The organism is Sphingopyxis microcysteis, assembly GCF_012274265.1.
Lineage (GTDB): Bacteria > Pseudomonadota > Alphaproteobacteria > Sphingomonadales > Sphingomonadaceae > Sphingopyxis > Sphingopyxis microcysteis.
Genome location: NZ_JAANYY010000002.1, coordinates 1480955 through 1596297, shown reverse-complemented (window position 1 = coordinate 1596297; position 115343 = coordinate 1480955). Strand labels below are relative to the sequence as shown.

At 65.5% G+C, this 115343-nt stretch carries 94 protein-coding genes, 1 tRNA gene and 3 riboswitches (2 of these 98 running past the window's edge); of the genes, 62 read left to right on the top strand and 33 right to left on the bottom strand.

Translation table 11 applies throughout. The annotated features are described in order from the left end of the window. Window positions 1–532: the 3' portion of a 3-oxoacyl-[acyl-carrier-protein] reductase gene (fabG, locus tag G9408_RS07540; protein WP_168453337.1), read on the top strand. It extends 212 nt beyond the left edge of the window; the window shows 532 of its 744 coding nt (coding positions 213–744); the start codon falls outside the window, past its left edge; its stop codon occupies window positions 530–532. Window positions 533–566: 34 nt separating this feature from the next. Continuing rightward, complete coding sequence (locus tag G9408_RS07535; protein WP_168453336.1) at window positions 567–1106, top strand: hypothetical protein; 540 nt, start codon at window positions 567–569, stop codon at window positions 1104–1106. Between the two features lie 39 nt (window positions 1107–1145). On the opposite strand, the gene G9408_RS07530 is transcribed toward G9408_RS07535, so the two are convergent. Then, entirely contained in the window at window positions 1146–3278 is a 2133-nt protein-coding gene (locus G9408_RS07530) for a TonB-dependent receptor (protein ID WP_168453335.1), read from the bottom strand. 193 nt (window positions 3279–3471) lie between these two features. Here G9408_RS07530 and G9408_RS07525 point away from each other — a divergent pair, with 193 nt between their 5' ends. The 30 genes from G9408_RS07525 to G9408_RS07380 all read left to right on the top strand — a co-directional run bounded on the left by G9408_RS07525 (window position 3472) and on the right by G9408_RS07380 (window position 37368). Then, window positions 3472–4452, top strand: coding sequence for a cysteine synthase A (locus tag G9408_RS07525; RefSeq protein ID WP_168453334.1), 981 nt, complete (start codon window positions 3472–3474; stop codon window positions 4450–4452). Beyond that, window positions 4449–4835 carry a hypothetical protein gene (locus G9408_RS07520; RefSeq protein ID WP_168453333.1) on the top strand — a complete coding sequence of 129 codons (387 nt, stop codon included), beginning with the start codon at window positions 4449–4451 and terminating at the stop codon, window positions 4833–4835. The genes G9408_RS07525 and G9408_RS07520 overlap by 4 nt, the downstream gene beginning before the upstream one ends. Continuing rightward, complete coding sequence (locus G9408_RS07515; RefSeq protein WP_328804407.1) at window positions 4832–5995, top strand: Gldg family protein; 1164 nt, start codon at window positions 4832–4834, stop codon at window positions 5993–5995. Before G9408_RS07520 ends, G9408_RS07515 begins: the two co-directional genes overlap by 4 nt. A 275-nt stretch (window positions 5996–6270) precedes the next feature. Continuing rightward, window positions 6271–6771 carry a division/cell wall cluster transcriptional repressor MraZ gene (locus tag G9408_RS07510; RefSeq protein ID WP_120216823.1) on the top strand — a complete coding sequence of 167 codons (501 nt, stop codon included), beginning with the start codon at window positions 6271–6273 and terminating at the stop codon, window positions 6769–6771. Next, window positions 6768–7760 (top strand): 16S rRNA (cytosine(1402)-N(4))-methyltransferase RsmH, encoded by a 993-nt coding sequence (gene rsmH / locus G9408_RS07505; protein WP_168453332.1) that lies wholly within the window; start codon window positions 6768–6770, stop codon window positions 7758–7760. The genes G9408_RS07510 and rsmH overlap by 4 nt, the downstream gene beginning before the upstream one ends. Next, a complete protein-coding gene (locus G9408_RS07500; RefSeq protein WP_235957496.1) occupies window positions 7760–8347 on the top strand; it encodes a hypothetical protein in 588 nt (195 codons plus the stop codon). The genes rsmH and G9408_RS07500 overlap by 1 nt, the downstream gene beginning before the upstream one ends. Beyond that, window positions 8344–10038: a peptidoglycan D,D-transpeptidase FtsI family protein gene (locus G9408_RS07495; RefSeq protein ID WP_168453330.1), complete on the top strand. Its 1695-nt coding sequence runs from the start codon at window positions 8344–8346 to the stop codon at window positions 10036–10038. Before G9408_RS07500 ends, G9408_RS07495 begins: the two co-directional genes overlap by 4 nt. After that, entirely contained in the window at window positions 10038–11477 is a 1440-nt protein-coding gene (locus G9408_RS07490; RefSeq protein WP_168453329.1) for a UDP-N-acetylmuramoyl-L-alanyl-D-glutamate--2,6-diaminopimelate ligase, read from the top strand. The genes G9408_RS07495 and G9408_RS07490 overlap by 1 nt, the downstream gene beginning before the upstream one ends. Further along, window positions 11474–12850 (top strand): UDP-N-acetylmuramoyl-tripeptide--D-alanyl-D-alanine ligase, encoded by a 1377-nt coding sequence (locus G9408_RS07485; protein ID WP_168453328.1) that lies wholly within the window; start codon window positions 11474–11476, stop codon window positions 12848–12850. Before G9408_RS07490 ends, G9408_RS07485 begins: the two co-directional genes overlap by 4 nt. Beyond that, a complete protein-coding gene (mraY, locus tag G9408_RS07480) occupies window positions 12850–13920 on the top strand; it encodes a phospho-N-acetylmuramoyl-pentapeptide-transferase (RefSeq protein ID WP_137869455.1) in 1071 nt (356 codons plus the stop codon). The genes G9408_RS07485 and mraY overlap by 1 nt, the downstream gene beginning before the upstream one ends. Then, window positions 13917–15221 (top strand): UDP-N-acetylmuramoyl-L-alanine--D-glutamate ligase, encoded by a 1305-nt coding sequence (murD, locus tag G9408_RS07475; RefSeq protein WP_168453327.1) that lies wholly within the window; start codon window positions 13917–13919, stop codon window positions 15219–15221. Before mraY ends, murD begins: the two co-directional genes overlap by 4 nt. Further along, complete coding sequence (locus G9408_RS07470) at window positions 15218–16456, top strand: FtsW/RodA/SpoVE family cell cycle protein (protein WP_210423198.1); 1239 nt, start codon at window positions 15218–15220, stop codon at window positions 16454–16456. Before murD ends, G9408_RS07470 begins: the two co-directional genes overlap by 4 nt. Next, complete coding sequence (murG, locus tag G9408_RS07465) at window positions 16453–17637, top strand: undecaprenyldiphospho-muramoylpentapeptide beta-N-acetylglucosaminyltransferase (protein ID WP_168453326.1); 1185 nt, start codon at window positions 16453–16455, stop codon at window positions 17635–17637. The genes G9408_RS07470 and murG overlap by 4 nt, the downstream gene beginning before the upstream one ends. Continuing rightward, window positions 17637–19070 carry a UDP-N-acetylmuramate--L-alanine ligase gene (murC, locus tag G9408_RS07460; protein ID WP_168453325.1) on the top strand — a complete coding sequence of 478 codons (1434 nt, stop codon included), beginning with the start codon at window positions 17637–17639 and terminating at the stop codon, window positions 19068–19070. Before murG ends, murC begins: the two co-directional genes overlap by 1 nt. A 151-nt stretch (window positions 19071–19221) precedes the next feature. Further along, window positions 19222–20121 (top strand): UDP-N-acetylmuramate dehydrogenase, encoded by a 900-nt coding sequence (murB, locus tag G9408_RS07455; RefSeq protein ID WP_168453324.1) that lies wholly within the window; start codon window positions 19222–19224, stop codon window positions 20119–20121. After that, window positions 20118–21041, top strand: coding sequence for a D-alanine--D-alanine ligase (locus G9408_RS07450; RefSeq protein ID WP_168453323.1), 924 nt, complete (start codon window positions 20118–20120; stop codon window positions 21039–21041). The genes murB and G9408_RS07450 overlap by 4 nt, the downstream gene beginning before the upstream one ends. Then, entirely contained in the window at window positions 21038–21970 is a 933-nt protein-coding gene (locus G9408_RS07445; RefSeq protein WP_120216813.1) for a cell division protein FtsQ/DivIB, read from the top strand. The genes G9408_RS07450 and G9408_RS07445 overlap by 4 nt, the downstream gene beginning before the upstream one ends. Window positions 21971–21973: 3 nt before the next feature. Beyond that, window positions 21974–23230: a cell division protein FtsA gene (gene ftsA / locus G9408_RS07440; protein ID WP_168453322.1), complete on the top strand. Its 1257-nt coding sequence runs from the start codon at window positions 21974–21976 to the stop codon at window positions 23228–23230. A 153-nt stretch (window positions 23231–23383) separates the two neighbouring features. Further along, window positions 23384–24853: a cell division protein FtsZ gene (gene ftsZ, locus G9408_RS07435; protein ID WP_168453321.1), complete on the top strand. Its 1470-nt coding sequence runs from the start codon at window positions 23384–23386 to the stop codon at window positions 24851–24853. 75 nt (window positions 24854–24928) lie between these two features. Then, window positions 24929–26812 (top strand): SPOR domain-containing protein, encoded by a 1884-nt coding sequence (locus tag G9408_RS07430; protein WP_235957495.1) that lies wholly within the window; start codon window positions 24929–24931, stop codon window positions 26810–26812. Between the two features lie 280 nt (window positions 26813–27092). Further along, window positions 27093–28265, top strand: coding sequence for a deoxyguanosinetriphosphate triphosphohydrolase (locus tag G9408_RS07425; protein WP_168453319.1), 1173 nt, complete (start codon window positions 27093–27095; stop codon window positions 28263–28265). Continuing rightward, window positions 28258–28905: an NAD(P)H-binding protein gene (locus tag G9408_RS07420; RefSeq protein ID WP_168453318.1), complete on the top strand. Its 648-nt coding sequence runs from the start codon at window positions 28258–28260 to the stop codon at window positions 28903–28905. Before G9408_RS07425 ends, G9408_RS07420 begins: the two co-directional genes overlap by 8 nt. A 61-nt stretch (window positions 28906–28966) precedes the next feature. Further along, a riboswitch (glycine riboswitch) is annotated at window positions 28967–29066 on the top strand. Then, window positions 29067–29173: riboswitch (glycine riboswitch) on the top strand. It begins immediately after the preceding riboswitch. A gap of 54 nt (window positions 29174–29227) precedes the next feature. Next, window positions 29228–30370, top strand: a complete 1143-nt coding sequence (gene gcvT / locus G9408_RS07415; RefSeq protein ID WP_168453317.1) for a glycine cleavage system aminomethyltransferase GcvT — start codon at window positions 29228–29230, stop codon at window positions 30368–30370. A 3-nt stretch (window positions 30371–30373) separates the two neighbouring features. Continuing rightward, window positions 30374–30745, top strand: a complete 372-nt coding sequence (gcvH, locus tag G9408_RS07410; RefSeq protein WP_120216808.1) for a glycine cleavage system protein GcvH — start codon at window positions 30374–30376, stop codon at window positions 30743–30745. Window positions 30746–30829: 84 nt separating this feature from the next. Then, entirely contained in the window at window positions 30830–31612 is a 783-nt protein-coding gene (locus tag G9408_RS07405; RefSeq protein ID WP_168453316.1) for a glycosyltransferase family 2 protein, read from the top strand. 3 nt (window positions 31613–31615) lie between these two features. Next, entirely contained in the window at window positions 31616–32974 is a 1359-nt protein-coding gene (gene gcvPA / locus G9408_RS07400; protein ID WP_168453315.1) for an aminomethyl-transferring glycine dehydrogenase subunit GcvPA, read from the top strand. Between the two features lie 32 nt (window positions 32975–33006). Beyond that, window positions 33007–34521, top strand: a complete 1515-nt coding sequence (gcvPB, locus tag G9408_RS07395; protein WP_235957610.1) for an aminomethyl-transferring glycine dehydrogenase subunit GcvPB — start codon at window positions 33007–33009, stop codon at window positions 34519–34521. A 101-nt stretch (window positions 34522–34622) separates the two neighbouring features. Then, window positions 34623–35069 (top strand): ABA4-like family protein, encoded by a 447-nt coding sequence (locus tag G9408_RS07390; RefSeq protein ID WP_168453313.1) that lies wholly within the window; start codon window positions 34623–34625, stop codon window positions 35067–35069. Continuing rightward, window positions 35069–35707 carry a DUF938 domain-containing protein gene (locus tag G9408_RS07385; RefSeq protein WP_210423196.1) on the top strand — a complete coding sequence of 213 codons (639 nt, stop codon included), beginning with the start codon at window positions 35069–35071 and terminating at the stop codon, window positions 35705–35707. Before G9408_RS07390 ends, G9408_RS07385 begins: the two co-directional genes overlap by 1 nt. Before the next feature lie 101 nt (window positions 35708–35808). Then, window positions 35809–37368, top strand: a complete 1560-nt coding sequence (locus G9408_RS07380) for a fatty acid--CoA ligase (RefSeq protein ID WP_168453312.1) — start codon at window positions 35809–35811, stop codon at window positions 37366–37368. A 237-nt stretch (window positions 37369–37605) separates the two neighbouring features. On the opposite strand, the gene G9408_RS07375 is transcribed toward G9408_RS07380, so the two are convergent. Both G9408_RS07375 and G9408_RS07370 read right to left on the bottom strand, forming a co-directional pair. Beyond that, entirely contained in the window at window positions 37606–38223 is a 618-nt protein-coding gene (locus G9408_RS07375; protein ID WP_168453311.1) for a glutathione S-transferase family protein, read from the bottom strand. Beyond that, window positions 38220–39158 (bottom strand): DMT family transporter, encoded by a 939-nt coding sequence (locus G9408_RS07370; RefSeq protein ID WP_168453310.1) that lies wholly within the window; start codon window positions 39156–39158, stop codon window positions 38220–38222. Before G9408_RS07370 ends, G9408_RS07375 begins: the two co-directional genes overlap by 4 nt. 92 nt (window positions 39159–39250) lie before the next feature. On the opposite strand from G9408_RS07370, the gene G9408_RS07365 reads away from it, so the two are divergent. Together G9408_RS07365 and G9408_RS07360 are read left to right on the top strand one after the other, a co-directional pair. Further along, window positions 39251–39326: transfer RNA gene (locus G9408_RS07365), tRNA-Trp, on the top strand. Between the two features lie 92 nt (window positions 39327–39418). Beyond that, on the top strand, window positions 39419–39739 hold the full coding sequence (locus tag G9408_RS07360) for a DMT family transporter (RefSeq protein WP_137869434.1): 321 nt from the start codon (window positions 39419–39421) through the stop codon (window positions 39737–39739). A 5-nt stretch (window positions 39740–39744) separates the two neighbouring features. Here the strand turns inward: G9408_RS07360 and nagE are convergent, their stop codons facing one another. From nagE to G9408_RS07340, 4 genes are read right to left on the bottom strand one after another with little or no spacing between them, the layout of a single operon-like run. Continuing rightward, complete coding sequence (gene nagE, locus G9408_RS07355; RefSeq protein ID WP_168453309.1) at window positions 39745–41427, bottom strand: N-acetylglucosamine-specific PTS transporter subunit IIBC; 1683 nt, start codon at window positions 41425–41427, stop codon at window positions 39745–39747. Then, complete coding sequence (gene ptsP / locus G9408_RS07350) at window positions 41424–43913, bottom strand: phosphoenolpyruvate--protein phosphotransferase (RefSeq protein WP_210423195.1); 2490 nt, start codon at window positions 43911–43913, stop codon at window positions 41424–41426. Before ptsP ends, nagE begins: the two co-directional genes overlap by 4 nt. Window positions 43914–43966: 53 nt before the next feature. Then, window positions 43967–45127, bottom strand: coding sequence for an N-acetylglucosamine-6-phosphate deacetylase (gene nagA / locus G9408_RS07345; RefSeq protein WP_168453308.1), 1161 nt, complete (start codon window positions 45125–45127; stop codon window positions 43967–43969). Further along, on the bottom strand, window positions 45124–46161 hold the full coding sequence (locus tag G9408_RS07340; RefSeq protein WP_210423283.1) for an SIS domain-containing protein: 1038 nt from the start codon (window positions 46159–46161) through the stop codon (window positions 45124–45126). The genes nagA and G9408_RS07340 overlap by 4 nt, the downstream gene beginning before the upstream one ends. An 81-nt stretch (window positions 46162–46242) precedes the next feature. On the opposite strand from G9408_RS07340, the gene G9408_RS16645 reads away from it, so the two are divergent. Beyond that, the gene (locus tag G9408_RS16645) at window positions 46243–46365 is read left to right on the top strand and encodes a hypothetical protein (protein WP_268932532.1); all 123 of its coding nucleotides are present in this window, start codon (window positions 46243–46245) and stop codon (window positions 46363–46365) included. Here G9408_RS16645 and G9408_RS07335 read toward each other — a convergent pair. Further along, window positions 46362–47099 (bottom strand): GntR family transcriptional regulator, encoded by a 738-nt coding sequence (locus G9408_RS07335; protein ID WP_137869431.1) that lies wholly within the window; start codon window positions 47097–47099, stop codon window positions 46362–46364. The two genes, G9408_RS16645 and G9408_RS07335, sit on opposite strands and share 4 nt — an antisense overlap. Before the next feature lie 366 nt (window positions 47100–47465). Here G9408_RS07335 and G9408_RS07330 point away from each other — a divergent pair, with 366 nt between their 5' ends. Then, window positions 47466–50021, top strand: coding sequence for a family 20 glycosylhydrolase (locus G9408_RS07330; RefSeq protein WP_168453307.1), 2556 nt, complete (start codon window positions 47466–47468; stop codon window positions 50019–50021). On the opposite strand, the gene G9408_RS07325 is transcribed toward G9408_RS07330, so the two are convergent. The 10 genes from G9408_RS07325 to G9408_RS07280 form a co-directional block, all read right to left on the bottom strand. Then, window positions 50018–50794: an ABC transporter ATP-binding protein gene (locus G9408_RS07325; RefSeq protein WP_168453306.1), complete on the bottom strand. Its 777-nt coding sequence runs from the start codon at window positions 50792–50794 to the stop codon at window positions 50018–50020. The two genes, G9408_RS07330 and G9408_RS07325, sit on opposite strands and share 4 nt — an antisense overlap. Beyond that, entirely contained in the window at window positions 50788–51789 is a 1002-nt protein-coding gene (locus tag G9408_RS07320) for a FecCD family ABC transporter permease (RefSeq protein ID WP_168453305.1), read from the bottom strand. Before G9408_RS07320 ends, G9408_RS07325 begins: the two co-directional genes overlap by 7 nt. Further along, window positions 51786–52640: an ABC transporter substrate-binding protein gene (locus G9408_RS07315; protein ID WP_168453304.1), complete on the bottom strand. Its 855-nt coding sequence runs from the start codon at window positions 52638–52640 to the stop codon at window positions 51786–51788. Before G9408_RS07315 ends, G9408_RS07320 begins: the two co-directional genes overlap by 4 nt. Then, window positions 52640–53248 (bottom strand): cob(I)yrinic acid a,c-diamide adenosyltransferase, encoded by a 609-nt coding sequence (cobO, locus tag G9408_RS07310; protein WP_168453303.1) that lies wholly within the window; start codon window positions 53246–53248, stop codon window positions 52640–52642. The genes G9408_RS07315 and cobO overlap by 1 nt, the downstream gene beginning before the upstream one ends. Next, window positions 53248–55110, bottom strand: coding sequence for a TonB-dependent receptor plug domain-containing protein (locus G9408_RS07305; RefSeq protein ID WP_168453302.1), 1863 nt, complete (start codon window positions 55108–55110; stop codon window positions 53248–53250). Before G9408_RS07305 ends, cobO begins: the two co-directional genes overlap by 1 nt. 179 nt (window positions 55111–55289) lie before the next feature. Then, window positions 55290–55509, bottom strand: a riboswitch (cobalamin riboswitch). 204 nt (window positions 55510–55713) lie between these two features. Then, the gene (locus tag G9408_RS07300; RefSeq protein ID WP_168453301.1) at window positions 55714–56868 is read right to left on the bottom strand and encodes an acetyl-CoA C-acyltransferase; all 1155 of its coding nucleotides are present in this window, start codon (window positions 56866–56868) and stop codon (window positions 55714–55716) included. A gap of 1 nt (window position 56869) precedes the next feature. Beyond that, window positions 56870–58099 (bottom strand): acetyl-CoA acetyltransferase, encoded by a 1230-nt coding sequence (locus G9408_RS07295; protein ID WP_168453300.1) that lies wholly within the window; start codon window positions 58097–58099, stop codon window positions 56870–56872. A gap of 135 nt (window positions 58100–58234) precedes the next feature. Further along, window positions 58235–59956, bottom strand: coding sequence for a class I adenylate-forming enzyme family protein (locus G9408_RS07290; protein WP_168453299.1), 1722 nt, complete (start codon window positions 59954–59956; stop codon window positions 58235–58237). 1 nt (window position 59957) lies between these two features. Next, complete coding sequence (locus tag G9408_RS07285) at window positions 59958–61454, bottom strand: carotenoid oxygenase family protein (protein ID WP_168453298.1); 1497 nt, start codon at window positions 61452–61454, stop codon at window positions 59958–59960. Next, window positions 61451–62419 carry an NAD(P)H-dependent flavin oxidoreductase gene (locus tag G9408_RS07280; protein ID WP_328804406.1) on the bottom strand — a complete coding sequence of 323 codons (969 nt, stop codon included), beginning with the start codon at window positions 62417–62419 and terminating at the stop codon, window positions 61451–61453. The genes G9408_RS07285 and G9408_RS07280 overlap by 4 nt, the downstream gene beginning before the upstream one ends. Window positions 62420–62538: 119 nt before the next feature. Here G9408_RS07280 and G9408_RS07275 point away from each other — a divergent pair, with 119 nt between their 5' ends. The 5 genes from G9408_RS07275 (at window position 62539) to G9408_RS07255 (ending at window position 69297) form a co-directional block, all read left to right on the top strand. Beyond that, window positions 62539–64827, top strand: a complete 2289-nt coding sequence (locus G9408_RS07275; RefSeq protein ID WP_235957494.1) for a TonB-dependent receptor — start codon at window positions 62539–62541, stop codon at window positions 64825–64827. 92 nt (window positions 64828–64919) lie between these two features. Further along, a complete protein-coding gene (locus G9408_RS07270) occupies window positions 64920–65867 on the top strand; it encodes a winged helix-turn-helix transcriptional regulator (protein ID WP_168453296.1) in 948 nt (315 codons plus the stop codon). Between the two features lie 119 nt (window positions 65868–65986). Continuing rightward, complete coding sequence (guaB, locus tag G9408_RS07265; protein ID WP_168453295.1) at window positions 65987–67444, top strand: IMP dehydrogenase; 1458 nt, start codon at window positions 65987–65989, stop codon at window positions 67442–67444. 102 nt (window positions 67445–67546) lie between these two features. Then, the gene (locus G9408_RS07260) at window positions 67547–68737 is read left to right on the top strand and encodes an RsmB/NOP family class I SAM-dependent RNA methyltransferase (protein ID WP_168453294.1); all 1191 of its coding nucleotides are present in this window, start codon (window positions 67547–67549) and stop codon (window positions 68735–68737) included. 32 nt (window positions 68738–68769) lie between these two features. Then, a complete protein-coding gene (locus tag G9408_RS07255) occupies window positions 68770–69297 on the top strand; it encodes a tetratricopeptide repeat protein (RefSeq protein ID WP_168453293.1) in 528 nt (175 codons plus the stop codon). Window positions 69298–70185: 888 nt separating this feature from the next. Here the strand turns inward: G9408_RS07255 and rsmA are convergent. The 4 genes from rsmA to G9408_RS07235 form a co-directional block, all read right to left on the bottom strand. Beyond that, window positions 70186–71025, bottom strand: a complete 840-nt coding sequence (gene rsmA / locus G9408_RS07250) for a 16S rRNA (adenine(1518)-N(6)/adenine(1519)-N(6))-dimethyltransferase RsmA (protein ID WP_328804405.1) — start codon at window positions 71023–71025, stop codon at window positions 70186–70188. Further along, the gene (gene pdxA / locus G9408_RS07245) at window positions 71022–72041 is read right to left on the bottom strand and encodes a 4-hydroxythreonine-4-phosphate dehydrogenase PdxA (RefSeq protein ID WP_168453292.1); all 1020 of its coding nucleotides are present in this window, start codon (window positions 72039–72041) and stop codon (window positions 71022–71024) included. The genes rsmA and pdxA overlap by 4 nt, the downstream gene beginning before the upstream one ends. Next, entirely contained in the window at window positions 72041–73381 is a 1341-nt protein-coding gene (locus G9408_RS07240) for a peptidylprolyl isomerase (RefSeq protein WP_120216781.1), read from the bottom strand. Before G9408_RS07240 ends, pdxA begins: the two co-directional genes overlap by 1 nt. A 134-nt stretch (window positions 73382–73515) precedes the next feature. Beyond that, window positions 73516–75819, bottom strand: a complete 2304-nt coding sequence (locus G9408_RS07235) for an LPS-assembly protein LptD (protein ID WP_168453291.1) — start codon at window positions 75817–75819, stop codon at window positions 73516–73518. A gap of 132 nt (window positions 75820–75951) precedes the next feature. Between G9408_RS07235 and G9408_RS07230 the strand changes: the two genes are divergently transcribed. The 4 genes from G9408_RS07230 (at window position 75952) to ndk (ending at window position 79095) form a co-directional block, all read left to right on the top strand. Further along, a complete protein-coding gene (locus G9408_RS07230) occupies window positions 75952–77421 on the top strand; it encodes a leucyl aminopeptidase (protein WP_168453290.1) in 1470 nt (489 codons plus the stop codon). Window positions 77422–77525: 104 nt separating this feature from the next. Next, window positions 77526–77975, top strand: a complete 450-nt coding sequence (locus G9408_RS07225) for a DNA polymerase III subunit chi (RefSeq protein WP_328804404.1) — start codon at window positions 77526–77528, stop codon at window positions 77973–77975. A 72-nt stretch (window positions 77976–78047) separates the two neighbouring features. Beyond that, a complete protein-coding gene (locus G9408_RS07220; RefSeq protein WP_168453289.1) occupies window positions 78048–78572 on the top strand; it encodes a hypothetical protein in 525 nt (174 codons plus the stop codon). Window positions 78573–78672: 100 nt separating this feature from the next. Next, entirely contained in the window at window positions 78673–79095 is a 423-nt protein-coding gene (gene ndk, locus G9408_RS07215) for a nucleoside-diphosphate kinase (RefSeq protein ID WP_137869411.1), read from the top strand. A gap of 103 nt (window positions 79096–79198) precedes the next feature. Here the strand turns inward: ndk and G9408_RS07210 are convergent, their stop codons facing one another. The 3 genes from G9408_RS07210 to purM all read right to left on the bottom strand — a co-directional run bounded on the left by G9408_RS07210 (window position 79199) and on the right by purM (window position 82086). Further along, window positions 79199–79846 (bottom strand): hypothetical protein, encoded by a 648-nt coding sequence (locus G9408_RS07210; RefSeq protein ID WP_168453288.1) that lies wholly within the window; start codon window positions 79844–79846, stop codon window positions 79199–79201. A 44-nt stretch (window positions 79847–79890) separates the two neighbouring features. Further along, window positions 79891–80862: a phosphoribosylglycinamide formyltransferase gene (gene purN / locus G9408_RS07205; protein WP_168453287.1), complete on the bottom strand. Its 972-nt coding sequence runs from the start codon at window positions 80860–80862 to the stop codon at window positions 79891–79893. 117 nt (window positions 80863–80979) lie between these two features. Continuing rightward, window positions 80980–82086 carry a phosphoribosylformylglycinamidine cyclo-ligase gene (purM, locus tag G9408_RS07200; RefSeq protein ID WP_168453286.1) on the bottom strand — a complete coding sequence of 369 codons (1107 nt, stop codon included), beginning with the start codon at window positions 82084–82086 and terminating at the stop codon, window positions 80980–80982. Window positions 82087–82171: 85 nt separating this feature from the next. Here purM and G9408_RS07195 point away from each other — a divergent pair, with 85 nt between their 5' ends. The 4 genes from G9408_RS07195 to G9408_RS07180 all read left to right on the top strand — a co-directional run bounded on the left by G9408_RS07195 (window position 82172) and on the right by G9408_RS07180 (window position 87759). Then, window positions 82172–83446, top strand: a complete 1275-nt coding sequence (locus G9408_RS07195; protein WP_168453285.1) for a heavy-metal-associated domain-containing protein — start codon at window positions 82172–82174, stop codon at window positions 83444–83446. 77 nt (window positions 83447–83523) lie between these two features. Next, window positions 83524–84105, top strand: a complete 582-nt coding sequence (locus G9408_RS07190; protein ID WP_328804403.1) for an HdaA/DnaA family protein — start codon at window positions 83524–83526, stop codon at window positions 84103–84105. Further along, the gene (locus G9408_RS07185; RefSeq protein ID WP_168453283.1) at window positions 84096–86270 is read left to right on the top strand and encodes an RNA degradosome polyphosphate kinase; all 2175 of its coding nucleotides are present in this window, start codon (window positions 84096–84098) and stop codon (window positions 86268–86270) included. The genes G9408_RS07190 and G9408_RS07185 overlap by 10 nt, the downstream gene beginning before the upstream one ends. A gap of 49 nt (window positions 86271–86319) precedes the next feature. After that, window positions 86320–87759 (top strand): Ppx/GppA family phosphatase, encoded by a 1440-nt coding sequence (locus G9408_RS07180; protein ID WP_328804402.1) that lies wholly within the window; start codon window positions 86320–86322, stop codon window positions 87757–87759. Window positions 87760–87863: 104 nt separating this feature from the next. Here the strand turns inward: G9408_RS07180 and rnd are convergent, their stop codons facing one another. After that, window positions 87864–89048, bottom strand: coding sequence for a ribonuclease D (gene rnd, locus G9408_RS07175; protein WP_168453281.1), 1185 nt, complete (start codon window positions 89046–89048; stop codon window positions 87864–87866). Window positions 89049–89156: 108 nt separating this feature from the next. Here rnd and G9408_RS07170 point away from each other — a divergent pair, with 108 nt between their 5' ends. The 10 genes from G9408_RS07170 to rpoC all read left to right on the top strand — a co-directional run bounded on the left by G9408_RS07170 (window position 89157) and on the right by rpoC (window position 105634). Beyond that, entirely contained in the window at window positions 89157–89486 is a 330-nt protein-coding gene (locus G9408_RS07170; protein ID WP_168453280.1) for a hypothetical protein, read from the top strand. After that, window positions 89486–90997, top strand: coding sequence for an FAD-binding protein (locus G9408_RS07165; RefSeq protein ID WP_168453279.1), 1512 nt, complete (start codon window positions 89486–89488; stop codon window positions 90995–90997). The genes G9408_RS07170 and G9408_RS07165 overlap by 1 nt, the downstream gene beginning before the upstream one ends. 97 nt (window positions 90998–91094) lie before the next feature. After that, complete coding sequence (gene aspS / locus G9408_RS07160; RefSeq protein WP_168453278.1) at window positions 91095–92876, top strand: aspartate--tRNA ligase; 1782 nt, start codon at window positions 91095–91097, stop codon at window positions 92874–92876. Window positions 92877–92996: 120 nt separating this feature from the next. Further along, on the top strand, window positions 92997–93869 hold the full coding sequence (locus tag G9408_RS07155; RefSeq protein WP_168453277.1) for an alpha/beta fold hydrolase: 873 nt from the start codon (window positions 92997–92999) through the stop codon (window positions 93867–93869). Between the two features lie 76 nt (window positions 93870–93945). Further along, entirely contained in the window at window positions 93946–94884 is a 939-nt protein-coding gene (locus G9408_RS07150) for a hypothetical protein (RefSeq protein ID WP_168453276.1), read from the top strand. Window positions 94885–94961: 77 nt separating this feature from the next. Beyond that, window positions 94962–95747 carry a polyphosphate kinase 2 family protein gene (locus tag G9408_RS07145; protein ID WP_168453275.1) on the top strand — a complete coding sequence of 262 codons (786 nt, stop codon included), beginning with the start codon at window positions 94962–94964 and terminating at the stop codon, window positions 95745–95747. Between the two features lie 54 nt (window positions 95748–95801). Next, a complete protein-coding gene (locus G9408_RS07140) occupies window positions 95802–96338 on the top strand; it encodes a J domain-containing protein (RefSeq protein ID WP_168453274.1) in 537 nt (178 codons plus the stop codon). A gap of 112 nt (window positions 96339–96450) precedes the next feature. Then, the gene (locus G9408_RS07135; RefSeq protein WP_168453273.1) at window positions 96451–96864 is read left to right on the top strand and encodes a hypothetical protein; all 414 of its coding nucleotides are present in this window, start codon (window positions 96451–96453) and stop codon (window positions 96862–96864) included. A gap of 249 nt (window positions 96865–97113) precedes the next feature. Next, complete coding sequence (gene rpoB, locus G9408_RS07130) at window positions 97114–101292, top strand: DNA-directed RNA polymerase subunit beta (RefSeq protein ID WP_168453272.1); 4179 nt, start codon at window positions 97114–97116, stop codon at window positions 101290–101292. Window positions 101293–101347: 55 nt separating this feature from the next. Further along, the gene (gene rpoC, locus G9408_RS07125; protein WP_120216762.1) at window positions 101348–105634 is read left to right on the top strand and encodes a DNA-directed RNA polymerase subunit beta'; all 4287 of its coding nucleotides are present in this window, start codon (window positions 101348–101350) and stop codon (window positions 105632–105634) included. A 468-nt stretch (window positions 105635–106102) separates the two neighbouring features. Here rpoC and G9408_RS07120 read toward each other — a convergent pair whose 3' ends face one another. After that, the gene (locus tag G9408_RS07120; protein ID WP_235957492.1) at window positions 106103–106297 is read right to left on the bottom strand and encodes a PspC domain-containing protein; all 195 of its coding nucleotides are present in this window, start codon (window positions 106295–106297) and stop codon (window positions 106103–106105) included. Between the two features lie 495 nt (window positions 106298–106792). Between G9408_RS07120 and recF the strand changes: the two genes are divergently transcribed. Then, a complete protein-coding gene (gene recF / locus G9408_RS07115; RefSeq protein ID WP_168453271.1) occupies window positions 106793–107902 on the top strand; it encodes a DNA replication/repair protein RecF in 1110 nt (369 codons plus the stop codon). A 166-nt stretch (window positions 107903–108068) separates the two neighbouring features. Continuing rightward, on the top strand, window positions 108069–108293 hold the full coding sequence (locus tag G9408_RS07110) for a hypothetical protein (protein WP_137869395.1): 225 nt from the start codon (window positions 108069–108071) through the stop codon (window positions 108291–108293). Between the two features lie 110 nt (window positions 108294–108403). Here G9408_RS07110 and arsC read toward each other — a convergent pair whose 3' ends face one another. From arsC to G9408_RS07095, 3 genes are read right to left on the bottom strand one after another with little or no spacing between them, the layout of a single operon-like run. After that, a complete protein-coding gene (gene arsC, locus G9408_RS07105) occupies window positions 108404–108748 on the bottom strand; it encodes an arsenate reductase (glutaredoxin) (RefSeq protein ID WP_168453270.1) in 345 nt (114 codons plus the stop codon). A gap of 32 nt (window positions 108749–108780) precedes the next feature. Then, window positions 108781–109461: a Fe2+-dependent dioxygenase gene (locus tag G9408_RS07100; protein WP_168453269.1), complete on the bottom strand. Its 681-nt coding sequence runs from the start codon at window positions 109459–109461 to the stop codon at window positions 108781–108783. Window positions 109462–109512: 51 nt separating this feature from the next. Continuing rightward, window positions 109513–111690: a TonB-dependent receptor gene (locus G9408_RS07095; protein ID WP_168453268.1), complete on the bottom strand. Its 2178-nt coding sequence runs from the start codon at window positions 111688–111690 to the stop codon at window positions 109513–109515. 268 nt (window positions 111691–111958) lie between these two features. On the opposite strand from G9408_RS07095, the gene G9408_RS07090 reads away from it, so the two are divergent. After that, window positions 111959–112690: a murein L,D-transpeptidase catalytic domain family protein gene (locus G9408_RS07090; RefSeq protein WP_328804401.1), complete on the top strand. Its 732-nt coding sequence runs from the start codon at window positions 111959–111961 to the stop codon at window positions 112688–112690. 162 nt (window positions 112691–112852) lie between these two features. On the opposite strand, the gene G9408_RS07085 is transcribed toward G9408_RS07090, so the two are convergent. The 3 genes from G9408_RS07085 to G9408_RS07075 all read right to left on the bottom strand — a co-directional run. Then, the gene (locus G9408_RS07085; RefSeq protein ID WP_168453266.1) at window positions 112853–114211 is read right to left on the bottom strand and encodes a L,D-transpeptidase scaffold domain-containing protein; all 1359 of its coding nucleotides are present in this window, start codon (window positions 114209–114211) and stop codon (window positions 112853–112855) included. Between the two features lie 97 nt (window positions 114212–114308). Next, window positions 114309–114662, bottom strand: a complete 354-nt coding sequence (gene clpS, locus G9408_RS07080; RefSeq protein WP_120218077.1) for an ATP-dependent Clp protease adapter ClpS — start codon at window positions 114660–114662, stop codon at window positions 114309–114311. Between the two features lie 261 nt (window positions 114663–114923). Continuing rightward, a protein-coding gene (locus G9408_RS07075; protein WP_168453265.1) for a phasin family protein crosses the window boundary here: on the bottom strand, window positions 114924–115343 show its 3' portion. Its footprint extends 336 nt past the window's final position; only the last 420 of its 756 coding nucleotides appear in the window; its start codon lies beyond the right edge, outside the window; its stop codon occupies window positions 114924–114926.

Sequence of the window (115343 nt, the reverse complement as noted above, 5' to 3'; positions counted from 1 at the left end):
GCCTTCGGCGGTCGATGCGCTGGGCGGCAAGCTCGACATCCTCGTCAACAACGCCGGGGTGACGCGCGACAATCTGATCATGCGGATGAAGGATGAGGAGTGGCTGGATGTCATCCGCATCAACCTCGAAGCCAATTTCCGTCTCGCGCGCGCCGCCGCCAAGCCGATGATGAAGGCGCGCTTTGGTCGCATCATCTCGATCACCAGCGTCGTCGGCGCAACGGGGAATCCGGGACAGGCCAATTATGCGGCTTCGAAGTCGGGGGTCACCGGTATGACCAAGGCGCTGGCGCAGGAACTGGCGAGCCGGGGGGTGACCGCGAACTGCGTCGCGCCGGGCTTTATCGCGACAGCGATGACCGACGATTTGCCGGAGGCGCAAAAGGAAGCGCTCAATCAGCGTATCCCCGCGGGGCGCATGGGTGAGGGCAGCGATATCGCCGCGGCGGTCGTCTATCTGGCGTCGAAAGAGGCCGGATATGTCACTGGCCAGACATTGCATGTAAATGGCGGGATGGCCATGCTGTCGTGATGGTTCGCGATGCAATGTTGAAGGGAATTTGCGCATGCTGAAGGGTTTGATTGCGGGCGCCGCGCTGGCGATGGCGGCGCTGCCCGTCGCGGCCACGGCGCAGGAGGGTGAAAAATTCGATTGCGTCGTGACCTCGGTCGCCGCCGATACCAAGGCGTCGATCGGCGCCGCGATGGCGGGCGCGGGTGACGATGCTGCGCGCGACGCGCTGTTTCAGCAACTGTCGACGGTTACCGACGGGTGCGTCGCGAAGCATGGCATCGCCGAAGCCCAAAGGGCGGCCTATTTCGATTACAGCCTCGCGCGCATTTCGCGCGAGTGGCTGGTCGGCGATATCGCCAAGCTCAACCTGTCATCGGCAATCGTCGACAAGGCGCTCGACTTTGGCCCGACGGGCGTCAATCCCGATCTGTCGAGCGACATGTCGGAGGACCAGATCATGGCGATCGTTCAGGCCTATATCGACAGCGGCGTCGACATCGAAAAGGTGGACAATGCGGTGTGGGAAAAGGTCGGGGCTTATGCGGCGGCGACCTCGATCTACTGGAACAAGCGCAAGCAATTGCCGTTTTGACGCCATTGTCGCCCCCGCGCAGGCGGGGGCGACAATATCTCAGAAACTCGCCCGCGCGGTAATCCGGAAATCGCGGCCCGCGAGCGGCACATAATCCTTGGTAAAGCTGGCGTGGCGGCGCGCTTCGACGTCGAAGATATTGTTCGCGGCCAGCGATAGCGTCAGGTTCCTGGTATCGGGCAGCGGCCGCCAGCTGATCGACGCATTGACCAGCGTAAAGCCCTTGGTCGCGGTCTCGAACGGCGCGATGCGGGTCTGATCGTCGGTCCATTCGACCTCGGCGCGCGCGTCGATGCGTTCGCCCTGCGCCTCGAGCCCGCCCAGCACGCGCATCGCAGGGATGCGGGGGACATGATCGCCGCCCTTGATCTTGGCGCGCGTCATGTCGGCAACGACGTCGCCGACGATATTGAAGCCGCCGATCTGCGCCAGCCGCGCGCTTGCTTCGGCCTCAAAGCCCCAGACGCGCGCGTCGCGCTGGAAATATTGGAAGACCGGCAGCTCGTCCTCTTCTTCACCGGTGGCTTCGGAATAGATGAAATCGTCGAACCAGTTGGCATAGCCGGTGAGGCTGAGGCTGAAGGCATCGATCTTGACCTTGAACGACGCTTCCGCGCCCCAGCTCGCTTCGCGCTTCAGGTCGACATTGCCGACCTCGAACGCCTGCGTGGCGATGTGCGGGCCGTTGGAGAAAAGCTCCTCGGCCGAGGGCGCGCGGACGGCACGGGCGACGGACAGACCGATCTTGGCGCTGTCGCTAAGGTCGTAATTTGCGCCGAGCGCGCCTGAAAAAGTGTCAAAACTGCGCGATATGCCCAGCGACGGCGCACGGACGTCGGTCGTTTCATAGCGAGCCGCGGCCTCGACGCCGAGCGAACCCAGCGTCCATTCCTGAAGCGTGAACAGCGCGAACTGGTCGGTCAGGTTGCGCGGGACGAACGCTTCGGCGCCGATCGCGTTGAAATCGCGGTGACTGTACTGGATGCCGCTGGCGCCGCGCCAGCCGCCACGATCATTCTGCGCCAGTTCGAGCCGACCTTCGATCCCCTGGTTGGTAAAGACGGTGCCGACTTCGTCGCCTTCGAATTCGGTATGTTCGTAATCGGCGAAACCGGCGCGGATGCGCAGCTTGTCGAAGAAGCCATCGCCCATTTCGACCTCACCGCGCAGGTCAGCGCGCCATTGTTTCAGGCCGATCGTGACCGGGCCTTCGCCATGGTCATGGCCTTCCTCTTCTTCGCCTTCTTCCTCGCCCTCTTCGCCATGATGATGCTCGGAACCGGGGCGGCTGGGGACGCCGTACTTGCTGTCATAATAGCTGACCGAAATGCCCAGCTGGCCGCCCTCGTTGATCAGCGATAGCCCGCCGGCCGCGGTCCAGGTTTCGCTGGCGGTGTTCGGAATCTTGCCGCGGCTGTTCGCCAGCTCGGTCAGTTCGGCGGCTTCGTCGTCATGACCTTCCTCGGCCTCATGTTCGGCGGCGTGGAGAAGATCGTCGCGCAAATCGGCAGAGTGGACGAATCCGCCGGTCCGCAAATTTCCGGTCTTGCGCCAGCTGCCGTCCAGATGCGCGACGATCTGCGGGGTCAACGCGACGTCGATCGAGCTACCGATGTTGCGGTCGTTGGCGGCGGTCGCATAGCCGCCGATCGCATCGATATGGACGTGGTCGGCCGGAACCTTGCGCGGGATGCGGCGGTCGAACAGGTTGACCGCGCCGCCGATCGCCTGGCTGCCGAACAGCAGCACGGCGGGGCCGCGCAGGATTTCGATGCGCTCGACGGTGAGCGGATCGATGGTGACGGCGTGGTCGGCGGAGGTGTTCGACACGTCGATCGACCCGATGCCGTCGGTCAGGACGCGGACGCGCTCGCCCGAAAAGCCGCGGAGCACCGGGCGCGAGGCGCCGGGAGCAAAGCTGGTCGCCGACACGCCAGCCTGGCGGGTCAGCGTGTCCCCGATCTGGCCGCGGATGTCGCGTGCCAGCTCGTCGCCCTCGAGCACCGAGACATTACCGAGGATATCGAGGCTGCGGACATAGGGTGCGGTGACGATGATCGGGTCGCCGGTGTGCACATCGTCGTCGCTGCCCGCAGCGGCGCGGTCCTGCGCCAAGGCGGGGGCGGCGAGGAAGATGGCAAGGGAAAAACCGGCGGAGCAAAGGAAACGCATGGGGGAAAGTCCTGTTCTGAAACGATCTGTGCGGGCTCCAGTAATGATATACTGTCACAGTGGCAACCCCCGGTCGTCGCGCCTGCGTGGTCGTTGGTCGGAAGCGGGCGCCCGTTTATCGACAAAGGCCGATCATGGCGGCGCTAAGCGAAGCTGTCTTGCGAGGCCGGGGGCGCGGCCCTAGATCAGGGGCATGACTATAGCTGCAAACAGCCTCGACCTGATCGGCAACACCCCGCTGGTGCTGCTGAAGGGGCCGAGCGAAGCCACGGGCTGCGAGATCTGGGGCAAGTGCGAATATGCCAATCCCGGCGGTTCGGTGAAGGACCGCGCCGCGCTGTATATCGTCCGCGACGCCGAAGCGAACGGCAGCCTGCGTCCCGGCGGAACGATCGTCGAGGGGACCGCGGGCAACACCGGCATTGGGCTGGCGCTGGTCGGTAACGCGCTGGGGTACAAGACCATCATCGTCATGCCCGACAACCAGAGCGCCGAGAAGATGGCGACGATCCGCGCGCTGGGTGCCGAGCTGGTGCTCGTGCCGCCCGCGCCATTCGCCAATCCCGGCCATTTCGTCCATACCTCGCGCCGCATCGCTGAGGAGACCGACAATGCGATCTGGGCCAACCAGTTCGACAATATCGCCAACCGCAAATCGCATGTGATGGGGACGGCGGAGGAAATCTGGGCGCAGATGGACGGGCGCATCGACGGCTTTACCTGCGCCGCGGGAACCGGCGGCACGATCGCAGGGACCGGGCTGGGGCTGAAGGCCAAGAACAGCGATATCGTCATTGCATTGACCGATCCGCACGGTGCGGGCCTCTACAATTATTACCAGTGTGGCGAGTTGAAGGCCGAGGGCAGCAGCGTTGCCGAGGGAATCGGCCAGAACCGCATCACCGCGAACCTCGACGGGGCGCCGATCGACACCCAGTTCCGCATATCGGATGCCGAAGGGTTGAAGGTCGTACGGCAGTTGCTCGACGAGGAAGGGCTGTGCCTGGGGCTGTCGTCGGGGATCAATGTCGCCGGGGCGATGGCGCTCGCGCGGCAGTTGGGGCCCGGCAAACGGATCGCAACCATCCTGTGCGACAGCGGGTTCCGCTATCTGTCGACGCTCTACAACCCCGAATGGCTGGCGAGCAAAGGTCTGACGGAGGCGGCAGCATGATCCAGATCCGCACCGACAAGCAGGCGGTGCCGCCGCCGGTGCCGCCCGCGCCGGTCAACGACACGATGCGGCGGTTGCAGATCGGTATCGCTGGCGTGCTCACCGTGCTGCTGCTCGTCGGCATGGCGGGGCTGATCGGCGATCGTGCGCGCGAAAATGTCGAGAGCGACGCTGCGGCCTCCGCCGATGTGAAGATGCCGGGCGAAGAAAAGGGCAGCGGCGCGCCGCTCGAAGAATTGGGGGTCCAGCCGGTATCGCCTTCGACGAAGGACGAAAATGCCGCGACCGAGATCAAGGTGCCGCAGGCGGCGCCGTCGCCAGCCACCGTCCCCGACCTGGAACCCGACCCCGAATTGCAGCGCGCGCGCAAATCCGCCCCGTGACCACTTGGACGCGCCGTTCGGTGGCGCGCACTATCTCCATCGCTGCCTTGACGCTGTTGCTGGCGTGGATTGTCGGCGGGCAGGCGCTGCTCGGCCGGATCGATCCTGCGCTTGCGCTGCCGATACTGGCTTTGGCGATGCTGCTGCTCGCGGTCTGGCAGCGCGGCGACGAAACCGCGTCGCGGCGGTTCAACGCATTGACGGTGCTCGGCCTGTTGCTCGGGGCGCAAGCGCTGCTCGGGCTCGTCTTGGCGGGTTCAGCGGGGTGGCGGCAACTGGCGCTGGTCGGTGTGTTGGGTGCCGCCGCGGCATGGGTTGCCGACCGGCTGGTGCAACGGCGTTGGCGGGTGCGATGGCTGCCGTGGTTCGCCGGATTGGTGCTGGTCACCGGCTGGTTCGCGGCCGGACATATGTTGCTCGCGGCACTTTATCGGCCCGCGTTGGCCGCGGCGGGCACCCCGGCCGCGACAATGCTCACCGGACTGCCGCTGCGCTGGTCGGGTAGCGGCGATATCGCCGCGATCATTTCGTCCGGCGCCGAGGATGATCCGGCACTGGCCCGGCTGGAGGCGTTGGGACCGGTGGCGCTGGTGGACAGCTTGGCCGAACAGGTGCCGCCGCCCCGCGGAACGCTGCTGATCGCACACCCACGCGCGCTGGCGCCGCGGGAACTGGTCGCGATCGACGCTTTTGTCCGGGGCGGCGGCAAGGCCGTGCTGCTGGCCGACGCGCTGTCGGGCTGGCCTGCGCGCCATCCGCTCGGCGATCCTCGCAATCCGCCGGTCACCAGCCTGCTAACCCCGCTGCTCGATCATTGGGGGGTGGTGCTCGGGTCTGCGCCGACCGGCGATAATGCGGTGTCGGCGATCGCGGTCGACGGCGCGCGGCTGCGCCTGTCGAGCGCGGGGGCGTTCGAGGGGTTGCCGCCGCGGTGCCGCAGTTTCGCCGATCGCCGCGTTGCACGATGCCCGATCGGCGCGGGTGAGGCCTGGCTCGTGGGCGATGCCGATCTGCTGTTTGCGCCGCTGTGGTCGCCATTGGTGCCTGGTGCACATCATCTGCGGCGGGCCGACACCATCGAATGGTTGGCGGCGCGGCTGTGGCCTGGCGCCGGAGTCGCGCCGCTGCAGCCGCTGTGGATTCGCGCGCGCGCCAACTGAGGCGTCTTTTTCGACCCGATTTTGCTCCGAAAAGGCTGCGGTTTGCGGTCCGCCGATCGGTGCCGACCGCGTTTTGACCATGGAATCGGGCATTTTGCGGCAAATAGGGAGTAGATTCCCTATTTTGCCCCAAATTACCCCTTTTCACCCCGATCTATAGTTGATAGTCAGGAATCGGAGAGGGGCAATCTCCACCGACACCGAACCAACTGGAATCATGCGATTTCGGGGCCAGGGAATTATTGCCCGGTGGCGCATAGGGGGAGGGCAGAGCGATGGCGATTGTGACGCCCGGCCAATATGCAGGCACCAGCTTCGCTGCGATCGATGGCAAGGGACGCATCGCCGTCCCCTCACAGTTCCGCAACAATGTGCCCCTTACTGCGGACGGCCAGCGCGTGCTTTGGGTCGGTTTCCATGAAAAGCTGCCCTGCCTCGTCGCCTATGGCCACGATCAATATGACCGGCTGAACAGCGAGATCGAGCGTGATCGCGACACCGCGCGCGCCCGCAATCTCGATTTCGACGAAGACGCCGAGTTCAAGAAGCGCTTCAGCTATACCGAGGCCTATGCACTGGACGACAGCGGTCGGTTCCTGCCCGGCTTTACCCACCGTGACCGCGTTGGCGATGTCGGTGCGACCGCCTTTGTCGGATCGGGCCGTCGTTTCGAAATCTGGTGGTTGCCGACGCTCGTCGAATGCGCCGACGCCGATCCGGTGCTGCAGCGGCTTGCCGCGGCGTGGGATGCGACGAAAGGGAAGGGGCGGAAATGAGCGACCTTTCCGCCGCGCTGCCCCGCGATCCGCGCCATGACCCCGTCCTGCGCGACGAAGTCGTTGCCGCACTCGCGATCACGCCGGGCGAGTGTCACGTCGACGCGACCTTTGGAGCGGGCGGCTATACCCGCGCGATGCTCGCCGCGGGCGCCGATGTCGTCGCTTGCGACCGCGATCCCGATGCGATTGCCGAAGGGCAGGCGCTGGTCGAGGAGGCCAATGGCCGGCTGACCTTGATCCACGGCCGCTTCGGCGAGATCGACCGGCTGCTGGCCGAGCGCGGGATCGATGCCGTCGACGGCATCACCTTCGACATCGGCGTGTCGTCGATGCAGCTTGACCGCGATGAGCGCGGCTTTTCGTTCCAGAAGGACGGCCCGCTCGACATGCGCATGGCGCAGGAAGGCGAAAGCGCCGCCGACTGGCTGAACCGCGCCGATGAAACCGAGATCGCCGACGTGCTGTTCCATTATGGCGACGAGCGTCAGTCGCGCCGCGTTGCGCGCGCGATCGTTGCCGCGCGGCCGCTGACGCGTACCGCTGAACTGGCCGCAGTGGTCCGCAAGGCGCTGCGCCATCCGCCGGGTGCGCCCAAGGACCCTTCGACCAAAAGCTTTCAGGCGATCCGCATCCACATCAATTCCGAACTCGACGAGTTGGTCGCGGGGCTGGCCGCTGCCGAACGGTTGCTCCGCCCGGGCGGCCGGTTGGCGGTGGTCAGCTTTCACAGCACCGAAGACCGCATTGTGAAGAATTTTCTGCGCGAACGGAGCGGAAGCGATGCCGCCGGTTCGCGTCACCGGCCCGCGCCGCTCCCTCTGGCGCGGGCCGCCACCTTCGAAACGCCGGCGCGCAAAGTGCGGCCGAGCAAGGCCGAAGAGGCGCGCAACCCGCGCGCCCGATCGGCAACGCTGCGCAGCGCGGTGCGGACGGCAGCCCCGGCCTGGCCGGGTCAATCCAATATGAAGGAGGCGATCTCATGCTGATGGCGGCGCGCAAACTTCAAGGGATCGGACTGGTCCTGCTGGTGCTGATCTGTGCGATGATGCTCTATCCGGTGTCGCTCAAGGTCGCGGCGACGCGCAGCGAACTGACGCGGATCGAAAAAGAGATCGAGCGCAGCCGCGACAATATCCGCTACCTCGAATCCGAGCTCGCGGTGCGCGCCTCCATGCGCCAGCTGGAGCAGTGGAACGCTGACACCTTTGGCTATTCGGCCCCGGGTGCGGGGCAATATCTGGAGAGCGAGCGCCAGCTGGCGTCGCTCGACCGCCTGCCGCGCGCGCGCGGCGCCAACGAGGTTGCGCCGGTGCTGATGGCGATGGTTTCGCCGGTTGCCGTGCCCGCCGCGCCCCAGGAAAGCCCGGTCGCAGCAAAGCCCGCTGCGGCGAAGCCCGTCGTGCTGGCGCAGGCCGAAACGGGCATTCGCAGCGACGCCGCGCCGCGCATGGCGCCGACGCGCCGCCGCGAGCAGCTCAAGATGATCGAGGACCAGTTGCTTGCCGAATCGACGCTCGCCGATCTGAAGCGTGCCGCCGCCGCCGAAGCCGCAGGAGGGAAGCCCACCCGATGAACACGCTGGTCGTCCGTCCGACCCGGGTGCGTACCGCTGGGGTGCGGCAACAGATTTTGCTGACCGCGCAGCAGCGCCTGATGATCCTGATGCTGCTGTTCATGGCGGCGTTTTTTCTGGTGTCGATGCGGTTGCTCTATTTCGCGATGTTCGACACGTCGTCGCGCAACGGTTCGGCATCGACCGCCTTCCTTCCGGCGCGCGCGGACATTGTCGATCGCAACGGCATCCCGCTGGCGCGGACGATCGACGGCTATTCGATCCGCGTCGTTCCGGAAAAGCTGCTCAACAATCGGCAATATCTGGCCGACGAACTGCACAAGATATTCCCGGACATATCGCGCGCCGAGCTGTTGGCCAAGGTGAGCGGGCCGCGCCCGACCTATATCCGCCGCCGCGCGCTGCCCGATCAGGTCGCGGCGGTGAACGCGATCGGCGACGTCGGTTTCGACTTCCCGCGCGAGAAAGAGCGGCTGTATCCGCAGCTCAGCCTCGCCGCGCACGTGCTGGGCTTTACCGATGCGGCGGGGCATGGCGTCACCGGCGCCGAGGGGGCGTTCGACAGCCGCCTGATCGACAAGGCTACCCGCGGCGAGCCGCTGGCGCTGTCGATCGATGCGCGGGTGCAGGGTGTGCTCGAAAGCGAATTGGGCTCGGCGGTCACCAATTTGGAGGCGATCGGCGGCGCGGGCATCATCCTCGACGTCCATACCGGCGAAATCGCGGCGATGACGTCGCTGCCAACCTATAATCCCAACAAGCTGGCGCCGGACAATATGGCGGCGCGGCGCAACGCGGTGACGCATAATCTGTACGAGCTGGGTTCGACCTTCAAGCCGCTGACGGTGGCTGCCGCGATCGACGCGGGAACGGTGACCAGCATGGCGCGGCGTTATGACGCGACCGCGCCGCTGGCGATCGCGGGCTTTCGCATCCGCGACAGCCACCCCTCGAACCGCTGGCTGAACGTCCCCGAAACGCTGATCCATAGCTCGAACATCACCACGGCGCGGATTTCCGACGAGCTGGGGCGCGAGAATATGGAGGCGATGTTCCGCAAGCTCGATTTCAACACGCGGCCGAAGATTGACCTGAAAGAACGCGCTTTCCCGATCTGGCCCAAGAATTGGGGCCGCCTGACCACGATGACGACGGGCTTTGGCCATGGCATCGCGGTGACCCCGCTGCACCTTGCCAGCGCCTATGCCGCGCTGGTCAACGGCGGCATCTATCGCCCCGCGACGATCACCAAACTGGGCGATCAGGCGCCGCCGAAGGGTCGCCGTGTGTTCAAGGCGGCGACGAGCGCGCGGATGCGCCAGCTGCTACGCCTGATCGTGTCGGACGGCACCGGCAAGAAAGCCGAAGCGCCGGGCTTCCGCGTCGGCGGCAAGACCGGCAGCGCCGAAAAGCCGGGCGCGGGCGGCTATCGCCGTAGCTCGGTCGTCGCGACCTTTGCCGCGGCTTTCCCGATGGATAATCCGCGCTACGTTGTGCTGGTGATGATCGATGAGCCCAAGGGCAATGCTTATAGCTCGGGCCAGCGCACCGCGGGCTGGACCGCGGCGCCGGTGGTCAGCAAGGTCGTGATGCGCGCCGGACCGATGCTCGGCGTATTCCCCGACGAAAGCCGCGACGTCGATGTCTCCGAGCTTACCCCGCTGCTGTGGAGAAATGGGGAAGACGAATAATGCGCCTGTCCGCGCTGACGGGGGATCAAGGGGGTGCGGGCACCGACCCGGTCGTCACCGGCCTCGCCATCGATCATCGCAAAGTGGCGCCAGGGACAGTCTTTGGCGCCTTTGTTGGCGAGAAATTCAACGGCGAGGATTTCATTCCCGCGGCGATCGAGGCCGGGGCGGTGGCGGTCGTCGCACGGCCCGAAGCCCGCGTCGACGGTGCAGTGCATATTGCCGAAGCCAATCCGCGCCGCGCTTTCGCGCATATTGCGGCGCGCTTTTTTCACCGTTTTCCGGCGACCTGCGTTGCGGTGACGGGGACCAACGGCAAGACCTCGACCGTCGAAATGACGCGCCAGCTGTGGCGGATGGCGGGGTTCAACGCGGCGTCGATCGGCACGCTGGGGATCACGACCTCGGTCGACAGCGCCGCGACCGGGCTCACCACGCCCGACATCGTGACCTTCCTCAGCAACATGTCGGGGTTGGCCGTCGAGGGCGTCGGCCATGCGGCGTTCGAGGCATCGAGCCACGGGCTCGACCAGTATCGCACCGAAGGATTGACGGTAAAGGCGGCGGCGTTCACCAATCTCAGCCATGACCATCTCGACTATCATGGCACGATGGACGCCTATCTGGCCGCCAAGCTGCGGCTGTTTACCGAGGTGGTCGACCAGGACGGCGCGGCGGTGGTGTGGGCCGACGACGAATATTCGGCACAGGTGATCGATACGGTGAAGGCGCGCGGCGTCCGCCTGCTGACGGTCGGGGCGCACGGCGAAGCGCTGCGCCTGATCTCGCGCGAACCGACCCAGCTCGGCCAGTCGCTCGTCATCGCGGCGGGCGAGCGGACCCATAAGGTCGATCTGCCGCTGATCGGCGCCTATCAGGTCGCCAATGCGCTGGTGTCGGCAGGGCTGGTGATCGCGACCGGCGGCGATGTTGCGCAAACACTGGGTAATCTGGCGCGGCTGCAGCCGGTGCGCGGACGGCTCGAACGCGCGGCGATCACCAAGGCGGGAGCGCCGGTTTATGTCGACTATGCGCATACCCCCGACGCGATCGCGGCGGCGCTCGACGCGCTGCGTCCGCATGCGCGGGGGCGGCTGATCCTGGTGTTCGGCGCCGGCGGCGACCGCGATCAGGCGAAGCGCCCCGAAATGGGGAAGGTCGCGGCGGCCAAGGCGGACGTGCTGATCATCACCGACGACAATCCGCGCGGCGAGGATCCGGCGCTGATCCGCGCTGCCATCGCCGACGGTGCGCCCACCGCGCAGGTCATTGGCGATCGCCGCGCCGCGATCGCCGCCGCGATTGCCGAAGCGCGCGCCGACGACATCGTCTGCATCGCGGGCAAGGGGCATGAGCAGGGGCAGATCGTCGGCGCGGGCGCCGACATGCGCGTCATCCCCTTTGACGACGTCGCGGTCGCGCGCCAGTGTGCGGCATGAACCCGCTGTGGACAGCCCGCGCCATTGCCGCCGCGACCGGCGGCGAAGCGAGCGCCGATTTCACCGTGCACGGCGTCGCCTTTGATTCGCGCGAGGTCTCGACCGGCGACCTGTTCGTCGCGATGCGCGGGGAGGCGACCGATGGACACAAGTTTATCGACAAGGCGATTGCTGCGGGCGCCGCGGGCATTGTCTGCGAATCTGCCATCGACCATCCGCATGTCCGCGTCGCCGACAGCGCCGCGGCGCTGAACGCGCTCGGCACGGCATCGCGCGCGCGCAGTCATGGCCGGATCATTGGGGTAACCGGGTCGGCGGGCAAGACGGGGACGAAGGAAGCGCTGTTCGCGGCGCTCGACCGTTTCCGCCCCGGCAAGGCGCATCGCTCGGTCAAAAGCTATAACAACCATGTCGGCGTGCCACTCAGCCTCGCGCGCATGCCCTCTACCGCCGATTTCGGGGTGTTCGAAATGGGGATGAACCATGCGGGCGAGCTCGCCGAGCTGACGCGCATGGTCCGTCCGCACGTCGCCATCGTGACCACCATCGCCCCGGCGCACATGGAGTTTTTCGGCAGCGAAGAGGCGATCGCCGACGCGAAGGGCGAGATTTTCGAGGGGCTGGAGCCCGGCGGTACCGCGATCGTCCCCTTCGACAGCCCGCATTATGCGCGGCTGCGCGCCAAGGCCGAGCAGCATGCCGCGCATGTCATCAGCTTCGGCCTAGGCGCCGACGCCGATGTGCGCGCGGTCGACTGGCTGCCCGACGGCCAGGGCGGGTCGCTCGTCACCGCGCAGGTGCAGGATTCGCTGCTCTGCTACACGATCGCGCAGGCGGGGGTGCATTGGGTATCCAATTCGCTCGCGGTGCTGGCGGCGGTGAAGGCGGTCGGCGGCGACCTGCCCGCCGCGGGGCTGGCCTTTGCCGAAATGGCGGGGCTCGCCGGGCGCGGCGCGCGTCACCGGCTGCCGTTTGGCGGCGGGCATATTCTGCTGATCGACGAAAGCTATAACGCCAACCCGGCGTCGATGGCCGCGACGATCGAACAACTCGGCAGCGAATCCGGCGATCGCAAGGTGGCGATTCTCGGCGCGATGAAGGAACTCGGCCCCGACGGCGAGGCCTATCATGCCGGGCTTGCGGCTCCGCTCGTCGCAGCCGGGGTGCAATTCGCCCTGCTTGTCGGCGAAGAGATGGCGCCGCTCGCCAAAGCGCTTGAGGGGCGCATCGATTTCGAGCATGTGGCCGCCCACTCTGACGCAGCGGCACGGCTGGGCGACGTGATCCACCCCGGCGACACCGTGCTGATCAAGGGGTCGAACAGCGTCGGCTTGTCGCATCTGGTGACCGCGCTGACCAACGGGGACTGTTGATGTTATATTGGCTGGCGGAATGGCTGGGCTTTCCGGGGGTATTGAACCTCATTCGCTACCTGAGCTTCCGCTCGGGCGCGGCGGTCGCAACCGCATTGATCATTGGCCTGTGGATCGGCCCGCGCTTCATCCTGATGCTGCGGATGCGACAAGGCAAGGGACAGCCGATCCGCGAGGACGGGCCGCAAAGCCACCTTGCCAAAAAGGGCACGCCGACGATGGGCGGGCTGATGATCCTCATCTCTCTGATGATCTCGGCGCTCTTGTGGATGGACCTGTCCAACCGCTTCGTCTGGGCGTGCATTTTCGTGACCGGCGGTTTTGCGGCGGTCGGCTTCCTCGACGATCTCGACAAGGTGACCAAGGCCAGCCATCGCGGCATTCCGGGTCGCGTCCGCCTGCTGATCGAGTTCCTGATCGCCGGGGTCGCGGTGTTCCTGATCGTGTCGCGCACCGGTACCGACCTGTATCTGCCCTTTTTCAGCGGTGTCGTGCTCGAACTCGGGCCGCTCTATTATGTCTTTGCGATGGTGCTGATCGTCGGCTTCGGCAATGCGGTGAACCTGACCGATGGGCTCGACGGCCTTGCGACCTTCCCGGTGATCATCGCCAGCCTGACCTTCCTCGTCATCGTCTATCTGTCGGGCAATGTGAAATTCGCCGAATATCTGGGCATCCCGCATGTTTCGGGGGCGGGCGAGCTGGCGGTGTTCGCCGCCGCGATCATCGGGGCGTGCCTCGCGTTCCTGTGGTTCAACGCGCCGCCTGCGGCGGTGTTCATGGGCGACACCGGCAGCCTCGCGCTCGGCGGCGCTCTGGCGACGATCGCGGTGACGGCGCAGCATGAGCTGGTGCTCGTCCTGGTCGGCGGATTGTTCGTGGTCGAGGCCTTGTCGGTGATCATCCAGGTGTTCTGGTACAAGCGCACCGGCAAGCGGGTGTTCCGCATGGCGCCGATCCACCATCATTTCGAGCAGATGGGCTGGCCCGAATCGACCGTCGTCATCCGCTTCTGGATCGTCTCGATCGTTCTGGCGCTCGCGGGGCTCGCGACCTTAAAGCTGCGGTGATCACCTCGCGCGCCTTTGCCGGTCGCCGCTATGCGGTGCTGGGGCTGGCGCGCTCGGGGCTCGCGACGGTCGCGGCGCTCGTCGCCAGCGGCGCGGGGGTCACCGCGTGGGACGAGCGCGAGGAAGCGCGCGACGATGCGATGGCGCTGGGCGCCGACATCGGCAATCCGTTGGAGATTGACCTGATCGGCTTTGCCGGGGTGGTCGTATCGCCCGGCGTGCCGCTCAACCGCCACCCGATCGCCGCGCACGCGCGCGAGGCGCATGTACCGGTGATCGGCGACGTCGAGCTTTTTGCCGAAGCGCGCGGCGAACTGCCGCCGCACAAGGTCGTTGGCATCACCGGAACGAACGGCAAATCGACCGTCACGGCGCTGATCCACCATATGCTGGAAAGCGCCGGGGTGCCGTCGCTGATGGGCGGCAATATCGGGTTGCCGATCCTCTCGCGCGATCCGCTCCATGAAGGCGGCGTGTATGTGCTCGAGCTATCGAGCTATCAGATCGACCTGTCGCACAGCCTTGCCTGCGATGTCGCGGTGCTGACCAACCTCAGCCCCGACCATCTCGACCGCTATGACGGGTTTACCGGCTATGCCGCGTCCAAGGCACGGCTGTTTTCGCTCCAGCATCGGGATCAGGTCGCGATCGTCGCGGTCGACGACGATCCTTCAAAGATGATCGCGGGTCGGATCAACCACCGCCTGCACCGCGTGTCGGGCAAGGACATCGACCCGGTCGATCAGGCGCGCTGGCCCGCGCTGCAAGGCCCGCACAACGCGCAGAACGCCGTCTGCGCGATCGCGGTGTGCCGCGTGCTGGGATTGAACGACGAACAGATCGAACGCGGCCTAGCGACCTACCGGTCGCTGCCGCATCGGATGGAATTGGTCGGCGAAGTCGCAGGCGTCCGCTGGTTCAATGACAGCAAGGCGACCAACGCGGCTTCCGCTGCACCGGCGCTGGCGGCATTCCCGCCGGCGCCGGACCAGCGTTTGCACTGGATTGCCGGAGGGCAAGCGAAGGGCGACGGGCTGGCGGCGTGCCGCCCCTGGTTCGGTCATGTGAAACAGGCCTATCTGATCGGCGATGCGATGGAGCCGTTCGCTGCCGAAATCGGCGATGCGATCCCGGTCGATCGGTCGGCTGATATGGCAACGGCAGTCGCGCATGCGGCGGCAGCGGCGCGGCCCGGCGACATCGTGCTGCTGTCGCCGGCCTGCGCCTCGTTCGACCAGTTCAAGGATTATGAACAGCGCGGCGATGTTTTTCGCGGACTTGTCGCGGCGCTTGGGGCATGAGCGGGGGAATGGACAATATGGACGCCACCACCGAAAGGCCGGTGATTGCGACGACGCGCACCGTCAAGCGCCGCGGCCCGCGTCTCAGCCGCGCCGACAGGACGCCGCTGGGATTGTGGTTCTGGGAAATCGACCGGGTGCTGTTGCTGCTGGTGTCGATGCTGGTTGCGATCGGACTCGTTGCGGTTGCCGCGGCGTCGCCGGTGGCGGCGCAAAAATTGTCGACCAGCACCGCGTCGCTCGACCCGCTCTATTATTTCTATCGCCAGCTGATGTGGGTCATTGTCGGGGTACCGGTGATGCTGGGCGTGTCGATGCTGCCCAAACCGCAGGCGCGGCGTTTCGCGATCTATGGCACGATCACCTTCCTTATCCTGCTGTTCATGGTCCCGCTGCTTGGCACCACGGTCAATGGCGCGCAGCGCTGGATCGGCGGCGGCGTTTTCCGGCTGCAACCGTCGGAGTTTCTCAAGCCCTTTTTCGCCGTGTCGCTGGCGTGGATCCTGTCGCTGCGCCTGCACGACCAGAGCTTGCCCGTGGTGCCGCTCAGCTTTGTGCTGACCGGGGTGATCGCGGTGCTGCTGATGGGGCAGCCCGATCTGGGGCAGACGGTGATTTTCGCCGCGACCTGGCTGGTGCTCGTGCTTGTCGCCGGGCTGTCGATGCGAATCATGGGGATGCTCGCCGCAACCGGCGTGGTCGGCATCATCCTCGCCTATTTCTTTTACCCGGTGGCGCAGCAGCGCATCAACATCTGGCTGTTCGCCGAGGGCGACAGTTTTCAGGTCGACAAGGCGCATGCGACGCTGACCGCGGGCGGGTTGATCGGCACCGGGCCGGGGGCGGGCCTCGCGAAATTCCAGCTGCCCGAGGCGCATACCGACTATATTTTCTCGGTCATCGGCGAAGAGTTCGGGATGATTGCCTGCATCGCGATTGCGATCCTCTATCTGGCGATCATCGTCCGCGTCCTCGTGCGTCTGCTCGACGAAGAGGACAGCTTCCTGATCCTCGCGGTCGCGGGATTGATCGCACAGTTCGGCGGGCAGGCGACGATCAACATGGCGGTGAATACCCAGCTGTTCCCGTCGAAGGGCATGACGCTGCCGTTCATCAGCTATGGCGGTTCATCGTTCATCGCGCTGTCGATCGGCATGGGTTTGCTCTTGTCGCTGACCCGGCGAAACCCCTATGCGGCGCGGGTGTCGATGACCCGCAACTGGAACAAGAAATGAGTGCAACTCGCCACTATCTGCTCGCTGCTGGCGGGACCGGGGGGCATATGCTCCCCGCTTATGCGCTGGCGGGCGAGCTGATCGCGCGCGGGCATCGCGTCGCGCTGGTCAGCGACGACCGCGGCCTGCGTATTCCGGGCGCGCCCGCCGAGATGGAAACGCATGTCCTCCCCGCCGGGCGCGTGTCGGGCGGACCCATCGGCTGGGTCAAGGCGGCGCTCGCGATCCGCAAAGGGCGGCGGATGGCGATTGACCTGATCCGCGATTTCGATCCCGCGGTCGTCATCGGCTTCGGCGGCTATCCCTCGTTGCCCAGCCTGCTCGCCGCGGGTGCGACGAAACGGCCGCGCGTGCTGCACGAACAAAATGCCGTGCTGGGGCGGGTCAACCGCATGATGGCGCCGCGCGTCGATGCGGTGGCGGTCGCCTATCACAATATCCAGCGTTACCCGGCGGGCCATGAGCTGAAAAAGCACATCACCGGCAATCCGGTGCGCGACGAAATCATCGCGATCCGCGAGGAAGGCTTCCCGCCGCTAAGCGAGGAAGGCATTTTCCGCTTGCTCGTCGTCGGCGGCAGCTTGGGGGCGACGGTGCTGAGTGATGTCGTGCCCGCCGCGATCGCGATGCTGCCGCGCGCGCTGCTCGACCGGTTGCAGGTCGTGCAGCAATGCCGCGAGGCCGATCTGGAGGAAGTGCGCGGCAAATATGCGGCGATGGGCGTCGCCGCCGAATGCGCGCCTTATATCACCGATTTTCCCGACAGGCTCCGCTGGGCGCATTTGGTGATTGCGCGCGCCGGGGCGTCGACGGTGGCCGAACTGGCCTGCGCCGGGCGGCCCGCGATCTTCGTTCCTTATCCGCATGCGATGGACAATCACCAGACCTATAATGTCGTCGACATGGTCGAGGCGGGCGGCGCGCGCTCGATCCCGCAGCCGCAATTTACCGCCAGCGAACTCGCCAAGCAGATCCAGCGCATGGCGCTCGAACCCGGTGCGCTCGAAAATGCCGCGGCGCGCGCCGCGAGCTGCGGCCTGCCCGACGCCACGCGCGACCTCGCCGACCTAGTCGAATCGCTTGCCGCACCGCCGATGATGGACGTCATCCGCGTCGGCGCTTCGTCGGGCCAGCGCGCCGCAGCGACCGGCATGGCGTCGGCGCGCGCGGGAGGCGAATGATGCGCGGCGTTGCGACCGACATCGGCACCATCCACTTCATCGGCATCGGCGGCATCGGCATGTCGGGGATCGCCGAGGTGATGCACAACCTTGGCTATCAGGTGCAGGGCAGCGACATCGCTGAAAGCTATGTCATCGAAGGCCTGCGCAAGCGCGGGATCAAGGTCAGCATCGGCCATGAAGCTTCGAATGTCGATGGCGTGGCGGTGGTTGTTACCTCGACCGCGGTCAAGCGCGGCAATCCCGAGGTCGAGGCAGCCCTCGCGCAGCGCATCCCGCTCGTCCGCCGCGCCGAAATGCTCGCCGAGTTGATGCGCCTCAAATCGACCGTCGCCATCGCCGGCACGCACGGCAAGACGACGACGACCAGCCTCGTTGCCGCGTTGCTCGATGCGGGCGGCATCGACCCGACCGTGATCAACGGCGGCATTATCAACAATTACGGCTCGAACGCGCGGCTCGGCGCGTCGGACTGGATGGTGGTCGAGGCCGACGAGAGCGACGGCAGCTTCCTGCGCCTCGACGGCACGATCGCGGTTGTCACCAACATCGATCCCGAACATCTCGACCATTATGGCAGTTTCGACGCGATCAAGGACGCGTTCGTCGAGTTCATCGAGAACGTCCCCTTTTACGGCGCTGCGATGCTGTGCCTCGACCATCCCGAGGTGCAGGCGATCATCCCGCGCATCCGCGACCGCCGTATCGTCACCTACGGTTTTTCTGCCCAAGCCGACGTGCGCGGCACCAATGTGACGCCCGGCCCCGACGGCAATCGTTTCGACGTCGTCGTCCGCGACCGCGACGGCAACAGCCGCACGATCGAGGGCATCCACCTGCCGATGTCGGGGCGCCACAATGTCCAGAACTCGCTCGCTGCAATTGCGGTGGCGCTGCACATGGGGGTGAGCGACGACAAGATCGTGTCGGGCTTCAACGGTTTCGCCGGGGTCAAGCGCCGCTTCACCAAGGTCGGCGAGATCGCCGCGGGTGAGGGCAGCGTCACCGTGATCGACGATTATGCGCACCACCCGGTCGAGATCCGCGCGGTGCTGTCGGCGGCGCGCGAAGGCGTCGGCGCGGGGCGCGTCGTCGGCGTGGTCCAGCCGCACCGCTTCACCCGGCTTCGCGACCATATGGACGATTTTCAGCAGGCATTTAACGATGCCGATATCGTGCTCGCGCTGCCCGTCTATGCCGCGGGTGAGGCGCCGATCGACGGCGTGTCGTCCGATGCGCTGGTCGCGGGGCTGCGCGACCGGGGGCATCGGCAAGCGAGTGTTGTTGCGGATGCGGCGGCTCTGGCAGCGAGCATCGCGGATAGCGTCAAGGCGGGCGATCTTGGTGCGGGCGATATGATCATCTGCCTGGGCGCGGGCGACATCACCAAGATGGCGGCCGGGCTGGCGAGCGCGGCGGAGAACGCCAAGTGATCAGCCTGCTCCAAATCCTCCCCGCTTGCGGGGAGGGGGACCGCGAAGCGGTGGAGGGGGTTCGCGTCCTCGCACTGCGTCGGCAGGCCACGATAGCCCCCTCCGTCAGCCGCTTCGCGACTGCCACCTCCCCACAAGTGGGGAGGATCGTATGATCGCGACCGCGAACTTGCCCACGGTCCGCGGCAAGCTCACCCCGCAGGCCCCGCTGGCACCGCTCGTCTGGTTCAAGTCGGGCGGTCCCGCCGACTGGCTGTTTGAACCCAAGGACGCCGACGACCTCGCCGATTTCCTGCGCGATCTCGACCCCGCCGTGCCGGTGATGGCGCTCGGCCTCGGCTCGAACCTCATCGTCCGCGACGGCGGCTTTCCCGGGGTCGTGATCCGGCTCGGCAAAGCCTTTGCCAAGGTCGAGGCTATCGACCCTATGACGCTGCGCTGCGGCGGCGGCGCGTCGGGCATCCTCGTCTCCTCGACAGCGCGCGACGCGGGCATTGCTGGCATGGAATTCCTGCGGTCGATCCCTGGAACGGTCGGCGGTTTCGTGCGCATGAACGGCGGCGCCTATGGGGGCGAGGTGAAAGACATTTTGGTCGATGCCGAGGTCGTGCTGCGCTCGGGCGAGCGCCGCACGCTCGCGCTCGACGATCTGGGATATACCTATCGCCATAGCGAATTACCCGAGGGCGCGGTGGTGATCGGTGCTACCTTCCGCGGTCGGCCCGGCGAACCCGCGGCGATCCAGGCCGAAATGGACCGCATCTCCGCGAGCCGCGAGGCGTCGCAGCCGCTGCGTTCGAAAACCGGGGGGTCGACCTTCAAGAACCCCGACGGGCACAAGGCGTGGCAGCTGGTCGACGAAGCGGGCTGCCGCGGCCTTGCCGTCGGCGGCGCGCAGGTCAGCGAAAAGCACACCAATTTCCTGATCAACACCGGCGAAGCGACCAGTGCCGATATCGAGGCGCTCGGCGAGGAGGTCCGCCGCCGCGTCAAGGATAAGAGCGGCGTGGAATTGCAATGGGAAATACAGCGCGTGGGAGTGAAGAAGTGAACCGCGGCCCCTGGCATGTCGCTGTCCTGATGGGCGGCTGGTCCGCCGAACGCGAAGTGTCGCTGATGAGCGGCAACGGCGTCGCCGACGCGCTCGAATCGCGCGGGCACAGGGTGACGCGGATCGACATGGACCGCGACGTTGCGCTGCGGCTCGCGGAGGCGAAGCCCGATGTCGTGTTCAACGCGCTCCACGGCGTCCCGGGCGAGGACGGCACGGTGCAGGGCATGCTCGACCTGATGGGCCTTAAATATACCCACAGCGGGCTCGTCACCTCGGTGATCGCGATCGACAAGGAATTGACGAAACAGGCGCTGGTGCCGCATGGTATCCCCATGCCGACGGGGACGATGGTCGACAGCGAAAGCTTGTTTTCAGTCGACCCTTTGCCGCGCCCCTATGTCCTGAAACCGGTCAACGAAGGATCGTCGGTTGGCGTCGCGATCGTCAAGGACGACAGCAATTACGGCAACCCGATCGCGCGCGACGCGGTCGGGCCGTGGCAGGAGTTCGACCGCCTGCTCGCCGAGCCCTTTATCAAGGGTCGCGAGCTGACCGTCGCGGTGCTGGGCGATCAGGCGCTCGCCGTCACCGAACTGCGCGTCAAGTCGGGCTTTTACGATTATGACGCCAAATATACCGACGGCCTCACCGAACATGTGTGCCCCGCCGATGTCCCGGAGGACGTCGCGCAGCGAATGAAGGATCTGGCGCTCAAATCGCACCGCCTGCTTGGCTGCAAAGGCGCGTCGCGTTCGGACTTCCGCTGGGACGACGAGCATGGGCTTGCGGGCATCTATCTACTCGAGGTCAACACGCAGCCGGGGATGACGCCGCTCAGCCTTGTTCCCGAACAGGGACGCGCGGTGGGCATGGATTATGCCGAACTGGTCGAACGCATCGTGGGGGAAGCGTTATGAGTAACACGCGGATCAAGCGCGGTGCGGCGCCGCCGCGGCGCCCGGCGCGGGCGCCGAAAAAGCGTCGGAAGGTGCAGACATCGCGGCTTAACGCCGTGATCAACGCGCTGCCGATCAGCCCGCAGCGATTGCAAAAAATCGCCAACTGGACGATCGGGCTCAGCTTGGTCGCGGTCGCGGGCATCGCGGCGCAGGCGACCGGCGTGACCGCAAAGATCCACGAGGAATATGCGCAGGCGGTCGGCCGCGCCGGATTCCAGGTCAAGAAGGTCGAAGTCGTCGGCGCCGACCGGATCGACCGGCTGAAGGTCTATGACATCGCGCTGGCGCAAAAGGACCGTTCGATGGCGGCGGTCGACCTGGAAGATGTCCGCGGCGACCTGATGCAATATGGCTGGATCAAGGATGCACGCGTGTCGCGCCGCCTGCCCGATACGCTGGTCGTCGATATCGTCGAGCGCACGCCGGCGGCGATCTGGCAGCATAACAATCGCCTGTCGCTGATCGACGACAAGGGCGTGGTGCTCGAACCGGTGACCGTCGCGACGATGCCCGACCTGCCGCTTGTGATCGGACCCAAGGCGAACCAGCGCTCGCAGGATCTCGACCGGCTGCTCGCCGAGGCAAGCAGCCTCAAGGAACTGCTGGCGGGGGCGACGTGGGTCGGCAACCGCCGCTGGGATTTGCGCTTCCGCAGTGGCGAGACGCTGTCGCTGCCCGAAGGCGAGGCCGAGGCAAAGGCGGCGCTCGCCAAGTTCGCGCATATGGACGGTGCCAATCGCCTGCTCGGGCGCGGCATCCTGCGCTTTGACATGCGCGACCCCGCGCGGTTCGTCCTGCGGCTGCCGCATGAAGGACAGGTGGCGCCCGCTAAGCTCGACGAAGCGCGCGCTGCGGTTGCCGACGTCGCGGCGGCGGAGAAGGGGTAAGCGATGGCCCCGCCGCGCATCGAAAAGATCATCACTGCGCTCGACGTCGGGTCGTGGAAGGTGTGCGCGCTGATCGCGGGGCAGGCCGCCGACGGCCAACTCCATGTGCTCGGCACCGGCCAGCGCGAAAGCCGCGGTGTCCAGCGCGGCTATGTCGCCGACATGGAGCAGACCGAACATATCGTGCGCGAAGCGATCGAGCAGGCCGAGCGCATTGCGGGGCTCAATATCGACGATGTGTGGGTCAGTTTTTCGGCGGGCGGTTTGCTGAGCGACGTCGCGCCGATCGAAAGCGAACTCGGCGGCCATCGGATCGAGAAAGAGGATATCGACGACCTGCTTGCCGCGGGCCGCGCCGGGATCGACCCTGAAGGCCGCATGATCCTGCACGCGCAGCCCGCGCTTTACACGCTCGACGGCCTGACGGGGGTGAAGAACCCGATCGGGCTCCACGCCGACCGGCTGGGCGTCGACATTCATATCATCATGGCCGACGGTGCCCCGGTGCGCAATCTGGAGGCGGCGGTGCGGCAGGCGCATCTTGACGTCAACGCGGTGGTTGCGTCGCCGATCGCGGCAGGGCTCGCCTGCCTGTCGGACGAGGAACGCGACCTTGGCGTCGCGCTGGTCGAACTTGGGGCTGCGGTCACCACGGTCTCGCTTTATGCTGGCGGGATGCTCGTCGAAATGGCGTCGCTGCCCTTTGGCGCGAGTGACATCACCGACGATATTGCGTCGGCGTTTGGCATAAGGCGCAGCCAGGCACAGCGGCTGCAGAGCTTTTACGGTTCGGCATCGGCCAGCCCGCGCGACAATAACGAGGTCATCGAGCTGGAACCCGGCGCGCCGACGAGCGGGGATTCCCCGCGTATCACCCGCGCGCAGCTGGTCTCGGTGATCCGCCAGCGTCTCGACGCGATGATGGGCGAGATTGGCCGGACGCTCAAAGACCTGCATTTCGTTGGCCCCATCGGGCGCCAGGTGGTGCTGGTCGGCGGCGGCGCCGACCTCAAGGGGATTGCCGATTATACCCAGAGCGCCCTCGGACGCGCGGCACGCGTCGGCAGGCCGCGCGGCCTGCACGGCTTGCCCGATGCGCATAGCGGTCCCGCTTTCGCGACGCTGGCCGGTCTGGTTCTCTATGCGGCGTCGGATCCCGTCGACCTGCGCGATTTGCCGATGATGTCGCAGGACGTCTATCGTCCGGCAGGCACATCGATCCTGCACCGCCTGATGGCGGCGCTAAAAAGCAGTTTTTAGCGGTGAAACGCGAAAAAAGGTTAATTTTTTGGATGATTCCCACGTCACAATAGTGCAATGCGGGTTAAGAAAACCGGGCGGCGGGACACCCGCCCGTTTGGGTCGCAAGGTTGGGGAAGCGGCACCTGTCCGCCGCTGCAGGGAGACTTTTTGATGAGCATCAATATTGGCCCGCCGCAGGTCGACGAACTGAAGCCGCGGATCGCGGTGATCGGCGTCGGCGGGGCGGGCGGCAATGCCATCGCAAACATGATTGCAGCGCGGGTCGAAGGGGTCGACTTCATCGTTGCGAACACCGATGCGCAGGCGCTGAACGCATCGCCCGCCGAACGGCGCATCCAGCTGGGGACGCAGATCACCCAGGGGCTGGGTGCCGGCTCGCGGCCCGAGGTTGGCCGCGCGGCCGCCGAGGAGAGCATCGCGCAGGTCGAGGAAGCCTTGAACGGCGCGCACATGTGCTTCGTCGCCGCGGGCATGGGCGGCGGCACCGGCACGGGGGCGGCGCCGGTCATCGCCAAGGCGGCACGCGATCGCGGCATCCTGACCGTCGGCGTCGTCACCAAGCCCTTCACCTTCGAAGGCGCGCGCCGCATGCGGTCGGCGGACTCGGGCATCGCCGAGCTGCAGGACCATGTCGACACGCTGATCGTCATTCCGAACCAGAATCTGTTCCTGGTCGCTAATCCGAACACGACCTTCAAAGAAGCCTTCACCATGGCGGATGAAGTGCTGCAGCAGGGCGTGCGCGGGATCACCGACCTGATGGTCATGCCCGGCCTCATCAACCTCGACTTTGCCGACGTTCGCAGCGTGATGCGCGAAATGGGCAAGGCGATGATGGGCACCGGCGAGGCCGAGGGCGATGGCCGCGCATTGGAAGCCGCGCAAAAGGCGATTGCCAACCCGCTGCTCGACGGTGTGTCGATGGCGGGCGCCAAGGGCGTCATCATTTCGATCACCGGCGGCGAGGACATGCGCCTGATGGAAGTCGACGAGGCGGCGAACCACATCCGCGAGCTGGTCGACCCCGACGCCAACATCATCTGGGGCAGCGCCTTCAACGACAGCCTGGACGGCAAGATCCGCGTCTCGGTGGTCGCCACCGGCATCGACAGCAACGGCGAAATGGCGGCGCAGGCTTCGCCCGCGACGCGCAGCTTCTCGTTTGCCCCGGCGCGCGCCGCGGCGCCAACGCCGGTGGCCGAGGAGGTTTTTGAACCGGTTGTCGAGGAAGAGGCCGTTGCTGACGTACCCGCCGAAGAGGCAAACGATCCTGCGCCCGGCTTTTCGCTGAGCGATACGGTCGAGGCCGAGGCGCCTGCCGCCGAAGACGAGCCGATGGAATTGTCGCAGGTCGCCGCCAGCTATGACGATACGGCGGAAGAACTGGTGCTCGATGCACCCGAAGCGCCTGCGGCCGATTATCGGTCAGCGCCTGCCGCAGCATCGGATGGCGGTGCTGGGGCTGCCGCGGAATCGCCGGCACGCGCGATCGGTGGCGGAACCTTGTTCGAACGTATGTCGCGCCTGTCGCGCGGCGCCACCGCGCCCGAGGGTGAGGCGGTCGACAAGGAAGACGGGGTTGATATTCCGCGCTTCCTGGGGCGTCAGAACAACCAGTAACGGGGCTAGCGAACGGCCGCCCACCGGGCACGGCGGGCCGGAAATCGGGATGATTTGCCCATGCGGCAAGCGAAAATGACGGCAAGGCCGGCCCGCGCGCGGCTTTGTTCCGGCGCATTCGGCGCGCTGTTGCTCGGGCTGATGGCGGCGCCTACGTTCGCGCAGGTGACGCCGCCCGACGCCGCGACCAAGGCGGCAATGGAGAAGCGTACCGCGGCGCGGACCTTATTGTCGTCGGCGCTCGCGCGGATTGCGTCGAACAACAGCGATTCACGCGCGCTACTCGACGCCGGGCGGGCATCGATCGAGTTGGAAGATTATCGTGCGGCGCTCGGCTTTCTGGTCCGCGCCGAGCAGGCAAGCCCGCGCGATGGCGCGATCAAGGCCGCGCTGGGATCGGCAGTGGTTCATATGGAAAACCCGACCCGCGCCCTCGATTATTTTGGCGAGGCGCAGCTGCTCGGCGCGCCCGAGCGGCTGTTTCTGGCGGACCGTGCGCTAGCCCGCGATTTGCTGGGACAGCAGGACGCCGCCCAGCGCGATTACCAGCTGGCGCTGTCGATCGCTCCAAACGACGAATTGACGCGGCGCTATGCCCTCTCGCTCGGGATCAGTGGCGAGGCCGATCGCGCGATCCAGATGCTGACGCCGCAATTGCGGGCGCAGGATCGCGGCGCCTGGCGGTTGCGTGCAATGATCCTGGCGATGAACGGCCGCGACGGCGAAGCAACCGAGATCGTCAATGCAACGATGCCGCCCGCGATGGCGCAGAATATTCTGCCCTATCTGACCCAGATGGACCGGCTCAATCCGGCGCAGCAGGCCGCGGCCGCCCATTTCGGGCGCTTCCCGAACGGCCAGCTCCCCGCGAAGCGTAAACCGGTTCAGGTGGCGGCCGCGACGCCATCCCCGACACCGCCCGCGACGTCGACCCGGCGCCCCAGCGCTGGCACCAGCCGCCCACCCGCCGCGTCGGTCGCGGCGACGCCGACCCCGACGCCCAGCACGCGGCCAATCGGGCCCGCCTATGCCCAGCCGCGCGAGTCCGCGCCGCAGCCGGCGTCGTCCCCGAAGCCAACGCCCGCTCCAACGACGCGCGCCGCACAGTCGCCGGTCGCCTTGCCGGATGGGCCTGCGTCGTCGGGGCCGCCCGTCTTGCAATCGACATTGCGCCAAACGCTTCGCCCCGCCGTTTCCCCCTTGCCTGAAAAAGCATCCGATATCGCGGCGGGGTCGGCAGTCGCGGCAGGACCGTCACCGGCGGCCGCAAGCCCCGATCCGGTCGTCGCCGCACAGGGCGGCGCGCGCGAAGTCGCTCCGGGCTTCTCGATCGCCGACGTTGGGACCAGCGGAGCCGTCGCGGTAGCGAACATGGCAACCACATCGCGCGATGCTTCGCCATCCGCGCCAACGCTTGCCGCAGTATCCAATTCTTCGGCGCCCGCTCCCGCTCCCGCGGCGGTAGCCCCACTCGCGTCGCTTGCCGACATCGTCGGGTCGATCGAGATTCCGCCGGAGGAACTGAACCAGCCCGACAATGCGATCGGTGCCGACACGCTCGCCAAATTGCTCGAAGACAAGCGACGCGCCGACGCGGCGGAGGATGCAAAGCGCGAAAAGGACGCGGTCGCGGCGAAAGCCAAGGCCGAGGCTGATGCAAAGGCCAAGGCCGAAGCGGCAGAGAAAAAGGCCAATCCGGCGCGCATCTGGGTACAGGTCGCGACCGGTGCCAATGCGCGGGCGCTCGCGACCGACTTTGGCAAATTCGCGAAGAAAAGCCCCGACTTGTTCAAGGGCAAATCGGGCGCGACCGCCGAATGGGGCCGGACTCGCCGCTTGCTGGTGGGGCCGTTCAAGGACCGCAAGGCGGCGCAGGACTGGCTGACGGGTTACAAGAAAGCGGGCGGCGACGGGTTCCTGTTCAACAGCGAGGCGGGCCAGGCCGTCGATCCGATTTAGGGCCAGAATCCGCCATTTGCGCCTTCGAGGTTTGAAGCGATTTTGTTCAGGGCAAGGAAGCGAGACGCAGGCATATGAAGATATTCCAAGGCTCGCTGACGCAGCCATGGACAAAATCGGTCAAATCCCCCCTCTCGCTTTACTGGGGGGACGTCGAAATGGCTTCGATCTCGTCCCCGCGCGGCCTTGCGGATGGAACCACCATCAGCGGCGGCCACGCGAAGACGATATCTTCGCCATTTCGACGCCTCGAAGGCGCAAATGGCGGATTCTGGCCCTTATGAGCGTCGCCGATTGCGCGAGCAACCCGGCGCAAAGTCGCGGGCGACGCTATGCCGAGCAGGGCCGCGTCGTTCGCGGCCCGCGCGATGATTTCCAGCGCGACCGCGATCGCATCATCCACTCGATCGCCTTTCGCCGCCTGCGCCACAAGACGCAGGTGTTCGTCGCCCCTGACGGCGACCATTATCGCGTCCGCCTGACCCACAGCATCGAGGTCGCCCAGATTGGCCGTGGCATCGCGCGCGCGCTAGGGTTGAACGAGGATCTGACCGAGGCGCTCTGCCTGGCGCACGACATCGGGCATCCGCCCTTCGGCCATGCGGGCGAAGATGCGCTGAAGGCGGCGATGGCCGAGCATGGCGGTTTCGACCATAATGGCCATACGCTGCGCACGCTGGCGCAGCTTGAATGTCCTTATCCCCGTTTCGATGGTCTCAACCTGACGTGGGAAACGCTCGAAGGGCTGGCCAAGCATAACGGCCCGGTGACGAACCCCGGCTGGGCGCTGGCCGCGATCGACGATGATTTCCGCCTCGACCTTGACAGCCATGCCAGTCTTGAGGCGCAGATTGCGGCGGTCGCCGACGACGTTGCTTACGACAATCACGACATCGACGACGGGCTACGCGCGGGCTTGCTCGACCTAGATCAGCTGATGGAGCAACCGTTTGTTGCCGCCAATTTCGGCGCCGTCGAGGGCCGCTTCCCCGGCGCGCCGCGCGACCGGTTGCTGCGCGAACTGGTGCGCGACCAGATCGGGGTAATGGTCAACGACGTCATCGCCGCGACCGCCGCCAATGTCGCGGCTGCCGGCGTCGCGAGCGTCGCCGACGTGCGCGCCGCGGGCCGACCGCTCGGTGGCTTTTCGCCCGAGCTTGCGGCGCAGGAGCGCGAGCTGAAACGCTTCATGTATGCCAATCTCTATCATCATCCCGAACAGATCGCGGCTGCCGAGGCTGCGAACCAGGTCGTCGGCCGGTTGTTTGCCGCCTACGCCGACAATCCGGGGCTGATGGGCGAGGACTGGTCAGCGCGATTGCCCGGCGAAGAATGCGCGACAACGCGGCATATTGGCGATTATATTGCAGGAATGACCGACCGGTTCGCGATAGACCGCTACGCCGAGATTTTTGGCCGCGAAGCGGTGCCCGAGGCGCTGGCGCATGTCTGACGTGCTGATCGTCGGAGCGACCGGGTTGATCGGACGCGCGGTGATCGACGCTTTCGGGAATCGCGGCCTCACGATCGTCGCGCGCCGACCGGTCGAGGGGCTGGCGCCGCATCATATAGCGCGCGTCGCGTCGCCGGACGACTGGCCCCACGTCATCGCCGCCGAACGCCCCGCGGTCCTGATTTGCTGCCTTGGCACCACGATCCGCCAGGCGGGATCGCAGGCGGCGTTTCGCGCGGTCGACTATGACCTCATCCTCGCTGTGGCAGAGGGGGCGCGGCAAGGCGGCACGGGGCACATGATCGTCGTCAGCTCGGTCGGGGCGTCCGCGAAAGCAGGTAACTTTTATTTGCGGACCAAGGGCGAGACCGAGGATGCGCTGCGCGCCCTGGGGTTCGACCGGCTCGATCTGATTCGTCCGGGGCTGCTGACCGGCGATCGGCCCGGGCCGCCGCGACTGGGCGAGGGGCTGGCGACCATCGCGGCGCCGCTGATGGATGCGTTGCTGCACGGTTCCCTTCGTCGCTATCGTTCGATTCCCGGTGACAAGGTCGCCGCCGCGATCGTCCGGTTGGCGGCGCAGGGCGGTTCGGGAGTGCATATCCACGAAAACGACGCGATCCGCGCGCTCGCCGATTGACTCCGCCCGGGGGCAGCGCCAAGGCTCGCTGCGTCTGTCGGGCCTCCCCTAAAGAGATTCGACCGGCCGCGCGGGAGAGCGTGGGGCAGGGCGACCAGCACCCACCACCGAAGGAGCAACCGCCCCGGAAACTCTCAGGTCAGCAGGACCGCGCAGGCTGGAACGGACACTCTGGAAAGCGTTCCGGCTGTCGGCTGGAACCACCGAAGGGGTAACTCCATGCGATCATGGAGGAAAACTCTCAGGTTCCCGTGACAGAGGGGGCATGGCGAAAGGCGCGGCACCCCGCCGCGCATCCGCCGTGCAACCGCGGGAGACTGACATGACCGAAACCGAACAATTGGATGACGACGGCGCGATCGCGGCAGCGACCGAGGTGTTGCCGCTCGACGCCTGGCACCGCGCCAAGGGCGGCCGGATGGTCGAATTCGCCGGATACTGGATGCCGATCCAATATGAAGGCATCATGGCCGAACATCTGTGGGTCCGCGAACATGCCGGATTGTTCGACGTCAGCCATATGGGGCAGTTGCTCCTTTCGGGCGACAAGGTCGCCGAAGCGCTCGAAACGCTGGTTCCAGGCGATATTTCGGCATTGAAGCCCGGGCGGATGCGCTATTCGCTGCTGCTTGCTGAGGACGGCGGCATTCTCGACGACCTGATGATCACCAACGAGGGTGATCAGTTCGGCATCGTCGTCAACGGCGCCGTGAAATGGGAAGACATCGGATATCTCCGCGAAAACCTGCCCGACGACATCACGCTGAACCATAACGAAGACTATGGGCTGCTCGCGTTGCAGGGCCCGAAAGCGGTGATCGCGCTGGCGCGGCTGGTCCCCGAAGCGGCAGGCCTCGTGTTCATGCAGGCGATCCCCGCGACATGGAACGGCCATGCGATCGGGGTCAGCCGCTCGGGCTATACCGGCGAAGATGGGTTCGAAATTTCGCTGCCGAACGAGGCGCTGACCGAATTTGCCGATGCTTTGTGCGCGATGGACGAGGTGAAGCCGATCGGGCTCGGTGCACGCGATTCGCTGCGGCTGGAAGCGGGGCTGCCGCTCTATGGCCATGACCTCGATCCCGCGACCGATCCGGTCGAGGGTGATCTGGCGTTCGCGATCAGCAAGCGCCGCCGCGAGGAAGGCGGCTTTCCGGGTGCCGCGCGCATCCTCGGTCATCTCGCCGACGGCGCCCCGCGCAAACGGGTCGGCCTGCTTGTCGATGGCAAAATGCCCGTGCGCGAGGGCGCAAAATTGTTCGATGGCAACACCGAAATCGGCGTCGTGACGTCAGGTGGTTTCGCCCCCAGCGTCGGCGCGCCGATCGCGATGGGCTATGTGCCGACCGGATTGTCGGCACCGGGGACCGCCGTCGCGGCCGAAGTGCGCGGCAAGCGCGTCGCCTGCACCGTCGCCGCCATGCCCTTTGTTCCGCATAATTATGTCCGTAAAACAGGAGCTTGATCGATGCCGCGTTACTATACCGAAGAGCATGAGTGGATCGAGGTTGACGGCGACGTCGCGACGGTCGGCATCACCGATTTCGCGCAGGGCCAGCTTGGCGACATCGTGTTCGTCGAAGTCCCCGACACCGGCGCGGAGCTCAGCCAGGGCGGCGACGCCGCGGTGGTCGAATCGGTGAAGGCGGCGAGCGACGTGTACGCCCCGGTCGATGGCACCGTGACCGAAGGCAACAGCGCGCTCGAGGAAGATCCCGCGCTCGTCAACTCGGACCCCGAAGGCGAAGGCTGGTTCTTTCGGCTGACGCTGAGCGACAAGAGCCAGCTCGACGGCCTGATGGACGCCGCCGCGTACAAGGCGTTCTGCGACGCGCTCTAGCGATTTCATCCCTCCCCCTTGGGGGGAGGGGTTTATGGAGAAAATGCAATCGCCACGGACGCCGCCCTTGCCAACTGCCGCCTGATGGTGGCCACCCCGATCTATGAGGGGGCGCAGGGGACCTATGTCCGCGCGGCGCTGGCGCTCGCGCTGCGCGCCCAGGCGGCGGGCATTTCGGTACGCTTCGAGTTCATCCTTTACCAGCCGTCGATCACCCGCGCGCGCAACATGCTGACCGCGATGTTCCTGGCGAGCGACTGCACCCATCTGCTGTTCATCGATGCCGACATCGATTTTTCGGCCGACGACGTGTTCTCGCTCGTCCGTGCGATGGAGGCAAACCCCGACTGTGGGGTGCTCGGCGGCGCCTATCCGCGGCGGATGATCAACTGGGCCAATGTCGCGCGCGCGGTGGAACAGGGGTTAGTGAAGGGTAACCCGGCGGACCTGGCGCGCTATACGGGCGACTTTGCGCTGCATTTCCTGAATCCCGAGCAGAATTTCAAGCTGACCGACCTCGTCGAATTGACGCGGCTCGGCACCGCGATGATGCTGATCCGCCGCGCAGTGCTGGAAGGCATGGCGGCGGCAATGCCCGACCTCGTGTTCCGGCCCGACCCTGCCGAGCGACAGGCGCATGGCGTCGGTGAAATCGTCCCGGCCTTTTTCTGCCCCTATATCGAGCCCGAAAGCCAGGCGCTGCTTTCCGACGACTATGCCTTTTGCCGCCGCGTGCGTGATGCAGGCTTTCGCATCTGGCTCGCGCCGTGGATCCGCACGACGCACGCCGGCCCGGCGATCTTTTCCGGCACTCTTGCCGACACCGTTCAGCTTTTCTCCCCAAAACCAGATTCTTCTGCGGAGTAGTTCATGCGTTATCTCCCCCTCACATCCGATGACCGCAGCGCGATGCTCGCGACTATCGGCGCGTCGTCGATCGACGATCTGTTCGCCGATGTTCCCGCCGATGCACGGCTCGACGGCCCGATCGCGGGTTTGCCGCCGCACGCCAGCGAGCTCGCGGTTGAGCGCCATATGGCGGCGCTGTCGCGCCAGAACCGCGCGGCGGGCGACGGTCCCTTCTTTTTGGGCGCCGGGGCGTACCGCCACCACGTCCCCGCCAGCGTCGATCATCTGATCCAGCGCGGCGAGTTTCTGACCGCCTACACGCCGTACCAGCCCGAAATCGCGCAGGGTACGCTCCAGATGCTGTTCGAATTCCAGTCGCAGGTCGCGCGCCTGCTCGGCACCGATGTCGCCAATGCGTCGATGTACGACGGATCGACCGCCTGCTGGGAAGCGATCGTAATGGCGCGGCGCGTCACCAAGCGGAACAAGGCACTGCTGTCGACGGGGCTGCACCCGCATTACCGCAGCGTCGCGCGCACGATGGCGAAATATACCGGCGACGTGCTGGTCGACGGCGATCCCGGCCTCGATGCGCGAACCGACTGGGCGGCGCTTGCCGCCAGCGTCGACAAGGATGTGAGCTGCGTCGTCGTGCAATATCCCGACATTCTCGGCCGCATCGACGATATGACCGCGCTCGCCGCGGCGTGTCAGGCGGCGGGCGCGCTGCTGGTCGCGGTGGTCACGGAACCCGTGGCGCTCGGGCTGATCAAGGCGCCGGGCGAAATGGGTGCCGACATCGTGGTGGGCGAGGGGCAGTCGCTGGGCGTCGGGCTGCAATTCGGCGGGCCTTATGTCGGCCTGTTCGCCTGCAAGTCCAAATATGTCCGACAGATGCCGGGGCGCCTCTGCGGCGAGACGGTCGACGCGAACGGCAAGCGCGGCTTCGTGCTGACGCTCTCGACGCGCGAGCAGCATATCCGTCGCGAGAAGGCGACGAGCAATATCTGCACAAATTCAGGACTCTGTGCGCTGGCTTTCAGTATTCACATGACCTTGCTCGGCGAAGCGGGGCTGCGCCAGCTTGCCGCGATCAACCATGGCCGCGCGAAAAAGGCCGCGGCCGAACTCGCCAAAGTCCCCGGCGTGTCGGTGATGAACGACAGCTATTTCAACGAATTCACCCTAGCGCTGCCGACCGAGGCGCGTCCGGTGGTCCACAAGCTGGCCGAAAAGGGTGTCCTTGGCGGCGTTTCGCTCGGGCGCCTTTATCCCGACAATGCCGCGCTGGCGAACGGCCTCGTCGTCGCCGTCACCGAGACCGTGACCGAGGATGATATTGCCGCCTTTGCCGCGGCGCTGAAGGAGGTACTGGCATGACCGCGCTCAACCGCGCCGGCTGGCGCCCCGAAATGAACGTCGCCGGCGGCGCCGACGACACCGCGACCTTCACCGGAAACCGCGCGCTGATGCTCGAGGAAGCGCTGATCTTCGAGATCGGCGGGGCCGAAACCACCGGCGTCGATTTCGACGAAGCGGCGCCCGCCGCCGACCTTGGCGCGCTCGCGCGCACCGCGCCGATCGGCCTGCCGGGCCTCAGCGAAGCCGAAACGGTGCGCCACTATACGCGCCTGTCGCGGCAGAATTATGCCATCGACCTCGGCCTGTTCCCGCTCGGCAGCTGCACGATGAAGCACAACCCGCGCCTCAACGAAAAGGTCGCGCGGATGCCCGGCTTTGCCGACGCGCATCCGCTGCAACCGCAGGAGACGGTGCAGGGCGCCTATGCGGTGATCCACGAACTCGCCGAATGGCTGATCACGCTCACCGGCATGCACAGCGTCGCGATGTCGCCCAAGGCCGGCGCGCATGGCGAACTTTGCGGCATCCTCTGCATCAAGGCGGCCTTGGAAGCGCGCGGTGAGGACCGCCGCGTGATCCTCGTCCCCGAAAGCGCCCACGGCACCAACCCCGCGACCGCGGCCTTCGCGGGCTTCACCGTCGAGGATATTCCCGCGACCGAAGCGGGCCGCGTCAACCTCAAAGCGCTGAAGGCGCGGCTCGGCCCCGATGTCGCGGGGGTGATGATCACCAATCCCAACACCTGTGGGCTGTTCGAGCGCGAGATGAAGGCGATTTCGGACGCGGTCCACGCCGCGGGCGGCTATGTCTATTGCGACGGCGCCAATTTCAACGCGATTGTCGGGCGCGTGCGCCCCGGCGACCTCGGCGTCGATGCGATGCACATCAACCTCCACAAGACCTTCTCGACCCCGCACGGCGGCGGCGGCCCGGGTTCGGGACCGGTCGTGCTGTCGGAGGCGCTTGCGCCTTTCGCGCCGCTGCCTTTCGTCACGAAGCAGGGCAACGGCTTCCGCCTGATCGAAGAGGAAAGCGCGGGCGAGGATCATCCGCAGACCTTTGGCCGCATGACCGCTTTCCACGGCCAGATGGGGATGTTTACGCGCGCGCTGACTTACATCCTCAGCCACGGGGCCGACGGGCTGAAGCAGGTCGCCGAAGATGCGGTGCTCAACGCCAACTATGTCCTGCGCAGCCTCGAGGACGTGCTCGACGCGCCGTTCGCGGCGTCGGGTCCGTGCATGCACGAGGCGCTGTTCAGCGACAAGGGGCTCGCCGAAGGCTTCTCGACGCTCGACATCGCCAAGGGGCTGATTGACGAGGGCTATCATCCGATGACGGTCTATTTCCCCCTCGTCGTCCACGGGGCGATGCTTGTCGAGCCGACCGAGACCGAGAGCAAGGCGGCGCTCGACCAGTTCATCGGGGCGCTGCGCAGCATCGCGATGCGCGCGCGCAATGGCGACCCGGCGCTGAAAAGCGCCCCGCACTTCGCGCCGCGCGCGCGGCTGGATGAGACGGCGGCGGCGCGCAAGCCCGTGTTGGCCTGGGAGGGTGACCAATAAGCGATCGTCATCCCGGCGAAGGCCGGGATCTCGCCAGTGCGTCATTATGATAGGATGAGATCCCGGCTTTCGCCGGGATGACGGATAAAGGGGAGGGTGCGATGAGCTGGGACACAATCTTTCTGATCGCCAACTATTGGGCCGTTGCGGCGTGGGTCGCGCTCGCCTTTCTGCCGCGCGGACCAAAGATATTGGCGTTGATCCTCTATGCCGGCGTGTTCCTGCTGTGCCTTACCTATACGGTGATGATTGTCGGTTTCCTGACTGGCGGCATCGATCCCGGTGGGCCTGGCGGCGGTGATTTCACGACGCTGGCGGGGGTGATGAAGCTGTTCGACAGCCCCGGCGGCGCGACCCTCGGGTGGGTTCATTATCTGGCGTTCGACCTGTTTACCGGCATGTGGATCGCGCGCGACGCCGATCAAAAGGGGTTCAGCCGGATCGCGCAATTCCCCTTCCTGCTCCTGACCCTGATGGTCGGCCCAGTCGGACTGTTCGCCTGGCTGATAGTGCGCGACCGGCGCGCGCGGGCGCAGGCCAAGGCCTGATGGCGTCATCTCCGCCGTGGATGCCGAGCGACGGCGGCAGGGAGGACAAACGCCACGCCCCGGCGACGCTGCGCAATCGCGATGCCATCGCGGCGGTACTGACCGAATGGCTGCCCGCGAGCGGCACGGTGCTGGAGGTCGCGAGCGGATCGGGCGAGCATGTCGTCCATTTCGCTGTGGCCTTCCCGGCGCTCGACTGGCAGCCGAGCGATCCCGATCCCGCGGGACGGATCTCTATCGCCGCTTGGTGCGCCGAGGCTGCGCTGGCCAATATCGCGCCGCCGCTGGCGCTCGATGCGGCGGCGGCAGACTGGCCGCTCGACCAAGCCGACGCCATCCTGTGCATCAATATGGTCCACATCAGCCCTTGGGCGGCGACGCTGGGGCTGCTGGCGGGCGCGGCGCGGTTGCTCGCGCCGGGGGCGCCGCTCATCCTCTACGGCCCCTATATCGAGCCCGACGTGCCGACCACCGACAGCAATCTGGCGTTCGACGCCAGCCTGCGCGCGCGCGATCCGACGTGGGGGCTGCGTCCGATCGACGACGTCAAGGCGGCCGCTGCGGCGGCCGGACTGCGCTTTGCCGAACGCCGCGCCATGCCCGCCAACAATCTGATGCTGCTCTTTCGCCGCACCTGACGTTGCTGACAGGGTTGTCGATACGCGCTTTACCTGCCGCGTACAACCGCTAGCCTTTCCCCAATTGCGCGCCAAAGATGCGATTCGAGGAGAGAGAACCCATGCCCCGCGACGTTTCGGAGCTTTTCACATTCGATGAATTCCTGACCCATTGGGCCAGCGAGCGTCCCGACCGCGTCGCGCTGCGTGAAGAAGATCGCGTTTATAACTACGCACAGCTCGACGAAGCGACGGCGAAGGTCGCGTCGGCGCTGATTGCCGCGGGCCTGGGCAAGGGCGACCGGATCGCGTGGATCGGCAAGAATAGCGACCTCTATTTCATCCTCTTCTATGGCGCGGCGCGCGCCGGGATCGTGATGGCGCCGATCGGCTGGCGGCTGTCGCCGACCGAATGGGCGTTCATCGTCAACGATACCCAGGCAAAGCTGGTGTTCGCGGGGCCGGGGTTCGAAACGATTGCCGACCAGCTGGCCGGCAAGCTCGACCACGCCCCCAGGATCATCGACGCCGCCGCTGCGCGCGCGATGATCGATGGCGCGGCGCGGACTGCGTTTGCGCCTTCGATGGCGCATGATGCGGTGCTGCAACTCTATACCTCGGGCACGACCGGCAATCCGAAGGGCGCGGTGCTGTCGAACCATAATCTGTTCGCGCTGCGCAAACATTCGAACGACCTCGACCTGCCCTATACCAAATGGGAGGATGACGAGGCGGTGCTGGTCGCGATGCCGTGCGCGCATATCGGTGGCACCGGGCTCGGCATCATGGCGCTCGCCGCAGGGCTGCCCGGCATCATCCTCGCCGAGTTCAACCCCGACGGGGTGTTCGACGCGGTCGAACAGCATGGCGTCACGCGCTTTTTCATGGTCCCCGCGGCGCTGCAGTTCCTGCTGATGCACCCGCGCTGCGCCACGGTCGATTACAGCCGCCTCAAATACATCCTGTACGGCGCCGCGCCGATCCCGCTCGAGCTGCTGCGCCAGTGCATCCAGATGTTCGGGGCGCAGTTCATCCAGGCCTATGGGATGACCGAAACCACCGGCACGATCTCGATGCTGCCGCCCGAGGATCATGATCCCGCGGGCAATGCGCGGATGCGGTCGGCGGGCAAGCCGCTGCCGGGGGTCGAGATCAGGATTTTGGGGTCAGATGGTGCGGAAGTTCCGGTGGGTGAGGTGGGCGAGGTGGTCACCCGATCGTCGAACAACATGCTGGGATATTGGAACCTGCCCGAAGCGACGGCAAAGACCGTCGATGCCGACGGCTGGATCCGCACCGGCGATGCGGGCTATATGGACGCGGACGGCTATCTGTTCATCCACGACCGGATGAAGGACATGATCATTTCGGGCGGCGAGAATATCTATCCCGCCGAGGTCGAAAGCGCGATCTTTGGTCACCCCGCGGTGCAGGAGGTCGCGGTGTTCGGCATCCCCGACGACAAATGGGGCGAGACGGTGAAGGCCGTCTGCGTCGCCAAGCCCGGCATGACGATCGACGAAGCCGACATCATCGCCTGGACGCGCGAACGCATCGCGCCGTTCAAATGTCCGCGCAGCGTCGATGTCATCGATGCTTTGCCGCGCAATGCCAGCGGCAAGATTTTGCGCAAGGATTTGCGGGCGCCGTATTGGGCGGGTTATGCGCGGATGGTGAATTGAGGGGCGGCAGCTAGCGACCGGTAGCGGACGTACGTCATTTCCTCTCTCCCCTTGAGGGAGAGATACGAAGGCTTGGCAGCTTGCTGCCTAGCCGCAGTTGAGAGGGGGCTCTACGCCTGCTGGCGTCCAGTCCCCTCTCCAAGCTTCGCTAGCTCCTGACGGAGCAAGCTGCGCTATCCTCTCCCTCAAGGGAAGAGGAGTTTAGGGCAGCTCACCACCCCAAAGCAGACGTTGCGGCTAAACCCTCTGCCGCTCACGTGCCCGCACAAATCGCTCGCGCGCCATGCACCGCGCCAGCCACGCCTTCGTCGCGTCGCCCAGTACATCGTCAGCCCCCAGCGTCGTCGCCAGAAACGCCGCATAGCCGATCGCAATATCGGCAATCGTAAAGCGCCCCGCGACCAGCCATTCGCGCCCGTCGGCCAGCGCCGCTTCGATGCTTTTCGCGCGTCCACCGAAAAAGGCTTTGTAATCCTCGACGGCCTGCGCCAGCCGCCGCGCCTCGGGCTCGACCCGCGTGTAACGGATCATGATCGCGAGCGGAAAGGTCAGCGTCGCGTCGCTGCGGTGCAGCCAGTTGCGATAGTCCCAATAATCACCCTCGTCGCGGCGCACCTCCAGCGGCGTGCCTTCGGCGATGCGCTCGCAGATCGCCGCCGATTCGGTCATCAGCCGCCCGTTCTCGACCCAGCCCGGGATCGTCATCAGCGGGTTCACCGCGCGATACTCGGGCTCGAACGCGCGCGGCGGGAATTTCAGGACGCGCAGGTCGACGTCGATACCCGCCTCCTCGACCGCCCACAGACAGCGCAGCGAGCGGGCGTCGGGGCAGTGGTAGAGAATAGGGCGCGTCATGCGGCAACCTCCTTCGGTCGGTTGATGTGGCGGCGATGCTCACGCCAGGCGATGAACAGGCCCGACGCGACGATCAGCGGCGCGCCGACCCACGTCGTGTCGGCGGGCAGGGTGCCAAAGAACCACCACCCTGCGGCGATCGCCCACAGCAGGCTGGAATAGTCCATGGGGATGACCACCGACACCGGGGCAAGGCGCAGCGCGCCGGTCAGCGACATTTGCGCGACCGCGCCAAGGAAGCCGAGCGCGATGAGCAACAGCCACTCCCCGCCGTCATGCGGCGTGATGACAAAGGGCAGGGCGATGCCGAGCGGGATCATCGAGAGCAGGCTGAACCAGAAGACGATCGTCGCGGCGGCTTCGGTGCGGCCAAGGTCGCGGACGGCAATGGTGATCAGCGCGGTCATGATCGCGCCGCCCAGCGCGACAAAGGTACCGAGTGCGTGGGTGCCATCGAACCCGCCCGCAAAGCTTGCAAACGGATCGAGTACGACGAGGACGCCGACAAAACCGATGATCACCGCGCTCCACCGCTGCCACCCTGTGGCTTCGCCGAGCAGCAGCGCGGCAAAGATCACCGCAAAGATCGGCACCGAAAGGCTGATCGTCGTCGCTTCGGCCATCGGCAGCAGGATCATCGCGCCGAAATTGCACGCCATGCCGGTCAGCCCCATCAGCATCCGCCGCGTGTGCGCGCCGATGCGGTGGGTCTTGAGTGAGGCGAAACCGCCGGTCGCCTTCACCCACAGGAGCAGGAAGGGCAGCACCAGCGCCTGTCGCCAGAACAGGCTTTCGACGATGTGGATGCCTGCCCGGTCGATATATTTGACCACCACGAACATCAGCGACAGGCTGGCCATCGCGAGAAGGCGGAGCGCGATGCCGCCGAGATAGTTTTGCGGCGCGGCGGCGGAGGGGGCGGCGGCGGATGTCATGCCAATCTGCGCATATCAGGCGGGTGCGCGCGCGCAAGCCGTGATCCCCCTTGCCCCGCCTCCGCAATCGGGCTAGGGGCGCACTCCGGCCTAGGGGTATAGCTCAGTTGGTAGAGCATCGGTCTCCAAAACCGAGGGTCGCGGGTTCGAGTCCTGCTGCCCCTGCCAGGCCACAAATCACCAAGAGGCCACGTCCTCGCCTGCATCATGGGCAGGCTTTCAAGTCCGGGACGGCCCGGCAGCTTGAATGGGAGGCTGTCATGGCCTGGATCTATCTCGCAATTGCTGGTGCGCTCGAAATCGTCTGGGCGTTTTCGATGAAACAGTCGGACGGCTTTACCAAGCTTGGTCCGTCGCTGCTCACGCTGGTCGCGGCTTTTGCCAGCTTTGCGCTGCTGGCGCTGTCGATGAAATCGCTGCCGCTCGGCACCGCTTACACGATCTGGACCGGCATCGGGGCGGTCGGCGCATTTGTCGTCGGCATCCTCGTGCTGGGCGAACAAGCGAGCGCGATGCGGATATTTGCCGCGGTGCTGATCGTCAGCGGCCTCGTGTTGATGAAATTGTCGGCGCCCGCCTGATCGGTTCAGATCAGGATATGACAGACGCCCGGCTGCGGGCGGACAATTCCGCGCGTCAGTTGCGCCAAGGCACCCTCGTCGATCCGTGCCGCGTCGGTCAGTTCGATGCGGTAGCGGCCATGGAGAGCGCGGACGGCGCGGACATTGTCGTTGCCGCCGAGCGCAGCGGTGATATCGTCGCGCAGGGCGACCGGCTCGACGTCGCGGCTCGCCGGTTGCGCATCCGCGGCCGGGGCGACCGCCGCGCCGCCTGACAGCGTACCGCGAATTTCCTCGGCGACCAGATCGGCGATCGGGCCGAGCACGACCTGTGCCGCCTTGTCGGACGGGCGGATGATGCCGCGCGCACCGAGCCGCGACAGCGCAGCGTCGTCGATCGCGTCGTTGTCGGCGACGATCAGGCGGAGCCGGGTTGTACAGGCATCGACGCTGACCAGATTGGCGGCGCCGCCCAGCGCGGTGACAAAGGCGTCGCCGCGCGCGCTCCCGGCGTTGGTCGCCGCGGCCTCGGCGACCTCGCCTTTTTCGCGGCCCGGGGTCGGCAAGTCGAAGCGGCGGATGAAGAAACGGAACAGCCCGTAATAGAGCAACGCATAGACCCCGCCGATCGGCAGCAGCAGCCACGGCCGCGTCGCGAGGCTGAAGTTGAGCACATAGTCGAACAGCCCCGCCGAAAAGCCGAAGCCGAGCCGGATGCCGAGCGCGTCCATCAGCGCCATCGACACGCCCATCAGCAGCGCGTGGATCGCGTAGAGCAAGGGCGCGACGAACATGAAGGTGAATTCGATCGGCTCGGTCACGCCGGTCAGAAAGCTCGTCAGCGCCAATGACAGCAGCATCCCGCCGACCGCTTTGCGCCGTTCGGGCCGCGCCTCGTGATACATGGCGAGGCATGCGGCGGGCAGGCCGAACATCATCACCGGGAAAAAGCCCGACATGAAGGCGCCGGCGGTCGGGTCGCCCGCGAAGAACCGGCGCAAATCGCCCGTCGCCCCCGCAAAGTCGCCGACGACGAACCAGGCGGCATTGTTGATGATATGGTGCAGCCCGGTGACGATCAGCAGGCGGTTGAGCGTGCCATAGACGAACAGCCCTACGCCGCCGCTTTCGACGACGGTGCGGCTGGCGGTGTCGATCGCGCCGCTGATATGTGCATAGCCATAACCGAGCACCGCCGCGAGCAGCAGCCCGGCGACCCCGCTGGCGATCGGCACGAAGCGGCGCCCGCCGAAAAAGGCGAGATATTCGGGCAGTGCGATCGTCGCGAAGCGGTTGTAGAAATTGCCGCCGATCAGTCCCGACAAGATGCCGATCGGCACCTCCAACTTGTCGATCTGGCTCAGCGCCCAGGTCTTTGCGGCGAGTGCCGCGGCGGCTTCGGGCAACCCGGCGCCAACATCGGGCGGCGCGATCAGAAAGGTCTGCGCGCCCGTTGTTGTGACCAGATAACAGACGACGCCCGCCAGCGCGGCGGCGCCATTGCCGTCGCGCGCGAACCCGACCGCGACGCCGATCGCGAACAAGATACCGAGATTGTCAAAGATCGCCGCACCCGCGGCGGAGATGAAGGCGATGCCGAGCAGGTCGGGCTGGCCGATGCGCAACAACAGACCCGCGATCGGCAGCACCGCGATCGGCAGCATCAACGCGCGGCCGAGCGGCTGGAGCGTTTCGAGTATCTTCCTCATCGACGTGTCTCCTCGAAAGCGCGGGAGAGCGCACGAACTTCGGCGGCCGACTTGCATTGCAGCGCAAGCTCAGCATGCGCGCGCGCTTCGCTCAGCGTCAGGCCGCGGACGATCTGCTTCGCCTCGGCGACGAAGCCGGGGACTGCCGACAATTCGGTGACGCCCAGACCGATCAGGATCGGCACCGCCGCCGGATCCGATGCGAGCCCGCCGCACACCCCGACCCAGCGTCCGCGCGCGGTGGCGCGGCGGCAGGTTTCGCCGATCATGCGGAGCACGGCAGGATGCATCGCGTCGACCCCGGCGGCGACCGCGGGATTGCCGCGGTCCATCGCCAGCACATATTGGGTGAGGTCATTGGTGCCGATCGACAGGAAATCGGCCTCGAGCGCGAGCAGGTCGGCGGTCATCGCGGCAGCAGGGGTCTCGACCATCACCCCGACCTCGACGGCGTCGGCGATCGCCATGTCGCTGCGCAGCCGGTCGACCAGCGTGCGGACCTGCCGCAACTCGTCGATGCTGGCGATCATCGGGATCATGATCTTGCACGCGCCCACGGGCTCGACGCGCAGGATCGCGCGGAGCTGGGTTTCGAGCAGGTCGGGCCGCGCGAGCGCGACGCGGATGCCGCGCTGGCCGAGCGCCGGATTTTCCTCCTCTGCGATCGGAATATAGGCGGCAGGCTTGTCACCGCCGATGTCGAGCAGGCGGATGATGACGGGTTTGCCGGGCAGCGCGTCGGCGATCGCCTGATAGGCGGCGTGCTGTTCGTCCTCCGACGGCGCGGTCTCGCGATCGAGGAACAGGAATTCGCTGCGCACCAAACCCGATCCCTCGGCGCCCTGTGCAGCGGCGAACTGCGCGTCGGCTGCGCTGCCCAGATTGGCGCAAATCTCGATCCGCGTTCCGTCGGCGGTCCGGCACGCTTCTTGCGCAGCGGCCTGCGCGGCGTCGCGCCGCGCGGCACGCTTCGCCAGCCGCGCGGCAAAGGCAGCGGCGTCGGCGGGGGAGGGGCGCAGCGTGACATGGCCGAGTTCGGCGTCGAGCAGCAACGGCGCATCATCCTCGATCGCGCCCAGCGCAGCGCCCATCGCGACGAGCGCGGGCAGCCCCATTCCGGCGCACAGGATTGCAACGTGCGACGTCGGCCCGCCACGCGTCAGGCAGACCCCGGCGGGATTCGCAGCGGCGAGCGCCACCAGCTGCGACGGCAACAGGTCGTCGGCGACGATGATTGCGCCCGCGGCCATCGCGGCACCGTCGAGCGGGGTTCCGGTCAGCGCCGACAGCAGCTGCCGTTCGATGTCGACCAGATCGTCGATCCGTTCGATCAGATGCGCGTTGCCGGTCGCGCGGATCGCGTCGATCTGGTCATGGATCGCACCGCGCCAGGCAAAGCCCGCGCTGCGTCCCGCGGCGATCCGTGCGTCGGCGCCCGCGATCAGTTCGGGATCGTCGATGAGCGCAAGATGCGCCTGCATGACAGCCGCGATGCTGGCGTCGCCGCTGTCGGCGCGCGCCGCAATATGCGCGCGCACCGCATCGCGCGCCGCCAGCAGCGCGGCGCGCTCTTCCGCCGCGCCGACGCCCTCGCTCGCTACCGCAATCTCGGCCTGCCGCAGCCGCGCCGCGGGTCCCATCGCGAGCCCGGGCGACGCGATCACGCCGCCGATTTGCCCAACTTGCAGGGTAGTCCTCGGGGGTGCGGCCGCCGACGGCGCAGCAGGCGCCGTCTCGCCCATGTCGGTCGCCAGCAACGCGGCGATGGCCGCCAACGCTGCCTCGGCGTCGTCGCCGCGCGCCTGCACGACGACCTCGTCGCCGAACCGCGTGCCGAGCGCGAGCAGCGCCACGGTGCTGCGGGCGTCGCCGCGCTTGTCGCCGTTCAGCAGGTGCAGCTCGGCCTGAAATCCGCGCGCGGCTTCGCAGATCCGCGCGGCAGGCCGCGCGTGGATGCCGTGCGGCAGCGCCAGCTTCACCGTCTGTTCGATCACAATCCCGTCGTCCGAGCTGCGCCGGACGTTCGCCTGCACGGGAACCAGCGTCATCAGCGCCTCGCACGCGCCGATCGCGCAGTCGGTGCTGCGGCGGCTGATCGCAAACGCTTCGGCATTGGTGACGATCACCGGGGTGATCAGGCTGGGCGCCGCGAGCGCGACGGCGTCTAGGTCAAAGCGAATCAGCGGGTCGCCGCGCGCGACGGTCTGGCCGATCGCCACCAGCGGCGTGAAGCCTTCGCCCTTCAGCATTACGGTGTCGAGCCCGATATGGATCAGCACCTCGGCGCCCTCGGCGCTGCGCAGCGAAATCGCATGCCCGGCGTCGTGCAGCGTCACCACCTCGCCGTCGAACGGCGCGACGATCGTGTCGCCGAGCGGCTCGATCGCCACGCCGTCGCCCATCATGCGCTGGGCGAATACGGGATCGGGAACGCTGTCCAGCGTCGTCGCCCACCCTCTGAGCGGAGAGGTGATGATCAGGCTCATCGATCTAATCCCCAAAACTTCCGCCGCTTTTTTTGTGCGGCTTGATTATCATTCTACGCGCGGGACAGGTCCGGTACGGTGTCGGGCGCAATCCGTCCGCCGATCCACGTCGCACGCGGATCGAGTTCGTTGCCCAGCCATACCCAGTCGGCACGCTGCCCCGGCGCGATCGCTCCGTGACTGTCCTGCAGCGACAGGAAGGCGGCGGGGGTCGCGCTGGCCATCGCCGACACGTCCGTCACCGGCAGCCCGGTCACCTCGACCGTCTTGCGCAGCGCCGCCGCCATGTCGAGATGTGTCCCGGCAAGGGTGCCGTCCTCAAAAATGCAGACGCCGTCCTTCACCGCGATACGCTTGCCCTGCAGGGTGAATTCGCTGTCGTCGGTGCCGACGCTGGGCATCGCATCGGTGACCAGCATGACGCGCTCGATGCCCTTGGCCTTGATCGCCAGCCGGACTACCGCGGGGTGGAGATGGACGTCGTCGACGATCAGGCCGCAATAGCTGTCCGAATCGAACGCGGCGCCGACCGCGCCCGGCGCGCGGTGGTGCAGCGGCGACATCGCGTTGAACAAATGGGTAAAGCCGGAAAGTCCCGCGCTGATCGCCCGCTGCGCCTCGTCGTAGGTCGCGTCGCTGTGACCGGCGCTGACGATCACGCCATGGCGGACGAGGGTGCGAATATCCTCTTCGTCGCAGAGCTCGGGCGCCAGCGTCAGCATCACACGCCCGCGATGCGGGGCGGTGAGCGTTGCGAGCGTCTCGGCGTCGAGGCGGCGGATGCGATGCGCCTCGTGGATACCGCGCTTGACCTCGTTGATGAACGGCCCTTCGATATGGATGCCGACCACCCCCGGCACCCCCTGTTCGATCGCGGCATCGACCGCGGCCATCGCGGCGGCGATCTGAGCCGGGGTGTCGCTGATCAGCGTGGGCAAGAATGCGGTGGTGCCGAACCGGGCATGCGCGGCGCCGATTGCTGCAATCGCCTCGACGTCGACCTGATCGTTGAACAGCACGCCGCCGCCGCCATTGACCTGCGTATCGATGAAGCCGGGGAGTAGCCAGCCGCCTTCCAGATCGACCATGTGATCGGCGGATGCCGGTCCGGTCGGGCCGACGGTGGTAACGGCGCCGTCGGCGACGGCAATATCTGCCGCGCCGACGGCGCCGTCCGGCAGCGCGACCCGGCCGTTGTGAAAGCGATAGATCATAAAGTCTCGGTAACCTTGTTCAGATGCGGAGGCGAGTCGGGGTTGCACCCGCGCGCCAGCGCCAGCGCGCTCGCCATGCGATAAAAGCTCTGGATCATCAGGATCGGTTCGATTGCCGGATGTGCGGCGATGGTGGGAAGATCGCCGACCGCAGGATCGGCAAGCAGCACCGTCGCACCGCGCCGCCGAAATTCGGCGACCGTATCGCGGACGCTGATCGCGGCGCGATCGGTGCCGCCCAGCGCCAGCACATGAAAGCCCTTGCCGACGATGGCCATCGGTCCATGGCGCACTTCGGCGGCGCTGAACGCTTCGGCGTGAAGCGCTGACGTCTCCTTGAACTTGAGCGCCGCCTCCTGGGCGGCGCCAAGGCCATAACCGCGGCCAAGGACGAACAGGTTGCTCGCGCCGCGATAGGCCGTGACGGCGGCCGACCAGTCGAGAGCAAAGGCGTTGGCGAGGCTGGCAGGCAGCGTATCGAGCGCCGCATCGAGCGCGGCATTTTGCGACCAGGCGGCGACAAGCGCCGCGATCGCCGCCAGCGAGCAGATATAGGATTTGGTTGCGGCGACGGATCGTTCTATCCCCGCTGACAACGGGATCACGACGTCGGCGACCTTCGCGAGCGGGGTGTCCGGCGCATTGACCAGCGCGACGACGAACGCGCCGGACGCGCGCTGCTGCTCGACCGCGGCAAGCAGGTCGGGGCTTTGGCCCGACTGCGAAATCGCCAGACACAAGCGGTTGCCGACCAGCGACGGAGCGTCATAGAGCGAGGCGATCGAAAGCGCGGCCGATGCGGTCGGCGTCCCGGTCAGCGTTTCGATCAGATATTTGGTATAGGTCGCGGCATGGTCCGACGAACCGCGCGCGCAAGTGACGACGGCGACCGGCGGCGCGGCGTGAAGGCGGCGCGCGATGGCGGCAAACGCATCGCGGTTCGTCTCCAGCATGCGCGCGACGGCTGCCGCCGCCTCGCCCGCTTCCTGCTCCATCAGCGTGTGTCGTCCGTCTAGCGCGGCGCTCAGCGTCATCAATCTGGCCTCCCGGTCGAGCGGCTCGCGGCGGCTCGATATATTGGTACTATATAGGTTATATATAGCTCATCAAGATGTATGTTCAAAAAATCGGTTCAGCCGATCTGGCGGCGCTGCGATGGCACGCGCGCCGCGGCGCGCGCGGCGTCGATCAGCGCGCCGCGCTGGCATCAAAGCCTCGGTATGTCGGGGATGGGCTAGCCGTTCAGCTCCGCCACGACGTCATAGGCGTCGCCGCGATAATAGCTTTGGGTGAATTCGGCGGTGCGCCCGTCGGCCAGAAAGCCGCGCCGTTCGATGAACAGCCCCGGCATACCCGGCTCGATCCCCAGAATGTCCGCCTGTTCCGCGGTAAAGGCGATGGCGCGCAATCGTTGCAACGCGCGCGCGGGCAAATGGCCCGCGGCTTCCAGCGCTTCATACAGCGACGCATCAACTGCTTCGACCGATGGCAGGCAATAGGCAGGGATCGTCGCATATTCGAGCGCCATCGACGTGTCGTCGGCATAGCGGATACGGTGGAAGCGATAGACGAGTGACCCTGGCGACAGCCCCAGCGACAATGCCTCTTCGGGCGTCACCGCGCCGGCCGTCTTGCTGATCCATTCGCTGTGCGGCTTGCGGCCGCGCGACACCATATCCTCCGAAAATGAGGTGAGCTTGGAGAAGCTTTTTTCGACCCGGGGGCGCGTAACAAAGGTCCCGGCACCGCGGCGCCGCGCGACGATGCCATCGGCGACCAGCCCGTCGATCGCCTTGCGCACGGTGATGCGCGACACGTCGAATTCTTCGGCCAGATCGCGCTCGGTGGGGATCGCCTCCTCCGGCCTGACTAGCTGCCCCTCGATCGCGCCGCGCAGAACCTTCTGTAATTGCAGATAAAGTGGGGTCGGGTCGTCCTTGTGGAGCGGACCCACGCGTTCGATCAATGACAACGACCTTGCTCCACCTGATTGCCCCGGCACGATGGCGAAAAGGCCAGCGCCGCGATCATATGTGTTGCATTGGTATCGTTGCGTCAATCTTTGTTGCGTGTGGCGACGGATGCCACGGCGGTGCGCGCTCGTCGTTTTGAGGCAGTCGAAGGGTGGCTTCCTGGCAGCGATAAACGTCTCAGCCATGTCCATAGGCGGAAACTAATACTAATCTAAAACCAATGCCTATGCCGTTGACGAGGGCTCATCGGTTTCCATTATGCTAGATTTAGGTGGACTTGTTGCATCTAAAAGGTCGTGGAAAGGCGTTGACCGTCTCGCACCGGCATGACAAATTAAATACAAATTTTAGGACGGGAGACGATTATGCAGCCGGTGGGTTGGGCGATGCTGGCTGTGGCGGCGCTGATCGCGCCGCAAGCCGCGGCAGCCGAGGCGTCGCCGCAGGCGGCACTCGACCAATTCGCCGACGCGCTGGGCTATCAGCTAGAAACCGTCGACAACCGGCCCCAATGCCCGACCGAGATTGCGGGCTCTTTCCTGACCACCCTCACGCTGACGGTCCCTGAAACCCTTCCCGATGCGCTGCCGACGCGCGGTCTCTCGCTCTATTTCAGCTTCGTCAATCAGCTGCCGCTGGTCGAAAGCGACATCTTTACGCACCGGCTGATCAACGGCGATGTTCAGCAATTGACGCTGAAGCCCGGCGTGACGCTGCGCCCCGGGGCAAGGCACGTCGTCAAGCTATGGGGGGTCGGCGCCAATTTCTCGCGGGCATTTGCGATGCCCAATGCTTATCTCGTCGCCGACGGGGTAAACCCGCGGACGATCGCCGCCACGCGCGCGGTCATCGATCCCGAAACCGGCCTCGAAGCCCTGCCGTTCGCGGCGCCGATGACCAACGAGGCACGGCTGGCGACCAAAAGCGAGGCCGATCGGACCCGCTGGTTGACCGCCGAACGGGCCTTTGCCGTGCAGGCGGACCGCCAAGCCGCTGCGACAACCGGTGTGGCCATCCTGCCGAAACCGATCGAGGCGGCGCAGGGCAATCGGCCGTCGGTCGATCTTGGTCGCGGGATTGCGCTGACGCTCCACGGTGTCGAAAGGGCCGCCGTTGCGCCCGCGCTCGCGTCGCTCGGTGTCGCGGAAAACGGCGTACTGCCGCTGACGGTCCGGGTCGACCCGGCCGCGGTCGCAAAGCCCGAGGGATATATGCTCGACGTCAGGACGTCGGGGATCGCGATCACCGCGCACGACGCGGCGGGAGCCAGCCATGCGCTGCGCTCGCTCGCGCAGCAGGCGGCGTTTGAAAAGGGCCGGATGAAACCGCTGCGCGTGGTGGACGCCCCCGAATATGGCTTTCGCGGGTTGCACATCGACCTTGGCCGCAATTTCCATGGCCGCGACCAGATATTGAAGCTGGTCGAGGCCATGGCGGCTTACAAGCTCAACAAGCTGCACCTCCATCTTGCCGACGACGAGGGCTGGCGGATCGAAATCCCGGCGCTTCCCGAACTCGCGGAGATCGGATCGAAACGATGCCATGACCTGCAAGAGCAGGCGTGCCTGCTGCCCCAGCTCGGCGCGGGTCATGACGGGAAGGGCAGCGTCAACGGCTATCTGACCGCCGCCGATTATGTCGCGATCGTACGGGCAGCGGCGGCGCGGCAGATCGAGGTCATCCCGTCGATTGACATGCCGGGCCACAGCCGCGCCGCGATCAAGGCGATGGAGGTTCGCCACGCGCGGCTGATGGCCGCGGGCAAGGCGGCAGATGCCGACGCTTATCGCCTGATCGACCCGGCGGACACGACCGAATATCGCAGCATCCAGCATTACAACGACAACACGCTGAACGTCTGCCTGCCCGCGACCTATCGCTTCGTCGATACGGTGGTCGACGCGCTTGCCGACATGCACCGGCAGGCGGGGACGCCGCTGCGCATCTTTCACATCGGTGCCGACGAAACCGCGGGCGCCTGGGTGAAATCGCCAGCCTGCCGGGCGATGATCGCCGAAAATGGCGGCGACGCGGGCAAGCTGACCCCGCGCTTTATCGAGCGGGTTGCGCAGCGTCTCGCCGCCAAAGGCCTGCGCACCGGCGGCTGGAGCGATGGCATGGGGCATACCGATGCGGCAAAGATGCCCGGGAATGTCCAGACGAACATCTGGGGCGTGCTGCACACCGGCGCGGTGCGCGAGGCGCATGATCAGCTGAACCGCGGCTGGGACGTCGTGCTGTCGATCCCCGACCTCGGCTATTTCGACATGCCCTATGTCCCGCATCCCGACGAGGGCGGCTATCACTGGGCCTCGCGCGGGGTCGACGACTATCAGGTGTTCGGCTTCATGCCCGGCAACCTGCCCGCCAATGCCGCGACGATCCGCAACACCCACGCCGAGGGCAGGGCGATCGCGGACGAGCCGGTGCTGCAATCGGGACGCCGGATCGCGGGGGTGCAGGCGCAATTATGGAGCGAGACGATCCGTACCGACGGCCAGGTCGATTATATGCTGTTCCCGCGCCTGCTCGCGCTCGCCGAACGCGCGTGGAGCCCGGCGACATGGGCGCCGCCCTACCGTGCGGGTGCCACTTATGAATGGGGTGACAAGCGCGTCGATGCGGTGAAGCTCAAGGCGGGTTGGCAGGATTTTGCGGGACGCGTCGCGGCACAGCTGCCGATGCTCGACAAGATGGGTATCGCCTATCGCGTTGCGCCGCCGGGCGCGCGCATTGTAGACGGCCGACTGGAAGCGAACACCGTGTTTCCGGGTACCGCCATTGAATATCGCGTCGCGGGCGGAGACTGGACGCGCTATTCGGGGCCGGTTGGCGTCAGTGGTGAAATCGAACTGCGCAGCCGCTCGGCCGACGGCAAACGGACAAGCCGCACCGTGCGTGTCGCTGCTCCAGTTCGTTAGCCACAGGCGCGGCCAAACACCGTAATCGTCGGCCAGTCGCCGCCGGTCTCGACGGCGGCGTCGATCCCGTACACCGCGCGCAGACGCTCGGCGGTCAGCACGTCGGCGGGCTTGCCATCGGCGACGATCCGCCCGCGATCGATCAGCAACAGCCGGTCGCAATAGCGCGCGGCGAGCGTCAGATCGTGCAGCACCGCGATCACCAGCCCGCCGCCCGCCGCCTCGGCGCGCAGCATATCCATCACGTCGATCTGGTGTCCGGGGTCGAGGCTCGCGAGCGGTTCGTCGGCGATCAGCGCCGGCGCCTCGACCGCCAAAGCACGCGCGAACAGCACGCGCGCGCGCTCGCCGCCCGACAGCTCGTTCGCGATCCGGTCGCGTAGTTCCAGCACGTCGGCGCGCGCCATCGCGCGTTCGATCGCCGCGGTATCGGCGTCAGATATTCGCGACATCGGCGCAAGGTGGGGCAACCGCCCCAGCCCGACGAGCCGTTCGACCGTCAGCGGCCAGTGCAGCGTTTGCCCCTGCGGCACATAGGCGATGTGCCGCGCGAGCTCGCTGCGCGGCATCGCCGCCACATCGGTGCCGTCGATCGCGACCGTCCCGCTGGCGGGCACCAGCGCGAGCATCGCGCGCGCCAGCGTCGATTTACCCGCGCCATTGGGGCCGACGATGGCGGTCAGCGTTCCTGCGCCGAACTCGGCGCTGACATTGTGCACGACCGCGCGGCGACCAAGCGTGACACCGACATGATCGAAGGTGATGCTTACCATAGCCGCCGCTCCCGCATCAGGTGGATCAGGAAGACCGGTACCCCCAGAAAGGCGGTGACGACCCCCAGCTTCAATTCGTTCGTCGTCGGGATGATACGGACGCCAAGGTCGGCGAGCGTCAGCAGCGCCGCGCCGCCGATCGCCGAGGGCAGCAGGATCGCCGACGGGCTGCGGTCGGTGAGCGGACGGATAAGGTGCGGCACGATCAGCCCGACAAAACCGATCGCGCCCGCGACAGCAACCGCGCCGCCGACCCCGATCGCGGTTCCGACGAGCAGCCGGAGCCGCGTGCGCCGAAGGTCCGTGCCGAGCGCCTGCGCGGCATCCTCGCCGAGCGTCAGGGCATCGAGCGCGCGGCCATTCCACAGCAGCATCGCCCCGCCGATCGCGATGCACGGCAGGGCAATCCACACATGGTCGAACGACCGGTTCTCGAGGCTGCCGAGCAGCCAGGTCATGATCTCCATTGCCGCGAACGGATTGGGCGACAGGTTGAGCGCGAGGCTGGTCCCCGCGACGGCAAGCGTGCCGACCGCGATCCCCGCGAGGATCAGCGTCAGCGGGCTTTCGGCGCGACCGGCTAGGACGAACAGCAATGCGAGCGAGACGAGCGCGCCGCCGGTCGCCAGCACCGGCAGCATCACCGGATGCAGCTCGGCAATGCCGAAATAGATCGCCGCGACCCCGCCGAGCGCCGCAGCGTTCGAGGTGCCGAGCACCGACGGTTCAGCAAGCGGGTTGCGCAAATAGCCCTGCAATGCCGCGCCCGCGAGCCCGAGCATCGCGCCGACCGCAAGCGCGAGGATTGTCCGCGGCAGGCGCAGGTCGAACAGGATGATCGACGCCACGCGGTCGCTGTTGCCGCTTGCAGCGGCCAGCAATCGCGCGACCGACAGATCGACCGCACCGAACAGCATCGAGCCGATCGCGGCGGCAAGTGTCAGCAACAGCAGCGACGCGATCAGCGACCAGCGGGGCACGGCAAAACGGTTCATGAGCGGTCCCCGTCGATGCGCGCGATCTGCGCCGTGATGCTCCGCGCCGCCGCTGTGTAAGCTGGGCTGCCACACACCGTCCATGCCTGCGGAATGCTGATGCGCGGGATGCCGCTCAGCGCTGGATGGTGCAGCATTTCGCTCCCTTGGTCGGTCACCACGTCGGTTGCGCTTTCGACGATCAGGAAATCGGGCTGCGCAGCGACCATTTCCTCAAGGCTCAGTTGCGACAGCGGCGGCTTGCCGAGCTTGCCCGCCAGATTGACCAGCCCGACGCGCCCCATCAGCTCGTCGATCAACGTCCCGGTTCCGGTCATATAGCCGCGCCGCTGATAATAGGCGGCAACGCGGCCCTTGCCCGGCTTGGGCAACCCGGCGAGTTCTCCCTGCATCCGCGCGATCAGCGCGCCGCCGCGTTCGGGATGGCCGACCGCCGCCGCTGTCTCGCGGATAGAAGTGTAGATTTCATCGAGCGTGTTCGCGGTTGCGTGGTCGAGCAACGGATAGTCCTGCTGCGGCAGCGCGCGCAGCGCCGCGCTGCGGCTTGCAGGCATGCCGATGATCAGGTCGGGTTCGATCGCCAATATCTGCTCCGCAGAATTGCTGAGCAGCGGAATGCCATACGCCTTCGCGGCCTCGCCCGACATTTCGGCGTCGGTCGCATTTTTCGTCAGCCCCGCGATCTGTTCCCGATCGGCAAGCGCAAGCACAAGCTGGTCGGCGCAGAGGTTGATCGACACGATGCGCTGCGGCACCACGGGCGCCTTGACGCGCGGGGCAGGGGCAGCCGCCCACAGCAGCCCCGCGCCGCCGAGCAGCGCCGCCACCGCCACGAGCGCGCGTTTGCGCATCAGAACTCGACCCCTTTCTGCGCCTTCACATTCTGTTCGCGGAACGGATGCTTCACCTGCGTCATTTCGGTGACCAGATCGGCGACCTCGATCAGCGCTCCGGGCGCGTTGCGGCCCGTGACGACGACATGTGTCATGGGCGGCTTCGTGGCCAGCGCCTCCAGCACCTCATCGACGGGCAGATAGTCGTAACGCAGCACGATGTTGAGCTCGTCGGCGATCACCATCTTGTAGCTTGGGTCGGCGATCATCCGCTTCACCTCGTCCCACCCTTCGCGCGCGACCGCGATGTCGCGCGTCCGGTCCTGCGTATCCCAGGTAAAGCCTTCGCCCATCGGCTTGAATTCGATCAGGTCGGGAAAGCGGTCGAACACCGCCTTCTCGCCCGTCTTCATCGCACCCTTCACGAACTGCACGACGCCGACCTTCATGTCATGGCCGATCGCGCGCACCGCCATGCCGAGCGCGGCGGAGGTTTTGCCTTTGCCGGGACCGGTGTGGACAATCACCAGCCCCTTTTCGACCGTCTTCGTTGCGACCTTTTTTCGCTGCGCGGCCTGAATCTTCTTCATCTTCGCCGTATGTTCGGCGTCAGTACGCGCCTTCATCAGAAGCGCGCCCGCACGCCGCCATAGGCTGCGCGGCCGTAGGTTCCGTAACCCGCGGCGGTCGCATAATTGGCGTCGAACAGATTATCGACGCGGCCGTAGATCTCGAAATGATCGCCCACCGGGAAGGATGCGCGAAGCCCGGCGAGCGCATAGCCGTCGAGCCGCACATTGTTCGCCGCATTGTCGAAACTGTCGCCGACCATCGTGATTGTCGCGCCGGTCGACAGCCCGAACGACCAATCATAATCCGCCGACAGGCTGACCGCGTGCGCGGCACGGCGCGGCAGGCGCTTGCCGTCGAACGCCGGACGGCCCGACCGGTCGCGCGCGTCGATATAGCTGTACGACGCGGTGACATTGAGCGCATCGATTGGGCGCAGCGCCAATGTCGCTTCGACGCCCTTGGCACGCGTGCGGTCGATATTCCCATAGGTGAAGGTCGCGTTGTCGTAATTGATCTGGTCGCTGGTGTTGCGCAGGAACGCGGTCAGCGAAATCAGCGCGCGGCCGTCGGCGAGGTTCTGGTCGATGCCGACGTCATAGCTTTTCGAGCGTTCGGGGCGGAGCGCGGCATTGCCGCTGAATGCGTCGTAAAGCTGGTACAGCGACGGCGCCTTGAAACCCTCGCCATAGCTCAGCCGAACATTGGTCGCGCCCGCATTCGGCGAATAATTGGCGTTGGCGCCGAAGGTCGTCGCGCCGCCGAACTGGCTATGGTCGTCGTGGCGGACGCCGCCCGACAGCGACAGGCCGGTCAGCGGCTGGACGATCCCCAGCGCATAGACGCTGTCGATATTGGCCTGCTGGCTGTCGGTCGATCCAAAGCCGAAGAAATCATAATCGGGACGCTCATGCTCGTACCCGAAGATCAGCTTCGCTTGGGTGGCCGGCGTCACGACCCCCTGATATTCGAACCGCAAATTGGTGCCCGAATAGCCGTAATCTGGCGCGGTTCCGCGGACGAAATAATAATCGCGCTCGTTGCGCATCCACGTCACCGCGGCGCGGCTGGTAAAGCGGCCGTCGAACAGACCGAGGTTCAGCCCCGCATAACCGACATATTGGTCGAGCTTGGCGACGTCGGCGCTGTCGGCGGGGGCGCCGAAGAAGCTGTCATAATCAAGGTCGGCGTTGATGTAATAGCCGCGCAGGTCAAGGCTCAGCGCGTCACTGAACGCGACATTCAGCCGCGCGTTGCCCGCGAAATTCTTGTATCCATCCTTCTCGGTGCCGACCGTCGCCGACGAAATGCCGTCGGTGCGAAAGTAAGCCCCGCCGATTCCGCCCGAAATCGCGCCGGCGGTGCCCGACACATCGGCCTTGGCACTCACCGTATCGCTATAGCCATATTCGGCCGACGCGTTCGCTGCGACACCCGCCGCGGGGGCCCTGGTCATCAGGCTCACGACACCGCCGATCGCCTGGCTGCCGTGGACGACCGAATTCGACCCGCGCAGCACTTCGATGCGGTCGATATTACCGGTCAGCAGGTGACCGAAGTCATATCCGTCGCCGATGCCGCTCGGATCGTTGACCTTCACCCCGTCGATCAGCACCAAAGTCTGCGTCGTCTCTGCACCGCGCAGCGAGATGCCCGCAACCGAGCCGGTGCCGCCGTTGCGGTTGAAGCGGACGCCGGGCGTCGTCGCCAGCAGGTCGGCGATATCGATCGTCTGCCGCGTTTCGATCGTATCGGCGTCGATGATGGTGATCGCCTGACCGACTTCGTCGCGCGGCTGCTCGATTCCCGAAGCGGTGACGACGATGTCGCCGCGCTCGCTGTCGCCAGCGGTGGTTCCGGCGAAAGCGGGTGTTGCCGCGGCTAGCGCGATCAGCGAAATGCTCGATAACTTCAACATGGGAAAGCCCCCGTACGCCGACAACGAAGGCGGAGCCTGCCGATGCGCGGGCGCGATCGACCGATGCTGGCGGCGCAAGTGGCGTAAAATACCCGCGGCCCCGGCACCAAGGCGGCTCCAGCCACCTGGTCGTCGCTCGACGGAAACCTCCGTGCCGCGGCCTTTCCCTGGACCTTGGCATTGAGCGACCCACGCCGGCAGGTCTCCTGGCTCGCGGGTCGGGGCTCAACGCACGCCTTCCCAGGTCGCCCCAGTGGCTGTCCGGACCGAAGTCCGAACGGTGCATCTCGCTCGCCGCTTACAGTTGCAGGGACAGCCTCGGCTTCGGGGGTTCGGCAAGAACCCCGCCACCGCGTTCCCGTTTTAAGCCCTTTCGGGCACCGGTGCGATCATGTGCAGGGCAAGCCCCGCACGCGCCGCCCATAGCGGAATGCGGGGCGGGTGCAACGGGGATTTGCGAACACCAATCCTCCCTGTCGCGAAGCGATGGGGAGGGGGACCGCCGCCGCAGGCGGTGGTGGAGGGGCCGCGACGATTGCGCAATGCCCCTCCGTCAGCCCTCCGGGCTGCCACCTCCCCATCGCTACGCGACAGGGAGGATCTTTAGGCCACCCGCTCGACCACCATCGCCGCACCAACCCCCATCGCGCCGGTCAGCACGACCAGCCCGTAGCGGCCCCCGCAGGCATCGAGCGCGTCGAGCAGGGTCGAGGTCAGGATTGCGCCGCTCGCGCCCATCGGATGCCCCTTGGCGAGGTGCCCGCCACTGACATTGACCCGCGCCGGATCGGCATCGCGGTCGCGCAGGAATTTCGCGATCGTTACGGCGAACGCCTCCACAAATTCGATCCGATCGATGTCGCCGAGCGCCAGCCCGGCGCGCGCCAGCGCCTTGTCCATCGCCGCGAACCCCGCGGTCAGCGATGCGACGGGATCGCCGCCGCTTTCGGCAAAAGCGACCACGCGCGCGCGGGGAGGGGGACCGAGCCCGGCGCCACCCACCAGCGCCAACCCGGCGCCGTCGCAGACCGGCGGGGCGTGGGCGATGCTGTGGAGCGGCGCGAATGTCGCGCCTTCGAGCGCGCCCGCATATTGCTGCTGCAATTCTCCAAACGCCGGCGGCGCGGCGGCGAGCGATTCTGCGGTGGTTTGCGGGCGGATACACTCTTCGCCGCTGAGTGGCCCGGTGGCGATACGCGACTGTTGAAGCGCGGCGTCGGTGTCGGTGGCGGACGCCTTTTCCTGCGAGGCGAGGGCGACGGCGTCGAGATCGGCGCGCGTTATCCCCTCGGCGTTAGCGAGTCGGTCGGCGGCGAGAACGGGCGGTACAAAGCGTGCGCGCGGCGGCAATTCATCATTCTTATAAAAAGCGGCACGGTCGCTCAGAAAGGGTGTGCCGCTCATCGACTCGACGCCGCCAGCAAGGATGCAATTGGCTTCGCCGCTGGCAACCTTGGCGACCGCCTGCCCGATTGCCGACAGGCCGGAGGCGCAATAGTTGTTGATGCTGTGCGTCGCCGTCGTGTCGGGCAGTTCCGCATGGAGTTTCGCCAGCATCGCCATATGCCCGCCCTGCGCGCCGCTTTGCGTGACGCAGCCGAGCAGCAGCGCGTCGGGAACAAAATCGCCGCATCGCGCCGTGAGCGCTGCCGCTTGCTGGCGCACCAATTCCTGCGGGGTCAGTTCGGCCAGCCCCCCGTCGGGCCGCGCCTTGCCGCGCGGCGTGCGCACCGCGTCGTAGAGATAGACGTCGGTCAAATCAGGTGCCGACGACGAAGCTGACCGCGGTCGTCGCGCTGCCGCCGACATTGAAGGTCGCGAAGTTGCGCGCGCCTTCGACCTGATAATCACCCGCATTGCCAGTCACTTGCCGCCAGCTGTCGAGCAGCATCCGGACCCCGGTGGCACCTACTGGATGTCCCAGCCCAATCAGCCCGCCAGATGGATTGACCGGCAATTTTCCGCCGAGCGCAATCGTCCCATCCTCGACCGCGCGCCAGCTTTCGCCGGGTTTGGTGATCCCGAAATGGTCGATCGCCATATATTCGGTGATCGAAAAGCAATCATGCACCTCGACCCCGTCGCAGGCGTAGATGTCGGGCATCTCGGCGCGGCGCAGCGCGTCCATCATCGCCTTGCGCACGCTGGGGAAGACATAGTCGCCGCCGCGGCTGTCCGCGACCTTGGTCGAATAGAGCAGGGGGGCGGTGGCGTGGCCCCAGCCCTTGATGCGCGGAATGCTGTCGAGCGGGATGCCCCGGCGTTTGGCATAGGCTTCGGCAACCGCGCGCGACGCGAGGAAGATCGCGGCAGCGCCGTCGGTGACCTGTCCGCAGTCGGATTTGCGCAGGCTCCCCTCGATCAGCGGATTGACCTCGTCATTCTCGCCCAGATGATCGTCGGTCACCGCCCAGCCGCGCGTCTGCGAATAGGGGTTCTTCTTGGCATTGGCGAAATTATTCGCCGAAATCGTGCGGAGATGCGCGCGGTCGAGCCCGAAGCGTTCCTCATATTCCTCGGCAACGCGCGCGAACATCCACGGCCACAGGTAACGCGCCTCCTGCGCCTCGCGCCCAGCCCAGGCGGCGGCGCCGAGATATTCGGCAGCGCGCTGGCCGGGGACGTTCCGCATCAGCTCGATGCCGAGCACCAGCGCGAGGCCATAACGCTCTGCTTCGATTTCGGCGGCGGCAGCGAGGATCGCGATGCTGCCCGACGCGCAGGCGGCCTCGTGACGCGAAGCGGGGATGCCCGCGAGGTGGGGATGGACGTGACCGAAGAAGCCGCCGAGCTGGCCTTGCCCCGCGAAGAGTTCGCCGACGAAATTGCCGACATGCGCGGTGTCGACCTCCTTCGGCTCGATGCCGGTCGCGACGAAGGCCGCTTCGGCGACGTCGCGGAACAGTTCGAACAGCCCGCCGCCCTCGCGCTCCATATTGCGCGAAAAATCGGTCTGCGCGCCGCCGAGGATGAAAACGTCTTTCGCCATGTCAGGCTTCCTTTTCGAGCTCGATAAAGCCCCTCCCCTTCAGGGGATGGGTTGGGGTGGGGGCTCGCAACCTTGCGCAAGGCCGATGGCCCCCACCCCGTTCGACTAAAGTCCCGGCTGGCGCCGGGCCAAGTCTCACTGCCCCTCCCCTGAAGGGGAGGGGTGATCCAAAACCATGTCGGCCATGGCGAGCGCCTGTTCGCGCACTTCGCTGCGCATCACCTTATTGGTGACGTTGCGCGGCAGTGCGTCGAAGCGGAACAGGCGTTCGGGCAGCTTGAACACCGCGAGATCCTTTTCACGCAGATAGTCGGTGACATCGGACAGGCTGACATCGTCGACGCCGCGCGGGACATAGGCGAGGCCGATGCGCTCGCCCATCGTCGGGTCGGGGAGCGAGAAGACGCACGCCTCGGCAAGCAACGGATGGCCGCCGAGCAGCTGGTCGATCTCTTCGGGCGAGATATTCACCCCGCCGCGGATGATCAGATCCTTGCAGCGCCCGACGAAGCGGTAGAAGTCTCCGCCCTCGGCGATTTCGAACAGGTCTCCGGTGCGGAACCAGCCGTCGTCGGTGAAGGCCTCGGCGGTGCGGTCGGGGGCGTTGTGATAGCCCTCGAACAGGCTGGGGCCGCGGATCTGCAGCTCGCCCGATATGCCGTCAGCCTCGATCGGGTCGCCGCCGCCGGGCGAGACAAGGCGGCTTTCGATATTCGCGGCGCGGCCCTCGCCATAGGGCGGTGGATATTGGCCGCGGCGCGGGAACAGGCTCGCGCGCTTGTCGGGATCGGGCATGTCGCCTTCGCCGGTGATGAAGCTCATCCCCTCGTTCGACCCGAAGACGTTGACGATGATGATGCCGAGCTTTTCCTGAAACCCACGCACCATCGCGGGCGCAAGCGGCGCGGAGCCCGAGGCGATGACGCGCAGGCTGGAGAGATCGACCGAGGCGAGCAGGGCCTCATTCTGCAGCAGCATGTTGAGCACCGCGGGCGGCGCGATCGTCAGGCTCGGCCGTTCGGTCGCGATCTGCTTGAGGTACACGCCGGGGTCGAAGGGGTGGTGCAGCACCATCGTCCCCGCGCTGGTCAGCCAGCACATGGTGATGCCCCCAATGCTCGCCATGTTGATGAGCGGGAAGGGGTTGAGCAAGACGTCGCCCGGCCCGACCTTCATCGCCTCGTAACCCGCGGCGGCGACGGCGATCCAATGGTTGTGGCTGCGCGGCACGCCTTTCGGCACGCCGGTGGTGCCCGAAGTCCAGCAGATGGTGAAAATATCGTCTGCGTCGACCAGGTTCGCCGCAACATGCGCAGCGAGGGCTTCGGCGTCGCCGTCGGCGGTTGAAAGGTCGAGCGCGCCTGCGGGCGCATCGGGGCCGAAGGTCATCAGCGCAATGCCATCGAGCAACGGCGCCGCGACGCCGATATGGTCGCAGCCCTTCACCTGCGTTGCGCAGACAAACGCCTTGGGTTCGACGACCCCGATCATGCCTTTCAGCTCATGGCTGCGATATTGCACCGCCGCCGGGCTGACGATCGCGCCGATCTTGGCCGCGGCGAAATAGAGCGCGACGAACTCGCTGATGTTGGGAAGCTGGACCAGCAGCACGTCGTCCTTGCCGATACCGGCCTTGACAAGCGCGCCCGCGAGCCGGTCGATCTCCGCTGCCAGCTCGGTGTAGCTTAACCGCTGCGGCTCGCCGAAAGCGAAGTCGCTACGGTTCGGCGCATCGACCAGCGCGAGCCGGTCAGGATGCGCCGCGGCATTGGCCGCGAACAGGTCGGCGAAAGTCTGATCGCCCCACCAGCCGCTTGCCCGATACTGCCGCCGCTTTTCCTCTCCCGCGACGATCATCTCAGGCGGCCAGTACGCTGTTTTCGCCCATGCCGATATCGTCGCCGCTCGCCCAAACGCTGTGCGTTCCCGAACAGATGCGTTCGGGCAGGATGATCCGGCACACCGGGCCTGCCGCGATATTCTTGGCGTCGATCAGCACGCATTCGGATTTGTCGGTTTCGAGGTCGGCGATGAACGAGACGAGATAGCCGTCGTCCTCGTCCTTGGCGTTGATCCGCGGCGCAAATGGCGCTTCGCTGCCGAAGCGGCCGGGGCCGAATTCATATTCCTCGCTCGTCCGCGCATTGAGGTCATGTTTCACCAAGCCGCGGAACAGGAACCAGCCCGGCTCGGGGATCGCGCTATAGGCATAGCGATAGGGCTTGCCCGCATAGCGATGGTTGAACATGCCGAATTCGAGGTCGCGGTCGTCGAGCCGCTCTTCCTTGGTTTCGCCGGTCTTGAGGTTGAAGCGCCAGCGGTGGAGGCGCGGCTTGAGCAGCCCCTGATCGAGATAGGCCATCATCCGTTCCAAGCCCTCGGGGGCGTTGGGGTAGGACTTCGGCATCGGCTCTTCCTGATAATAGCCGTCGAGGATGATCTCGTCGCCTTCCTCCCACGCGTTGAGCCAGTGGAGCGTGTAGGTCGGTTCGGCCTCGAACCAGCGAATATCCTCGGGCTGCCCATGCCGCGGAATGATCGCGAAGCGCGTCTTCTGGTCCGGATGAAACTGCACGACGTGCAGCCGCTTTTCGAGCAACTCCTCGTTCCAATAGAGCGGCATGTCGTTGAGGATCGTGTAATTTTCGGTGAACGCCATGTCGTGCGGCAGGCGCGGGCCGGGCAGTGGCACCGGGATATAATGCTTCAGCTTATTGTCCGGGCCGACGACGCCATAATGCATATAAGGCGCGTGCTTCGAATAATTGAAAAACATCAGCTCGCCGGTCGCGAGATCGACCTTGCAATGCGCCGAAATGCCGTCGAGGGGCACCCAGCTTTCGGTGCCATACTGTTCGAGCGTGAAGGGGTCGAGCCGATAGGCTTCGCCGCATTGATAGAAGGTCGAGATGATCTTGCCGGCATGGATCGCGACGTCGGTGGAGCTTGAATCCTTCAGCCATTCCTGCGCGCCCCAACCATGGCGCGTCGACTTGTGCGGCGGTTCCATCAGTCCGGCCCACAGCGAGCGGCCTGCTTCCTTCTCCGCCGCAAATCCCTTGGTGCGGACGAAGCGGCTGCGATAGCTGGCGCGGCCGTCCTTGAACGAAATGGCGTGGATGAAGCCGTCACCGTCGAACGGATGATACCGCCCGATCGGCTCGTGGATCTGGTTCTCGCCGGTGCGGACATAGACGCCGTCGATGTCGGTCGGAATGTTGCCGAGCACTTCGGCATCGCCATTGGCGAAGATCGCGTTCCATTCGTTGTACGTCGGCCGCCACGCGCCCTTCATATAGGGGTGATCGTTCGGCTGGATGGTGGTCTGGATCGTCTCGACAAGCTGGGCGGTCATGCGGGGACTCCTTCGGCGGCTGCAAAGCGCGGCCTTGCGGCCGCGGCATCATATTCGGAAACAAGGCGATCGACGATGGTCGCGATAGGTTCGACGCCGCGCACCGCGCCGACGCCTTGCCCGGCGGACCAGACATTTTTCCATGCCTTCGCGTCGTCCTGTGCGTCGGAGAAGTTCGGGCGCTTGTCCTCGGGCATGTTCGCGGGGTCATAGCCTGCGGCGATCAGGCTCGATTTCAGCCAGTTGGCGGTCACGCCGGTGATGCCCTTCGACGGCACGATGTCCTCGGCACCGGCGGCAACGACCATGTCCTTATATCCCGGCACCGCCATGCTCTCGGCACAGGCGATCAGCGATGTGCCCAGATAGGCGAGGTCGGCGCCGAGAATTTCGGCCGCACGTACAGCGTGACCCGTCGAGATCGCCCCGCCGAGCACCAGAGGTCCGTCCCAGAACTGCCGCACTTCCTCGACGAAAGCGAAGCCCGCGGTCGCGCCGGTGTGGCCGCCCGCGCCCGCGGCGACAAGGACGAGGCCGTCAACGCCCGCCGCTGCCGCCTTGCGCGCAAAGCCGACCGAATTGACGTCGGCGAAGACCAGTCCGCCATAGCTGTGGATTTCCTCGACCACGCGCGCCGGGCTGCCGAGCGCGGTGATCACCAGCGGCACCTTGTGGCGCACGACGCAGGCAAGGTCTTCGGCGAGGCGGCTGTTGGATGGATGTACGACAAGATTGACTGCCCAAGGCGCGGCGTCGGGATCGTTCGACAGCGCCGCGTCGATCCGGCTGACCCAATCCTCCAGATCGGCCGACGTTCGCGCATTGGGGGCAGGAAAGCTGCCGATCACGCCCGCGCGCGACGCCGCTATCACCATCTCCGGCCCCGACACGAGAAACATCGGCGCCGCGATCGCGGGCAGGCGCAAATTGCGCGTCAGCGCGGGGGGAAGGCCGTTGTGCGGCACCAACTATCCTCTCAAATTATCTGACTTGCATAACGATACTTAAAGCCGTTATGAGTCGCAAGGCAAGAAAAACATCGCGGGCGGTGGTCGCCAAGACGATGGAGCGTGGGAGGATCCTTATGAAGAGCTATTTTGTTGCGCTGCTCGCTGCATCGGCGCTCGCCAGCCCCGGTATGGCCTTTGCGCAGGACGCGGCGCCGGCTGATGATCAGGGCGGGCTCGAGGAAATCATCGTCACCGCGCAGAAACGCGCCGAGGGGCTGTCGGACGTACCGATCTCGATCTCGGCGGTCAGCGGCAAGCAGGTCGAAAATTACGGCCAGACCAACCTTGAACAGATCAGCTCGTCGGTGCCGAACCTCAAAATCACCCAGACCGCGATCGCCAACCGCATCGCGATCCGCGGCATCGCGTCGGGCGACAACAAGGGGTTCGAACAGTCGGTCGCGATGTTCGTCGACGGTGTTTATTACGGCCGCGACCAGCTTTCGCGCCTGCCGCTGGTCGACATGGAGCGCGTCGAGGTGCTGCGCGGCCCGCAGCCGACGCTGTTCGGGAAAAATGCCATCGCGGGCGCGGTCAACATCACCACGCGCAGCCCGACCGACGAGTTTGAAGGGTCGGTGAGCGGGCTTTATGAATTCAACCACAAGGAATTCCAGCTGACCGGCGTCTTGTCGGGACCGCTCAGCGACGGGATCGAGGCGCGCGTCGTCGGCTACCACCGCTCGATGGACGGCTATTTCTACAATCAGAAGCTCGACCGCGACGAACCGAATGTCGAAGAATATTATGTTCGCGGCAAGCTGGAGTTCGACAAGGGCGGGCCGCTCGCCGCCGAGCTCAAGCTGGAATATGCCGATTTTGAAATGAAGGGGCAGCCGCGCGACGTGTTCGGCGCGGTCGGCAATTACAACACCGTGTTCCAGGGACCGTTCTTCGTCAGCACCAACCCCGACTTTGTCCGCGAAGACAATGGTTATGAAAGCCGCAACAAGGTGTTCGGCGCGACGCTCAACGCCGATCTGGACATTGGCGAGCATACGCTGACCTCGGTCACCTCGCTGCTCGATTACAAGACCCGAGAAATCGTCGATGTCGATTTCTCGGGGATCAGCTTCCTCGACGGCACCAACTTGCAGGAGGACTACCGCCAGTTCTCGCAGGAATTGCGGCTGGCATCGCCCGGCGGCGAAGCGTTCAACTATATCGCCGGCGTCTATTATCAGAATGCCAAGCTCGATGTCGACGATCAGGTGCTGTTCAACTCGACCTTCCTTGCGCTGGGGCCGCCGTTCAATGCCATCGGCGATACGCGCAACGACCGCGTCTATTCGCAGAAATCCGACCTGATCTCGGTGTTCGCGCAGGGCGAGCTGGCGCTGAGCGACCGCTTCCGGATTACCGCGGGCGCGCGCTTCAACCATGAAAAGAAAAGCGGCAGCCGTACCCTCGCGGTGGTGCAGGGTCCGCTCAACAGCTTCAACCCGCTGATCGTGGCGGCGACCTTCCGCGCGCTCAATATCGAGGCGCACAGCATCTCGGGCAAACTCAGCGAAGACAGTTTCAACCCGATGGTCAACGTCCAGTTCGACGCGACTGACGACTTGATGCTCTATGCCTCGTTCGCGCGCGGGACCAAGGCGGGCGGCTTCGACATCCGCTCCAATTCGCTGCCGGGATCGACCACCGTCGCCCGCCCCGGCGCATTCGAATTCGCGGACGAAAGCGCCGACAATTTCGAGGCGGGGCTGAAATACAAGGGGCGCAATGTTGCGTTCAACCTGTCGCTCTATCGCACGACCTACAAGGATCTGCAGGTCAATATCTTCGACGGCACGCTGAACTTCAACGTCGCCAACGCCGCCGGCGCGCGCACCCAGGGGGTCGAGGCCGACTTCCGCGCCGCGCTTGCCGACGGGCTGACGCTTAGCGGGGCGATCGCCTATCTCGACTTCAAATTCACCAACTTCACCTCGGGCCAATGCTATTATTTGCAAACGCCTGGGCCGGGAGGTTTCTGCGACTACACCGGGCTGCGCAACGCCTTGTCGCCGAAATGGTCGGGCAACCTAAACCTCGACTATACGACCCCGATCAGCAGCGACATGAAGGTGGCGTTCAACGTCAATGCCGACTTCTCCTCCTCCTATATCGCTGCCGCGAACCTCGACCCGCGCACGCATCAGGACGGTTACGTCAAACTCGGCGCCCGGCTGGCACTGGCGCAGGTCGATGACCGGTGGGAGATCGCGCTGATCGGTCGCAACCTGACCAACCAGCGCATCCTGCAAACCGCGAGCTCGATGCCGCTGGCGACGACGATCACCCGCAATGCCGGCAATGCGTACAACGGCATCGTCGATCGCCCGCGCACGATTGCGGTCCAATTGACCGGGCGCTTTTGACACGGGGGAGGGCGGTGTACTGCCCTCCTGCCAGCCTTGTCGGGATAGCGGCCGTGGTTTAGTGGCGGCACGGACTGCAGGATGGCTTGAGCTTGAAACACGACCGCACCATCAGGGCTTGTTCGATCTGGCGCGCACTCGACGTCGTCGGCGACGTGCCGGTGCTGCTGCTCATGGAACAGGCCTTGCTGGGCATCCACAGTTTCGACGAATTTGTCGCGCGCACCGGCCTCGCGCGCTCGGTGGTCAACGGGCGGCTCAAGAAACTGGTCGAGGAGGATTGCCTCGCCAAGGTGCCGCGCAAGGGCGGCCGCGGTTTTCATTATATGCTCACGCCAAAGGGCCGTGACCAGTTTCCCAACGGCCTGATGATGCTGCGCTGGCAGCACAAGTGGGAGGCGGACGGCCGCGACTTTCAGGTCCGCCTGCACCACGCGACGTGCGGCCATGCGACCGAACCGGTGCCGACCTGCGGTCATTGCCACGCCGAAATCGACCCGCGCGACGTCGACTGGCGCGAAGGGCCGGGGCTGGCGCAGATCGTCCCGCATTACGAGCGCCGCCGGTTCAACGGCGAAATCGGCGCGCGGCGCCCGGGTGGCCGCCCGCTGGTCGACACGATGATCGAGCTGTTCGGCGACCGCTGGGCAACGCTGGTCGTCCGCGCGATGTTCACGCAGATCAACCGCTTTGACGAGATCCAGCGCGACACGCTGATGGCGACCAACATCCTGACCAGGCGGCTCGAGCGCCTGGTCCGGCAGGGCATCATTCGGGCGGTTCCCTATTCCGACCGCGGCGACCGCTTCGAATATCGCCTGACCGCCAAGGGCCGCGACCTTTATCCGGTGCTGCTCGCGTTGCTGCAATGGGGCGACCGCTGGTTTTCGGACGAGCGCGGACCGCCGGTGCTGTTGACCCACCGCCCCTGTGGTCACGATCTGAACATGGTCGTCGCGTGCAGCCATTGCGGGGACGAACTGCAGCTGGAAAACAGCCGTTTCACTGTCGAGCCGACCGAAACGTCGCCCGCGAAATAATCATGCGCCGCCCACTGGCGCGCGCGGGGCCGACTGGTTACATGGGCCGCCACCAAACGAATCGCGCGCGCCGCCCCGATATGCGGGACAGGCGCCGCCCGCACCAGAAAGTGGCCCCGATGGAAATCACAACCGGTCTGACCTTTGACGATGTCCTGCTGGTGCCGGGGCCATCCGAAATTCTGCCCAGCGATGCGGTCCTTGCGACCCAGCTGACCAGCGAGATCGGCCTCAATATCCCGATCCTGTCGTCGGCGATGGACACGGTGACCGAGGCGGACATGGCGATCCTGATGGCGCAGATCGGCGGCATCGGCGTTCTCCACCGCAACCTCACGATCGAAGAACAGGCCGCGGCGGTGCGGCAGGTCAAGCGCTTTGAAAGCGGGATGATCGTCAACCCGATCACCATCACCCCCGACGCGCCGCTGTCCTATGCCACCGCGCTGATGAACCAGCACCGGATTTCGGGTATCCCCGTCGTCGAAACCGGCGGCAAGCTGGTCGGCATCCTGACCAACCGCGACGTCCGTTTCGCCGACAATCCCGGCCAGCCGGTGCGCGAACTGATGACCGCCGACAACCTCGCAACCGTTCGCCCCGGCGTCGGGCAGGACGAGGCGCGCAAGCTGCTGCACCAGCGCCGCATCGAAAAGCTGCTCGTCGTCGACGACGATTATCGCTGCATCGGCCTGATCACCGTCAAGGATATGGAAAAGGCGGTCAATTTCCCCGACGCGACCAAGGACGGTAGCGGCCGCCTGCGCGTCGCCGCGGCGACCAACACCGGCGATTCCGGGATCGAGCGCGCCGAAGCGCTGCTCGACGCCGAATGCGACCTGATCGTTGTCGATACCGCGCATGGGCACAGCAAGATGGTTGGCCACACCGTCGAGCGCATCAAGAAGCTGTCGAACCGCGTCCAGGTACTCGCGGGCAATGTCGCGACCGGCGACGCGACCAAGGCGCTGATCGACGCGGGCGCCGATGGTGTGAAGGTCGGCATCGGCCCCGGATCGATCTGCACGACGCGGATCGTGGCCGGGGTCGGCGTACCCCAGCTGACCGCGATCCTCGACAGCGTAGAACAGGCCGCGAAACGGAATATCCCGGTAATCGCCGACGGCGGCCTGCGCACCTCGGGCGATATCGCGAAGGCGCTGGCGGCGGGCGCATCGTGCGTCATGGTCGGCTCGCTGCTGGCCGGGACCGCCGAGGCGCCGGGCGAAACCTTCCTGTTCCAGGGCCGGACCTACAAAAGCTATCGCGGCATGGGCAGCGTCGGCGCGATGGCGCGCGGCTCGGCCGACCGCTATTTCCAGCAGGACATCAAGGACCAGATGAAGCTCGTCCCCGAAGGGATCGAGGGTCAGGTACCGTTCAAGGGCGCCGCGAAGGACGTGATTCACCAGCTCGTCGGCGGGGTGAAAGCGGCGATGGGCTATACCGGGAGCCGCACGCTTGCCGACTTCCGCGAGCGCGCCAAATTTGTCCGCATCACCAATGCGGGGCTGCGCGAAAGCCATGTCCACGACGTCGCGATCACGCGCGAAGCGCCGAATTATCCGGCGGGTTGAGCGTAAGATGATGCGCAAGGCCGGATAACCCCACCCGCTGCGACTATGCCAGCAAGCTGGCCAGTCTCGCTGCCCTCCCCTAAAGGGGAGGGGGAGAATTGAATGACCCCCGCCGCCCGCGTCCAGACCGCAATCGAAATCCTCGACGCTATCGCTGCCTCGGCGCGCGAGGGCGGGGCGCCTGCCGACGCGATCTTTGGCGAAGCGATGCGCGCGCGGCGTTATGCAGGGTCGAAGGATCGCCGCGCGATCCGCGGCCTCGTCTATGATGCGATCCGCCGCGTCCGGTCGGCGCCGCCGTCGGGCCGCGCCGCGATGCTCGCGCTCGCCGACACCGATCCCGAACTGGCGGCGCTGTTCGACGGCTCTTCCTACGGCCCGGCGGCGATTGCCGCCGACGAACCGCGCGCCGAAACCGGGCTTGCCGCGACCGCGCTGCTCGCGCTGTTCGACCCGCTGGTCGATGCTGCCGAGCATGATGCGATGCTGGTCCGCGCATCGCTCGATCTCCGGGCCAATCGTCTGCGATCGAGCGGCGATGAGCTCGCGACGATCTTTCCCGAAGGGGAGCCGATCGCGGGGCTTACCGACGGCTGGCGTCTGCCGGGCGAAACCGCCGCCGTCCAGCACGCGGCCTATGCCGAGGGACGTTTCGAGGTTCAGGACGCCGCGAGCCAGTATGCCGCGGCGGCGCTCGATGCCCATGCAGGGCAGGCGATCGTCGATCTGTGCGCCGGCGGCGGGGGCAAGACGCTCGCGATCGCGTCGGCGACCGGCGACGCCGCCGATATTCTTGCCTGCGACACCAACCGCGCGCGGCTCCAGCAGCTTCTGCCGCGTGCCGAACGCGCGGGCGCGACGCGCATCGAAACGCGGCTGCTCAACCCCGGCAAGGAACATGATATGCTCGCCGACTGGCAGGGCCGGGCCGACCGCGTTTTCGTCGATGCGCCTTGTTCGGGCAGCGGCACCTGGCGGCGCAGTCCCGAGCTTCGCTGGCGGCTTACCCCGTCGCGGCTCGACCGGCATCTCGCCGATCAGGCGAAGCTGATCGAGCTTGGCGCCGATCTTGTGGCGCCGGGCGGCAAACTTCTTTATGCCGTCTGCTCGATCATCGCGCGCGAGGGGCGGGCACAAGTGGATGATTTTCTGCATCATCATCCGGGCTGGACTGCCGACACCGGCTATCTCCCGGACGGCGTTGGCCGCGCCGCGGGGGCCGGTTTTCTGCTCACCCCGGCGCATGACCGCAGCGACGGATTTTTTCTCGCACGTCTGACAGCGCCATGTTAGCATCCCCGTCAATGAATAGATGGGAGAATGCGATGCGCGTCGGTATTCTGGCTCTGTCCGCGGGTCTTGTCCTGGCCAGCTTGCCCACGGCATCCGATGCCCAGCGCGCCGACAACGACATCTTCCCGCGCTCGACCGCGCTCCAGCAGGAAGGGCAAAAGGCGCAGGAAGCCGGCGATCTCAACCTTGCGATCGATCTGTATGAATCGGCGCTCGCCGCCGACCCGCGCAACCGCTCCGCGATCATCGCGCTGGCGCAGGTCGCGCGCGCGCAGGGGCTGCCGGGCAAGGCGATCGGCCTCTATCGCGAAGCCCTGGTGCTCGAACCCAATGACGTCGTCGCGCTGACCGGGCAGGGCGAAGCGCTCGCCGACAAGGGCGCCCTCGAACTTGCGCGCGAGAAGCTGGCCGAGGCGCAGCGGGTCTGCGGCGACAAATGCCCGCAAGTCGCGGCGCTCGAAAAAACCATCGCATCGAGCGCCTCGAAGCGCGTCGTCGCCGCCGAGGTGCTGGTACCGAAACCCGTCGTCGCGACGGTTGGGGCCAGCAACCAGAACTGATCCTCGCCCCATCGCGATCGGGAACGGCGGTTAGCGGTTGGAAGCTGCCGTAACAACGAGCTAGCCCCTCCCCTTCAGGGGAGGGGCAACGAAGACTTGGCAGCTTGCTGCCTAGTCGTAGTGGGGTGGGGGCCATCGGCCTTGCGCAAGGCCGATGGCCCCCACCCGCTGCGACTAACGAACAAGTTCGTAAGTCTCGCTGCCCTCCCCTGAAGGGGAGGGCGTGGCTTTCCCGCTACGCCCGCTCACCACTCCAAAAACAGTCGTGGCCTCCAGATAAGCCTTTCCCACTCTATTTCGCTGTTCCAGCCTTCGTTCCGGACTGTCAGCCGGTCGATGGCAGCGGTCGCTTTCCGCCGTGCTGGAGCGGCCACACTTGGGTAGGTTCCGCCTATCGAGGGGCTAAAATCGGACCGCCATAGGGCTGACTTTTACTGATCTTTGGAATTTCCGCACGGGATCATGAGCCGATCCGAGCAGCGCACAATGGTGGGAAACGACCGATTGCGGACGTTCAGACAGGCTCGGCGACTGTCAAATCGATTCCACACTTGCTGCAAATCTTGGCGGGCCAAGGCACGCACCATATCCCACGCATGAACAGCGAGCGACTGCAAGCGGGGCAACGGAAGATAGTGAGCATAATGAAGCCGTGGCAGAGCCAAAAAAGCACCGCCGATTGTTGCGCCCGCCTCACCAAAGTAGCAGGTTAAAACACTCCACCATATTGGGAAACTGAAGAAGACCGCCCAGGTCCACATCATAAAACGCCAAGACTTCTTGTAGACCGACATCTACGCTTAATGCCTTCTTGGCTGGGTAAAGGCACCGTCCGCTCCCCACCCCAAAGCCGACATGCCAGTCGTCACCAAGTTGTGGCGACCTATCTCAGCCCCCCAGCCTCCGCGTCAGCTCGACCCATTCGGCGACGCTGACCGTTTCGGCGCGGCGGGTCGGGTCGATCCCGATCGCTTCGGCTGCCGCGACCGCGCCCTCGACACCCTTCAGGCTCTGGCGCAGCATCTTGCGCCGCTGGCCGAACCCCTTTTCGGTGAGCTTTGCGAGGCGCTTCGCATCGACCCCCGCCGGTTCGTCGCCCGGTGTCACATGGACGATCGCCGACATGACCTTGGGCGGCGGGGTAAAGGCCGACCGGTGGACCTTCATCGCAATCTTCGCGTTCGACCGCCACTGCGCGAGCACCGCGAGCCGTCCATAGGCATCGGTCCCGACCGGCGCCACGATGCGCTCGGCGACCTCGAGCTGGAACATCAGGGTGAGCGATCGCCATTGCGGCGGCCATGCGGCGGGTTCGAGCCAGCGGGTGAACAGCGCGGTGCCGACATTGTACGGCAGGTTCGCGACAATATGGTAGGGCGCGCCGCCGGTAACTGCGTCGACGTCGACCGCCATCGCATCGTCGGCAATCACCGTCAGCTGCTCCGGGAACGCCTCGCTCAACTCCGCGAGCAGCGGCAGGCAGCGATCGTCGCGTTCGACCGCGATCACCTTTGCCCCGGCGCGGAGCAGGGCGCGCGTCAGGCCGCCGGGGCCGGGGCCGACCTCGAATACCGTGGCGCCGTTGAGGCCGCCGGGGATCGCGGCGATGCGGTCGAGCAGTTGCTCGTCGAACAGGAAATTCTGCCCGAGCGCCTTGCTGGCGGAGAGCCCGTGCGCGCGCACCGTTTCACGCAGCGGTGGCAGGTCGGGCGCTGGGCGGGCGCTCACTTCGCTGGCGCGCAGCTGCGCTCGCGCGCGATGGCGAGCGTGGCGGCCATCGCGATCGCGGCAATCGTCGGGCCGGGATCGGCCAGCCCGGTTCCTGCGATGTTGAACGCGGTGCCATGGTCGGGCGAGGTCCGAATGATCGGCAGGCCGAGCGTCAGATTGACGCCGTCGTGGAAATGCAGCGCCTTGAATGGCGTCAGCGCCTGGTCGTGATAGGCGCAAAGCAAGGCGTCATAGCGCGCGCGGACGGCTGGCGCGAACAGGCTGTCGGCGGCGAGCGGACCATCGACGATGATACCCTCCTCGGCCAGCTGTGCCACCGCGGGAATCATGACGCGGTCTTCCTCGCTGCCGAGCTGGCCGCTTTCCCCGGCGTGCGGGTTGAGTCCCGCGAGCGCGATGCGCGGGCTTTCGATGCCGAAATCGCGTTTCAGCCCGCGCGCCACGATCCGCGCCTTGGCGACGATCAGCTCGACCGTCAGCCGCTCGGGCACTTGGGCGAGCGGGATATGGACGGTCAGCGGAACGACGCGGAGCGATGGCCCCGCCAGCATCATCACCGCATTGGTTGCGGTGACGCCGCAGCGTTCGGCGATGAATTCGGTCTGGCCGGGATGGGTGTAGCCGATACCGTGCAGGGCGAATTTCGACACCGAACCGGTGACCAGCGCGGAACTCGCCTGGTTGCGGGTCAGGCCGATGCCCGTCTCGAGCGCGTGCAGCGCGCAGGTCGCGCCCGCGGCGGTCGGTGTGCCGGGGGTCAGCGGGCCGCTGTCTTCCAGATGCCACACGGGCAGCGCTTCGTCGAAGACCCGCTGGACCTCGTCCATGTCGCCGACGCGGGCGATCGGACCGTCCCAAACCGCTTCGATTGCCGCAGAGTCGCCAATCGCGACGAATGCAGGCAGGCCATGTTCGCGGCGCGCGGCCCAGGCGCGGGCGGTCACGTCGGGTCCGACGCCGGCCGGATCACCCATGGTGACCGCGATCGGCTGTCGAAGATCAGGATAAGGCATTAGCTATATTCGATCACGGCATCCCGGCGGAGATCGCGCAGATAGCGCTGAGCCCGCTTGTTGACCTTTTCTTCGAGCAGGCGCTGTTCGATCTGCTCGATGTTCGGCGCGGTCGCCGTTTGCGGCATATCGCGGCCGCACAGCACCAGGACGCTGATCCCTTCGTTGGCGGCGCCGAACGGCTGGGTCGTCTGACCGATCTGCAAATTCACCAGCGTGTTCTGGAGCGGTGCGGGCAACACCCGCATTTCGATATTGTCGCGCGACACCACATTGGCGCCCAATTGCGCGGCAACCGCATCGGCAGCGCCGCAGCCCGCGATATTGCGCGTCGCCTCGGCAAACTGCCCAGCGATTTCCGACGCCCGCGCCTGCGTGGTACCGGCGGGGAAATCGAGCGAGATCTGCTTGAGGCTGAGGATCGCGTCGCGCGGATCGGCGGTCAGCACCTGGCGCCGGTCGACCATCAGCATGATCGACACGCCGCCGGGAACCTCGATCGGACCGACCAGCTGGCCCGGCTGCATCGTCGCGGCCGCTTCCGCCATCGACGTGGGCAACTGGCCTGCCTTTACCCAGCCCAGATCGCCGCCGACGACAGCGGTCGATGCTTCGGAAAACTGGCGCGCATAAGCGGCAAAACTGCCGCCCGACTGCAAGGCCTGGATGATCTTACGGGCATTCTCGACCACCGCAGCGACATTTTCGGGCGGTGCCGACAGATAGATTTCGCCAAGATGGAACTCATCCTGTCCCTTGGCATCGTTCATCCGCTGGACGACCGATTCCACTTCCTCGGTCGAGACGTTCGTGGTCGACTGGATATTGCGCGACAACAGACGGTCCCAGGCAAATTCGCCGCGGATCTGCTGTTTCACCGCAGCAGCCGACGAACCTTTCGAAGCAAGATAGGTCGAAAACTGCTCGGGCGTCTGCTTGAAGCGCAGCGCGAGCCGCGCGAACTGGTCGTTGACGACATTTTCGTCGATCGTGATGTCCGCTGCCTTGGCTTCCTGGATCTGCAATTTCTCGTCGATCAGGTTGCTGAAAACCTGCTGGCGCAGCCGCTGCAACTCTTCGGGGGGCAGCGCGACATCATTGTTGGCGATCCGGATCAGCGCCATGCGATGTTCGATGTCGGTGGCGGTGATGATCTCACCGTTCACGGTCGCCGACGGGCGATAGACATTGCCCTTGGCATCGCCGAAGATCTGGACGTTGCCCGGGATATTGAGGCTGGTCGTCGGCACTTCATTGTCGCTGACAGTCTGGGCCAACACCGGCGTGATGCCGACGGCGGCCACGGCGATCAGGCTGATCATGGTCGAAAACTTGGTCATCTTTACCCTATTCGAGAAGGTTTGGACGCTCCGTATCAGCGGATACGCCCGATGGTCCAGCGCAATCCACCATCCGGACGTGTTTCAAGCCCGCCTTTAGGTCGGACACGCTGAACCTACGCTGAGCGACGCGTTCAGAACCCGAGGTTGCGGAAAGCAATGCGGAACGAGAAGCTGTTGCCGCGCCGGGCGTCGCCGGTATCGGCATAGTCGCGGCGCCAGGTCAGCGCGATCGACAGGCAGTCGTCGTCATAGGCCACCCCCAGCCGGTGGCGAATCGGTTCGAACCCGTCGGCGGTACTCAAGGGATCGTCGCTTCGCTTGGTCAGATCGACGATCGCCGAACCAAAGACCGACCAATATTGCGCCACCTTGACCCGTCCGCCGACGCGCGCTTCCTCGCGGTCCTGGAAATCTTCGCCGAGCAGCAGGATGTCGCGGTTGAGCCGCGAATAACCGAGTACCGCATAGGTCGACCGACTGCCGATCGTCGCGTCGAATTCGTTGCGGCGAATGGCCAGATTATCCTTGTCGAGCCGGTAGCGGTGGGTGAGGCGCAAGAAGTCGCGATAGGCGATCGTCGTCCGCCCGACGACGTCCGACGTGCGGCTGGTCAGCCCGGTCCCGTCGGGGAACAGCGCGGGCTTGTCCGACAGGCGATAGCTTTGGCCGACGCTGCTGCTGATGTTGAATCCCGGACGGCTGAAATTCCATTCGACGCCATAGGTGATGCGCGCGCCATCCTCGAACCGGTCATAGCCGTTGAAGCGGTTGATCGCGAACAGGTTGCTGTCCTCGAGATCAAAGGCGCGGGCATCCTCATTGGGGATGTCGATATTTTCGATCGGTGGGGTGGCGACGATCTGGATGCGCGGGGTCAGCGTTTGGGTGCCGCCTGCAAACTCCCCGACAAAGGGCCAGCGCATGTCGGCGGCGACCGCCGCGATACCGCGCGCCTGCCAGCCCGATTTGCCGCGATAGCCGGGGATCGCGGTCAACAGATTTTCATCGCTGTGATAGACGTCGCCGCGCACCAGCGCGGTCAAGGTGACTTCCTGCCCCAGCCGCGTCAGGCCGCGCAGGTCCCAGCGCGCACCGGCGAAGGCGCGCTGCGTATCCTGTCCCGCGGTGCGGCCGATCGCCAGCGTGTTCAGCTGCAACTCGACCTGGCCGCCCAGCACCGGATCGGCAAAACGCTGGCGGTAATCGATGATCGGCAGCGCAATGGGTTGCTGCCCCTGGCTGTCGTTGGCGCGCAGCGTTTGCGTCGCCCAACCCGCGATCGAGAGGTAGGAATTGCCGCCGATCCGCTCGAGCTCGAAGGTCGAGCGCAGCCGGTCGTCGCGGCTGATGTCGTAGCGGCGCATGAACGTCCGGTCGGTCGCGATACGGCCCGAATAGCTGAAGCTCCAGCGCGGGTCGAACTGGAACTTGCCGGCGCTTTCAAGGTAACCGCGAAAGCGTTCGCGGCTGTCGGGGTCCTCGCCGGTGAGCGGGACCAAAGAGCTGTAGGTCGCAAAGCCGTTGATGCGGAACGAACCAATGTCGGTCAACGCGCGGAATTCGCCTTCCAGCATCGGTGCGGCGCCGGTGTAGAGGTGCGGGGTGATGGTGATATCGCGATCGGGTGCCAGGCGCAGGTAATAAGGCACCGCAATTTCAAAGCCGTTGCTGCGGTCGAGCCGGATCTCGGGTACCAAAATGCCGCTGCCAGCCTCGCTGTTCGCCGGATGGCTGAGCCCGGGGAGCGGAATCAGCGGCAGGCCGAAAATCTCGACCCGCGCGCCCTTGTAGCGGACCTTGTTGTTCGCCCGGTCATAAGTCACCCGGACGGCGCGGATTTGCCAGCTCGGGTTCTTGGGGCAACCGTCGGCATCTTCGACCGGGCAGGCGGTGTAGGCGGCATTTTCCAGCTGAATATTGCCGTTCTCGAACCGCGTGCCCTTGACCGCGGCCAGCCGCGAACCGTTGTCGAGGACAACGAGCAGGTTTTCGACGACGCCGTCGCGCAGGCTGTCGGTCAGCTCGATCCGGTCGCCATACGCAATGTCGCCCTCGGGGTTCTTGATCGCGACATTGCCCTCGGCGAACACCTGGCCGGTCTTGCGATTCCACGTCACCTTGTCCGCGCGCATCGAAATTGCCTCGCGGTTCATCGCGACATTGCCCTCGGCCACGACGATTTCGGTATCGCTGTCGTAATTCAGGCTGTCGGCGGCAAAACCGACCTGATCTTCGGCGGCGACCGCGGGGGCGTCGGTGGTGACGGGCGAAATATCGGGGGTCTGAAGATCGGGCTCGCCAGCAATTTCCTGTGCGGGACGCGAATCGCCGATCTGCTGTCCCGCCGCAGGGCTGGCGAGCAGCGCAAATCCACTCGCGGTGGCCAGCCACAGCCGCTGCGATCGGTGCGCGCTTTGGAACAAAGTCCAGCTCATTTAATCACTTTGTCCCACTTGATCGATCGCGTCCGCCCGGGTTGGACCGGCTGCTTTGTTTTTGCAACTCGCAAGCGAAACCCCTATCGGTCCCGCACGTTGCAATCAATCTTCGCATAAGAGAGTTACCGAATGGACATTCACTTTGTCGCGCAAATCGATGCGTCTGCCGACGTCGTCGCTTTTCCGGTCCGCAAGGGCGAGCTGAACGCCTTCGTACAGGCGCTGGGCGAGCCGCACGGTGCGTTGCTGGGTGGCGCCGCGGCGCAGGCGCGGTTCGAGGGCGCGGCGGGCGGGATTGCCGAAACCGCCGCGGTCGATGGCGGGCGCGTACTGCGCCTGCTGCTCGTCGGGATCGGCGAGGGCTCGGTGCACGACCTCGAACGCGCGGGCGGTGCGCTGACCGCGCGCTTGCAGACCAGCGGAGCCGCGGCCGTCCATGTCGACTTTGCAAGCGCGGGCGCGGTCGATGAAGAGGATGTGCTGGCGTTCGCCATGGGCGCAAAGCTGCGGAACTGGCGGATCGACACTTATCGCACGCGGCTTGCCGACAACGCAAAGCCCAGCCTCAAGTCGCTGTCCATCGCGTCGCCGCACCGCGACCTGACGGCACGCTGGGCGGTGAATGAAGCCATCGCCGATGGTGTCGCCCTGACCCAGACGCTCGTCGCCGAACCGCCGAATATCCTCTATCCCGAAAGCTTCGTCGAACGCTGCCAGCATCTTGCCGAGCTTGGCGTCGAAATCGAGGTGCTCGATGAACGCCAGATGCAGGCGCTCGGTATGGGGGCGCTGCTCGGCGTCGCGCAGGGTTCGACGCGTCCGCCGCGGCTGCTCGCGATGCGCTGGAACGGGGGCAAGGACGGCGACAAGCCGGTGGTATTCATCGGCAAGGGCGTGACCTTCGACACTGGCGGGATCAGTCTGAAGCCCGGCCCCGGCATGGACATGATGAAATGGGACATGGGCGGCGCAGGTGCCGTCGCAGGCGCGATGAAGGCGATTGCCGGGCGCAAGGCCAAGGCGAACGTCGTCGGCGTGGTTGGGCTGGTCGAGAACATGCCCGACGGCAATGCGATGCGCCCCGGCGACATTGTCTCGACGATGTCGGGCCAGACGGTCGAAGTACTCAACACCGACGCCGAGGGGCGGCTGGTGCTGTGCGACGCGATCACGTGGGCGCAGAAAATGTATTCGCCGAAGGTCGTCGTCGATCTCGCGACGCTGACCGGCGCCATGGTGATCTCGCTCGGGCACGAATATGCGGGCATCTTTGCCAATGACGACGCGCTCGCGGACAAGCTGATCGGCGCAGGCGAGACGAGCAATAACAAGCTGTGGCGCTTTCCCCTCTCGGCGGCCTATGACAAGCTGATCGACAGCCCGATCGCCGACATGAAAAATATCGGCCCGCGCGAGGGCGGTTCGATCACCGCGGCGCAGTTCCTGAAACGCTTCGTCGATGAGGGCGTCGCCTGGGCGCACCTCGACATCGCCGGTACGGCCTGGTCGGACAAGGACGGGCCGGTGTGGGCGAAGGGAGCGACGGGCTACGGAGTGCGTCTGCTCGACCGTTACATTGCCGAGAACCACGAGGGTTGATCGATGGGTAACTACCGTAGCCCTGAGCCTGTCGAAGGGCGCTTTTCAGATAGGCACCCTTCGACAGGCTCAGGGTTTCGATGAGAGGCTGAGCGGAGAATTACGTGCTGCGCGTCGACTTCTACCGGCTGACCCGCGACCCGGTTGAACGGGTTCTCCCCGCTATCGCGGCGCGCGTTTTGGCGAACGGCGACCGCTTGCTGGTGGTTGCCGCGCCTGCGATGCAGCGGCAGTCGATTGATGACGCGCTGTGGACGTTGCAGCCTGCCAGCTTCCTGCCGCATGGCCATGCGGGATCGCCCGACGCGGCAATCGAGCCTATTCTGATTTCGGGCACATTCGACGCGGCAGTCGCTAACGGCGCAACGCATGTCGTGCTTGCCGACGGCGAATGGCGCGACGAGGCGTTGGTGTTCGACCGCAGCTTTCTGATGTTCGACAACAGCCGCATCGACGACGCTCGTACACTCTGGCGCACGCTTGCCGCGCGCGACGACATCGATAACCGCTTCTGGAAACAGGACGAAAACGGCCGCTGGTCGGAGGGGCCGTGAGTGTGACGAGGGTCACCGCGCGATTGCGCGCGCGGTGGCACGGATCAGGATAATCAGCAACGGGAGCCGATCATGACCAGAATTTCCGTTATCGCCCTGGCGGCCAGCGCGCTGCTCCTTGCCGCTTGCGGTTCGAAATCGGAGTCCGAAGTTGCCAGCGGCACTTACACTGATCCGGAAACCGGGCAGACCGCCGATTACAAGATTACCAGCAGCGACGACGGCGAGAGCGGCAAGGTCAGCATCAAGACCGAAGACGGCGAGATGGTGTTCGGCGGCGGCGCGGGCAACGCCAAACTCCCGGCCGGCTTTGCCCCCTATCCAGGCTCGAAGATAACCGGAGGTTTTTCGGCCAGCGGCACCGAGGGCACCGGCGGGATGGCCAGTTTCGAGGTTGATGCCAAGGCCGCCGATGTCATCGCGCATTTCCGCAAACAGGCCGAAGCGGCGGGCATGAAGGTCACCAGCGAGATCAAGAGCGGCGATACCATGATCATCGGCGCTGAAAAATCCGGCGACGGCCAGGGCGGGGTGCAGATCACGGCCACGCAAACCGGATCGCAAGTGAACGGCACCATCACCCACGGCGGCGGCTGACGCGCGCCCGTACGGGGTACACTCTCCGACCTTGCGGCGGCGCGAAAGCGCGGCTAGAGGCGCGCGCATCGCAGACCATAACAACACAGGAGCTTCCCCCATGGCGGTCACCCGCACTTTTTCGATCATCAAGCCCGACGCCACGCGTCGCAACCTGACCGGCGCCGTCACCAAGATGCTGGAGGACGCCGGCCTGCGCGTCGTCGCGTCGAAGCGCATCCACATGAGCCGCGAACAGGCCGAGGGCTTCTATGCCGTCCACAAGGAACGCCCCTTCTTCGGCGAACTCGTCGACTTCATGATCAGCGGCCCGGTCGTCGTCCAGGTTCTGGAAGGTGAAGACGCAATGCAGCGCAACCGCGACATCATGGGCGCCACCAACCCCAAGGACGCCGCACCCGGCACGATCCGCAAGGAACTCGCCGAAAGCATCGAAGCGAACACGGTGCACGGTTCGGACAGCGACGAAAACGCCGCGATCGAAATCGCGTACTTCTTCAAGCCCGAAGAAATCGTCGGCTAAACGACACAGGCAAAGCCGAAATGAAGGGGCCGCCGGAGCGATCTGGCGGCCTTTTTCGTTCGGACCCGCGAACCCGACGTCACGAATATGTTTGCGTTCCGCTCTAGGCCGGACGTTCGTCGAACCATTTGCGTCTTCGGTGCGTCGCGTCGACGCGGCGAGCCAAGGCATTGAGGGGGAAGGGCAATACGCAACCGGCGACCAGGAAAAGATAGACGACCGGCGATCCGGGGGCCGAAATCATGAACCAGCTGCCGACGGCCCAGCAAATGCCGACGGTCGCAAGGACGGCGTATTTGAACAGATTGTGCCGGCGGTGGTGGCTTGCATAGCTCGCTTCCACAACGGGGCGATGCTGGAACCTTTCCGAGACCGAGTGCCGCCACGCGCGCAGGTCGCGCTCATAACGCGTGGCTTCACAGGCCGATGCCGCGAAGAAGAGCAATGCCGATGCGGCTGCGACCACGGTCGTCCAGCCGGTAAAATAGGCGGCGGCGCCGACCGAGATCAAGCCCAGGATGGAGAGGATCGCGACAATCGCGCTGGCGGTGAACTCTCGTTCGCTATGGCGGTCGAGCAATCGATTGGCTTCGCGCTCCAGCTTCCGGGCTTCGTCTGTCGTCAATAGCCGGGCATGGCACTCGCTATCGAAATAGATCCACCCTTTTACGGTTTCGCGTATCCATAGCGATATGCGCGCCTGCTGAGCTTCGCGCCAGTTTTCGTTCGATTTCGAGCTTTGGATTTGCATCGGCCCGCAATATCCAAAATTGCTTAACGGCCACCTATCGCCAGTCAGAAGTCTTCCGCGACCGCCATCAGCCCGCCCAGCTTCTTCGGCGCCACCGCCAGCCAGCTCTTGCGCAGCCACTCGCCGATTGCATCCCAATCGGTGTCGCCGAGGTCGAGGCGGATGCCGACCCAGCCGTCGCCGAAATAGGCGGGGCGGTAATAGCGATCTTCGTCGAGCTCGATCAGCATCGCCTGCTCCTCGGCGCCGCTGATCTTCACCAGCAGCGCGATCTTGCCGTCGCCATGGTGGTCCTCAGTGAAATAGGCGAATTTCTTGCCCTTTACGATCCCGAAGCAGGGCATGCCGTGGGATAAGACTTCGTCCGCCTCGGGCAAAGCCATCGCCAGATCGCGCACGCGGGCGCGCAGATAGTCGGGCGATCGTTCGCGCGTGACGAAGGCGGCGAGGGTCGGCGGATAGAGCTGATGCTCGGCAATCCGCACGCGTGCGGCAAGGGTTTCGACGGTGTCGCCGGGCAAGATCGCGACCGGCGTCTGCGCCAGCACCGGGCCGTCGTCGACCCCGGGGGTGACGATGTGGACGCTGCACCCGCCAATTTTGTCGCCCGCGTCGATCGCTCGCTGATGGGTGTCGAGTCCCTTGTAGCGCGGCAGCAGGCTGGGGTGGATGTTGAGCATCTTGCCCGCCCAGCGCGCAACGAAATCGTCGCTCAGGATGCGCATATAGCCCGCGAGCGCGACAAAGTCGGCCTTGGCTTTGCGCAGTTCGGCGTCGACAAGCGCGTCGAATGCGTCGCGGGCCATGCCCTTGTGCGAGAGGCTCCACGTTGCGATGCCCTCGGCTTCGGCAATGGCAAGACCGGGAGCGTCGGGATTGTTGCTGGCAACCAACACGATCTCATAGGGGCAATCGGCGGCCTTCGCGGCATAGAGCAGCGCTGCCATATTGGTTCCGGCGCCGGAGATCAGGACGGCGACTTTGGCTTTCACGCCAATCCTCCCTGCGCGAAGCATGGGGAGGGGGAGCGCGCCCGAAGGGCGTGGTGGAGGGGCGAAAACGCCGCGCTACCTGCCCCTCCGTCAGCCCCTGCGGGGCTGCCACCTCCCCATTGCTGCGCAACAGGGAGGATATTATCCATTATGCGTCGCGCTCCATGCCCCCATCGCGCTCCAAGTCTCGGCGCTGCCGGTGACGGTGCAGCCTTTTTCGCCCGCGGCGATATGCCCGATCCGGTGGACCGTCTCGCCCGCGGCTTCCAGCGCTGCGGTCACCTCGGCAACATCGCCCTCGCTAACGACCACCGCCATGCCGATCCCGCAGTTGAAGGTGCGCGCCATTTCCTCGGGCTCGATGTTCCCCTGCGCCTGCAGGAACGCCATCAGTCGCGGCTGGTCCCATGCGTCGGCATCGACATGCGCGTGCAGGATTTTCGGCAGCACGCGCGGGATATTTTCGAGCAGGCCGCCGCCGGTGATGTGCGCGAGCGCATGGATCTTGCCGGTCTTTACCAGCGGGAGCAGGCTCCTCACATAGATCCGCGTCGGCGCCATCAGCGCGTCGATCAACAGGATATTCTGGTCGAACAGGGCAGGGCGGTCGAGTTTCCACCCCTTGTCGGCGGCCAATCGGCGCACGAGCGAAAAGCCGTTCGAATGTACCCCCGACGAGGCAAGGCCGAGGATGACGTCGCCCGCCGCCACCTTGTCGGCGGTCAGCACCTGGTCGCGCTCGACCGCGCCAACGCAAAAGCCCGCAAGGTCATAATCGCCGTCCGAATACATCCCCGGCATCTCGGCGGTTTCGCCACCGATCAGCGCGCAGCCAGCCTGCTTGCAGCCTTCTGCGATGCTTGCGACGACGTCGGTCGCAACATCGTTGTCGAGCTTGCCGGTCGCATAATAATCGAGGAAAAACAGCGGCTCGGCGCCCTGCACGATCAGGTCGTTCGCGCACATGGCGACGAGGTCGATCCCGACCCCGTCATGCTTGCCCGATTCGATCGCAAGCTTGAGCTTTGTTCCCACGCCGTCGTTTGCGGCGACCAGCAGAGGGTCATTGAAGCCCGCGGCCTTCAGGTCGAAAAAGCCGCCAAAACCGCCAAGGTCGGCATCGGCACCGGGACGGCGCGTCGCGCGGGCGAGCGGGGCAATGGCACGGACCAGCGCGTTGCCGGTTTCGATCGATACGCCAGCCTGCGCATATGTGTAGGAGGCGGGTGAGTTGTGCTTGGAATCCATGGCCAGCGCGACTAACGACTCTGGCCACGAAATGCCATGATTTCCTTGTCCGGGGCCACGCTTTTGGGCAGAGCATAGAGAAGATATGACTTCGGCTGCCTTTCCCCGCTTCGCCCCGAGCCTTTTCCCTCGCTCGCTGGCGCCCCGTGACTGGCGCTGGGCGGCCCTTATCGGCCTGTTCTTCGCGATTTTGCTCGCGGGCATCGTTGACGGTCAGATCACCCGCGGCAATCGCGGCATCACTCCGATCAACAGCAGCGGCGATTTCCTCGCCAGCGGTATCCTCGTCGACGTCACCGGCGACAATGCCGACGATGCGCGCACCAAGGGCTGGCGCGAGGCGCAGCGCAAGGGCTGGGCTCAGCTCTATCGCAAATTGAACGGCAGCGACGGCCCCGCGCTCGGCGATTCGGTGCTCGACGGCATCGTCACCGCAATCGTTGTCGAGGAAGAGCAGATCGGCCCGCGCCGCTATGTCGCGCGCCTCGGCGTCCAGTTCGACCGCGTGCGCGCCGGTCAGATTCTGGGCGTCAGCGGCCGCACGCTCCGCTCGCCGCCCTTGCTCGTCATTCCCGTCTATTCGATCGACGGCATCCCGCAAGTGTTCGAACAGCGCAGCGCGTGGCAGCGCGCGTGGGCCGAATATAATACGGGGCAAAGTGCGATCGACTATGTCCGCACCGCGGGCACTGGCGCCGACACCCTGCTGATCAACGCAGGACAGACCGGGCGTCGCGGCCGCGTGTGGTGGCGCGTGATCCTCGACCAATATGGCGCCGCCGACGTGCTGACGCCGATTGCGCGCGTCGAATACAGCTATCCCGGCGGCCCGATCAAAGGCTATTTCACCGCGCGCTTCGGCCCCGACAGCAAGCTGATTTCCAGCTTCACGATGACCGGACCCAGCCCCGCGGCGCTGCCCGACATGATGGAAAAGGCGGTTGCCCGGATGGACCGCATCTATATCGACGCGCTCGCTGCGGGCGTGCTTCGGACCGACACCTATCTTGTGCTGGAAAAGCCGGTCGAACGCGAAGATTTGCCCGAAGAAACGCTCGCCACCGACGAAGATGCGCTGCCCGCCGAAACCGACAGCAGCGTGCCGGTAACCGCCGCCGCCGGGGTGCAAAGCTTCACCGTCCAGTACAGCTCGCCCGACGTCGATTCGGTCACCGCGACCGAGCGCGCGGTTTCGGGCGTCGCGGGGGTCCAGTCGGCGTCGACGACCAGCCTCGCGCTCGGCGGCACCTCGGTGATGCGCGTAACCTTCCGCGGCGATCTTGCCGCGCTCCGCGTCGCGCTCGCCGCGCGCGGCTTTACGGTGCAGGAGGGCGGCGGCCAGCTGCGGATCAGCCGCTGATGGCGCGCAAAAGCTCCGGTCAAATCGCCCTGCCGCTGGATTGGAGCGCAGGGGGCGCCAACGATGGTCCACTCATCGTGGGGGCCAGCAACGCCGATGCGGTGCGCTATTTGCGCCATGTGGCGACCTGGCCCGTCCGCACCGCGGTGCTCACCGGCCCGCATGGTTCGGGGCGCAGCCTGATGGGCCGCCTGTTCGCCGCCGACACCGGCGGGCGCGTGATCGACGGTCATGACAGCGTGTCGGAAGAGGAGATCTTCCACGCGTGGAACGCCGCGCAGGCGAGCGGCACGCCGCTGCTGATCATCGCCGACGCGCCGCCCGCCGCATGGAATATTGCCTTGCCCGACCTCCGCTCGCGCCTCGCGGCGGTGCCGGTGCTGACGATCGGCGATCCCGACGATTGCCTTGCCCGCGACCTGATCGAGGCGCTTTTTGCGCAGCGCGGGATGGCCTTGGCGCCCGGCGTCGCCTCCTATATCGTGCCGCGCATGGAACGCAGCTATGCGATGATCCACCGCGTCGTCGCGGCGCTCGATGCGGCCTCGCTCGAAAAGGGCGGCGGCATCGGCATTCGTCTTACGCGTGAAACATTACTGTCACAGGGGCTCATCGATCCCGATTTGCTCGAAAGACAGGATGACGCGACATGTCGATAGCTGGCAGCCCCTTACGCGCCGATAATGACGCCGACACCGCGGCGACGCCGCCGCGCTTCGGCTCCGAACGCTTCTTCAACCGCGAACTGTCGTGGCTCGCCTTCAACCGGCGAGTGATGGAGGAAGCGCGCAACCCCGCGCACCCGCTGCTCGAACGCCTCCGCTTCCTGTCGATTTCGGGCAGCAATCTCGACGAATTTTTCATGGTCCGCGTCGCGGGACTGAAGGGGCAGCAGCTTCAGGGCATCGACGACCCGTCGGCCGACGGCCGCTCGCCGGGGCAGCAACTCGCCGAGATCGAGGCCGAGGTCCACCGCCTCGTCGACCAGCAGCAGAGCGAATGGCAATTGCTCCACCGCCAGCTCGCCGAACAGGGCATCACCGTCCACGGCGCGGGGTCGAACAAGGAGGTGCTGCGCACCGCGCTGCGCCAATATTTCATCGACCAGATTTTCCCGATCCTGACGCCGCAGGTGCTCGACCCGGCGCATCCCTTTCCCTTCATCCCCAATCGCGGCCTTGGCGTCATTTTCGACCTTCAGCACAAGGCGAGCGGTGACACGCTCCGCGAACTGGTGATGATCCCCGCCTCGCTGTCGCGGTTCGTGCCGGTGCCGGGGCAGGCGACCAGCTTTGTTCCGATCGAATTTCTGATCGAATTGTTCGGCGACCTCCTGTTTCCGGGGTTCGCGATCCGCTCATTGGGCGTGTTCCGTATCATCCGCGACAGCGACATCGAGCTGGAGGAAGAGGCCGAGGATCTCGTCCGCCTCTTCCGCACCGCGATTCGCCGCCGCCGCCGCGGGCGCGTGATCCTGATGGAGCTGGAGGCCGACATGCCCGCCGAAATCGCGGCGGTGCTCAATGCCGACATTCAGGGGCATGAGGCAATCGTCGCCAAGATCGGCGGCTTCATCGGGCTCGCGGCGCTGTCGGCGCTCGTCGACGTCGATCGCCCCGACCTCAAATTTCCGGCCTATTCGCCGCGTTTTCCCGAACGTATCCGCGAACATGGCGGCGATTGTTTCGCGGCGATCCGCTCGAAGGACATCGTCGTCCACCACCCATACGAGAGCTTCGACGTCGTGCTGTCCTTCCTGCGGCAGGCGGCGGCCGATCCCGACGTCGTAGCGATCAAGCAGACGCTTTACCGCGCGGGCAACCAGTCGCCGGTGATCCGCGCGCTGATCGAGGCGGCCGAGGCGGGCAAATCGGTGACCGCGGTCGTCGAACTCAAGGCGCGCTTCGACGAGGAGCAGAATCTCCTCTGGGCGAACCAGCTCGAACGCGCCGGGGTGCAGGTCGTTTACGGCTTCATCGAATGGAAGACGCACGCAAAGATTTCGATGGTCGTGCGCCGCGAAGGGCAGGGGTATCGGACCTATTGCCACTTCGGCACCGGCAATTATCACCCCGTCACCGCGCGCATCTACACCGATCTGAGCTTCTTTACCGCCGATCCGCGCGCGGGTCGCGATGCGGCGCAGCTCTTCAACTATATCACCGGCTATGTCGAACCCGAACGGCTCGACCTCATCACCATGTCGCCGCTCAACATGCGCCAGCATCTCAGCGAGCTGATCGACGCCGAAATCGCGGCGGCGAAGGCGGGCGCGCCGTCGGGGGTGTGGGCCAAGATGAACAGCCTTGTCGATCCCGACATCATCGACAAGCTCTACGAGGCGAGTGCGGCGGGGGTGCCGGTCGAGCTGATCGTGCGCGGTATCTGCTGTCTGCGTCCGGGGGTGCCGCGCCTCTCCGAGACGATCCGCGTGAAATCGGTCGTCGGGCGCTTCCTCGAACACAGCCGCGTGTGGGCCTTCGCCAACGGCGCGCCGCTGCCGCACCGCACGGCGAAGCTCTACATCAGCAGCGCCGACTGGATGCCGCGCAATTTCGACCGCCGCGTCGAATATATGATCCCGATCGACAATCCGACGGTACACGACCAGATCCTCGATCAGGTGCTGGTCGCCAATCTGATCGACAATGAACAAAGCTGGGTGCTGCAACCCGACGGCATCTATGTGCGAACGGCGTCTGGCGACAAGCCTTTCAACCTGCATCATTATTTCATGAACAACCCGTCGCTGTCGGGTCGCGGGACGGCGCTTCACAAGCGTCAGGACGTCCCGACGCTCGCTTTCACGATGCGCGAAGTCTGACGCCTTGGGATTGCTGCGCGCCTCGAAGTCGGCGGTTCACCGCTCGGCCGTGATCGACATCGGTTCGAACTCGGTTCGCCTTGTCGTCTATGAAGGACCGTCGCGCGCGCCCGCGGTGATCTTTAACGAAAAGGTCGCCGCTGGGCTCGGCCGCGGGCTGGCCGTCGACGGACGGATCGCCAGCGAGGATGCGATGCGCGGGCTCATGGCACTCCGTCGCTATGCGCTGCTCGCGAAGCATATGGAGGTCAAAAGCCTGCTGTGCGTGGCCACCGCAGCCGTGCGCGACGCTGAAAACGGACCCGAATTCATCGCCAGCGCCGCCGATGCGGGGCTGGCGATCCGGCTGTTGTCGGGCGAGGAAGAGGCTGAGGCCGCGGGTTATGGCGTGCTGTCGGCGATCCCCGACGCGCATGGCATCGCGGTCGATCTCGGCGGCGGCAGCCTCGAACTGGCGGAGGTCGCGAACGGGCAGGTCGGGCGCCGTGCGTCTTTTCCGCTCGGCGTGCTGCGCCTGCCCGCGCTGCGCAAGCAGGGGCAACAGGCGTTCGAACGCGCCGTTCGCAAGATGCTGCGCGGCGCCGGGTGGCCCGACGGGATGTCGGGGCTGCCGCTCTATCTGGTCGGCGGATCGTGGCGCGCGCTGTCGCGACTCGATCTCGAATTGACGCAAGACCCGCTCGCGGTTCTCGACCAGCACAGCCTGCCGCGGTCGGCGCTCCGCCGTCTGGTGCGCGCAACCAATCGCCTGAGCTTCGAGGAGTTGCGCGCCATCCCCGGCATGGCGTCGAACCGCGCCGCGGCGCTGCCCGATGCGGCGGCGTTGCTCTCGGCGCTCGTGAACATCCTCGACGTTCCGGAAATGACGGTGTCGTCATCGGGGCTGCGCGAAGGGCTGCTCTATCAGGCGCTCGACGCCGAAACGCGCGCGCAGGACCCGCTGATCGTCGCCGCCGAATTCGAAGGCCGTCGCCTTGCGCGCTTCGCGCCGCACGGGCGCGCTATCACTGAATGGATCGCGCCGCTGTTCGCCGGCGAGGCGCCCGCCGACAGCCGCGTCCGACTCGCCGCCAGCCTGCTCAGCGACGTGGCCTGGTCGGCGAACCCCGACTTTCGCGCCGAACGCGGCACCGAAATCGGGCTGCACGGCAATTGGCGCGGCATCGACATTCCGGGGCGCATCCTGCTTGCGCGCGCGCTGCACGCGGGGTTCGGCGGTGCCGACAGCGATTTCCCCGACATGGGCAGGCTCGTCGCCGCCGACCGCCTCGCGCGCGCTCGGCAATGGGGGCTGGCGATCCGGCTGGCACAGCGACTGACCGGCGGGGTCGAGGCACCGCTGAAGGCCAGCCACATCGCGCTGGTCGACGGCAAGCTGCGGCTCAGCCTCGACCATGGCTGGCATCATCTGGCGGGCGAGTCGGTCGAGCGCCGCCTGCGCTCGCTGGCGCAGGCGCTGGATGCCAAGGCCGAGCTGGTGATGCTTTAGGCCCACTTCGTCATCCCGGCGAAGGCCGGGATCTCGCCGGTGCGGTTCGACGATAGGGTGAGATCCCGGCCTTCGCCGGGATGACGATATTGGGGTGGAGAAGGTCAGTCGGCGCTCGCCGCCGCGTCGATTTCGCTCATCACCAGCTTGCCGTTCTTGACCGCAAAACCCATGCGTCCCTCGACCAGATCGAGCGCGGCGTGGCCGAACACCTCGTACCGCCAACCCTGCATCATCGCGATGTCCTGACGGCCGCCCGCCGCCAGTGCCTCCAGATCATCGCTGCGCGCGATCAGCCGCGCGGCGACATTGAGTTCGCGGGCGCGAATCTTGAGCAGCAGCTTCAAAAGGTCGGCGACAAGCACGCCTTCCTTGCCCAGCCCCGGTCCGCGCGGCGCGCGGTCGGGCATATCGTCCTTGTCCATCGCCTTGGCATTGGCCAGCGCGTCCATCAGCCGCGCGCCGATGTCGTTCGACTTCCACGTCGCCGACAGGCCGCGGACCCGGCCGAGGCCGTCCTGATCCTTCGGCGGATGCGCGGCGAGGTCGGCCAGCGTTTCGTCCTTCACGATGCGCCCGCGTGGTAGGTTCTTCGACCGCGCCTCGCGCTCGCGCCATGCGGCGAGTGCTTTCAGGCGCCCGAGCACGTCAGGTTTGCGCGACGGGATCTTGATGCGCTGCCAGGCCTTTTCGGGATCGATGCTGTAATTCGCCGGATCGGCGAGCTTTTCCATCTCTTCGTCGAGCCAGTGACCGCGCCCGGTCTTGACCAGCTTGTCGAGCATCATCGGGAAAATCTTCGCCAGATGGGTAACGTCGCCGATCGCATAATCGATCTGGCGCTTGTCGAGCGGGCGGCGACTCCAGTCGGTAAAACGCGCACCTTTGTCGAGTTGCAGACCGATCCACGCCTCGACAAGGTTCGAATAGCCGACCTGTTCGGCCTGACCGATTGCCATCTGGCCGATCTGGGTGTCGAAAATCGGGTGCGGGGTCTTGCCGGTCAGGTTGAAGATGATTTCGACATCCTGTCCGCCGGCGTGAAAGACCTTCAGCATATCCTCATTGTCGACCAGCAGGTCGAGCAGAGGCGCAAGGTCGATGCCGGGCGCGAGCGGGTCGATCGCCGCGGCATGTTCGCTGTCGGCGATCTGGATCAGGCAAAGCTCGGGCCAGAAGGTATTTTCGCGCATGAATTCGGTATCGACGGCGATGAAATCGCTGTTCCGAATGCGGTCGCAAAATTCGACCAGCGCGGCGTTGGTTTCGATCAACGGATGGACTTGCATAGCGCGCCTATACAGCTAGTTGAAAGGAACGGGCAGGAAAAATTGTCCGTGCTCTTCGGGTCGCGGAACCGGAATACCGGTCAGGGGAAAAACGAAGGGGTTTGGGGCATGATGTGGCTCGGATGGGCGCTCGCCGCGCTCGCTTTTCTGCTGCTTTTCGGCCAGTATCTGGCGGGGCAGGCGGATATTTTCGTGTCGATCGCCAATCCGCGGCCGCTCGACGAAGAATCGATGGTGGTGACGCTGAAAGGCTGGGGCTTCGCGGCCGAGGCCGCGCAGCCGTTTGTCACCCCCGAATCCGATCACGGCCTCAGCGACGTGCGGGTCTTTGCAACACGGCGCCAGATGCTGATCGCGATCGCGACGGTCGGCTTTTTACGCCCGGTTACCGTCGCCTGGCGCGCCCATGCGGGTATCCTGCCGTTGGGAGACGCCTGATGCCGTTGGTGCAACTGGGCGACGAAGGGCGCTGGACCAATTATCATGGCACCGGCACCTGCGAGGCGGCGACGCGCTTTGCCCTGCGCAGCGGCGACGCACCGCGCGGGCGCGACGAGATCGCGATCGCGGCGAAAGCGGTCCAGGATTGGCTCGCCGCGGCGGCCTTGGCGAACCGCCGCGTCCGCCCGCTCGGCGCGGGCTGGTCACCCTCGAACGTCAACATCGCATCGCAATGCTGGCTGCTCCACACGCGCCGTTTCAACCGCTGTTTTCGCATCGATGCCGCCGACGTCCGCCCGGGCGTCGATGCCAGCGGCCTGATGCTGGTCGAGGCGGGGGCGCTGGTCGACGAAGTGTCGGACAAGCTGGAGGCGCAGGGGCGTTCGCTGTGGACCAGCGGCGCGGGCAATGGGCAGACCTTTGCCGGCGCGGCGGCGACGGGTACCCACGGTTCGATGATAGCCAGCGGCGGCATTCAGGACCATATCCGCGCGGTCCAGTTGGTGACGCCCGCGGGAGTCCACTGGATCGAACCGGCGGCGGGGTTGATGAGCGATAGCTTCATCGCCGCGACGGGTTCGACCCTGCTGCGCGATGACGATGTGTTTGCAGCGGCGCAATTGCCAGTCGGCGCACTCGGCATCGTCACTGCGCTCGTTGTCGGCAGCGTTCCGAAATTCCTTGTTCGCCCGATCCAGAATCTCCGCAAGGTCGATCGCGCGGCGCTGGGGTGGCTGGCGGTCGGCGATTTCCGGCGCTTTTCGGCGGCTTATGCGCTCGATCAGGAGCCCGATTTCGTCCAGATGATCGTGAACCCCTATAAGCCGTTCAAGCGCCCCGCGATGCTGCGCTTCCTCTATCGCGAACCATGGCGCGACGATTATCGGCGCGCGACGCCGGGGCAGCTCGGCGCGGGTTATGACGCGCTCAGCCTGCTCGGGCGGCTGCTTGACGACTATCCATGGGCGCGCGGCGCGCTGCTGCAGTTCGCAATGAAACAGGGCTATGCCAGCGGCCCCGATGTCGATGCGCCGCCAGTCTATGGCAGCTGGGGCGAGGGGCTCGACACCCACCGCCCGCTGGCCGATCTGTTCAATGCGTCGGTGACGATCGACCGCGCCGATCTGGCGCATGCGTTCGAGCTGATTTGCGAGGTTTATGCGCGCCACGGCGGGTCGACCGTCGTGACCGTGCGTTTCATGGCGCGTGCCGACGGGCTGCTGGCGCCCGCCCGCTTTCCGGCCAACGCAGTGATCGATTTCGACGGCCCGCGCAGCCGCCGGACCGCCGACGCCTACGCCCGCGTCGTCGAACGGCTCGATGCCGAAGGGATCGCCTTTACCCGCCATTGGGCCAAGAGCTGCCAACTCGATGCCGGGCGGGTCGCGGCGGATTATGGCGAGGATTACCGCCGCTGGCGCAGCGCGCGCGATCGCCTGATCCCCGACCCGGCGCACCGCGCGCTGTTCGCCAGCGACGTGCTCGACGGCCTCGGGCTGACATGCTGACGCGCCAAGCCTTGACAAATCGCTCCCCGCGCTGCCTTAGGCGCGGCCATAACGGCGCGTTTTTGGCGCGTCCCTCCGACCATTGAAAGACGATCACATGCACGCCTATCGCACCCATAATTGCGGCCAGCTTCGCGCCGAACACGTCGGCCAGTCGGTCCGCGTTTCCGGCTGGGTGCATCGCAAGCGCGACCATGGCGGGCTGCTCTTCGTCGATCTGCGCGATCATTACGGCCTGACCCAGATCGTCGCGGACTCGAGCGATGCGGTGTTCGCGACGCTCGACGGCCTGCGCGCCGAAAGCGTCGTGACGATCACCGGCGATGTGGTCGCCCGCTCGGCGGAAACCGTCAACGCGAACCTGCCGACGGGCGAAATCGAAGTGCGCGCCCGCGACGTCACCGTCCAGTCGGCGGCGATCGAATTGCCGATGCCGGTCGCGGGCGAACAGGAATATCCCGAGGATATTCGCCTGAAATACCGCTTCCTCGACCTTCGCCGCGACCGTCTGCATCAGAATATCCTGCTGCGCTCGAACGTCATCGCATCGCTCCGCCGCCGCATGGTCGAACAGGGCTTCACCGAATATCAGACGCCGATCCTGACCGCCTCGTCGCCCGAAGGCGCGCGCGACTATCTGGTGCCGAGCCGCGTCCACCCGGGCAAATTCTATGCGCTGCCGCAGGCGCCGCAGATGTTCAAGCAGCTGCTGATGGTCGCGGGTTTCGACCGCTATTTCCAGATCGCGCCCTGCTTCCGCGACGAAGATGCGCGCGCCGACCGTTCGCCGGGTGAATTTTACCAGCTCGATTTCGAAATGAGCTTCGTCACGCAGGACGATGTGTTCAACGCTATCGAGCCGGTGCTCGCGGGCGTGTTCGAGGAATTTGCGAACGGCAAGACGGTGACCCCGGCGGGCTCGTTCCCGCGCATCCCGTACCGCGAATCGATGCTGAAATATGGCAATGACAAGCCGGACCTGCGCAACCCGCTGATCATCACCGATGTGTCGTCGCACTTTGTGGGGTCGGGCTTCGGCCGCTTCGCCGACATCGTCGCCGCGGGCGACGTCGTGCGCGCGATCCCGGCACCGAACACCGCCGAAAAGAGCCGCAAATTCTTCGACGACATGAACAGCTGGGCGCAGGGCGAAGGCTTTGCAGGTCTTGGCTATGCGACGCGCAAGGGCGGCGAATGGGGCGGCCCGATCGCCAAGAACCATGGCAGCGACAAGATGGACGCGCTTGCCGCCGAGCTTGGTATCGGTCCTGACGACGGGCTGTTCTTTGCCGCGGGCAAGGAAGCGACCGCAGCGAAACTCGCCGGTTTCGCGCGCACCCGCGTTGCCGAACAACTCGACCTCATCGATCCGAACAAGTTCGAAATGTGCTGGATCGTCGATTTCCCGATGTTCGAGGCCGACGAGGACACCGGCAAGATCGATTTCAGCCACAACCCCTTCTCGATGCCGCAGGGCGAGCTGGAGGCGCTGGAAACCAAGGACCCGCTCGACATCCTCGCCTGGCAATATGATATCGTCTGCAACGGCGTCGAACTGTCGTCGGGTGCGATCCGCAACCATCGCCCCGACATCATGTACAAGGCGTTCGAGATCGCGGGCTACAGCCAGGCCGACGTCGACGCGAATTTCAGCGGCATGATCAACGCGTTCAAATTCGGCGCGCCGCCGCACGGCGGTTCGGCGCCGGGCGTCGACCGCATCGTGATGCTGCTCGCCGACGAACCGAACATCCGCGAAGTCGTCGTCTTCCCGATGAACCAGAAGGCCGAGGATCTGATGATGGGCGCGCCCGCGCCGGTCAGCGACAAGCAGCTCAAGGAACTCGGTATCCGCATTGTGGACGGACCCAAGGGCTGAACCTTCGTTGCTGTGTCCCTCCTTGCTCCGTCATCCCGGCGAAGGCCGGGATCTCAACCTCCCGCCTAGCTGCAACGGCGAGATCGCAGCCTTCGCCGCGATGACGATCCGGGGGATGACGTGAGCGAGCCGCGCGAACACCAGCTGAACACCCCGGCGGGCGAGATTTGCTGGTTCGAATGGGGCCAGCCGTCGGACCGGCCCTCGCTGCTGCTGTTGCACGCGACCGGCTTTCACGCGCGCCTCTGGGATCAGGTCGTCGCGGCCTTGCCGCATGGCACCCACGTCATCGCGCCCGATCAGCTCGGTCATGGCCGCAGCGCCAAGCCCGCGTCGCTGGCCGACTGGGCCGTCACCGCCGACGCGCTGTTGCCGCTGGTCGACCGGTTCGCCGGAGCGCGCCTGATCGGATGCGGCCACAGCATGGGCGGCTACGTCCTGACCCGGCTGGCGGCTGAGCGGCCCGACGCCTTTGCTCATATCTTCCTGATCGATCCGGTCATCATGCCTCCCGAATTTTACGTCGGCGCCGCCGATGTGCCGGTCCCCGATCCGGTCGAGCATCCGGTGGCACGGCGGCGCGCGCGCTGGGACGGGTGGGAGGCGATGAACGCGCATTTTGCTTCGCGTGCGCCCTATGCGCATTGGCAGCCGCAAGCGCTCGCGGACTATTGTCGCCTCGGCCTGCTGCCCGCCGCGGATGGCGACGGCTTCGATCTCGCCTGTCCGCCCGCTCTCGAAGCGTCGGTCTATCAGAATGCGCTGCGCACCAACCCGCACGACTGGCTGGGGGCGGTCGGCGCGCCGGTGAGCGTGATCCGCGCCCGAACCGGCGAGCGCGCGGGCAACCTCGACTTTTCGGTCAGCCCGACCTGGCCCGGGCTGGGCGCCGCACTTGGCGCGGTGCGCGACGAGCAATGGGCCGACCAGAGCCATTTCATCCCGATGGAAGCGCCGCAGCGGCTGGCCGATCTGATCGCCAACGAATTCTGACCCCGGTCCTCGCGCGGTTTTGACAGCCACCGACGGCTGCGATAGCTCGGCGGAAACTGGCTAATGGGGGGTGGTGATGATCGACGCACGATGGATATTGGGTGCCGCTTTGCTGAGCCTTGCGGCGCCCGCGAACGCCGAAACGCTGACGATCAATACCGGCGATCCCGCCGAGGCTAATGTCACCGACCTGTTTCGCATATCGGTCGAGCGGTTCGAGGGCGAGGATGGCGCGGCCTTTGCGCAGGCGCTCGAAGCCGAACTCGCAGCCGCGACATTTCACGGCAGCCGCTTTTACCGGGTCGTCGCGCCCGAATCGGGGGCGCCGACCGATGCGTTGGTCACCGGGACGGTGCGCGCCAGCGTCGATGAAACGCCGGTGATCGAAAAGCGCCGCCGCTGCACCGAATATGACCCCGCCGACAAAAAGAAGTGCATCAAGGAAATCGACGTCGATATCCGGTGTCGCCGCCGTACCGCGGCCGTTGCGACGACGGTGCGGCTGGTTGCCATCGGCGACGGATCGATCCGTTACACCCGGCCGCTGAATGCGCGCGATCAGGTGACGCTTTGCCCCGACCGGAGCGCGCCGCCGAGCGTCGAGGATTATTTTGCCGCCACCTTCCGCAACCAGGTGCGGACGATCCGCGACGACCTGGCGCCGCGCAGCTACGCGATCGACGTCCGGGTCGACGAGAGCATAAAGGGGCTGACCAAACCGGCGCAGGCCGCGTTCAAGGCGGCGGTGCGACTGACCAAGAGTGATCAGGTTGGCGCCTGCGCCGCGTGGACCGCGCTGACGCGCGATGTCGAGCCGACCGCGGCACTGGCGTTCAACCTGGGGCTTTGCAACGAGATGGAGGGCGATCTCGACGTGGCGGCGGACTGGTATGGCGATGCGCAGCGACAGGGAGCGCGCGGCGGCGCGGTTCCAGAGGCGTTGGCGCGGCTCGATCGCTATCGGCGCGCGCTGGGCGCGTGGACCGCGCGCAAGGCGGCTATGGGCGCCGAGTAGCCGCGGCGACCCGGCTGTGCCAGAAAGTGACAGCCTGAGCGCTTGGTAGGACAGGGGGGAGTGCGCTAGACAGCGGCATGACCATTTCGCTTTCCGATTATGAGACCGGCGCCAAATTCGACGGCGACCATTCCGACGCGATCGAGGCCTTGCAGGAGCGGCTGGAACGTGTGCAGGCGGCGCATATCACCCATGGCCAGCGCAGCATCATCATGTTCGAAGGCTGGGATGCGGCGGGCAAGGGCGGGATCATCAAAAGGATCACCGCGCTGCTCGATCCGCGCTATTTCGATGTGTGGCCGATCAGCGCGCCGACCGAGGAGGAAAAGGCGCGCCATTTCCTGTGGCGGTTCTGGAAACGGCTGCCCGGCAATCGCGAGATCGCGATCTTTGACCGCAGCTGGTACGGGCGCGTCCTGGTCGAACGCGTCGAGGGCTTTGCCACCGAGGCCGAATGGCGCAAGGGCTATGACGAGATCAACGAGTTCGAGGCACAGCTGACCGGCAGCCGCACCAACCTGGTCAAGATTTTCGTCCACCTGACGCAGGACGAACAGGACAAGCGCTTTGCCGATCGCCTGAACGATCCGTGGAAGCGCTGGAAAACCGGGAGCGAGGATTATCGCAACCGCGCAAAGCGCAAACAATATCTCGCCGCGATTGATGAGATGTTCGCGCAGACCAACACGCGCTGGGCACCATGGAAGGTGATCGACGGCAACAACAAGAAAGCGGCGCGCATCGCGGCGCTGACCCATATCGCCGAAACGCTGGAGGCGATCGTGCCGATGACCCCGCCCGAACTTGACCCGGCGGTCGTCAAACTGGCGGGCAAGGCATTCGGCTACAAGCCTGAAGCCTAGGTTTGTGGCGGCCGACGGCTAGCAATCAGGCCGACCAATGGCTACATGGGGCTGATGAGCCGCGCCAAAAGATCCGATGACTGGGGTTTCCCCCGCTGGCGCCCCTATGGCTCGAACAATGAGGCGCAGAAGGTCAGGTTGTGCGATCGGCACGGTTGTAGCAACCCCGGCAACTGCCCCGCGCCGAAGTCTCCGAACAGCCCCGAGCGCTGGTATTTCTGCGAAACCCATGCCGCCGAATATAATCGCGGCTGGGATTATTTCGAAGGGCTGAGCGCCGAAGACGCCGCCGCCCGTGCCGCCGAGGAGGCGCAGGGCGCGCGCAGCTATGCGCGAGCGCAGCATTATGCGTGGGGCGGCCCCGGCGACGGCACGCGCAGCAGCGACGAAATGCGCGCGCTCGACGTGCTGGACCTCGAACCCGACGCCGATTTCGAGGCGGTGAAGAAAGCGTGGCGCGCGCTGGCGAAGGAAACCCACCCCGACGTCAAACCCGGCGACACCGACGCCGCCAAACGCTTTGCGGCGGGGCAGGCGGCGTTCGAGGTGCTCAAGCAGGCGGAAGATCGCAAGAGCTGGAAACCGGCGTAGCGCCGGCGCGGTCTTTCGACTTCGCGTACCAGTGCTGTTTTGGGGCTTGCGGGGCCAGCATAAGATACGACGATCGACTGGGGTGGAAAACGAAGCGGCGAAGGGGGCGGATATGCGGATTCTGGGTGGGCTGGTGATTGGCGCGGCACTGACGACCTCGGCCATGGCCGAGCCGCTGGCCTATCAAAATGGGCTGACGCGCGTTGACGGTGTCGTGGGCGTAGGCCTGACCATCCCGATCGGCGGCGAGCGGACGAAAGCGCCGGCCCGGGTCGAACTCCGCCTGACCCGCGACGTGGTCGGTTTCGATGGCACCCGGCAATCGAGCAGCGGATATCGTCCGAACGAAACGCGGATCGGCTTTTCGCTGGAGCGTGACAACCGGCTGCTGCTCAACGGGCGACCGATCGATACCAGTCGGCGTAACAATGTGTCGACGGTCGGCTGGATCGCGATCGGCGCCGGGGTGGTGCTGATCGGCGGCGCGCTGCTCGTCGCCGACGCCGCGCGCGACGCGTCCGAATAGCGCGGGCTGACGATTTAGGACGGGCGATGGCGAGCCCGCCCGTTGACACCTGACCCTCCCAAACCTATATCGCCCCCACACCCCATCGTCCGAGATAGAGTCCGCCTTGCGCAGCGGATTGTACGGATAGGTCGGCGGGGATTTCGACAGGCGTTGGAAAGCTGCGGTAAACCGGCAACGGTTGCTTGCGGCTTTTTTCGCGTCGATGCGCCCGCGATTTTGACTTTTTGACAGGCGAGACAATCACTTATGGCGACCAAGGCGAAGTCGGTGGGCACGGCCCTCGAAGCGACCGCGAGCAAGCGAATCCGCAAGCTGTTCGGCAACATCCACGAAGCGGTGGAAATGCCCAACCTCATTGAGGTGCAGCGCGAATCCTATGAGCAGTTCCTGCGCTCGGACCCGTCGATCGGTTATGTTTCGGGCCTGGAAAAGACGCTGCGCAGCGTTTTTCCGATCCGCGATTTCGCCGGTACCGCCGAACTCGACTTCGTCCATTACGAACTCGAAGCGCCGAAATATGACGTCGAGGAATGCCGTCAGCGCGGCATCACCTATGCGGCGCCGATGAAGGTCACGCTGCGCCTGATCGTCTTTGAAGTCGACAGCGAAACCGACACCCGTTCGGTGCTCGATATCAAGGAGCAGGACGTTTACATGGGCGACATGCCGCTCATGACCGAGAACGGCACCTTCTTCGTCAACGGCACCGAGCGCGTCATCGTGTCGCAGATGCACCGTTCGCCGGGTGTGCTGTTCGACCATGACCGCGGCAAGACCCACTCGTCGGGCAAGTTCCTGTTCGCCGCGCGCGTCATTCCGTATCGCGGTTCGTGGCTCGACTTCGAATTCGACGCCAAGGACATCGTCAACGTCCGTATCGACCGCAAGCGCAAGCTGCCGGTCACCAGCCTGCTCTATGCGCTGGGCATGTCGGGCGAGGAAATCCTCAACCATTTCTATGACCGTCTCGTGTTCGAGCGCGCCTCGAACGGCTGGAAGGTTCCGTTCGTCGTCGAGAATTGGCGCGGTGCGAAGCCCGCGTTCGACGTGGTGGATGCCAAGACCGGCGAAGTCGTCTTCGCTGCCGGCCACAAGATCAGCCCGCGCCTGGCCAACAAGGCCGCGAAGGACGGGCTCGACACGCTGCTGATCCCGACCGAGGAAATCTTCGGCCGTTACAGCGCCTATGACCTGATCAACGAAGCGACCGGCGAGATCTACATCGAGGCCGGCGACGAAGTGAGCGCCGAAAATCTGGAGAAGATGGACGCTGCGGGCATCGACAAGCTGGTGCTGCTCGATATCGACCACAACAACACCGGCCCGTGGATCCGCAACACGCTGAAGGCCGACAAGGCCGAGGACCGCGATCAGGCATTGAGCGACATCTATCGCGTCATGCGCCCCGGCGAACCGCCGACGCGCGAAACCGCCGAAGCCTTGTTCGGCGGCCTGTTCTTTGACCCCGAGCGTTACGACCTGTCGGCCGTGGGCCGCGTCAAGCTCAACATGCGCCTTGGCCTCGACGCCGAGGACACGGTCACCACGCTGCGCAGCGACGACATCCTGGCTGTCGTCAAGGAGCTGGTGAACCTGAAGGACGGCAAGGGCGAAATCGACGACATCGACAACCTCGGCAACCGCCGCGTGCGTTCGGTCGGCGAACTGCTCGAAAACCAGTATCGCGTCGGCCTGCTTCGCATGGAGCGCGCGGTGAAGGAGCGCATGAGCTCGGTCGACGTGTCGACGGTGATGCCGAACGACCTGATCAACGCGAAGCCCGCGGTCGCCGCGGTGCGCGAATTCTTCGGTTCGTCGCAGCTTTCGCAGTTCATGGACCAGACCAACCCGCTGTCCGAAGTCACCCACAAGCGCCGCGTGTCGGCGCTCGGGCCGGGCGGTCTGACCCGCGAGCGCGCGGGCTTCGAAGTCCGCGACGTTCACCCGACGCACTATGGCCGCATCTGCCCGATCGAAACGCCCGAAGGCCCGAACATCGGTCTGATCAACAGCCTCGCGACCTTTGCGCGCGTCAACAAGTACGGCTTCATCGAAACGCCGTACCGCAAGATCGTCGACGGCAAGGTCACCAACGAAGTCGTCTATCTGTCGGCGATGGAAGAGTCGAAGCACACGGTTGCGCAGGCGAACGCCGACCTCAACCCCGACGGCAGCTTCATCGACGAACTGATCTCGGCGCGCGAAGCGGGTGAATTCCTGATGGCGCCGCGCGATCAGATCACCCTGATGGACGTGTCGCCGAAGCAGCTCGTTTCGGTCGCGGCCTCGCTGATCCCGTTCCTGGAAAACGACGACGCCAACCGCGCGCTGATGGGATCGAACATGCAGCGCCAGGCTGTGCCGCTGATCCGCGCCGAAGCGCCGGTCGTCGGCACCGGTATGGAAGAAACCGTTGCGCGCGACTCGGGTGCGGCGATTGCCGCGCGCCGCGGCGGCGTGATCGACCAGGTCGATGCCACGCGTATCGTCATCCGTGCGACCGATATGGTCGAACCCGGCAAGTCGGGCGTCGACATTTATCGCCTGCAAAAGTTCCAGCGTTCGAACCAGAACACCTGCATCAACCAGCGTCCGCTGGTGAAGGTGGGCGACGTCGTCCGCACCGGCGACATCATCGCCGACGGCCCGTCGACCGAGCTGGGCGAACTGGCGCTCGGCAAGAATGTGCTCGTCGCGTTCATGCCGTGGAACGGCTATAACTATGAGGACTCGATCCTCATTTCCGAACGCATCGTGAAGGACGACGTCTTCACCTCGATCCACATCGAGGAATTCGAAGTCACCGCGCGCGACACGCGCCTTGGCCCCGAAGACATCACGCGCGACATCCCGAACGTCGGCGAGGAAGCGCTCCGCAACCTCGACGAAGCGGGCATCGTCTACATCGGCGCCGAAGTCGGCCCGGGCGACATTCTGGCCGGCAAGATCACCCCCAAGGGTGAATCGCCGATGACGCCGGAAGAAAAGCTGCTGCGCGCGATCTTCGGTGAAAAGGCCAGCGACGTGCGCGACACCTCGCTCCGCCTGCCGCCGGGCGTGTCGGGCACGGTCGTCGAAGTCCGCGTCTTCAACCGTCACGGTATCGACAAGGACGAACGTGCGATCGCGATCGAGCGCGAGGAAATCGAACGTCTGAAGCAGGACGCCGACGACGAGCGCGCGATCCTTAACCGCGCGACCTTCTCGAGCCTCAAAGACCTGCTGATCGGTCAGACGACCAGCGCGGTGCCGAAGGGGCTGAAGAAGGGCGACGTCGTCACCGAAGAAATGCTGACCGACCTCGATCGTTCGGATTGGTGGAAGCTGGCGGTTGTCGAAGACAATGCCCAGACCGCCCTCGAAGCGATCAAGGCGCAGTATGACGATGCGATCAAGCGGATCAGCGCAAAGTACGAGGATCGCGTCGAAAAGCTGCAGCGCGGCGACGAACTCGCGCCGGGCGTGCTCAAGATGGTCAAGGTCTTCGTCGCGGTGAAGCGCAAGCTGCAGTCGGGCGACAAGATGGCCGGCCGTCACGGCAACAAGGGCATCATCAGCCGCATCCTGCCGATCGAGGACATGCCGTTCCTCGAAGACGGGACGCATGTTGACTTCGTGCTCAACCCGCTCGGCGTGCCGTCGCGCATGAACGTCGGGCAGATCCTCGAAACGCACCTCGGCTGGGCATCGCGCGGCTTTGGCCGCCAGATCACCGCGGCGCTCGAGGATTGGCGCATGGCGAATCCCGACCCCGAGGCCGGGGCGCCGCCCGAAGCGGTGCGCGAAGCGCTGCTTCACGCCTATGGCGATGAATATGCTGACGACATCAAGGCGCGCAGCACCGAAGAAGTCGTCGAGCTGGCGGGCAATCTGTCGGTGGGCGTCCCCTTTGCGACTCCGGTGTTCGACGGCGCGCGCGAAGGCGATGTGTCGACGATGCTGGAACGCGCCGGTCTCGACCGGTCGGGCCAGGTTGACCTCTACGACGGCCGCACCGGTGATCGTTTCGACCGCAAGGTGACGGTGGGATATATGTATATCCTGAAGCTGCACCACCTGGTCGACGACAAGATCCACGCGCGTTCGATCGGGCCGTACAGCCTCGTCACCCAGCAGCCGCTGGGCGGTAAGGCGCAGTTTGGTGGTCAGCGCTTCGGGGAAATGGAGGTCTGGGCGCTCCAGGCCTATGGCGCGGCGTACACGCTCCAGGAAATGCTGACGGTGAAGTCGGACGACGTGATCGGCCGCACCAAGGTTTACGAAGCGATCGTCAAGGGCGACGACACCTTCGAGGCCGGCATTCCCGAAAGCTTCAACGTGCTCGTCAAGGAAATGCGCTCGCTGGGCCTCAACGTCGAACTGTCGTCGCTTGCCGACCAAGATCCCGACGAGGCGCCCGACGCCCTTCCCGAAGCCGCCGAATAAGATCTTTTCCTCACCCCCTTCGCCCGGCGCGAAGGGGGAAGAGTGGAGCTAGAATATGAACCAGCTTACCAACTTCATGAACCCGGTCGCGAAGCCCGAAACCTTTGACATGATCAAGATCGGCATCGCGAGCCCCGAGCGTATCCGCTCGTGGTCGTTCGGCGAAATCAAGAAGCCCGAAACCATCAACTACCGCACGTTCAAGCCCGAGCGTGACGGCCTGTTCTGCGCGCGCATCTTTGGTCCGATCAAGGATTATGAATGCCTGTGCGGTAAGTATAAGCGCATGAAATACAAGGGCATCGTCTGCGAGAAGTGCGGTGTCGAAGTCACCGTGACCAAGGTCCGCCGCGAGCGCATGGGCCATATCGAGCTCGCCGCACCCGTCGCGCACATCTGGTTCCTGAAGTCGCTGCCGTCGCGCATCGGCCTGCTGCTCGACATGCAGCTGAAGCAGCTCGAGCGCGTGCTGTATTTCGAAGCCTATATCGTGCTTGAGCCCGGCCTGACCCCGCTCGAGAAGTTCCAGCTGCTGACCGAAGACGAACTGCTCGACGCGCAGGACGAATATGGCGAAGACGCCTTTTCGGCCGGCATCGGCGCCGAGGCGATCCGCGTCCTGCTCGAAAACCTCGATCTGGAGCAGGAACGCACCGATCTGATGGAAGATCTGGCGACGACCAAGTCGGAGCTGAAGCCCAAGAAGATCATCAAGCGCCTGAAGGTCGTCGAGAGCTTCATCGAATCGGGCAACCGTCCCGAATGGATGATCCTGGAAGTCGTCCCCGTGATCCCGCCCGAACTGCGCCCGCTGGTGCCGCTCGACGGCGGCCGCTTCGCGACGTCGGATCTGAACGACCTCTATCGCCGCGTCATCAACCGCAACAACCGTTTGAAGCGCCTGATGGAACTGCGCGCGCCGGACATCATCGTCCGCAACGAAAAGCGCATGTTGCAGGAAGCCGTCGACGCATTGTTCGACAACGGTCGCCGCGGCCGTACGATCACCGGCGCCAACAAGCGTCCGCTGAAGTCGCTGTCCGACATGCTGAAGGGCAAGCAGGGCCGTTTCCGCCAGAACCTGCTCGGCAAGCGCGTCGACTATTCGGGCCGTTCGGTCATCGTTACCGGCCCCGAACTCAAGCTGCACCAGTGCGGCCTGCCGAAGAAGATGGCGCTCGAGCTGTTCAAGCCGTTCATCTACGCGCGCCTCGACGCCAAGGGTCTGTCGATGACCCTGAAACAGGCGAAGAAGTGGGTCGAAAAGGAACGCAAGGAAGTCTGGGACATCCTCGACGAAGTCATTCGCGAGCACCCCGTCTTGCTGAACCGCGCCCCGACGCTCCACCGCCTCGGTATCCAGGCGTTCGAGCCCGTGCTGATCGAAGGCAAGGCGATCCAGCTGCACCCGCTGGTTTGCGCCGCGTTCAACGCCGACTTCGACGGCGACCAAATGGCCGTGCACGTCCCGCTGAGCCTCGAGGCGCAGCTGGAAGCGCGCGTGCTGATGATGTCGACCAACAACATCCTGTCGCCCGCGAACGGCAAGCCGATCATCGTGCCGTCGCAGGACATGGTGCTTGGTCTCTATTATCTGTCGATGGAGCGCGAAGGCGAACCGGGCGAGGGCATGCTGCTCGCCGACATGGCCGAAGTGCATCAAGCGCTGCACGTCGGTGCGGTGACGCTGCACAGCAAGGTCATCAGCCGCGTTCCGCAGACCGATGAGCAGGGCAATGAGTATCTCAAGCGCTTTGAGACGACGCCGGGCCGCATGCTGATCGGCGAGTGCCTGCCGAAGTCGCACACCGTGCCGTTCGACGTCGTCAACCGCCTTCTCACCAAGAAGGAAATCGGCGACGTGATCGATCAGGTCTATCGCCACACCGGCCAGAAAGAGACGGTGCTGTTCGCCGACGCCATCATGGCGCTGGGCTTCCGCAACGCGTTCAAGGCGGGCATCTCGTTCGGCAAGGACGACATGATCATCCCGGCGTCGAAGGAAGGCCTGGTCGACGAAACCCGCGCCCTGGTGAAGGATTTCGAGCAGCAGTATCAGGACGGCCTGATCACGCAGCAGGAAAAGTACAACAAGGCGATCGATGCCTGGTCGCAGTGCGGCGACAAGGTCGCGAACGCGATGATGGACGAAATCCGCGCCGAACCGAAGGATCCGAAAACGGGCCGACTGGCCCCGATCAACTCCATCTACATGATGGCGCACTCGGGTGCGCGTGGTTCGCAGGCGCAGATGAAGCAGCTCGCGGGTATGCGCGGCCTGATGGCCAAGCCGTCGGGCGAGATCATCGAAACGCCGATCATCTCGAACTTCAAGGAAGGTCTGACCGTTCTTGAATATTTCAACTCGACCCACGGTGCGCGTAAGGGTCTGGCCGATACGGCGCTCAAGACGGCAAACTCGGGTTACCTGACCCGTCGTCTGGTCGACGTGTCGCAGGACTGCGTCGTGATCGAGGAAGATTGCGGCACGACCCGCGGCATGGAAATGCGCGCGATCATCCAGGGCGGTTCGACGATCGCCTCGCTGGGCGAGCGTATCCTTGGCCGTACCACGCTGGAAGATGTGCTCGACAAGGACGGCAATGTGCTGGCCCCGGTCGGCACGCTGCTCGACGAAGCCACGACGCAGAAGATCGAGGACGCCGAGGTTCAGTCGGTGAAGATCCGTTCGCCGCTGGTTTGCGAAGCGGTGCTGGGCGTTTGCGGCAAATGCTATGGCCGCGACCTCGCGCGCGGTACCCCGGTGAACATCGGCGAAGCGGTCGGCGTTATCGCTGCCCAGTCGATCGGTGAACCCGGCACCCAGCTGACCATGCGTACCTTCCACATCGGCGGTGCGGCGCAGGTCAACGAGCAGTCGAACGCCGAAGCGATTTCGGACGGCACGATCGAATATCGTGACATGCCGACGATCGTCGATCAGCGCGGCCGCCGTCTGGCGCTTGCCCGTTCGGGCGAAGTCGCGATCATCGACAGCGAAGGCCGCGAACGCGCGTCGCACAAGCTGCCCTATGGTGCGCACATCCTGTTCAAGGATGGCGACAAGGTGAAGAAGGGCGACCGGATTGCCGAATGGGATCCGTTCACCATGCCGCTGATCACCGAAAAGCAGGGCGTCGTGAAATATCAGGATCTGGAAGATACCAAGACCCTGATCGAACAGGTCGACGAAGCGACGGGTATCGCCCAGCGCGTCGTGATCGAATATCGCTCGGCGGGCCGCGCCAAGAAGGAAGACCTTCAGCCGCGCCTGACCCTGCTCGACGATGCGTCGGGCGAAGCCGCGCGCTACCTGCTCGCGGTCGGCACGATGCTGTCGGTCGAGGACGGGCAGGAAGTGCAGGCGGGCGACGTGCTGGCGCGTGTCAGCCGTGAAGCGTCGAAGACGCGCGACATCACCGGCGGTCTGCCGCGGGTGGCCGAGCTGTTCGAAGCGCGCATTCCGAAGGACAACAGCGTCATCGCAAAGATCAGCGGTCGCATTGAATTCGTCAAGGATTACAAGGCGAAGCGCAAGATTGCGATCGTTCCGGAAGAAGGCGATCCGATCGAATATCTGATCCCCAAGTCGAAGGTGCTGGAAGTGCAGGAAGGCGACATGGTCAAGCGCGGCGACGCGCTGATCAGCGGTTCGCCGAACCCGCACGACATCCTCGATGTCATGGGCGTCGAGGCGCTGGCCGAATATCTGGTCGCGGAAATCCAGGAAGTGTACCGACTGCAGGGCGTGAAGATCAACGACAAGCACATCGAGGTGATCGTTCGCCAGATGCTGCAGAAGGTCGAGATCACGACCGGCGGCGACACCACGCTGCTGCCGGGCGAGCAACTCGATTATCTGGAGATGATGGAATATAACGCCAAGCTGCCGAAGAATGGCGTGCCGGCGGAGGGTCGTCCGGTCCTGCTGGGCATCACCAAGGCGTCGCTGCAAACGCGCAGCTTCGTTTCGGCGGCATCGTTCCAGGAAACGACCCGCGTGCTCACCGAGGCGTCGGTGCAGGGCAAGGTCGATTCGCTGATCGGGCTGAAGGAAAACGTCATCGTCGGCCGCCTGATCCCGGCGGGTACCGGTGCCGCCATGAACCGCGTCCGCGTCACCGCGTCGAGCAAGGATGCCGCGCTGCGCGCATCGATGCGCGCCGCAAGCCAGGTCGACCTGATCGCTCCGGCCAGCGCCGCAGCCGAACATGCCGCCGAACTGGCGCAGGGTCCGGAAGCCGCGATGGGCGACGATCCGCTGGGCAAGGTACAGGGCGAAGACTTCACCACCGACGATGTGATGGTCGAAGAACGCCCGGAGGGTGAGGGCGAGGCGTAAGCCTCACCTCGGCCTTTGGCTGACAGAATTGAGCCCCGCCGGAGCGATCCGGCGGGGCTTTTTCTTTGGTGGCTTTGGGGTGGTTTTAAGCCGTTCCCCTCCCTTCCAGGGAGGGGTTAGGGGTGGGTGGGAGCGAAGCGAGCCGAGGCAGGATGCCGCCTTCGGCGGCTACCCACCCCCAGCCCCTCCCTAAAAGGGAGGGGAGAAGACACGTCCGCAACCGATCGTTAGCGTGCAACTTTCGGTCCCGTTCATGTCGAGCGAAGTCGAGACACCGATCGGTTTGGCGCAAGGTCGAGGGGCATCTCAACTCCGCTCGATGCGAACGGGCTAAGGCGCAAGTCTCTCGGCTGCGGGATCGTCAAACAGAAAAGGGCCCACCGGGGTGGCCGGTGAGCCCTTGGTTGCTTGGGAATGTGCGGGCCGGTGCGACTGCGCCTGAAAGGCGCCCGGCCCTTTGGCTGCCTCCTAGGGCGCGAGGATCGCGACGGCGAGGTACAGCAGCAGCGGCAGGCCGAAGCCCAGAAGCGTCAAGGCGACAAAGCCGACGCGCGTCCACAAGACGTCGATGCCGAACTGGTCAGACATGCCGGCGCAGACGCCGAAGATCATCCCGTCGCGACGATTCTTGCGAAAACCCTGTTTCATTTCTTTCCTTTCCATCCCGGCCCCTTCGACAAGCTGAGGGCCGGCGTTTTACGCGCTGCGTTGATCAGGCAACCAGGTTGCTGGGACCGGCAGCGGCGAGAAGCATGATCGAGCAATACAGCGAAGCAACAGCAGCGATCGCATAGCTCTTGAACGAGTCGACATTGAAATGGGCCATGATGTTTTCCTTCCTTGAACCTTCCATCCGGGCCATCCCGGTGGATGCCAACAGTTATGCAGGGAGCGTGCCAATTTCATTCATTGGCTGTTAAGCGTGGTTTTTTGGCCTGCGACAGATTATTTCAGCGCGCAAATTGCACTGTGATGGTGAAAAATCCCGTTAGTCGGAAAAATATCCGCGAAAGTTTCTGATTGGATGATGCGCTGTTGTTTGGTGGCATTTGGACGCAAGGGCGGGATCCCGACTTTCGCCGGGATGACTGTAGGGGGTGCGGTGCGGACGGGTGTGGGCTGGCGCGGCCCGATGAGCTGCGGTAGGCGGCATGTAGGATGACGCTGACCCGCCTTTCGCTGACCGATTTTCGCAATCATGCCGCCGCGGAGCTCGTCGCCGGGCCGGGGCTGGTTGCGCTGCACGGCGACAATGGCGCGGGTAAGACCAATATATTGGAGGCGATTTCGCTGCTCGCGCCGGGACGGGGGCTACGCCGCGCGGCGCTGGGCGAGATGGTGCGCGACGGCGCGAGCGGCGGCTTTGCGATATTCGCTGAAGTGCTCGCCGGTGACGACCTGCCGCCGGTATCGCTGGGCACGGGGATCGAGCCCGCGCATCCGGGACGGCGGATCGTGCGGATCAACAGCAGCGCGGCCGCCGCGGCGTCGCTCGGCGAATGGCTGGGGGTGCTGTGGCTGACTCCGGCGATGGACCGGCTGTTCGTCGAGACGGCGGGCAACCGGCGGCGTTTCCTCGACCGGCTGGTGCTGGCGCTCGACCCGCGTCATGCGCAGCACAGCAACCGCTATGAAGCGGCGCTGCGCGCGCGCGGCAAGCTGTTGGCTGACCCTGCCAGCGCCGACCCGCAATGGCTGGCGAGCCTCGAGGCGCAACTGGCCGAACATGGCGCGGCGCTGGATGCGGCGCGACAGGCAACGCTGGCGGCGCTGTCTGCCGAACTGGCCGCGCAGCCTGATGCGCCCTTTGCCCGCCCGCTGCTGACGTTGGTCGATAGCGATGGGGCGGTGCGCGCCGCGCCGCATGAGGTGGCGGCGTTGCAGGCCTTGTTTGCGGGACGTCGGCGGGTCGATGCGGCGGCGGGCCGCGCGACCGCGGGGCCGCACCGCGACGATCTGGTCGCGCTCCACGCCGCGACGGGCCGCGCCGCGGCGCGTTGTTCGACCGGCGAGCAAAAGGCGATGCTGTTGTCGTTGGTCCTGGCGCATAGCGACTGCGTCGCGCGGTCGCGCGGCCAGCGACCCGTGCTGTTGCTGGATGAGGTGGCGGCGCACCTCGACCCGCGGCGCCGCGCGGCGCTCTATGCGCGGCTGGCGGGGCAGGGGGGGCAGGCGTGGCTGACCGGCACCGAGTCGGCACTCTTCGCCGACATGCCCGGACCGGTGATCCGATTCGCCATTAGTGGCGGACGGATCGCCGTGGACTAGTACATCGTGCAAGTGCAATTGCGCCGATCTGGCGGTAATTTCAGATCGATGTATTTGATAGCGCATTGCAATATGCATGTAACGCGCTATGAATCCTGATTGTGGAACAATAGCGTAGCGTTAAGCGAGGTCGATCCACACAAGCTTTCCATCCAGGGAGTATGAAATGAATCTGTTCAAGAAGGCGGCGGTTAGCCTCGCTGCAACGTCAATGATCGCGGCGCCGGTCGCTGCATCGGCGGCGCAGGGCGTTCGCGCTGCTTCGGCCGTCGAAGGTCAGAGCGAGCTGGAAGGCGAAACCAGCTGGATCGTCATCGCGCTCGCCGCTGTCGGCATCATCGCCGCCATCGTGCTGCTGACCGACGGTGACGACGAACCGACGAGCCCGTAATCGGGTTTGCAATTCGAGTTACAGGAGGGGCCGCGGACATTGTCCGTGGCCCTTTTTGCTGTGCCGATGGGAGGCCGCCGATAGCGGCATGCGCATCGGCACCGGCCGCGTCAGAGAATTTCCCGCACGACGTCCTGCGGGCGGCAAAGTCGGACCCCCTTGTCGGTCCGGACGATCGGGCGCTCGACATAGGCGGGGTTAGCGGCCATCGCGGCGATGATCGCGTCTTCGCTCGCGTCTTTCAGTCCGCGTTCCTCGGCATCGGTGCCGCGCAGGCGGAGCGCGTCGCGCGCGGCCAGACCCGCCGCGGCGAAGAGCTGGCGCAGCTTGTCCGCTGTATAGGGCTGCTTCAGATATTCGATGATGGTCAGTTCGATGCCCGGCGTCTCCTGCAGGATCGCCAGCGTCTTGCGCGAGGTGCCGCAGGCGGGGTTGTGCCAGATGGTTGCTTTCATCGTCGATCCTTTCAGGAAGGCGTTTGCAACGCCTAAGGTTGCGCCCATTGGCGCAGCAGATTGTGATACGCGCCGGTGAGCGCGACCAACGCCGGATCCTGGTCGCCGACGCGCGGACGCAGCGACTGGATGCCGAGGTCGATGTCGAACAGGATTGCGCGGCGGGCCGCATCGGCGACCAGGCTCTGGACCCAGAAGAAGCTGGCGAGCCGCGCGCCGCGCGTCACCGGGGTTACACGGTGCAGCGTCGTGGCCGGGTAGAGCAGCATCGACCCCGCCGCGAGCTTGAAGCGATGCGACGCGCTGCCGTCCTCGACCTCCAGCTCGCCGCCGTCGTAGCTGGCGGGATCGGCAAGGAACAAGGTCGCCGACAGGTCGGTGCGGAGCGCGGCGCCACCGGGCGCCTGGCGGATCGCATTGTCGACATGGGTACCGAAATCATGGCCGCTGGCATAGCGGTTGAACAGCGGTGGAAAGATATGCCGCGGCAACGCCGCCGACTGGAACAACAGGCTCGCGGCGAGACCGCCCTCGACAATCTCTTGCAGCTGCTGCGTCAGCGGGTGGCGCTCGGGCAACTGCTCGTTGCGCTTGACCGCCGCCGACTGATAGCCGGCGGTGGTACGGCCGTCGGCCCAGGGGGCGCCGACGAGCAAGGCCTGCGCACGGGCGAGGGCTTCGCCGGTCAGAACATTGTCGATGACCAGATACATGGCGGCGTCATGCCCCGGGGATTGCGACGCGGCAAGCCCCGGGGGACGGCATCAGAAATCCAGCGCGAGCGTCAGCACGCCCGACCGGCCGGGGCCGGGGATCGACTGACCGCTGCCCAGCGACTGGAAATAATATTTGTCGCCGATGTTATAGACGTTGGCGCGCAGCTTGACGTTGTCGGTCAGGCTATATTCGGCAAAGGCATCGACTACCGTGTAGGACGGTGCGGTGATCGTGATGTTGCCGGTGGTCAGGCTGGTCGGAATATCCGAACGGCGTTTGCCATTATACTGGACGCCGCCGCCGATGCGCAGCGCCGGGGTCACCGCGAACGACGTCCACAGCGTCGCGCTGTGCGGCGGCGTGTTGTCGAGCGGCAGGCCGACCTGCACCGGAATGTTCGAGGCGCGGACCTCGCCGTCCAGATGCGTGTAACCGGCGAAGATGTCCCAGCCGGGCAGGATTTCGCCCGCCGCCTGCAATTCGATGCCGCGAATCCGCTGACGCCCGTCCAGCACCACCGCGGGGTCGCCGGGGTTGACGCCGGGGGTGCGGGCGTTGGTCTTGGTGATTTCGAACAGCGCGGCGCTCAGCAACAGCCCGCCCGACAATTCGAGCTTGCCGCCAAATTCATACGAGCGGCTGCGCTCGGGCTTGACGTTGAAATTGGCCGCGGTGACCGGCGCATTGTTGTTGCCGCCAGCCAGCTGGACGACCTCGGCGCGGCCCGACGGTTCGAACGCGGTGCCCCAGCCGAAATAGATGCTGCTGTTCGCGCTGGGCTTGAACACCAGCGCGGCGTTGCCGCTGAACTCGCTGTCGCGGCGCGACAGGTCGGTGGCAAAGCCGGGGGCGGTGAAACCGCTGTCGACAAGGCCGCGCACCCGCGTATCGACCCAGTCGTGACGAAGGCCGCCGACGATTCGGAACTTGTCGCCGATCTCGACCGTGTCGAACAGATACAGACTTTTGGTATCCATATCGATGCGCGCCGTGGTGCCGTTATAGGCGACCGGCGGCGCGGCGAGGAAGGTGGGGTTGAACAGGTTGAACCGCGGTCCGTCGGCGTCGAGCTGGCGCCGGTTGCTGGTCAGTTCGTCGGCATATTCGAAACCGACCACGATATTGTGCCGGAAACTGTCGCCGCCCAGCGTCAGTTCGAGCTGAGTCTGGTTGACGAACAGCTCGTCGCGCTGGTCGCGGAATTTGCGGTTGCCGACCGCCTCCGTCGTCGGCCCCAGCGTCGTCACATTGCCGACAAAGCGCGGCGACGACGCCGATTGGGCATAGTCGGTCTGCGCCCAGCGCAGCTTGTTGCTGATCGCGACCGATTCGTTGAACCGGTGCGACACGATCAGCGAAGCGATATGCGTTTCGACGTCACGATAATCGGTCGAATAGCCGTAGTAATTGCGGCGGCGCACCGGGGCGGCGACGCCCTCGAAACCCGACCCCGCGAGCGAACGGTTGCGTCCGTTGGGAATGCCCATGTCGGGCAGGTCGTTCTGCCGCAGGAAGAAATAACCGATGGTCGCTTGCGTGTCGCCGCCCAAGCCGAAGCCGAGCACGGGGTTCACGCCCCAACGCTCGCTCTTTGCCCGGTCGCGACCGGGTTCGTCGTTGCGGTGCGCGACGGCATTGATCCGCAGCGCGACGCCATTGGCTTCGTCGAGGACGAAATTGCCGTCGACCGTAGCGCGGAGATATTTGTCGGTGCCCGCCGACAGCTCGGCGCCGTAGCGATTTTCGAGCAGCGGCTGGCGCGAAACTATGTTGAGCGAGCCGCCGATGTTGCCGCGTCCGGCGATCGCCGACGCCGGACCCTTGGTCACTTCAAAACGGTCGGCGTTGAACGGATCGCGGAAATAATTGCCCGGATCGCGCAGGCCGTCGACATAGACGTCGTCGCGGCCCGCAAAGCCGCGGATCGAGAAGCTGTCGCCGCCGCCCGGCGGATTGCCTTCGCCCGCCTGGAAACTGATGCCGGTGATATTGCGCAGCGCATCGCGGAGGGTGCGGCGACCCTGTTCGGCGAGCAGCTGGTCGGTCACGACGGTCGCGCTGTTCGGGGTATCGACGAGGGGCAGCGGGGTGCGCGCGTCGGACAGTCCTTCGGCAACATAGCCGGTGACGACGATATCGTCGCCGCCGGGCGCGTTGTCGGCTGTACCTTCGGCGGCGGCTGCGGGCGCAGCGAGGCCGCTGCTGACGGCGGCGATCAGAGCCATGCGAACCGAAACCGACGTCACGATAATTTCCCCTGGTCAAGATGGATTTGGTCGCGCCAGCTAGTGATATTGCAAATGGTTTGCAAGTGCATAGTGCACGGATGACCCGGAGCAGCCGATATCGTACGGCTTTAACCCGCCGTTCATGGCAAATATGCCACATCTTCCCGCATGGAGCGGAACCACCTGCTTGCCTTTCCCCGCCGCTTTGCGGCTAAAGGGTCATCGAGGAATCGCCATCAGGCGATCGATGCGGGGCGCGGTTGACGTGAAGAATCTGTTGGATCGACGGACATTGCTTGCCGGAATTGCTGGCGCGGGCGCCTTGGCGGCGGCCCCGGTTCGGGCGCAATTGCCCGACTGGGTGCGGCAACCCGTGACGCCTGCATCGCCGCCGGTCGATTATCTGGCGGTCGCGCGCAAACAACTGGCGACGCAAAGCCGCCATATTCCCCAGACCGACCGCGTCGGTATCGTCGATTTCGGGCTGCCGTCGGCGCGTCCTCGCTTCGCACTGGTCGACATGGTGGCGGGCAAGATCGATATGTTCCCCGTTACCCACGGCCGGGGATCCGATCCCCAGCATGATGGCTGGCTCAAAAGCTTTTCGAACCGCGTGGGCAGTCTGGCAACCTCGCGCGGCGCCTATCGCACCAGCGATTATTACTGGGGTGCCAACGGCTCGTCGATGCGGCTCGCCGGGCTGGAGCCCGACAACAACAACGCCGATGTTCGTGCCATCGTTGTCCATGGCGCCTGGTACGCCGACCCGTCGCTGATCGCGACACAGGGCAAGCTCGGGCGCAGCGAAGGCTGCTTCGTATTCGGCGAGGATCTACTCCCGATGATCCTCTACAAGCTCGGGCCGGGGCGGCTGTTGTTCGCCGACCGGCTGAGCGAAGTGCCGCCGATGCCGGTGCCGTTCCAGCTGCCACCGGTCGCCGACAATATCCGCCGCGCGGGGTCGGTCAACGGGACCTTCCCGACAACGGCGGACTGATGGGCTGACTTCGGTTTCAGGGTGTGGGCAGACACGACAAAGACGTCGCCCCCGCGGAGGCAGGACCCGCTAGTCACCTAATTCCTGAGCGTTTTCGTAAGCCGACAGCGGCCCCCGCCTTCGCGAGGGCGGCGTCTTACTTCGGTCGTAAGCCTACGCCCCTCAGTAAATTCCCGACGTCCCTGGCGTGGTGGCGCGTGCGGTCGTTTCGACCGTCGGCACCACCGGCGGTGCAGCGGGGGCGATGATCGTCGCGGTCGGGCGGCCGGGCTTGGCAAAGCTAGCCACCACGGGTGCGTCGCGACCGTAGAGGTCGCCGAGCTTCTTGGTGCCGCCCTTGCCGTCGGGCACGACGGTCCAATAGGCGACATAGACCGGGAAGGGCTTGTCAAAGCCGAAGCGCGTCGTTTCGCCGCTGGCGATTGCCGCGCCAAATTCTTCGGGGCTTCGGCCCGCGAACATCACTGCCATCAGGCCGGAGAAATGCAGCGCGCGCTCGGTCCGGATGCACCCGTGGCTGAACGCGCGGGCGGCGGCGTTGAACGCGCCCTTCGATGGCGTGTCGTGGAGATAGATCGCATGCTCGTTGAGCATTTCCATCTTCATCACTCCGAGCGCGTTGTTCGGGCCGGGCTTTTGCACCACCGACAGGGTCTTGCCGCTGCCGGTCCAGGTATAGCCCTGCGCGCGCGCGGACGCAGGGTTGCGCGCGATTGTCGCCCCGATGCCTTCGTTGATGATGCTGCGCGGCAGCGTCCAGTTCGGGTTGACGATGATCCCGGTCGCCATCGGATTGAGCTGCGGGGTCGCGGTCGACGGCTTGCCGACGACGGCCTTGTGGGTAGCGATGACGGTCCCGCCATGGACCACGCGGGTCATATATTCGGGTACGTTGCTGACGACATAACGATCGCCCAGCGCGCGCGGCATCCAGCGCCAGCGTTCCATGTTGACGCGGATCGCATTGGCGTCGGCGGGTATTTTGGCCTTGGCAAGCGATGCCTTGAGCACGGCAAAGTCAGGGTGGATCGGGTTGAGGCTGGCGAGCGCCTCGGCGATCGTGCCGCTATTCAGCGCATTTCCAAGCAGCGGGAGCAGCGGTTCGGCATCGGCGTCGCTATCGACCATGAACCATTGCTTGCGCGCCGCATTGGGGGTGCGTCCGTCGCGCAAATGGGTGGCGAGCAGCAGGAAGGTGTCGGTCGCGATCTTGTCGAGCCGCGCCTGATCGTTCGCCAGGATCGCCGCGGCCAGCGCATCAGGGTTATAGTCCTTGGCGAACAGGCCTTCGGCGCCGATTTTTTCAATCGCGCTCAGCAAAGCGGTGGCGTTTTCCTCTGACCAGCTCGGCAGGGCGACTTGCGCCGCGATCACCGGGGCGTCGTCGGCGACCTTGTCGGGCTGCAGGACGACCGAATCCTCTTTCACCGCGGTCTGGGCAAAAGCGGGCGTGGCGAGGAGGCCGAGCGGGAGGAGAAAGGTCGCAGCCGGGCGCCGCGAAAAAGGAGAGTTTTTGACCATGGTTAAGGGCCATAGCCAATAATGCCGGGGAGTTAAAGTGAGGTGGCGCACAGCTGGGCGCATAAGCGGCGCCCCGGTTTGAGGAGAAGGAGAGGCGTTACGCCTTCTCGAGCGTGCATTGCAGCGGGTGCTGGTTCTGCCGCGCGGCGTCCATCACCTGGTTCACCTTGGTCTCGGCGACTTCATAGCTGAACACGCCGCACACGCCGACGCCCTGCTGGTGGACGTGGAGCATCACTTGCGTCGCCTGTTCGATGTCCATGTTGAAAAAGCGCTGGAGCACCATCACGACGAATTCCATCGGCGTGTAATCGTCGTTGAGCAGCAGCACCTTGTACATCGAGGGCTTTTTCGCCTTGGCGCGGGTGCGCGTGGCGATGCCGACGCCGGGGCTGCCGGGTGCGCCGTCGTCCTTGTCCGCCATCGCGCGGACATCGTCTGACTCCGCCATCGCGCGGACATCATCTGACGCCGCCATCGCACGGACCGGCTGGGTGGTCGAAACTGGAAACATCATGGCAGGAATATCGCAAGCCGCAGCCGAAGCGCAAGGGGCGCGCGCGCGGTTTTTAACCTCTTGTTCGCCAGCCCGTCGCCGGCGGCGCTGAAAGCAAGAACCGCCCGCTTCCTTGGGGAAGCGGGCGGCCTTGGGGGTGTCGGCGCAGGCGGGGAGGGAGGGGGGATGCCCGCGCCAACGGAAGGTGAAAGCGGCTTAGACGGCCTTCATCTTCGAGGTGATGACCGAAACGCGGTTCGAGATCGGCGCAAAGCTGTCGTTGGCCATCTTGACGACCAGTTCGCTGGTCTTCGAGGTCTGGGCAACGGCGGCGTCGAAGGCCTTCTTGCTGTTTTCGGCATAGAGCTTGAAGAATTCGGTCGGCGACTTGACCGAGCTGTAGCCCTTCAGCGCAGCGGTCGTGTCTTCAAAGCTCTTGCGAGCGAAGGTCACGCCTTCCTGGCCCAGAACTTCCATGTTCTTGGCAGCGATCTTGCCGGCTTCGACCAGCGCTTCGATGTTGGCCTTGTTGAATTCGACGGCTTCTTCGGCCAGCTTGCTGGTCTTGCTCATCGCTTCCTTCGCCTTTTCGTTGAAGTCGGCGGTCAGGGCTTCGGTGCGGGTCTTCGCTTCGTC

Bases quoted from the DNA above. Each gene is read 5' to 3' on its own strand.
- G9408_RS07535 (WP_168453336.1), top strand. From the start codon at position 567: ATGCTGAAGGGTTTGATTGCGGGCGCCGCGCTGGCGATGGCGGCGCTG.
- G9408_RS07530 (WP_168453335.1), bottom strand. From the start codon at position 3,278: ATGCGTTTCCTTTGCTCCGCCGGTTTTTCCCTTGCCATCTTCCTCGCC.
- G9408_RS07525 (WP_168453334.1), top strand. From the start codon at position 3,472: ATGACTATAGCTGCAAACAGCCTCGACCTGATCGGCAACACCCCGCTG.
- G9408_RS07520 (WP_168453333.1), top strand. From the start codon at position 4,449: ATGATCCAGATCCGCACCGACAAGCAGGCGGTGCCGCCGCCGGTGCCG.
- G9408_RS07510 (WP_120216823.1), top strand. From the start codon at position 6,271: ATGGCGATTGTGACGCCCGGCCAATATGCAGGCACCAGCTTCGCTGCG.
- rsmH (WP_168453332.1), top strand. From the start codon at position 6,768: ATGAGCGACCTTTCCGCCGCGCTGCCCCGCGATCCGCGCCATGACCCC.
- G9408_RS07500 (WP_235957496.1), top strand. From the start codon at position 7,760: ATGGCGGCGCGCAAACTTCAAGGGATCGGACTGGTCCTGCTGGTGCTG.
- G9408_RS07495 (WP_168453330.1), top strand. From the start codon at position 8,344: ATGAACACGCTGGTCGTCCGTCCGACCCGGGTGCGTACCGCTGGGGTG.
- G9408_RS07490 (WP_168453329.1), top strand. From the start codon at position 10,038: ATGCGCCTGTCCGCGCTGACGGGGGATCAAGGGGGTGCGGGCACCGAC.
- G9408_RS07485 (WP_168453328.1), top strand. From the start codon at position 11,474: ATGAACCCGCTGTGGACAGCCCGCGCCATTGCCGCCGCGACCGGCGGC.
- mraY (WP_137869455.1), top strand. From the start codon at position 12,850: ATGTTATATTGGCTGGCGGAATGGCTGGGCTTTCCGGGGGTATTGAAC.
- G9408_RS07470 (WP_210423198.1), top strand. From the start codon at position 15,218: ATGAGCGGGGGAATGGACAATATGGACGCCACCACCGAAAGGCCGGTG.
- murG (WP_168453326.1), top strand. From the start codon at position 16,453: ATGAGTGCAACTCGCCACTATCTGCTCGCTGCTGGCGGGACCGGGGGG.
- murC (WP_168453325.1), top strand. From the start codon at position 17,637: ATGCGCGGCGTTGCGACCGACATCGGCACCATCCACTTCATCGGCATC.
- murB (WP_168453324.1), top strand. From the start codon at position 19,222: ATGATCGCGACCGCGAACTTGCCCACGGTCCGCGGCAAGCTCACCCCG.
- G9408_RS07445 (WP_120216813.1), top strand. From the start codon at position 21,038: ATGAGTAACACGCGGATCAAGCGCGGTGCGGCGCCGCCGCGGCGCCCG.
- ftsA (WP_168453322.1), top strand. From the start codon at position 21,974: ATGGCCCCGCCGCGCATCGAAAAGATCATCACTGCGCTCGACGTCGGG.
- ftsZ (WP_168453321.1), top strand. From the start codon at position 23,384: ATGAGCATCAATATTGGCCCGCCGCAGGTCGACGAACTGAAGCCGCGG.
- G9408_RS07430 (WP_235957495.1), top strand. From the start codon at position 24,929: ATGACGGCAAGGCCGGCCCGCGCGCGGCTTTGTTCCGGCGCATTCGGC.
- G9408_RS07425 (WP_168453319.1), top strand. From the start codon at position 27,093: ATGAGCGTCGCCGATTGCGCGAGCAACCCGGCGCAAAGTCGCGGGCGA.
- G9408_RS07420 (WP_168453318.1), top strand. From the start codon at position 28,258: ATGTCTGACGTGCTGATCGTCGGAGCGACCGGGTTGATCGGACGCGCG.
- gcvT (WP_168453317.1), top strand. From the start codon at position 29,228: ATGACCGAAACCGAACAATTGGATGACGACGGCGCGATCGCGGCAGCG.
- gcvH (WP_120216808.1), top strand. From the start codon at position 30,374: ATGCCGCGTTACTATACCGAAGAGCATGAGTGGATCGAGGTTGACGGC.
- G9408_RS07405 (WP_168453316.1), top strand. From the start codon at position 30,830: ATGGTGGCCACCCCGATCTATGAGGGGGCGCAGGGGACCTATGTCCGC.
- gcvPA (WP_168453315.1), top strand. From the start codon at position 31,616: ATGCGTTATCTCCCCCTCACATCCGATGACCGCAGCGCGATGCTCGCG.
- gcvPB (WP_235957610.1), top strand. From the start codon at position 33,007: ATGAACGTCGCCGGCGGCGCCGACGACACCGCGACCTTCACCGGAAAC.
- G9408_RS07390 (WP_168453313.1), top strand. From the start codon at position 34,623: ATGAGCTGGGACACAATCTTTCTGATCGCCAACTATTGGGCCGTTGCG.
- G9408_RS07385 (WP_210423196.1), top strand. From the start codon at position 35,069: ATGGCGTCATCTCCGCCGTGGATGCCGAGCGACGGCGGCAGGGAGGAC.
- G9408_RS07380 (WP_168453312.1), top strand. From the start codon at position 35,809: ATGCCCCGCGACGTTTCGGAGCTTTTCACATTCGATGAATTCCTGACC.
- G9408_RS07375 (WP_168453311.1), bottom strand. From the start codon at position 38,223: ATGACGCGCCCTATTCTCTACCACTGCCCCGACGCCCGCTCGCTGCGC.
- G9408_RS07370 (WP_168453310.1), bottom strand. From the start codon at position 39,158: ATGACATCCGCCGCCGCCCCCTCCGCCGCCGCGCCGCAAAACTATCTC.
- G9408_RS07360 (WP_137869434.1), top strand. From the start codon at position 39,419: ATGGCCTGGATCTATCTCGCAATTGCTGGTGCGCTCGAAATCGTCTGG.
- nagE (WP_168453309.1), bottom strand. From the start codon at position 41,427: ATGAGGAAGATACTCGAAACGCTCCAGCCGCTCGGCCGCGCGTTGATG.
- ptsP (WP_210423195.1), bottom strand. From the start codon at position 43,913: ATGAGCCTGATCATCACCTCTCCGCTCAGAGGGTGGGCGACGACGCTG.
- nagA (WP_168453308.1), bottom strand. From the start codon at position 45,127: ATGATCTATCGCTTTCACAACGGCCGGGTCGCGCTGCCGGACGGCGCC.
- G9408_RS07340 (WP_210423283.1), bottom strand. From the start codon at position 46,161: ATGACGCTGAGCGCCGCGCTAGACGGACGACACACGCTGATGGAGCAG.
- G9408_RS16645 (WP_268932532.1), top strand. From the start codon at position 46,243: ATGTTCAAAAAATCGGTTCAGCCGATCTGGCGGCGCTGCGATGGCACG.
- G9408_RS07330 (WP_168453307.1), top strand. From the start codon at position 47,466: ATGCAGCCGGTGGGTTGGGCGATGCTGGCTGTGGCGGCGCTGATCGCG.
- G9408_RS07325 (WP_168453306.1), bottom strand. From the start codon at position 50,794: ATGGTAAGCATCACCTTCGATCATGTCGGTGTCACGCTTGGTCGCCGC.
- G9408_RS07320 (WP_168453305.1), bottom strand. From the start codon at position 51,789: ATGAACCGTTTTGCCGTGCCCCGCTGGTCGCTGATCGCGTCGCTGCTG.
- G9408_RS07315 (WP_168453304.1), bottom strand. From the start codon at position 52,640: ATGCGCAAACGCGCGCTCGTGGCGGTGGCGGCGCTGCTCGGCGGCGCG.
- cobO (WP_168453303.1), bottom strand. From the start codon at position 53,248: ATGAAGGCGCGTACTGACGCCGAACATACGGCGAAGATGAAGAAGATT.
- G9408_RS07305 (WP_168453302.1), bottom strand. From the start codon at position 55,110: ATGTTGAAGTTATCGAGCATTTCGCTGATCGCGCTAGCCGCGGCAACA.
- G9408_RS07295 (WP_168453300.1), bottom strand. From the start codon at position 58,099: ATGGCGAAAGACGTTTTCATCCTCGGCGGCGCGCAGACCGATTTTTCG.
- G9408_RS07290 (WP_168453299.1), bottom strand. From the start codon at position 59,956: ATGATCGTCGCGGGAGAGGAAAAGCGGCGGCAGTATCGGGCAAGCGGC.
- G9408_RS07285 (WP_168453298.1), bottom strand. From the start codon at position 61,454: ATGACCGCCCAGCTTGTCGAGACGATCCAGACCACCATCCAGCCGAAC.
- G9408_RS07275 (WP_235957494.1), top strand. From the start codon at position 62,539: ATGAAGAGCTATTTTGTTGCGCTGCTCGCTGCATCGGCGCTCGCCAGC.
- guaB (WP_168453295.1), top strand. From the start codon at position 65,987: ATGGAAATCACAACCGGTCTGACCTTTGACGATGTCCTGCTGGTGCCG.
- G9408_RS07260 (WP_168453294.1), top strand. From the start codon at position 67,547: ATGACCCCCGCCGCCCGCGTCCAGACCGCAATCGAAATCCTCGACGCT.
- G9408_RS07255 (WP_168453293.1), top strand. From the start codon at position 68,770: ATGCGCGTCGGTATTCTGGCTCTGTCCGCGGGTCTTGTCCTGGCCAGC.
- pdxA (WP_168453292.1), bottom strand. From the start codon at position 72,041: ATGCCTTATCCTGATCTTCGACAGCCGATCGCGGTCACCATGGGTGAT.
- G9408_RS07240 (WP_120216781.1), bottom strand. From the start codon at position 73,381: ATGACCAAGTTTTCGACCATGATCAGCCTGATCGCCGTGGCCGCCGTC.
- G9408_RS07235 (WP_168453291.1), bottom strand. From the start codon at position 75,819: ATGAGCTGGACTTTGTTCCAAAGCGCGCACCGATCGCAGCGGCTGTGG.
- G9408_RS07230 (WP_168453290.1), top strand. From the start codon at position 75,952: ATGGACATTCACTTTGTCGCGCAAATCGATGCGTCTGCCGACGTCGTC.
- G9408_RS07220 (WP_168453289.1), top strand. From the start codon at position 78,048: ATGACCAGAATTTCCGTTATCGCCCTGGCGGCCAGCGCGCTGCTCCTT.
- ndk (WP_137869411.1), top strand. From the start codon at position 78,673: ATGGCGGTCACCCGCACTTTTTCGATCATCAAGCCCGACGCCACGCGT.
- G9408_RS07210 (WP_168453288.1), bottom strand. From the start codon at position 79,846: ATGCAAATCCAAAGCTCGAAATCGAACGAAAACTGGCGCGAAGCTCAG.
- purN (WP_168453287.1), bottom strand. From the start codon at position 80,862: ATGCTTCGCGCAGGGAGGATTGGCGTGAAAGCCAAAGTCGCCGTCCTG.
- purM (WP_168453286.1), bottom strand. From the start codon at position 82,086: ATGGATTCCAAGCACAACTCACCCGCCTCCTACACATATGCGCAGGCT.
- G9408_RS07195 (WP_168453285.1), top strand. From the start codon at position 82,172: ATGACTTCGGCTGCCTTTCCCCGCTTCGCCCCGAGCCTTTTCCCTCGC.
- G9408_RS07185 (WP_168453283.1), top strand. From the start codon at position 84,096: ATGTCGATAGCTGGCAGCCCCTTACGCGCCGATAATGACGCCGACACC.
- rnd (WP_168453281.1), bottom strand. From the start codon at position 89,048: ATGCAAGTCCATCCGTTGATCGAAACCAACGCCGCGCTGGTCGAATTT.
- G9408_RS07170 (WP_168453280.1), top strand. From the start codon at position 89,157: ATGATGTGGCTCGGATGGGCGCTCGCCGCGCTCGCTTTTCTGCTGCTT.
- G9408_RS07165 (WP_168453279.1), top strand. From the start codon at position 89,486: ATGCCGTTGGTGCAACTGGGCGACGAAGGGCGCTGGACCAATTATCAT.
- aspS (WP_168453278.1), top strand. From the start codon at position 91,095: ATGCACGCCTATCGCACCCATAATTGCGGCCAGCTTCGCGCCGAACAC.
- G9408_RS07150 (WP_168453276.1), top strand. From the start codon at position 93,946: ATGATCGACGCACGATGGATATTGGGTGCCGCTTTGCTGAGCCTTGCG.
- G9408_RS07145 (WP_168453275.1), top strand. From the start codon at position 94,962: ATGACCATTTCGCTTTCCGATTATGAGACCGGCGCCAAATTCGACGGC.
- G9408_RS07140 (WP_168453274.1), top strand. From the start codon at position 95,802: ATGAGCCGCGCCAAAAGATCCGATGACTGGGGTTTCCCCCGCTGGCGC.
- G9408_RS07135 (WP_168453273.1), top strand. From the start codon at position 96,451: ATGCGGATTCTGGGTGGGCTGGTGATTGGCGCGGCACTGACGACCTCG.
- rpoB (WP_168453272.1), top strand. From the start codon at position 97,114: ATGGCGACCAAGGCGAAGTCGGTGGGCACGGCCCTCGAAGCGACCGCG.
- rpoC (WP_120216762.1), top strand. From the start codon at position 101,348: ATGAACCAGCTTACCAACTTCATGAACCCGGTCGCGAAGCCCGAAACC.
- G9408_RS07120 (WP_235957492.1), bottom strand. From the start codon at position 106,297: ATGGAAAGGAAAGAAATGAAACAGGGTTTTCGCAAGAATCGTCGCGAC.
- recF (WP_168453271.1), top strand. From the start codon at position 106,793: ATGACGCTGACCCGCCTTTCGCTGACCGATTTTCGCAATCATGCCGCC.
- G9408_RS07110 (WP_137869395.1), top strand. From the start codon at position 108,069: ATGAATCTGTTCAAGAAGGCGGCGGTTAGCCTCGCTGCAACGTCAATG.
- arsC (WP_168453270.1), bottom strand. From the start codon at position 108,748: ATGAAAGCAACCATCTGGCACAACCCCGCCTGCGGCACCTCGCGCAAG.
- G9408_RS07100 (WP_168453269.1), bottom strand. From the start codon at position 109,461: ATGTATCTGGTCATCGACAATGTTCTGACCGGCGAAGCCCTCGCCCGT.
- G9408_RS07095 (WP_168453268.1), bottom strand. From the start codon at position 111,690: ATGGCTCTGATCGCCGCCGTCAGCAGCGGCCTCGCTGCGCCCGCAGCC.
- G9408_RS07085 (WP_168453266.1), bottom strand. From the start codon at position 114,211: ATGGTCAAAAACTCTCCTTTTTCGCGGCGCCCGGCTGCGACCTTTCTC.
- clpS (WP_120218077.1), bottom strand. From the start codon at position 114,662: ATGGCGGAGTCAGACGATGTCCGCGCGATGGCGGACAAGGACGACGGC.